Genomic DNA, 115343 nt, shown 5'->3' on the forward strand with positions numbered 1-115343 from the left:
AAGTCACTACCACCTCCAGCAAATTGATCAAGGAGATCGCCGGTTTCATGGTAGGTGAACATATTATCAGGGAAAATCTCGGGGAACGCCGGATTGAAACCAGGGCCGCCGCGCAGACCGCTCCACGCCGTGAAACCCGTCATGGTTTGCTCAGTGTGCGAGCCACCGAATTGCACCCGGATTAGTGGGATATCAAAGCTGTCGTTGTACCATTCGCTATGCAATTGCGCCTGTTTGATATCCGATTCACCCGGTGAGTAGGTGAACTGACTAAAGTTAGAATCAATTTCACTCGGGGCTAAAGTAGTGGTGCCATTTTTCCAGTTTACCAAGGCATGAGGGATGTCCCCTTCACGGTAATCATAAATTTTATTAATAAGCTGATCGGAGCCTAAGATCACTTGCCCAGCGCTGCCTAGCCCATCATCGGCACCATTGTCAGTTTCGTTATTAGAATCATGATAATCAACAGCAACCTGCCATTGATCGTTGATTTGCCAATCGACGTTAAGGCCCACAGAACGTGCGGTTACTTCGGTGGTTGAACGGTTGGCGGTAAACGACGCATCATTACCACTAATGTCAGCGAAGAGTGCGGTGCCATTTTCATCAAGCTCGTAGCCGTTAATATTGCCACCAAACTCGTTCCAAATTCCCCAGCCAATGCTGTTAGAGCCAGTAACAGCTCGGCTCGCCGTATAATCCAGCGTCACCACAATATCATTGATAGGCGCGTACTGAAGCGTTACCTGCCCATTGGTGCGCTCGCGCTCTAAGTCTTCAATACTGTAGTTCATATCTTTAGGAAAGAAATGATTACCCACCCGGTTGCCATCAGCGTCTAAAGGACGGGGATCAATCACACTGCCGTCATCAAGCGACGGTAAATCTACGTTCGCTTGCCAACCTTGAATGTTTGCTTGTTGTTTTTGAAAGTCACGTTCCTGATGCGAGAAGGTAAAGCCAACACCGAACATATCATCATCAAAGGTGTTGCTGTACACCGCAGAAAACTCTGGGGTGACATCATCCCCTTGTTCATTTGAGGTATCGTGAATAGCCTTGCCAGTTACGGTAAAGTGCTGCCCAGGGCGTTGGAAGGGTCGAGAGGTAACAATGTTAACCGTCGCGCCTAAGCCACCGCTGGGGACATCAGCACGCGCGGTTTTAAAAACTTCTAAGGTGTTCACACCCTCTGAGGCGATGTTTTCCAGGTTGTACGAACGCGTGTAACCTGTTCCTGGCATTTGTCGGCCATTAAGGGTGATAAGGTTAAACTCAGGGCCAAAACCACGTACGGTAATTTGGCTACCCTCGCCGTTAGCCCGACTTACTGACACCCCGGTTATGCGCTGCAATGACTCTGCCAAGTTAGTATCTGGGAACTTACCCATTTCCTCTGCAGAGATTGCATCGACAACGCCCGAAGATTGGCGTTTAAGATCCATGGAACGAATCAAACTGCCTCGGATCCCTTTAACTTGAATAACTTCTATTTTCTTTTCAGCATTGTCTTGTTCTGTCTGTGCCCAAGTTGGCATGGCCACACCAAGGCCTGCGGCAAGGCTCAGCGACACTGAGACAGCTAGCGATGATTTCTTAAATGTTGTAGGTTTCATGATTGCCTGCTTATACAAATTGTTGCCATAGGTTGCGGGCAGCGTACTCCCCGCACTCAGTGTGTTAAGGATTCGCTATGACCGCGTTATCGATGCGATACACAGCACCTTCACCCATGCCCCAAGAAGGGAATACCATCACCACATTGATAGCACTGACATCCAAGCCAGCATTGAGTAGCTGTTGTAATGTGAAGGTGTAGGTTTGCCATTCACCCACGACAGGCTCTGCCCCTTCCTGACTGGCGCTGAGCGGCAGTTCCACTGCGGTTGCAGCACCCAATGACTCAATCTTGAATAACCATTGAGCGTCCGGGTTACCCGCATTGCTGGTAATCTTCATTTCAAACTGCACCACACCTTCGCTGAGCAAGCCGGAGGCATCAAATGACACGTTTTCATCTGCAAGGAAACCCATCACGGTTGGCGTCGCCCCGATTGTAAACTCAGCAACTGCGCCATGAGCTTGGTCGTCAGTCACGACAGCAGGCTCAGAGCCACCACAGCAATCCCAAATACTCCACTGCTCAGCAGCCGCGTCTTTGAATAAGGTTAACCCATCATTCTCTGGGTAATAAATTTTGGCGTTATCAATGCGGTATACCGCACCTTCACCGCTGCCCCATGCAGGGAAAATCATTACTACATCAATGGCGCTTAAATCTAACCCAGCGCTCGCTAGGTCAGTCAACGGGAAGGTATAAGTTTGCCATTCACCCGCTTGTGGGGCGTGACCTTCAGCGCTTGTTGTTAAATCAACCTCAGCGGCCGTCGCTCCGCCGCTTGACTCCAACTTGAGCAACCAAGGCGCATCTGGCGTATTCGGCATTGATGTTACTTTCATATCAAACTGCATCACGCCACCTTCAACGATAGCCGTGGCATCAAAGGGGTTATCACTGCCGCCTGCATCGCTGCGCGTATTAAAGCCCATAACGGTAGGTGTAGCACCAATCGCAAATTCAGCAACCAAGCCATGGGCTTCATCATCCATGACTTCGATAGGTGTGCTGCCACCGCAGCAATCCCACATCGGCCAATCAACATTTTGGCCATCAGTGAAAAGGTCCAACTGCGGATATTCGGCGTTTATCTCAACGTTATCGACTTGATAAACGGCGCCCTCTCCAGTGCCCCAAGCAGGGAAGATCATCACCACATCAATTGCTGACACATCAAGGCCAGCATCAGCTAACACTTGGATTGGAAATGTATACGTTTGCCATTGGCCTACGACAGGAGCTTCACCTTCGGCGCTGGCGCTAAGGTTGAGTTCAACGGCGGAGCCAGCATCAAAGCTTTCAATTTTAAACATCCAAGTGGCATCTGGATTCGCCGGAGCTGAAGTGACACGCATATCGAAACGCACAAAACCAGTGTCGAGCATCCCGGAAGCATCATAAGGCGACGCCTCCCCCTCGGGATCAGTGATAAACTCGCTACGGCTGGTAAAACCATTTACCGTGGGTGCACTGCCGACCACGAACTCCACCACATTGCCTTTGCCTTCTACAGGTACTAAGCTCGGCGTTGAACCGCCACAGCAGTCCCAAGCAGGCCAGTTAGGGTTAAATTGGTCAGCAAAAATAGTCAGTGGATTGATGCCTGTTGATGGCGGTGTAGGCACAGGCGCCTTACCTTCAACTAATGCATCTGCAGGGTCATCATAACCAGGGCGAATTGTTTCGCAGCCTTTGCCTGTATCAGGGTTCGATGCACACTCATAAACGCGCACATAATCAATTTCAAACTTTTGTCCCTCGGCAAAAGCGCTAGCATCAATACCCGTTTGATTGACGTTTTCCGGCCAATCACCGCCAACAGCAAGGTTGAGGATCATATAAAAATCTTGGTCATACGGAGCATTATCCCAATGCGTGACTAGCTCACCACTGCCCTGCTCAAAATACTCAGCAAACCACCCACGGTGCTTTAAGCCCACAGCTTCATTTTTGCTGTTATAAAGCACCTCAGAACGGCGTTGAGTAGCGTAAAGGTAGTCGTCCACATACCAGCGAATTTCGCCTTCTTGCCATTCGATGGCATAAGTATGGAAGTCATCTGCGGGGTTCTCATCTTGAGGGAACTCATACGCTTTGCCACTGGAAGCATTGTCTGGCCAATCGCGTCCATAGTGCAAAGTACCATGAATATTAGACTCCACCCCCTCATCGGTGGGCACTTTCAGGTTAACAGCTTCGAGGACGTCGATTTCTCCCGACTTAGGCCACGAACCATACACTTCATCGGTGGGCATCATCCAAAACGCCGGCCAACTGCCTTGTCCTGAGGGCAACTTGGCACGAACTTCAAAGCGCCCGTAGGTAAAATCAGCCTTGTATCGGGTGTTTAATCGTGCCGACGTGTAAGGTTTCTCAGCCCCTTCTGATGCTGGTAGAGCAACAATATTGAGCACGCCATCTGCGATGTATGCGTTATCGCTGCTATCGGTATAGCATTGCTTTTCATTGTTGCCGCCACCGGCGCAATTGATTTCATAGTTCCACTTTGAGGTGTCGATGCTTTCACCACTGAAATCATCTTCCCAAACCATGACCCAGTTGGAGGCAGGTGCACTAACCTCTGTGGTGGTGACATCAGTCTCAGTGGCGGAGCCGCCACACCCAGTCAGTACAGCTAATGAGAGCGCTGCCAAAGCCCGAGTCGTGTGTGTTGCTGCTTTGTTCATTTTGTTGAACCCCAACATTAATTGGTTATTAGTATCTAACTGATTTAATTGTGTTTTTATTATCAACCAGTATTTTGTAAGCGCTTTCAAAAGTACTCAAATAAAAAGCGCAAATTATGTAAGCGCTTTCATAACATATGACATGGTCGTTAAAACGTCAATAAAATGCAGTTATTTTTTAACACAGGGTTAACTATATGGGGACAAATACACGTAACAAAGCGCCCACCTGGGCGCTTATAGTAAGATTCACATTTCCTTATCTATTAAGCAGGGCTTGGCATATAAAATACATTCAACTTATTGCCATCTAGGTCTCGAAAGTAGCCAGCATAAAAGCCAGGGATATCACCACGCTCACCGGGCTCTCCTTCTTCTTTAGCACCAAGAGCAACCGCCTTTTGGTAAACCTTATCAACCAAATCCGGGGAACTGGCCTGTAATGCCACCATAGTTCCATTACCGGCGCTTGCGGGGCTCTCATCATAGGGCGTCACTATCGCTAATCCTGCGCCTACAGGACCAGTCGACCAAGCGATTAAGCGCTCATTCTCCATAAACCGTGCTGCACCGAGTTGGCCCAATAAAACATCATAAAAAGCCGCAGCCTTTTGCAAATCATTTGTACCTAAAGTGACATAGCCAATCATGTTGTGTTCCTTTTTTTGTGATGCAAGATGCTCATCAAGCATATACGGGGATAAACCAAGCGCCAACCCATATCTATCACCCGTGCATTATCAGCTCATAAGAGTTCAAACGCGCTTGTTGATCATAAATAATATTGTGTAGCATGATTTCGTCGGCCCCCGTACGCGCCTGTAACCCACGCAGCCCAGCCTGGACTTTCTCTTTATTACCGATGATTGACTCGCGCAACATCCGAGTCACTTGTTGACGTTCAAGGTCGGTCCAGATCGCATCCATATTGTCGGTGGGAGGAGGGATCAGCCCCTCTTGCCCCCTGATCATACTGACAAACTTTTGCTGCCCTGTGGTTGCGAGAAACTCGGCTTGCTCGTTAGTAGCAGCGGCAATGGCATTCACCGCTACCATCACATAGGGAGCACTCAGTTGAGCGCTGGGCTGAAACTGTTCACGATACAATTCTATCGCGCGCATCATAAAGTCAGGGGCAAAGTGCGCAGCGAACGCAAAGGGTAAGCCTTTTTGTGCCGCGAGCAAAGCACTGTAAGTGCTTGAACCAAGTAGCCACAACGGCACGTGAGAACCGACTCCAGGGTAAGCTCGCACGCGCTGGCCAGGTTGCTCCTCGCCAAGAAAATACTGCAGCTCTTCGAGTTGTGGCAACAAATCTTCCGCAGCCTTTGCATCACGTCGCAACGCACGTGTTGTTACACCATCGCTCCCCGGCGCACGGCCAATGCCTAAGTCGACGCGCTCAGGAAACAGCGCTGCCAAGGTGCCGTATTGTTCAGCGACAATCATCGGCGCGTGATTGGGCAGCATCACGCCCCCAGAGCCAATACGTATACGCTGAGTATGAGCGCCGATGTACGCCAGTACGGTGGACGTGGCGGCGCTGGCTATGTCGGGCATATTATGATGCTCCGCCATCCAAAAACGATGGTAACCTAAACGTTCCACATGTTGAGCAAGCTCCTTAGCGCGGGCAAACGCTTCATTGGCGTTGCTGCCTTGCACCACGGGCGCGAGATCAAGCACACTGAGCTTAGCAATAGCGGTCATTATTACCTCTTCATTTAGCACGTTCTACATTATGTTGATAGAGCCACCTTAACAACATCTCTACCGATAAAGCAGCCACAATATGGCATTATCATGATGCTATTTCGGCATCAATATCGTGAGGTAACCGTGCCTGTAACCCAATTAAAACCGTGTAAAAGCTATTAACCTGGGTCTTATGCGTTAGTTTTATTCCGCCATTCAAGGCCCAGAGTAACTATTGATTGAGCACAACTGCTTTTTGTTTTTCCTCCTTAGAGAAAATCAAAGCATCATTTAATGCATCAAAAGCGAATTCAGTTGGTTGCTCTACCTGTAAGTGACCAGCCACCACGTCTTCTAGTAGACGTTCACCGTCCCTTACAAGGCGCTGCCACTGAGCGCTATCCCCATAGTCATGCAGTGCCCCTAAGGCAATTTCATGGTATGAAATAGTACGCGTAAATGGCGCATCCACGGGGTTATCAATGCGTCCTAAAATACTGATAACATGGCCATTGGCCTGCAGCAGTGGCACAAGCTCCCTTGCCGTATCCGGGCCATTAGCATCAAACAATGCAAAGTAACCGCCCGCGCTGGGCGCTTGACGAAAAACTGCATCTATACTCAGTTTATCCGCTTGCTCTTGGGTTAAACTTTGCGATAAGACATGCACTTTAAAACCACTGTGACTCAGCATTTGGGCCAACAACTTGTTCACTGCCCCCATACCCGTTATCAGTACCTTAGCACCTTTAACTGCGGGGATTTTGCTAAACGCTTGCCACGCAGTCAGCATCGGACATGGTAAAGCGGCAGCCACCGAAGGACTCAAGCTTTGTGGTATGCGCATCACCCGGTTCGCAAATAAAACGGTGTGTTCAGCAAAACTACCATCAAGGCTTAAACTGTGATGATAAGCCACTATTTGACCGACTAATTGAGCGTCAACTCCCGCACCTACGGCCAGCACTTCGCCGGCACCATCAACGCCCGGAGTGTGACCCTTGGGCCAAGAAATAGGATCGGCATCAATGAATTTCCAATCCACAGGATTGATGCCGATGGCAAGGTTGCGCACCAGAATCTGTCCAGCCTCCAATAGAGGTAAGGCTTTGTAGTCTAATTGCAGGGCATTACCTGCCCCATTAAACTGCCATGCATGGGTCCGCTCTACCATATTTAAATATCCCACTTGGGTGAAAAGTCAGGGTCGGCTTGACGGTCGTTACAATCAAGGGCATCGATTCTGGCGATGTCTTCAGCGCTTAAAGTCAGTTCCAGCGCCTTAAGATTTGTGGCTAAATTGGCTCGTTTGGTCGATGATGGAATTGTCACCAAACCATGTGCTAACTCCCAAGCCACAACCACTTCGGCGGCGCTGACGTTATGTTGTTTAGCAATAGCTAAAATAGTCTCGTCTTTCAGCACTTTACCCACAGCAAAAGGCATGTAGCCGGTCACTGTGATTCCTTGTTGCACACAAAATTCACGCACTTTTTTATTAGTCAAATAAGGATGAACTTCAATTTGGTTATTGGTCAACGAGCCCTCTGGTAAGATTTTTAGCGCTTGTTGAAGTTGGGCAATAGTGAAGTTAGATACACCTATGTATTTAGTCAAACCCAGCTCTTTGGCACGATGTAATTCACCAAGGTATTCATCCATTGGTTCACCGCCCTCAGGGCTTGGCCAGTGAATTAACAGTAGGTCCACGCTATCAAGCTGCAACTTTCGTAAACTCTCTTTAACGCTGTCAATAAAGCCTTCTTTATTGAGCTTATCGTTCCACACTTTAGTTGTTACAAAGAGCTCTTCACGGGCAATATCGCTATCTCTAATAGCACGACCTACAGCTTCTTCGTTGCCGTAGATTTGCGCAGTATCGATATGCCGATAGCCCTCTTCAAGAGCCATCATTACACTCTGATAAGCGACTTCGTCCTCTAGTCGAAACGTGCCAACGCCTAGTTTAGGTAAAATTGATTGATTCATATAGTCTCCTTAAAAATGAAAATGCGGTAATACCTGTTTACCGATGTACTCGAGTGCCCATTCAACGGGCAAGGTATTTCGCCTAAAATGCAAACCAATATGGTTTACACCTACTTGTTGCATTGCCTTTAGTTCAGTGATGAGTCCATTTACGCCAGTTTCAATCCCGAATCGGTGACGTGTTATTGGCGCATCAGGCTCATCCAGCAAATTTAAATGAATAAAGCTCACGTAAGGCTTTTCGCCAGCAACATTACGCCACTGTGCTACTCGCTTTTTATGATCTTCAGGAGTACCTGGGTATGCCAACCAGCCATCCATATTTTGTCCCACCCACATTGGTGACTGCTGGGCGAGACCCGCGACATATAAGGGCGTGTTAGTCAACTCCGGCAGAACCTTTTGCCCTGCTTGTAAGGGCCGCTTGGGCTCACCTTTGAGCACCGCCACAGCTTCTTGAAAGCGGGCTCCCCGTGAGGGAAAGTCAATATTAAATAAAGGGTATTCACTAGGGCGATCACCACTGGCAAGCCCTAAGATCAACCGTCCTTTACTGAGGCTTTGTATCGTGGCGGCGGCTTTTTTTACTAGCCAAGGCTGGCGAAGAGGCAACACCACCGCAGCTGTGCCAAGCATTATGCGTTCAGTTTTAGCCGCCAGATAACCTAGATAACTAAAAGTTTCAAATACTTGAGCAGCATCACCAAAATTAGGATCATAAATAGGCACGTCACGAACCCAAGCGGCGAAGAAGCCCATTTTGTCGGCTAACTGAATACGCGCTTCATGATGGCGCATATCTGGAATGCCAAAAGGTCCTGAGGTATTGGTTTCAAAACGAGCCCAGTCATTATCCAGCGGCAACTCCACCCCGATAGAAAAGGGTTTTTGTGCTAGTTTATCCAGGCTCATACCAGCTCCTGAGCACGCGTTTCGTCGCGCTTATCAAGGTGACCACTCCAACGCGTTGCCACCAAAGCCGCTACGGAAATCATAGCCCCTATCCAAGCAGTGTCTTGCAGGCTCATACCGTCGACAATCGCACCGCCCAATACAGAGCCTACCGCAATCCCGATATTAAACGCCGCAATGTTTAGGCCTGATGCTACATCTACGGCATTCGGGGTGTATTTTTCTGCAAGTTTTACTACGTACACTTGCAACCCAGGAACGTTGCCAAAAGCAAAAGCCCCCCATATCAGCACGGTGATCACCGCTCCCACTTTTGATCCCATAGTGAATGTGAATACCAATAAAACTAGAGATAAAGCCGCAAAAATCAGCGTAAGGGCGTTAATCGGACCTTTTTTGTCGGCTAGCTTGCCGCCATAAATATTGCCCACGGCCACAGATACACCATAAACCAGCATGATCAAACCAATGGCTGACGGAGCAAAGCCGGCTTCTTGCTGTAAAATAGGCGCCAGATAAGTAAATGCAGTGAATGTGCCGCCATAGCCCAAAATAGTCATCACATACACCAATACTAATCGCGGTTGAACAAGCACTTGCAACTGCTCTTTGATGCGCGCCGGGCGACCTTGTTTTAAATTCCCCGGGACCAGCACAGCACTGCCAATGAGAGCGATTAGCCCTAAGGCAGAAACCACTAAAAAGGTTGCTCGCCAACCGAAGTTTTGACCAATCCAAGTACCCAGCGGCACGCCTGTGACTAGGGCTACTGTCAAACCGGTGAACATGACTGCGATGGCACTAGCTTCTTTTTCTTTACTCACAAGGCCTGTGGCAATGGTTGAACCAATGGAGAAAAACACGCCATGGGCCAACCCAGTCAGGATGCGCGCCGCAATTAAGCTTTCGTAGCTCGGCGCTTGCCAAGCCAAAATATTTCCTCCAACGAACAACGCCATGAGGCTAAGAAGCACGCTTTTACGCTTCCACCGTCCGGTGAGCGCGGTCAGCACTGGTGCGCCAACAGCCACGCCAATGGCATAAAGGCTAACCAATAACCCAGCACTTGGCAGGGTCACATTTAAATCTTGTGCAATAGTCGGCACTAATCCTACTATTACAAATTCGGTAGTACCTATAGCAAAGGCACTCAAAGTTAAAGCGAGCAATGCAATGGGCATTTATTTTCCTCTTCACTGCGAGTTTAAAAACAATGCCGTCATTGTGGGAGTAAATTTATTTGCAAAAAATAGCAGTAGTGACAAAATACTTTTGTGATAAATGAAAAGGTAAGCCGATGCCCGTCAATGCTAAAACTGAAGACTTAGAAGCCTTTGTGACCGTAGTTGATACTGGAGGCTTTTCTGCTGCGGCACAATTACTCGACCAACAAGTTGCCAAAGTGTCCCGAGCGGTAACCCGCCTGGAGCGTACTTTAAATGCCACCCTACTAAATAGAACCACACGGCGAGTAGAGCTCACAGAAGAAGGAGAGTTGTTTTTGAGCCACGCTCGCGATGGCTTGAATATGCTGGCAAAAGGCGAAGAAGCACTGCGTTTGCTGGGCCGCTCTCCTTCAGGAAAATTACGCGTTGATGCCGCCAGCCCATTTGTTTTTCATCAATTGAACCCTTTGATCAACGATTTTTGCAGAACCTACCCAGATATTACTCTAGAGCTAACCAGCCACGACAGTATTATTGATTTGCTTGAGCATAAAGCCGATATAGCCATACGTATTGGTGACCTTAGTGACTCAAATTTACATGCTCGACGACTAGGTAAAAGTCGCCTACACATAGTGGCAAGTCCTGAGTATTTAGCTCATCATTCCCTTTCAGAGAATATTCAAACTCTGCATGAGCAGCGTTTAATCGGTTTTAGCGATGCCCCACACCTTAACACTTGGCCACTCAAAAGCCCGCAACAATTGCGCTTTGCTATCAGTGCTTCCAGCGGCGAGACTGTGCGTCAGCTATGTATAGCGGGTCAAGGACTCGCATTGTTGTCGCATTTTATGGTTAAAGACGACTTAGCCGCCGGGCGCTTAGTGAGCGTACTAAACAACCATATTTTAAGTCCTAATCGACGAGAATCTGTACAAGCTGTTTACTACCGCAACAGTGCAGTGTCTTCACGAATATCTGCCTTTTTAGATTTCATTGAATCAAGGTTGTGCCTGTAGTTACATATTTCACAAAAGTGTTTTTCATTTATTGCGGTTAATGATGACAATCATCTGCGATACGCTGTGCTCAGCACAACTTTAGGAGGTCTTATGAATTCACTTTTCCGCCCCATTACCTTAGCCGGTAAAACATTAAAAAACCGCATTGTTATGCCACCGATGACACGTTCGCGTTCAACCCAACCGGGTGACATCGCCAATGACTTAATGGCGACCTACTACGCGCAGCGTGCCAGTGCCGGACTGATTATCAGTGAAGGGACGCAAATCAGCGAACTAGGTAAAGGCTATGCATGGACCCCGGGGATCTACACCCCAGAGCAGGTTGCCGGTTGGCGCAAGGTCACCGACGCCGTCCACCAAGCCGGCGGTGTGATGTTTGCCCAGCTGTGGCATGTCGGCCGCGTATCCCATGAAAGTAATACTGGCGGCAAGCAGCCCATCTCATCATCTGCTATTCAAGCCAAGGGGGTGAAGGTGTTTATCGATGACAATAACAACCCGGGTTTTGTCGAGGCGCAAATGCCGCGCGCCATGAGCGTTGCAGAAATCCACGAGGTCATCGCGCAGTATCGCCACAGCGCCCAATGCGCCAAAGAAGCAGGCTTTGACGGCATTGAGCTGCATGCTGCCAATGGGTATCTAATCAACCAGTTTTTAGACTCACAAGCCAATAACCGCAGCGATGAGTATGGCGGTAGCCTTGATAATCGCCTGCGCTTTTTGCGTGAAGTCGTCAGCGCGGTCAGTGAGGTGTTTGGTGCAAACGCCGTAGGGGTCAGATTAGCACCGTTAACAACCTTAAATGGCGCGGTGGATGACAACCCTCAAAGCACCTATGTGGCTGCAGTGCGGGCTCTTAATGAGCTTAACGTTGGCTATGTCCATATTGCGGAGGCCGACTGGGACGATGCGCCTTTAATGAGCGCGCAGTTTAAGCACGCTATCCGTGATGCCTTTGATGGGCTTACTATTTACGCAGGTAAATACACCAAGGCGCGCGCCGAACAAGCACTAGAGGATGGCTGGGCCGATATGATTGGCTTTGGTCGCCCCTTTGTTGCCAACCCGGATTTACCGCAGCGCCTTAAAGCAGGTGTGCCTTTAGCAGCGCATGATCCGCAAACATTATTTGGCGATGGCCCTGAGGGTTATACTGATTACCCCAATGCGACCACTTAATGTTGGTTCTCTTTAACGCTCACATCGGGGCGAAAATTAAAATAAGACTCTTCTATCAACGTGCGGTACACACCGGCAATATTTTGCGCTCGCCACTGCTGGTACATGGGCAGGTGGCTGAATTCAGGAAAGTGTAGCTGTTGCTGCATTTGCGTCAAAGTATGGCCCGCCAACAGCGCGTCACGCACGCTATTATAAAGGGTCTTCAGGTAGGCAAGGTAGCGACGCACGTCGTCCTTGTCACCCATTTGTGCATGCCCCCCTACCAAAATATCAAAGTCGTGGCTTGCGAGTAATTGCTCTGTAGAGCGGATCATGCCGTGGATATCATAACCTTGCAGATCTTTATAAGGCATGCGACCTAACACCACCCAATCGACCACAAATATAACGTTTGCAGGCATGAAATGCATACTCACGTTGCCGCGCCCATTATTGGGGCCGAAATAACTAAGCTGTACAGAGCTTTGTCCAAGCTCAGCGGTGAAAGAATCAGTGAAGGTAACGTCAGCAAAGCGCACGGGAGCTTTAGTCCAGCGCATGTCCTCATCTGCATAACGATGAGCAACAACGGTAGTCTGTTCATCGACCAGAAATTCGCCACCGAGCGTGTGGTCAATATGGTTGTGACTGTAGGCCATGAACTTAATGGCAACACCAAAACGAGAGTGAATCGCCTTTTTCAGCCATTTCGCCGCATCAGCATTAATAGGATCGGTAACAAATGCCCCCTTATCGGTGATCATAAAAACACTGTGGTAGTGGCCTGCACTAAACCGATACACATTGTCTTTAACTTGCTCAATCACATAAGACTGAGCGCTGCTAAGAAAACTCACCATCCATAAAAAACACATCAATACCTTATACATAAAACTCTTATCGTTCATTCACATTGCTGATAGTTTAGTCTACTGTGCAATTAGCTGTAGCGATCAAGTGATGCTTGTGTCGCTGTAATAAAAATAAAACATCGCGTCCTTATGATGGTTAAAAACCTAAAAAAGGAACTAACTCTATGCGCTTTTCTCTCATTAGTTGCTCGTTGGCGGCGCTTTTATTAAGCGGATGTAACAGCAGCTCAGATTCTGATCCTGTGGTGGTTGAACAGCCACAAACAGCCACACCTGCTTCAGTGCAACTGGGCCCTCGCCCATTTGCGCTGGTTGATGCCATGGCTGCGGGGCCACTTAAAGAAGCACTGCAAGCATGTGCCGACGACAACTTCGTGGCCAGCGACTTTTCCATTGGCCACCGTGGCGCGCCCATGCAGTTTCCTGAGCATACCCGTGAAAGTTACATTGCGGCAGCACGCATGGGTGCAGGGATCTTAGAATGTGATGTCACCTTTACCGCCGACAATGAGCTGGTCTGTCGCCATTCGCAGTGTGATCTGCATACCACCACCAATATTCTAGAAACCGAACTTGCTAGCAAATGCTCAGAGCCTTTCACTCCCGCCGCAGACGGCGTACCCGCAAGCGCGCAGTGTTGCACCAGCGATATCACCTTAGCCGAGTTTAAAACGCTCAAGGGAAAAATGGATGGAGCGAACCCAGCAGCAACCACTGTCAGTGAATATATGAAAGGTACGGCACCGTGGCGAACCGACTTATATGCCGCTCGCGGTACCTTGATGACCCACCAAGAAAGCATTGAATTGTTTAAATCACTGGGCGTAAAAATGACCCCAGAGTTAAAATCACCTAGCGTCAGTATGCCCTTTAATGGCATGTCGCAAACCGATTACGCATCAAAAATGCTGAACGAGTATGAACTTGCGGGAGTTGCTGCCGACCAGGTGTGGCCGCAATCATTTAACCGCGATGATGTGTTGCATTGGGTTAACACTCATCCGGAATTTGCCGCACAGGCCGTTTACCTTGACGGTCGCGACGCCGAGCCGGGCTTTGATCCCAGTAATGCGCAAACCTGGTCACCCAGCATGGCTGAGCTGGTCAATCAGGGCATCGAAGTTATTGCGCCACCGATTTGGATGTTACTTGATTTAGATAATAATAATCAGATTGTTCCCTCGGCGTATGCCCAAGCAGCCAACGAGGCAGGATTGAAAATTATTGCTTGGTCATTAGAGCGCTCAGGGCCACTTGAGAGCGGTGGTGGCTGGTACTACCAATCAATCACCGATGCCGTTGATTCAGATGGTGTGATGATGCAAGTGCTGGATGTATTAGCGCAAGATGTTGGCGTCATCGGTGTGTTCAGTGACTGGCCTGCGACCACCACCTATTATGCCAATTGTAAGTTAGCCAACAACGACGCCTAGCAGCGCTTATATCACAGTAGCGAGGCACCTAGCCTCGCTACTGTGCTTTCAACACTCCACTTCAGTCGCCCCAACAGTCGACCAACAGCCTGACTAATTCCCTAGTATTTCGACACCACTGTGCACCACAGTGATCAGCCAATACCGTCTGAGAGTATAATTTTGCACTGCGCGCTACAAATCCGTACCATCAACAAAAAATGCACAGAAAACGTATGCTTAGACCAACATTCTTATCTCTACTCGCGTTTACACAAGTGGCACTCGCTCAGGATGACTTGGCCGAGATTGAACGCATCACAACCACTGCCTCGCGATTGGCGGTAACAGATGAGGCAATGGCATTGAATATTGCCACCATCAATGCTGAACAATTGGCCATCCTTGGCAGCACGCACATTGAAAAAGCCATGAAACAAATCGCCGGTGCCAATTTACAACACGGTAACGGCCAAGAATATTTACCATCATTGCGCTCTCCGGTATTTACCGGCGGGGGCGCATGTGCCGAAGTGTTGGCGCTAGAAGATGGTATTGCCCTGCGTGCAACCGGTTTCTGCAACGTTAATGAGCTGTTTGAAGCGCACAGTGAAATGGCTGAGCGTATTGAAGTGCTTAAAGGGCCAGGCTCTGCGCTGTACGGCTCAAATGCTGTGCACGGGGTAATTAATGTGATTACCCCCGATACCACTTATGGGGGCGGCTTCGCTGGCCTCGATGTGGGCTCGTATGGCTATAAACGCGCAAAACTGCGCGCCGGTAAAGATTTAGGCGAGCAAGGTTTTGGCATTAATAGCAGTGTTACCCGTGATAGCGGCTACCGCGATGATGAGAGTGTCGAACAAGAGAAAATCAACCTGCGATATCGCTATAGCGGCGATACCTTGAGGGTGCAAACCGGGCTCACCTACACCCATCTAGACCAACAAACAGCAGGCTATATTGAGGGTTTTGAAGCCTATAAAAATGAGCAAGTGGCACAGCAAAACCCCAACCCAGAAGCCTTTCGCAAAAATCGCGCGACGCGGCTATGGTCGCAATTTACTTGGCAAGCAAACGGGCAATCCACCTGGATGATCACCCCTTATGTGCGTGACCAACAAATGACCTTTTTAAAGCATTTCTTACCGGGTAAACCGCTGGAGGAAAATAGCCAGCAAGGGGTTGGCGTACAAACGCTTTGGCAAACCCAACTCAACAATTCTTGGCAACTAAACCTAGGCATAGATGGTGAGTACACCCAAGGCGACGTGCTGCAATATCAACACCAGCCAACCACCGGCTCAGCCTTTTTACAGGCCACCGTACCACAAGGAAAGCATTACGATTACAGCGTTGATGCAACATGGTATGCCCCTTTTGCGCAGCTCTCTTATCGTCACTCTGCCTGGTTAGTGACTTTAGGGGCACGTTACGAGCACATCGACTACAACTACAGCAATCATATGCTCGCTGGGCGTACCCGTGACAATGGCAGCGAATGTGGCTTTGGCGGTTGTCGTTATTCACGCCCCGCGAGCGGCGACAACAGCTTTGCCGATCTCTCCCCGAAGCTATCGCTGAGCTATCAGCTGAGCCCTGAACTTATTGCTTACACTAATCTCGCCAAAGGCTACCGCGCGCCGCAAACCTCAGAGTTATATCAACTGCAGCGTCAGCAGCAAGTGGCCGATTTAAAAAGCGAAACCATCAATAGCGTGGAGCTGGGTGTAAAGGGGGCTTACAATTCAGTGCGCTTCAACCTGGCTGGCTACGTGATGCACAAAGATAACTTTATTTTCCGCGATAGTGACTTCTTTAATGTCAGTGACGGTGAAAGTAAACACCGAGGTATTGAGTTAGAACTACGCTATCAGGCTAGCAGCCGGGTAATGCTGCAACTTGCACTGAGTCGGGCGCTGCACACCTATGAGCACCAGCAAGTCATCGCTGACACTCAACTCAAGGGGAACATTATGGACACCGCGCCCAAATGGGTGGCAAATACTCAACTGCATTGGCAAGTCAGTGACGATGTCGATGTTGCCCTTGAGTGGCATCACGTCAGTGATTATTACACCGACCCACAAAATTTACACCGCTACAGTGGCCATGATCTCATTAATGTACGCGGTGCATGGCAAGTGAATAAGGACTGGCGAGTGATCGCTCGGGTCGAGAATGTTGCTGACACAGCCTATGCTGAACGTGCCGATTTCACGACTTTCAGCGGCGATCGTTACTTTCCTGGGCGCCCGCGCAGCGTGCTATTAAGTATCGAAAGGCAGTGGTAACTTATTAGCTTAGTGCGCTTAAGAGTATACCGGGGTCAGAGATCCCGGCCTCTTTAAGTGCTTCAGTGACCGCTTGGGTCATTTGCATAAGCTGTACTTCCATATTGGCAACAAGATTGCGCTGTGATTCGAGCATTGCTTTGTGCGCTTCCTCATCATTGGGGTCTTGCTCGTTTTGCAGAGTTCTCAACCTTTCACGTGCTTGGTCTATTTGCTCTTTTACGCGCTCGATTTGTTCTAGCATTTTCTGAATATGCGCGGGCAGTTGCTCGCGCAAGCTCTGCTTAATGTCCGCCTCAGCCTGAGCTTTGGCTTGATTATGCTGGGGTTGCAGGCGTAAAGTGCCCTCAGATTGAGGCGTTGTCGGTATAGATTGTGAGTAGGAAGAATCAATGCGCATTGCGCGTCCTTGGCATCATGGCTCGCTTTTAAATACTATCGGCACCGATTAGGTACACTTGAGCCAAAATTTATCGGACAACACATAATGAAGTTTATATTGCAGCTTTGCAAAGGTGTTTGCAGCTTACTCTTTGTCTGCGCTGTCGCACTGCTTTGTTGGCAAGTGCAAACTCTTTGGCCCAGCGTCTTCTATTTATGCATGAGCACAATAACCTTTGTGTGGTTTTGGCATGATAAACGCGCGGCGCAGTGCCAACGCCCACGTACACCCGAGCGTGACTTATTAATATGGTCGCTATTCGGCGGCTGGCTAGGAGCCCTTGCGGCGCAAACGTGGTTGCGTCATAAATCGCAAAAGCGCGCCTTTATCATAAAGCTATGGGTGACTATTTTGGTCCATTGCTGGATGTTTATTATTGTTGCAGTACAACTGATTTTGAGTAGCGCTGGTTTATGGTAGTCATACTTTTGGCTAAGTATAAAAGTGCTGACTTTTTATACATTTTTGCTAAACTTGGGAACAAATAAAACGTCACGCTCGTTAAATGGATTTGCAGCAATGAACTTAATTATTTTCTTACTCCTTTTTGGCGCCTACCTATGGGTGCGCTTTACCCTTCGTAAACAGCTACGTAGCTATGTTGAACAGTACTATCCCGACTTGCGCGCAGTGCTCAATCATAACCCGCTAAAACTCAGTAAAGCCAAAGCACTGGAAACCAACTTAGATGCCTGGCTCAACAACGAAAGTGGATACAGCCTGAGTGACGATTACATCAGCCGTAAGCGCAAGCAAATCTCATTGACCAACCAATGTGGCATGATCATCGCGCTAATCGCTATGCTGCTGCCCTTATTTTTTGCAACTCCATGACCAGGCGGTCATTTTTTATCGAATAAAGTTGCACCTACAGAGTATGGGTTTTATAACAGGGAGACTGACATAGCTGCCAAGGACAGATTATGAAATTCACTCCCCTCTCTTGGGCCATGGGTTTAGCTATCGCAACCAGCGGTATCGCCAATGCAGCCCAAAGCACTAGCCATGATGTACTCGCGCTTGAAGACGTTTTCAATCTTGAATATGCCAACCAAATCGATATCAGTGATGACGGCGATATCGTGTATTTTGTGCGCAATCGCATGGACATTAAGTCAGACCGCAAATTTAGTAATATTTGGCAGGTCAGCACCGACAATAAACAGCTGCAACCAGTAACCAGTGGCGTACATCAAGACTTTGCCCCCGTGTTATCCCCCGATGGCAGTCGCTTAGCGTTTATTTCTACACGAGATGGCAGCGCACAGCTGTATGTTAAGTGGTTAAACACAGGTGCGGTAAGTAAAATCAGCAACCTTACACAGAGCCCCTCCAAGCCGACCTGGACACCGGACGGCAAAAGCTTAGTATTCAGTATGTTTGTGCCCGCTAAGCCCAATAGCCCGGTGAGCTTACCCGGTAAGCCCGAAGGCGCAAAATGGGCCGACCCAGCGCTGTTTATCGATGAGGTTTACTACCGCGCTGATGGCGCTGGCTATACCAAAGCAGGCCATAATCACCTGTTTCGTATTGCTGCCAACGGCGGCAACGCAGTGCAGCTCACATCCGGTGACTTTGACCATGGCGGCAGTATCAGCTTTAGTGACGATGGCAGCACCTTATACTTTTCAGCAAACCGTCACAGCGACCATGAGTTAAAGCCGATAAACTCTGAAATTTACGCGCTGGAGCTTGATACTCTCAGCATTCGCGCCATCACCGACCGCGATGGCCCAGACAGCCAGCCGCAGGTGTCTCCCAATGGTCGTTACTTAGCCTACACAGGCTATGACGATAAGCGCACTAACTATGAAAACACGCAGCTCTATATCCGCGATTTAGAATCTGGCGAGACGCGCAGCTTAACACCGGACTTTGACCGCGCAGTGGCGCAAATACACTGGGCGGATGATAGTCGCGGCCTTTACTTTAGCTACGATAGCGAAGGCAAAACCACCATTGGCTACCAACCTTTGCGCGGTGAAGCCAAGGTGATCACCGACAAAGTGGGGAGCGTGTCTTTTGGTCGCCCCTACTCAGGCGGCGATTTTGACGTTAGCGCCGAGGGTGATATTGCGTTCACGCTCGCCGACACTCAGCGCCCTGCTGATGTGGCCTTGACTAAGCGTGGCGAAGCGCTGCGGTTAACGCATTTAAATGAAGATGCCTTGGCCAACAAAACGCTTGGGAAAGTGGAAGAATTGTGGGTTAAATCCAGCCACGATGAGCTCGACATTCAGGGTTGGATTGTTTACCCACCGCACTTTGATGCAACTAAAAAGTACCCTTTGATTCTCGAGATCCACGGTGGACCGGTGGCCAACTACGGGCCTCACTTCAGCGCTGAAGCACAATTATTCGCCGCTCAAGGCAACGTGGTGCTGTACATGAACCCACGCGGCAGTGACTCTTACGGCAAAGACTTTGCACAAACGATTCACCATAACTACCCAAGCAACGACTACCATGACTTGATGACGGGTGTGGATGCCTTAGTTGCCAAAGGCTTTATTGATGACACTAAACTCTATGTAACCGGCGGCTCTGGCGGCGGTGTACTTACCTCTTGGATAGTCGGCCATACCGATCGCTTTGCTGCGGCGGTGGTTGCTAAGCCTGTAATTAATTGGTTTAGCTTTGTACTAACGGCGGATTTTTACCCCTTCTTTGCGGATTACTGGTTCCCAGGCAAACCATGGGAGCATATGCAACATTATATGGAGCGCTCACCTATTAGCTATGTGGGCAATGTAACCACCCCCACCATGCTATTAACCGGTGAGGCCGATTATCGTACGCCTATTTCCGAAACGGAGCAGTTCTACCAAGCATTGCAATTGCAGGGTGTGGACACCGCCATGGTGCGTATTCCTGATGCCTCGCATGGCATCACCAAACGGCCTTCGAACCTGATGGCAAAAGTCGCCTACATTCTGTGGTGGTTTGAAAAGCACGGCGAAAAGCAGGCCGATAAATAACCATATAAAGGCGGCGACACGCTGTCGCCGCCCTTGTCGCGAAGAAACTGTGCCTTTAGGCCAGCACCAGTTCCACATCAATGTTGCCACGTGTGGCATTGGAATAGGGGCAAACCTGATGCGCGGTATCCACTAATTGACGCGCCTGCGCTTTGTCCATATCCCCCAAATCCACGGTGAGCTTAGCGTCGATAGAAAAGCCCTGCCCTTTTGGACCAATTGCAACCTCACCGGTGACGGCAATATCCTGAGGTAACTTAATTTTTTGATCGCCAGCCACTTTTTTCAACGCGCCAATAAAACACGCTGAATAACCGGCGGCAAAAAGCTGCTCAGGGTTGGTGCCCTGACCATCATCGCCCCCCAGCCCTTTTGGAACGGATAGGTCAACATCTAAACGGCCGTCGTCCGACTTGGCAGAGCCGTCTCGTCCACCAGTTGCCGTGGCTTTTGCACTATAAAGAATCTGTTCTAACGCCATTATTGGCCTCCTTCTAGTTAACAATTCAGAAATTTACTTTGTATGCAAAATAAATAATAGCGATGGCCAACTTGAAGATCAAGTTATTTGCATGCAAAATAAAATAAAGGAGAGATCATGACCGACAATGCTTTAAAACTTGACTACCAGCTGTGTCACCGCTTTTACACCGTGGCTAACGCCTTCACCCGGGCCTATCGCCCGTTATTGCGTGAGCTCGATATTACTTACCCACAGTACGTGGTGTTAATGGCATTATGGGAAAAAGACCAAATCACCATTCATCAATTACTTGAGAAAACCCATATTGATGGTGGTGCCATGAGTTTAATTTTAAAAAAGCTCACGCAGAAATCTTTTGTGCAGGTGATCCATGATCAGCATGACAAGCGGGTAAAGCGGGTGGTGCTCAGCGACTATGGAAAAAAAGCCAAACACACCGCGCAAAAAATTCCCCAGCAAATGCGCTGTAACCTCAAAAATATCAGTGATGAAGAAGGGATGGAATTGATACGACTAATAGACAAGGTGAGTGATGACTTACATACCACACTTTGTGAGGTCGATACCCAGTAAACACTGAATGATTGGATAAGTTTTAACGTTATCTGTCAGGTTTGGTCAAATTGTGCTAAATCCGATAGCCGCATATACGCCAAAAGCGAACCTTCACACCTAACTCGTTTCTGCCCCAAAAAGAGTTAACGTAAATGCTCTAAGGGAGGCTTAGAGCAAAACGGACTGTCACTCTCTAGCTAACCTAGGAAGGGCTTTTCTAATTCCTGCCAAGATGTTGCTCCAACCAATACGCTTTTTCCAAAGCTTTCCGTCGACTAAAACTTTATAACAATCGATCCGATCAGTTTTATACAGTTCAAGTTTATGAGTAATGGGTTCACCACTATCGTAATCGGTGATTTCGATTATTCTTCTTAGTTCAGGAATGTTTTGTGGCTCTACAAAGCTTTCTTGTTCTATAGCAAATTTTCGATTAGTGTATGATTTACGATAATTTTTTGAAGCCTTATTAGTTTGTCTATACATAGGTAATCTCCTACCTTGCAAGGTCTCACTAATAAGCTGTTAGGCCTAAGGAGTAGTCACATGGACAGTTTTTTATTCTTCGTCAAAGAGAATCCAATGGAATGCTTAACAGCGATTTTAGTTTTCTTAACTGCAATTTACGCACTTTTAACCCATCGCATGGTTAAATTGAGTGAAGAATCAATCAGAGAAAGTAAGCTTCAAACGGAGGCATTAACTCGACCTTATATAACTATTCAACCCTTACTTAAAAAACATACTCCTGTTGTATATTTAAGCATAAAAAACACAGGGTTGGTTGGCGCTAAAAATTTGAGGTTGGAGTTGGATCGTGACTTTTTCCAATTTAATGAGTCGGCTAAACCAAATAAAAATTTGCGTACTTTAAAAGCGTTTACTTTACCCATTCAGCAATTTTCGCCAAATAGTGAGTTAGTTTTTCCATTAGCTCAAAGTTTCTTGATTCTAGGAGAAGAGGCTTCGGCTAGTTGTCCTGCGGAATTTAGTGTTACCGCAACTTATGAATACGCAAATAAGACTGTAACTGAAGTAAGTTACATTGATATAGAAGCTTTTTCCGGTGGGGAAGTCGATAGAGACCCACTAGTAAATGAAGTCGAAAAAATCCGAAAGATTTATGAGAAAAAGGCCTAACAAACGCTTCAACAAAGGACTTAAAAAGCTTGGCTTGCGTCACTTCGTTCCTAATTTTAGTCAAGCATTTTACGCCTGTTAAGCGGGCGTTAGATGTTCTACTAGGATGTCTGAAAATAAGGAAGATGGATGCGCCAAAAAATTTTTTGTTTATTGTTTTTTATAGTATCAAGTAACCTCTGCGCCGCAGACCTTGTTGTTGAAGTTCCTGCCAACCCAGAAAAAGGTTTTTTCTATCCTTTCTTTTTGAAAGTGCCCGAAGCGACCGAAACGAATTATTTGATTGTTGAGACGAACAATACTGGAAAAGTTTCGGACGACTTAAACATCCACCGCAACAGTGCCCGTAAAGCAGTGTAGTGGAAATCAATTTTCGGGAAATGTACTTAATAAATCCGTATAAAAAGCAATCCCTGTAAGCTTGTTATTTTTCACTGCATTAAAAAATAGCTCATTGCAATACACAAGGTTTCCACCTTCAAGCTTTGATTTGTAAAGGTTTTTATTTCTTATGTCATTTTCATCAAATACAAGAGATTTTAAACCATCTTCAAAGCCATCCAAGTAAGCTCTTTCTGTCAGGCTTAAATCTTCCTTAGCGAAAGTGAGTAGATTGAATAGCATCATTTCACCGCGATCGGTATTAACTTTTATAAACTCGCCGAAATCAGCCATGAAGCTTTTTAAAACAGAGTAGGCGGACATTTTAAGTAATAGATACGTGCCTACAATATTTATATCAAAGTCATCGTTTGATTCAGAGTTGAATGTGAAACTCAATTGCTCGCCATCCCATAAGGAAGAAAGAGGTTGATTTTCATAAGGTAATCTTTGCAATTTAATTAATAATTCATTGACACTAAGCTTAGATTGTTGAGTCATTTGTTTGGCCAGTATGTATGAATCAAAAATCAACGCTGTCGTACTTTCTTTAGGTAATTCTAATCGATACGATTTCATAGTCCCTTCCATAATTCCTTAGTTGAAAAAATAGAGCTAGGCATCGTTCCTGTCTTAATATGCTGTTTAATGGTGCGAAGCTTTGCTATAAATTTTGCTTGGCTATACCCCTGCGCTGCGCCAAGGTTATTACTGATCCACGCTTCATAATTTTTCCGATGCAATTTCCTATGAGCAGGGGCATTTTGAGTAGCCCAGTCGATCTCTTTATTGCGTTCAAAATTAATTAACCACGTTCCGTTAAAAGGATCGTTAATACCTAAACCGGCTAAGTGCATATTTAATCTGGCTGCTAACATACTTGGTTGAAGATAGCGTCCTTTACCAGCGATGATATGGTGAGCTTCATGGGCAACAGTTGGTTGTGGCTCTCCTGTTGCAAAAAGAAATTTAGCAAGTTTAGCTGTGGGATGATGAGGCTCTTGTAATAACTGCTCTACATCTAATTTTTCATTATCACTTCTGTACTGCTGTAAATAACTTTGAGCAACCGCTACAGACTCTATACGTCTTTTTTCACGTTGTAGATGATTATAATCTTGATTTAGCCTTTTCTTTAACTGTTCTGAGTCATCAGATTTTTGCTGTGCGTCATAATAAGATTTTGCTTTTAATTCAAAATTATAAATAGCGAGTTCAAGAGGTGATGGTTCAGAAGGTCGGCTAGGTTGAGGGTAACTCTCATGTTGTCTCATAATATCGTCCATAATATCTTCGAGTGTGTAAATTAGACTTTTGGCAAGCGAAAGTCAAAAGCACTGTAGCAGCTAAGCACTGACTATCGTAACACCATCAGCTTATAGCGCGGAGGGTTTTGCCCAACTACGCATTAAAGCGGCCGTCTCCTTCTAGCTCATAGCTGCCTGTCTGGTGACAGTCTAAACCTATTCGTTTCTGCTGTAAGATACGCTTTGAGCCATGACACAGCTGCACCGTGAATATCGCTACACTGCCACTCAATAGCCAAACTTGTTGTTATTGCTCATGATTCTTGCTAGGTTAAAAAGCATACAATAAAAATAATAATGAATGGTTGCTGTGTTTATGGATAAACATCATAACGTTTTAGTCTACCTCGCCCTCCCTGTGTGCTGGCTACTTTATCTTTTCTCGCTGCCGTTACTCTTTTGGTACGCATACAACCCTATGGATTGGGTACTCGACCATTTTTCCTCGGTGATACGCGACCATGCCATGGTATTTTATGGGGTATTAGCGCTGCATGATTTTGCTCTCAACCTGTTACTGGCACTGCCTTTTGCCTATGGGCTTATCAAGCTAGCCGGTAACAACATTATCAAACCCGTGCTCTTCGCGGCTATCGTTGTGGCATTTTTGGTCCATCGCAGCGACGTGAGCGCGCTCGCTACACTTGATACACCCAACCAGTTGCATATGATTTTGGGGATGATTGGCTCGTTATTCATATTGCCACTTGCCTTCGTGCTTATGCGCCGCGTACGAAGCTCAACAGCGTAAAGCGAGCAGCCCTAATAGGTGCGGTTGTTTAGCGCAACCAGCTCGCGATTAAGGCTCCCCTACAAACAACTCAGGGTTTGTGGAAACCTGCTCAAACCAAGCACGCAGACTATCAATCGCGGCGCGCGTTTTAGCCGCAACAGTGTCACGATGCGGGGTCACCGCATAGACACTGTAATGAGGCAGCTGCCATTGCGGGCATATGCGCTGTAATCGACCACAAGCGAGCAGGTGTCGCACCTCTGGCTCCGGTAATAAACCGTAACCAATGCCATCTAAAGTGAGCTGAATGGCGGCCTGCATATTGTTCACTAATAACCGAGGTTGACCTAGTGTAAAGGTGTCACCACTGTGCTGATGGGTCAGCTTTTGACCTATGCGCTGTGCCCCGGTGTGGCCAATAAAGGTTTGCGCCGCGAGCGCATCCGGGTCTTGAGGGTTAAGCTCAGCCAATGGATGAGTACGGCTAACGCAAGGGATCAACTGCCAATCGGCCAAGTGCCTGGCTATTAACCCCGAGTCCGTTAATGGGCCAATACAAATGGCTAAATCAACCCCGCCAGCAATAATATCAAAGGGCTCATCGGTCAAGGTAAGCTGAATTTCAATTTTCGGAAACTGCTCGGTCAACTGCTTTATAGGCTGACTTAACAAGCCACCACCAAAGCCAATTGGGGCAACAATTTTCAACTGCCCAGAAGGTGTATGCTGAAGCTGTTCGAGTTGTCGCTGAGCCTGCTCTGCCGTGGCGAGTAGCTTTACCGACGAGGCGTAGTAAATCTCACCGGCTTCAGTGAGAGTGAGCTTGCGCGTATTACGGTTAAATAAACTCAGGCCAATGTCTTGTTCAAGTTTAGTGATTTGTTGACTGACCGCTGAAGCGGTCATATGTAATTGCTGAGCCGCCTGACTCATACTGCCGGTTTCCACCGTTTTCGCAAACACCTTGAGGGCGCGCGTTAGCTTGGTGTTCATACTTTTAAGAATTCCTTAAACAACCTTTAAGAAAAAGCGCGTTGCTCGCAGAGGTGCAACAGCATACCATCAAATAAGAATTAATATCATTTACCTTAATTATACCACGGAGGTTCCCCAATGTTCACGGTGCAACGTCGTATCGCCCCGTTATCCCTCGCTATCACCGCTGCGCTCGCTACTTTAAGCACCAGTACTCATGCTAACCAAGCACCTGATAACGACATGGAAAAAATCGTGGTAACCGCCTCGGGTTACGAGCAGCTTATTAAAAATGCCCCCGCCTCTATTAGCGTAATCGATCGCGAGGAGCTCTCGCAACGCTTTTACCGCGACTTAACCGATGCGATGACCGACGTCCCTGGGGTGGTTGTTACCGGTGGCGGCGACCGTGAAGACATCAGCCTACGGGGTATGGGCAGCCAATACACCCTGATTCTTGTTGATGGCAAACGCCAAAGCTCACGGGAAACTCGCCCGAATAGCGATGGCCCGGGGGTTGAGGGCGCTTGGACACCGCCACTGGCCGCCATAGAGCGTATCGAAGTGGTGCGCGGGCCCATGTCATCTCTGTATGGTTCCGATGCCATCGGTGGGGTGATCAACATTATTACTCGCAAAACCCCCAAGCAGTGGTACGGTGAACTGCGCTTGGATACCACCATGCAACAAAGCAGTGAATCGGGTGATATTCACCAAGCCAACTTCTTTGCCGCCGGCGCACTGATCCCTGAAAAGCTGGGGCTGCAAGTGTATGGCCAATTCAGCAACCGCGATGAAGACGATATTTACAGCGGCTTTCGCGGTAAAGAAGCGGAGAATTATCAAGCTAAGTTATCGTTCACACCCAGTGATGCCCACAGTTTTTTACTCGACATTGCCAGTGCATCGCAAACTCTGGATGCCACCTTGGGCAAAACCGTAGAGCCACTGGCTCCTGGGGAAAGTTGCGGCCGTCGTGGCTGCCCAGAATCAACCGTGACCGAGTACGATAATCAAACCATTTCACTCTCACACACCGGTTATTGGGATTTTGGCCAGTCATTTAGCTATGCGCAATACGATAAGTACGACAACAAGTCACGGGATATGATTGTTGAAAACATTGATGTGCAAAGTTTGTGGACCTTGCCTATTAATGAGCGCAACAAAATGAGTGCCGGCGTGGCCTACCAACGTGAAGATTTAGAAGATAACACCAGCAACCGTATTAGTGAGCTCACGCAAATTGATAACGATATGTACTCGGTATTTGCAGAAGATGAGTTCCAAGCCACCGAGAAGCTGGCCTTGACTGCGGGGCTGCGCTACGACAAAGACCAACAATTCGGCGGCCATACCAGCCCAAGGTTGTATGCGGTGTATAACGCCAATGACACCCTGACCGTTAAAGGCGGTATTTCCAGTGGTTTCAGAGCACCGAACCTACGACAAACAACCGCTGCTTGGGGCCAAGTTAGCCGGGGCGGCAACATCTATGGTAACCCCGATTTAAGCCCTGAAACCTCGCTCAACTATGAAATGGGGATTTACCTCGATACCGAGCAAGGCTTAAGTGCATCGACCACGGTTTTTTATAACGAGTTTGACGATAAAATCTCTCGCGTAGCTTGCCCGTTAACAAAGTGCACCGACGGGCCCAATGAGTTTGGCTCACTGCCAACAACCTATACCAATGTTGATGAGGCGACCACTCAAGGGGTAGAAGTCTCACTAGACTACCAGCTCGCCAGCACGGTCAAGATGGCGCTTAACTACACCTACACCGACTCGGAACAAAAAACCGGTGAATACGCCGGCAGTCCGTTGAATCAATTACCGGAGCACCTGGCACAAGCGTCACTCAACTGGCAAGCCAGTGATGCCTTAGGCACTTGGCTGCGCGTGCATTATCGCGGTGAGGAAAGCCAACCGACAACCGGCCCTTCACAGTCGAGCCTCATTGCGCCGTCTTACACCACCGCTGATTTAGGCGCGAACTACCAAGTCATGGATTCTGTACGCTTAGGTTTTGGGGTGTACAACCTCTTTGATAAGGAAATTCGTGAAGATGAATATGGCTACATCGAAGACGGACGTCGCTACTGGGCGTCGCTAGCCTGGAGTTTCTAAATGGCCAAACGTAGTAAGCTTTGGGATCTCAAAGCTTGGCATTGGATCAGTTCAGCAGTGTGCCTTATTGGCATGCTGCTTTTTGCTGTCACGGGGATCACCCTAAACCATGCCGCGAGCATTGAGTCCCGCGCGCAAGTGCAGCAGATTGAAGCGCAAGTGCCCGATGCCATCCTCAATCAATTGAAAGCCGCCGCCAACAACGAGCAGCTACCAAAGAGTTTTCAGCGTTGGTATCAAGGTCAAACCGAACAGTCTATTGCCAGTTATAAACAGCTTGAGTGGAGTGACTTTGAGCTTTATGTGGCCATGCCCAAAGCCGGGGGTGACCGCTGGTTTACTGTGACCTTAGATACCGGCGAATTTTATCAAGAAGCTACCGACCGTGGTTGGATAGCCTATCTAAATGACTTACATAAGGGCCGGAATACCGGTATGTGGTGGAGTATGTTTATTGATCTTTTCTCTGTGGCCTGCATCGTTTTTTCGATCACCGGGCTGTTATTACTAAAACGTTATGCCAAAGGCCGTAAATCAACGTGGCCACTGGTACTGGCGGGATTAGGTATACCCGCTTTGGTATTGGTGCTACCTGCCCACGCGGCGTCAGCGAACCAGTTGCAAGTCGAAATTCCCCGCTTAAGCGTGGCCGAATATCACCCACCTTATGTGGCCGTGTGGTTAGCCAATAGCAAGCGCAAAGCGGTGCTTGATTTAGCCATCTGGTATGACACCAAGCTCGCTGACCGTGAGGGTGAGAAGTGGTTAAAAGATTTGCGTTTATGGTGGCGTCGCAGTGGTCGTAGCTTGTCGCTCCCTGTCGATGGCGTCACCGGCGCGACGCGTCGCCCTGGCGTGGCCACCCTTGATTTAAGCCCTTTCGCAGCGCAATTGGCCGCTCTCCCTGATGGTGAGTACACCCTCAATGTAGAAGCGGCGAGGGAATTAGGCGGGCGCGAGTTGATCCGCATTCCTCTGACATTACCGATAACCCAATCACAACACCATACCGAGCAAGGCCAGCATGAGCTCGGCACAATTACACTAACTATGGAGCCTAACACGTGAAGCTAGCAACAATTATCAGCGCGGCGCTATGCACCGCCCTTGCAACCACAGCCGTTATTAGCCAATCAGCACACGCCCACCGAGTGTGGCTTAAACCAAGTACCACAGTGGTTTCAGGTGATGATGAATGGATCACCTTTGACGCCGCAATCGCCAACGGCATTTTTAATCCCGACCACTATGCCTATCCGCTTGAGCGACTGACTGCAATTGGCCCCGATGGCCAATCTGTGGCGTTAGAAAATAGCGCCAAGCTTCGCTATCGCAGTGTGTTTGATCTGCACCTACAGCAGCAAGGAACCTACCGCGTATTTAACGCCAGCCGCTCCATTGTCGCCCGCTGGGTAGATGCAGAGGGCGAGCGCCATTATTGGCCAGGCCGTGGAAAGACCGGCACTTTAGCGCAGTTCAAACAGCAAGTACCCAGCGATGCCAAAGAGTTGCAAGTGAGCGATGTTGCTCGTCGCATGGAGACCTTCGTCACCCTTGGGGCTCCTAATGACACGGCAATTACCCCTAGCGGCCAAGGGCTCGAGCTTAATGCCCTAACCCACCCGAACGATTTATACGTTGATGAAAGTGCGCCTATGCAGCTACTGATCGACGGCCAGCCTGCAGTTGGGGCAAAGGTAACCTTGGTTCGTCAAGGCGAGCGGTATCGTGATAGCAACATCGCCACACAGTTAACCGCCGATGATAATGGTCAAATTGAGCTGCAATTTACGCAGCCAGGAATGTACTGGTTTGAAGCCGAGTATGAAGACCAGCAAGCCAAAGCTCCGGCGCAAACTCGCCGTGGCAGTTATGTGGCCGTGTTCGAGGTATTGCCGCTGTAACTGGCACATCAATAAAGTGTCAAAGGGGTTTACAGTAAAGCTGTGGCCCCTTTTTTAAATTGAAATATAAGCCCAACAGGGGGCACTCGGAGCGCTTTGATAATCTCCTCTTACTCACACTATCGCGACATTGGTGATAGCAGCGCAACCTCCATCAAACTCCCATAAATGCACGCTGCTTAACAGTCAACAAATTGCCTTTTTATTGCTAACTACATCATCCTTCTAAGGGCTCACACCCAGTTTGAGTCCGCCGACATAGCCTTGGCGAATAACCACGAATATTTACTTAGCGTGCTAACTATTGTAATATACTTAGCCTGCTAACTAAATGAGAGCGCTGCACCATGGCTGATATTCCTTTTCATGAAACCCTCGACTTAAGCTTATGTGGCAAGCTTGGCCGCGTTCACCGTATCTGCCGTCAAGCGGTGTCAGTCGCCGTTGAGCCACTAGGGTTCACACAACCGGGTTGGACGGCAATGATGCATATGTACCATCTTGGCGAAGGCTGTACACAGCACCAACTGGCCACAAGCTTAGATATAGAAATGCCAAGCCTCACCCGCACCCTGAAACAACTGGAGCACGCACAGGTGATTGAGCGCCGTGTCGATGAGCACGATAAGCGCTGTCGGCGCCTATATTTCACAGCGCAAGGTGAGCAGCAATTATCGGCGCTCAAAGCGCGGATCAGCGAGGTCAAGACTCACTTATATCGAGGGTTGAGCGATGAGCAGCTTAATATGATGGCACTTGGCCTGGTGGCCTTAGAAGACAATGCCAATCAATTTATGGAGGACCAAGAGTGAGCCAGCAACCGACTCCCGATCAGCAGTTCGCACGCTACGTTAAAATCGCCATCATGCTGTTTATCCTGTGCTTTGGCTATTTTATTGTTGCTGATTTATACATGCCAATGACACCACAGGCGCGCGTTTACCACCCAGTGACGCAAATCACCCCGCAGGTCAATGGCAAAATTGTTGCTGTGGCGGTTCGCAATAATCAACATGTGCGCCAAGGCGAGGTACTCATGCGTATCGACCCTCGCCCATACCAACTTGCCGTAAAACGAGCTGAACTGGCCTTGGCACAAGTGCAACAGCAAAACCAACAACTCGATGCTGACATCAAGGCTTTGCGCGCCGACTTATCGGCGGCTCAAGCCAAGTTACATGAGCAGCAAAGCCTACATCAACGCAGCCGTACCCTACTTGGTAAACAGGCTATTTCGCAGCAGCGCAGTGATGAGATCAGTGCTGCTCTGGCCAGTGCCCAGGCACAGGTCAGTGCCGTAAAAGCCAAGCTGCAAGCACTGATAATAAAGCGCGGCGCGCACGGTGAGGACAATATCGCTTGGCAACAGGCCCGTAATCAGCTGCAGCAGGCACAGCTGAATCTCAGTTATACCGAAGTGGTGGCGCCTCATGATGGCATTATTAGCAATCTACAAGTGACCACAGGTACCTATGCCAAAGCAGGAATGGCGATGACGGGGCTGGTGACCGAGCAACTAGACTTGGCCGCTGATTTTCGTGAAAAATCGCTGTATCACGTGCGTGTCGGCAACCGCGCCTTAGTCAGCTTCGATGCTCTACCCGGGCAAGTGTTTGCAGCCCATGTCAGCGAGCTTGCCGCAGGCTCAAGCGCCGGGCAGCTCAGCGCCAATGGGATCCTGGCTGAGGTCGAAACCTCTAACCGCTGGGTCCGTGATGCCCAACGTCAACGCGTGCATTTGCAACTCGATGATGAGCTTACCTCATCGCATCTTGCCAGTGGCGCGAGAGCCACAGTGCAAATCGTGCCCGATGACCCAGTGGAGCAACTGCTAGCCAACGCACAAATTCAGGCCGTGAGCCTAATGCACTATATCTATTAACCAAGGAGCTGCGCCATGAGCCTAACCGCCAACGACATTCGCCAAATGCTCCGCATCGCCACCGGCGCAACGCTCGGGTTTAGCTTGAGTAAGCTGTTTAATTGGCCCAATGGTATTTTCTTTACGGTCTACCCTATGCTGTTGCTGGGTTTAGTACCAATCATAAATGCGCATATTGTCCGCCAGTTTATCGCCAGTGCATTATTTTGTGGCTTTGCGGTATTGGTGCTGCAAGGTTTATTTGGTTTTCATCCGATCTTGATGTCGATACTGGCTTTTGCCATGTTTGCATTGTTATTTTATCAAATGAGTCGCGGTGCCCACTTCCTATTCGGCGCCATGAGTGTGGTTGGGCTATCCATTCAACTACATTTCGCCAGTTACAGCGCCACCGGCTTGGGCTTATACCCATTGATCTTTAGTAACTTTTTGGCAGTAACTGTGAGCCTAGTCAGCGCCTATATTATGCATTGGTTATTTCCTGATGTGAGCGCGCGCACGCCCATCTCGCGCGCCGCTAAAGATGCAGCCAGTGTCCGCCATGAGGTGCTGTTATGTGCCACCGTCGCCACCCTCTCTTTTATGGTCTTTCAGATACTGGATTTACAAGATTCGGTATCGGCCCAAGCCGCCTCTATTTTGATTCTGTTTCCACTGTGTTGGAAAGCGGCATCAATGGCGGGTTGGCAACGCGCTATCGGCACGTTAATCGGTTGCAACTTGGCGTTGGCAGCGCAATTACTCTTGTTTACCTACAGCCAGATTCTGGTGTTTCCAATATTGGTGTTGTGGATCCTCACCTTTGTCTTTAGTCGCTACCATGTATTAGGAGGCGGTATGCCGGGGGTTGGATTTGGCGTTATCACCACCTTTGGCATTTTATTCGGACAATCACTCGCGCCAAACCAAGACTTAGTATATAGCGCATTGTACCGCTTCAGCTCTGTGTGTGTGGCGATCACCGCCAGTTTATGTCTGGTGTATGTTATCCACCATATTTTGAATCGCTTTGCGGCCACGCGCCATCATACCTTTACCTAACAATTCTGAGGCTTTACCCGAATTGGGGTTGAAAACCAAGTTGTTATAACATAACATTGATGTTGTTCCCTTGAACAGTGAACTTCCCCCTGTGCTGCACAAACAGGCGAAGCTGACCCGGGCCATGTATCTTTCTGGGATATCTATCAGTGGGTCTTGGTTTGCGGTTGCTGCCGCTCTCGCAAATTAAGTGATACATCGGCTTATTCTTCGTAGCAGCACAGGGCTTTTCCTTACTCGCCAATCCCGTTACCATGAATATCTCTAATAAGCAGAAGGATGGGCCATGCATAGCGCATTTAGCAAATTAGGAAAAACAGGATGGTGGATGTGGGTGCTCGCCTTGTTAGCCATCACCCTATTGGTCGCTGGCTTTGTTCGCGATGATTACCGCCTATGGGGAGCTGCGGGTTTAATTAATGTTCCCCTGCTGTGGCATCGCTATCGTTATGGTATGGGCGAACAGCTCGTTAATCCTTTCGAGCACATCAAGGTCGAAGAAGAGCTACTCAGTGTTGGCGAAGCCTTGTTTCCGGTGCATGAGATCCGTAAAGTCGTTATCGACACGTGTGATGACAAAGGCCTATTCCAATTGCCTTACAACGGCGGGGGCCAAGTCAGCCTTGTATTTGATAGCCACTACGTGGACGACTTAAAAACCTACATCAAGCGCACCATCCCTGATGCGCAGATTATTACCTAATGATAATTAGCCGCTCATTGACGCGGCTATTTGAGTTGTGCGGCTAAATCCCGAGTCAGTTCGGTTGCGCTTATGGCGTGGCAGCCACTGCGATCGGTGCCGCTCCATAGCGGCGTAAAATCATCTTTACCCAAGGTTTGCGCCTTAGCACGTAACGGTGCAAGCTTAGCACTGGCGTAGGGGAAAGCAGGGACTTGGTCGCTTATAAAGCCTTGCTCTTGCATAAAAGAGGTGGTGATCCCTCGCGCAGGGCGGCCAGAGTATAAATTGGTTATTGCCGTTTGCCGGTGCTCTGCGCGCAGCGCTTGACGATGCACAGCACTGGTAGTGGCCTCATCACACAACAGGTAACTGGTGCCTACCTGTACAGCAATGACTCCCAAACGCATATAATGTGCCACGTGCTCAGCCTGTGTAATGCCGCCCGCAGCTATCACTGGCACGTTAATGTCTTTGGCAGCCAGGATTTGCTGACACAATTGCGCCGTTGTCCCCTGCTCAGCAAGCGTTGATGAGAACATCGCACGATGGCCTCCTGCTTCAATACCTTGAGCAATAATCACATCACACCCATGCTGGGCGAGCCAGCGCGCCTCGGCTAACGTGTTCGCTGAGGATAACACCACAGCACCGGTTGCTTTTACACGTTGTAACTGCTCTGCCTCAGGCAAGCCAAAATGAAAGCTTACGACTTCCGGGCGAAGCTGCTCCAGCAAAGTAACATGCTGCGCAGAAAACGGTTGCCTGAGCACCCCTAGGTCATCGTTTGGGTGACATTCAAGTGCCTGATAATAAGGTGCTAACAATTGCTGCCATCGGCTTTGCTCAGCCTGATTTAAACTCGGCATAGAATGGCAGAAAAAGTTAAGATTCACAGGAGCACGCTGAGTGTGTTGGCGAAATTCACTGACTTGCGCCATGATTTGCTCTGCACTGAGCATGGCACAAGGAATGGAGCCTAAACCACCGCCATGAGCAACGGCTATGGCGAGCTTTTCGTCTTGTACTCCCGCCATAGGCGCCTGAATAATTGGGTATGCTAGGTTGAGTGTGCTGAGCAAATCCATTGTGCCTCCGTGGCTCATTGTAAGGTGGCTGCAATTACTTTCACCACATTACTTGGTGCGATGCCAATTAGCTACCCTAATTAAGGCATTTTCTCGCCTTTAAAGTTTGGGTATTTTGCGCAATTGCTTAGTACGCCCACGCTGCACTTTTTTGTCGACACGTTTACGCTGAGCGCTGCGTGTAGGTTTGGTTGGGCGGCGCTTTTTCTCAACCTTAGTGGCAGCCAAAATAAGCTCTTTTAAACGTTTCAGTGCTTCTTCCCGATTGAGCTCTTGAGTGCGATGACTTTGTGCCTTGATCACCACTACCCCATCTTTAGTGATACGGCTATCGCGATAGGCCAGTAGCCGCTGTTTATAAAAGTCGGGTAATTTCGAGCGGTTAATATCAAAGCGCAAATGGATCGCCGTTGCCACCTTGTTGACGTTCTGACCACCGGCTCCTTGCGAGCGGATGGCAGACAGCTCCACTTCCCATTCGTCTATGGTCACCGTATTAGATATCTGCAACATCTATTCATCTTGCCTTAACGACTTTGAACTATCATTGATGACATTGAGTTTATCACTGAGCGCGCCAAGGCCCAACTCAGTGAATTTAGACAATAACGACACCACCTACACAATACCTGCATGGAGAGAACAATGAAGAATTTATTGATGGCGCTTACATTGGCCGCTACCACAGCCTTTACCAGCGCTCAGGCTCTGGCGCTAGAGCTCACGGAAAAAGACGTCGAAAACTTTATTAAGGCAGCACCCGCTGTGACCAATTGGGCAGATAAGCAAGGGCAGCAGTTTGATGGTGCCGCCCTACTCGGCGCCCAAGGTAGCGAGCAAAACAACAAGTCAATGAGTGATAGCGCCATTGCGATGTTGAAAAATACCGACAGCTACCAACAGTTTGCCGATGTGATCAGCCGCTATGGCTTTACCCCTGAGCAACTGATCAGTGTCGGCAGCGAAGTGACTGCAGCGTATTTAGCCAATGTTAAAGGCGATTTATCTGCCGAAGATAAGGCCCGTGTTGATGAGGTTATGGGCGGCCTACAAAGCCTCTCTGGTAGTAGCAACAAGACCAACTCTTTGCTCGGTGCCATGGGCAGTGCAAATCAAGCGAGTGAGGATGTCAGCGACACTAATATTGCTTTGGTAGAAGAATACATGCCGCAGCTGAAAAAACTATTTTCGGTCCTAGGGCAATAATAGGCCACTATTAAGGCATAAAAAGCCCACCCTGCGGTGGGCTTTGCTTTAGCGTTGCTTATGTCTCAGCAGACTTACCAACAGCGCTGGCAACACGGTTAAGCTGACCAATGTTGATACCGCAATCCCGCACAGCACGATCATCCCCACACCACGATACAACTCCGACCCCTCGCCGGGAATAAACACCAGCGGAGCTAAGCCACACAAAGTCGTCATGGTCGACATAACAATAGGTTTTAAGCGCGTTTGCAGCGCCTTAGTAACCGCTTCAAGCACGGACTGGGCGCCAGACTCTATGTTGCGTCGGCTTTGGTCAACAATGAGAATAGGGTTATTCACCACCGTGCCAAGGAGAATTAAAAAGCCCAGCATAGTGATCATATCGAAAGGCTGATGAAAGCCCGCCAATAGCCCTCCGAGACCGTTGATCATCACCAAGCCCAACAGCCCACCGGCCATACCTAAAGGGACGGTGGCCATAATAAACAGTGGATAACCCCAGTGTTTAAAAATAGCGACCAACAACAAGTAACACAGCGCCAGCGCGACGATAAAGTTACTGCTTAGTGCAGCTCGGGTCTTGTCGAGCTGATCGGCTGCGCCACCGATACTCACATTCACTCCCGGTAATAAGTCGCCTTGCTGCTTTAACTGCACTAACAGTTGTTCGCGCACTCGTTGCTGTGCTGTTTCCAAAGCCACATCGCGAGGCGGTATAATATACACGGTGACCGTGCGCCGACCATCAACACGGCGTAAACTGTCACTGTCCGCTTTTTCCTCTAAATCCGCCAAGGCATTCAATGGCAGTATCCCTTGTGGTGTCACTACCGGTGATTGGGCTAATTGCGCCAAACTTTGGCGATTGCCAGCCTCGGAGAAAAGAAACACATCGACCTTATCGTCATCAAGGATCAATTCATCAACATAGGCACCGTCACTCAGTGCGGCCACGGTATAACCGAGTTCCTCAGCGCTTACACCCACCTCAGCGAGGCGCTGCCAGCGTGGTTTGATTTCAATAAGCGGTTGGTCCAAGGTCAACGATGACGGCTCGGAGTCAACTTGGGGGTTGTCAAACACCTCACTGGCAAGGCGATACACGGCATCGGCTGCGCGATACAACGCCGTTTGCTCGGGGCCGCTAATATCAATGGCCACAGCGCGGGTGCCACCATCATTGCTGGATATGATTGAGCCCCGGGAGGAAAAAGCGCGCATTCCTGGGTAGCTTTTGAATTTATCGGTGATGGCCGCCATCATGGCCTCAATATGTTGCGGGTCTTTAGGTTCACTTAAAAACCAAATACTGCCTACCCCCACCGACATGGAGTAATACTTTAGCGGCGGCATAGCCGTTTCCCCGGCGTTGTAAGCAGTACCATCGTCATTAAGATGGCGGTTAAAGTAGGGCAGCAGCTCATCGCTAATTTTCTGCATATGACTGAGGTTGTAACCCGGCGGTGCAATCATCATGGAAAAAGCCTTGGGCTCTTCTCCTTCGGGTAAATACTCCGCTTTGGGCATTAGCAGCCAAGCTCCGCCAAGCAGCGCGAATACGCCTATGACGATACACAGTCGGCGCTGAGTAGGACGCGCGAGCATAGTCACTATGGCCCGTGGCAGTGTCATGGGTTTGGCCAGGTTCTCACCGCGTTGCGCATTGTGCTGCGTAAACCTTGCACATGCAGCGGGAACAACCATCAGCGCCACAAGCATTGACGCTATAATCGCTGCAGAAATTGCGATGGCCACGTCAGAATACAACTGTCCTGCTTCTTGGCGGATAAATAGAATCGGCGCAAACACTAACACCGTAGTCAAGGTTGAAGCCACCACCGCCGGCCACACTTCTTGCACTCCGGCTATTGCCGCGTTGATCTTATCGAGGCCACGCCGACGAGCTTGTTCAATATTCTCCAGCACAACAATGGTATTATCCACGGTCATACCTATGGCAAATGCCACCCCGGCAAGAGAAATAACGTTGATGGTGCGCTCAAATAACAGCAATCCTAAGAATGCGGCGATGGTACATATCGGGATGCCTAGCACACCAATTAACGTCGAGCGTGGGCTTTTCAAGAACCAAAACATCACCAATGTTGCCAGCAATGCTCCGAGCGCCAAGTTCGTCCATACATTTTCTACTGAGCCTTTAACATAGCGCACATCATCACTGAGCAAGGTTAATTGCAAACCATTGTTGGCCAACATATCTTGGTTGATGCGCTCAACGACCTGCATCATTTGCTCTTTAATGGCCATGACATTGGAGCCACTTTCACGACGTACCGAAAGCATCAGGGCGCGCTCGCCATCGTTGTAATCAATATCACGTAGCTCATAATGGTCGAGCTTAATAGTGGCCACATCTTTAAGACGAATCGTGGTGTTATCACGTTGAGCTATCACCAGCTCCGCTAACGCCTGGGCCGATTCAAAGCGTCCAACCATGCGTAGCAAATAACGTCGCTTACCACCGTCGATATCGCCCGCCGAGGCGTCGCGATTGCGGCTGCGAATAGCATCACGCACCGCCACCAGGCTGATGTTACGACTCGCAAGCTGCTGTTGGTCGATGAGTATTTGTACTTGATACAAGGCCCCACCACGCACATTTACCTGGGAAACACCACTGACTCGCTCCATTTCTGGGCGCACAAAGTCTTCGGCATAATCACGCAACATATCAACATCTATATTGAGCGGGTTGCCAGGCTGTGGTTTGAGGGTAAAAAACATAAACGCATTAGCTGAAAACGAACTACTGTACAGCACCGGTTGGTCAACGTTCTCTGGATAATTAGGCACCTGAGATAGCGCGTTACTGACGTTGATCAGCGCCTCGTTGACGTCCACACCAAAGGGGAATTCTAGTTCAATTTCTGCCTCACCGGTATTGGCATAGCTGGACATTCTTTTTAAGTTTGCCAATGATCGTAAATAGCGTTCTTGCTCAATAAGAATTTCTTTTTCTACATCTTGTGGCGTTGCTCCAGGCCAGTTGGTAACCACAGTAATGGTGCGCACTTCAAGATCAGGGATCATCTGCACGGGTATTTTAAAAGCCGCGACCACGCCCAAAATCACGCAGATGAGCACGGCAACGGCGACCAAAGTCGCATGCTTTACTGACGCCGCTAACATTATTGCTCCCTCGCTTGAACAACCGTAACCGCTTGCCCTTGGCGTAATAATTCATTGCCTTGGGTAACTACTTTCATGCCTGGTTCAAGGCCACTAAGCACTTCAATATGGCCGTTAATCCGCTCGCCAATGCGCACAAAACGCCGCTGTGCTTTATCGGCGCTGATAACAAACACACTGTAGCCGCCATCTGGATGGCGCAGTAAGGCATCAGTAGGCACGACAACACTTTGCTCATCGGTTTTGTTTAGCACAATCTCTGCGCTTGCCGATAACCCCACTTGCAGCCCTGCTTGGGGTGGTACGGCTAAGCGCAATAAAAAGCTGCGACTGGCGCTGTCTATCACTGGTACTTTGGCAATAACCTTAGCTGTAAACCCCCTTGACGCTTTCCCTGGCACTTCAAAGCGAACTTGCTTAGCAAGATCGATAGCGCCAAAATGCTCCTGAGGCATATGCAAATCCAGCCATAGTTGTTCGCTACTAACGAGCTCAAACACCGCTTGACCACGGGTCACCCACTCCCCAACATCAACAAAACGCTCAGCTACCACACCGGAAAAGGGGGCGTGCAGTTGCTGACGCGCCAGCAATTCTTTGTGGTAGCGTTCGTTGGCCTGTGCTTCTGTCAACGAAGCCTTGGCGCTTTGCAATGCGGCTTGCCTATCGGCCAGCTCCGTAGCCGCCATCAAAGCTTGTTGCGATAACGATTGGGCCTCGTTAAAGCGGCGCTGGGCGTCATCAACAGCAATACGAGCGCGTTGCTTGGCGCCCGTTAATGCCTGTAACTGCGCCTGCACCAATGCCGCATCCAAAGATAACAGACGTGCGCCTTTTGCAATCTCATCACCAGCCTGGGCATGGATTTGCGTAACCACCCCGTCACTTAGGCTCGACAGTTGCGCATGACGCGCCGCACGCAAGGTCCCTGTCAACGCCAGGGTACGCTCGATAGATTGCGTATTGACCTCTTTAACAACCACGTTCACTGCCGTTTGCGCAGATAGGCAGCCGCTTATTAGTAGCAAACAGATGCACCATGCTCTGATCATCTTCATTCCTTTTACTCACACTTTTACTGGCTTTACGTAACGCTCAGCTAAAAGCTTTGCTAATAATGACGAAAAGGCAAATATAGCGACCTTTTCTTGAGCGCTAGAGGTTATCACAAATAAAAATCATTTCTATTTATTGCGGTAGGCGCTTACACGCACAACTCAATAGCGGCGAAGGTATTGATAGTTGGCTCATACCTATGCAGGCGTCATAATGGGGGAATTCGTTTCTAAGTTGTATTGATGTGTATGAGTTATTTGCTCGCAACCACCCTACTTTGGGCATTTTCATTTAGCCTCATTGGCGTCTATTTAGCCGGGCAAGTAGACCCCTGGTTCTCGGTGTTAACCCGTATCGCGCTGGCGACCCTAGTGCTACTACCGTTTTTGAAGATTAGCCAGTTAAGCCTGTCGTTAACCTGGCGCCTGATGGCCATTGGTGGCGTTCAACTGGGGCTGATGTATGGCTTTTACTATCACTCTTTTTTATACCTCAGCGTCCCCGAGGTGCTGCTATTTACGGTGATGACTCCCCTGTATGTTACCCTGCTCAATGACGCACTAAATCGCCACTTTAATCTTGGCTTTTTCTGCGCTGCGTTATTGGCCATTATTGGCGCGGTAGCCATTCGTTACGACGGTATCAACCAAGGCTTTATGATTGGCTTTGCTATCGTCCAAGCTGCAAACCTATGCTTTGCCAGCGGCCAAGTGTTATATAAACGACTGATGCTCAAGCATCAGCACCTTTCTCAACATCATGTATTCGCTTGCTTTTTTATGGGTGCATTGGTGGTCGCGTTAAGCTGTTTCGCTCTTTTTGCCAATACCGCTAATCTCCCAAGTACACCCACACAATGGGGCGTATTGATTTATTTAGGGCTTATTGCTTCCGGGCTGGGCTATTTCGCGTGGAATAAAGGCGCAACCCAGGTCAATGTTGGCACCTTGGCGGTGATGAATAACCTCCTTATTCCTGCGGGGATCCTCGTTAACGTGCTCATTTGGAACCGCGATGCCGATGTGCTGCGTTTAAGTATTGGCGGCGCTATCATCATGGCCGCACTGGTGGTTAACGAGAAGTACCTGAGCCGAGGTAAATAACAATAACAGCAAGAGGGGTTACGCCCTCTTCATCGCCCGGCGATAACTGTACATTTTGACCGCCCAGCCCTGTAATTGCGCTAATAGTACGATGATCACAACGCCAATGAGCACTGGCGAAATTAAGTATTCCCACCCCTGTGGCGTGAGCATAATTAACACCGGGTTGGCCCCCGCCGGCGGGTGAGTGGTCTTTGTGAAAAGCATCGCACTCACCGCAAACCCCGTCGCTAAGGCTAAAGTGATAGGTGACACACCCACATACTGGCTAAACGCTATACCTATCGCCGCAGTGATCAGGTGCCCAAAAATAACATTTTTCGGTTGTGCCAGCGCACTTGCAGGGACACCAAAAACCAGCACTGTGGTGGCTCCAAAAGGGGCCATCAACCACATCCACTCACCTCCCATACTATCTAAATAGGCGAGCAAGCCAATGGCCAGCGCAGCACCAATGCCAGCAAGAACCTGGGCTATCGGATTATTCATCATTACTTCCTTCTTGTTAAAGTAGACCAATCTGTCTCCTTTAACAAAATAGACAAGTCGGTCTACTTATGTCAAGCTGTTTCTGAGGTGACTTATGCAAGATAAAAAACAACATTTAATCGACACCGCACTGAGGCTGTTTTACCACCACGGTATTCATGCCGTGGGGATCAATCACATACTCAGCGAGTCCGGGGTGGCAAAGAAAACCTTGTACCATCACTTTGCCAGTAAAGAGGCGCTCATTTTAGCGACCTTAGCGCAGCGTCATCGCAGCTTTATGGCTTGGTTACGTCATCAGGTGCAAGACAAACAAGGGCAGCAGGGAGTGAGTGCGCTATTTACCGCTTTGGGGTGTTGGTTTTTGGGGCAAGAACAGGCCCTAGGCCCGTTTCGTGGGTGTTTTTTCATCAACACCCACGGCGAGTTTGACGCCAGCCATAGCGATATTCTCAGTGCTTGCCGAGCACACAAAAAGGAAGTTGAAACGGCGATTGCTGCGATGTTGAGCGCAGCCGAACAACCTCTCGCACCAGCCATTGCTATGCTGATGGAGGGGGCGATTGTAAAAGCGACGCTCGGACAGCCACAAGCAGCCGCTGAGCACGCACTGCAGAGTGCCCTGATCCTGCTCGATAGAGGCCAATAGCTTAATTAACACTATCACTTTTAATATCAAGTGATATACTTTGTAGTAATCATTTGGTGGAGAAAATCATGAGTGCAATTGCATCCTTTAAGCCACAAAAGCACCCGGATGGATTTTGGCAGCAGCTTGGCATGCCAGCGCGTGGCGAGCGTTTATATCAAGCGTTAGAACAAGGATTGTCATTTGATATCTATGACCGCTTAGCCAAACTATCGGGGGTGGATAAAAGCACCATTGCCCAATCAGCCGTTATTGCCCCCGCAACCCTAAGGCGCAGAGCCAAGTCGGGGCTTTTTAATAAGCAAGAAAGCGACCGCTTGTATCGCTTTGCCGAAGTGTATAAAGCGGCGCTCGATCTGTTCGAAGGCGATGGTGATGCCACCCGCACGTGGTTAACTACAGCGAATCGTGGCCTAGGGCAAAAACGGCCGTTGGATATGCTGGCAACCATGGCCGAGTCAGAAGCGGTGATTAACCTTATTGGGCGCATGGAACACGGTGTATTTGCGTGATAAGTGGCTACCGTATTGTTAAGAAAAAGTGGGCGGACAAGGCCTTTGATGGCGAAGGGGCGCGGTTATTTGGCGGGCGCTGGAATAGTCCCGGACAACGCTGTGTTTACCTCGCCGCCAGCGAGTCACTGGCGATTCTAGAGATTCTGGTACACCTTAATCACAGTGCCATTCTCAGCGACTACAGACTATTTAAAATTAACTTTGCACGCCGTGATGTGCTCACCCTTGACGAGCAAGATTGGCCTGAAAACTGGCAAGAAAGTCCGGCCCCGGAAGAAACGGCTTTGATTGGCGATCAGTGGTTGCAAACGCAAGCCAGCTTGGCATTGAGCGTGCCCTCGACCATAGTCCCTCGAGAGTATAATTATTTACTTAACCCAAGCCACCCTGCTTTTGTTAAAGCAGAGCCCAATATTGAGGCCCTGCCCTTTCGCTTTGACCCGAGACTGCTCGCTCGGGGCTAGTAATACTCACTTCCACATACTACGCAGCACGTCATCTCGGCGGTAGTAATGGTGGTATAGCGCCGCTGCGATATGCATTATCACCAGTCCTATAAACCCCCCTGCGGCCCAGCCATGCAACTCTCGAAACAAGGAAAACAGTTCAATATCCACCGTTAACGCCGCCGGCAAGCGCACTACATCGAATACACTCACAGGACGCGCTGCAAAATATTGCATCAATAGCCCTGATAGTGGCATTAACACCATTAGCGTATACAACAGCCAATGAGACGCCTTAGCCGCGCGGCGTTGCCAATAAGGTAAATCACTGGGTAAAGCCGGTACTATGCTGCGCCAGCGGACTAACAAGCGCACCAACACCAGTAGCGCAGCCGCTATACCAAAACTTTTATGCAGCCACAGCAGCTCATACTGCCATGGCTCAAGCGAGCCCACCATGACTAAACCCGCTGCTAACATGGCAACGATTAATAACGCCATCGCCCAATGCAATAAACGCATAGAAAGAGTAAATCGTGCCCGGTTAGTCATTGCTTAGCTCCTTTGCTTGACCGCGCAATTGCTCCACAGCCCGGCGGCGGTACGACTCCGCATAAGCGGCCGAGCGCGCCCGAAGAATGGCATCTGCGGTGGGCGAGATACCCGATGGCAACACCAAAGGGTCAAAGTTGATGCTGTGACACGCCCCGTCCTGCTGCGCTTGCCACTGAGTGATCACTATTTTCCCAGCGTTAATACGCGGACGCTCTGCTGGCCACTGAACTGCCGGATTACGCTCGTCGTCTTGGGCGCTAGCCAAGGTAAATAACCAGTCAAATACCACCGGTTGTTTTGCCAACCGCGCCTTAAGCTCTTTATGTAACGCGTTAGGCCCACTCAGCCCATCATCGGTGGCTGACACCGTCGGCTGCATATGCCAACGCACAGGCTGGCGCTGCTCGTTGTCATCGACTAAATAAAACGCATTGATGCTGTGATAGGTCTCGGCTGCGAAGCTACCACTGGGTTGGTAGCTATCTTTCCACGCCAAGAAATCAGCACTTTCAGGGTGCTCGGCGAAAAAGGCTTGAATAGCCTTGGGGCCCGATTTAATAGCCACAAGCTGCTGATAAAAATCCTGGGGATTGCTCACCGCCATCACCGGCGGAGTATTCATGGCAATGCGCCACTGCTCGCTAGCGCTGGTCGCGAAGCTCAGTGCCAAACTTCGCACTGGCGCCTTTAAATCCGGTGCGGTCGGGTTATTGCCAGCAAGCGAAAAGCGACCCACAAATGGTGTCACCGAAGTGGCAAATATCTGGGCCGAAGAATATTGCGCAAGCGCGCCATTATTACGGAATTCACCTTGCACACAGATCCCTTTAGCATGGGCTCGGCGAAAGCCCGGATGAACTGAATCCCCTTGTTGCAAATCCACAAACTGCTGTGCCGATACTTTATCACCGGCATGCAGCAATGGCGCGAACAGCAACGCCGCCCATAAATAACCTGACCTCATAATTTGCTTTCCCCTTGTTACAGATATATCTTGAATTAAAGATAATATGTATGAAATGCCGTTTTGGTTCACTAAAGATGCAAAATTTAGATAATATACAAGCGCTGTGGGCTCGGGAGATGCCAAAATTAGATACTTCTACCATGGCATTAATTGGTCGTTTGCAAATCGCCCACAAGCATATGACCTTAGCAATGAGCAAAACATTTCGCCGCTACGGGCTTTCCGAAGCAGGCTTTGATGTGCTTGCGACGTTAAGACGCTCAGGCCCGCCTTATCGGCTCACGCCCAATCAACTGTTAGCACAAATGCTAGTGACCTCAGGCAGTATGACCAGCCGCCTAAACCAGCTGAAAAAACAGCAGCTGATCACTAGATCGCAAGATCAACAGGATAAGCGAATATGTTGGGTTCAGCTTACAGAGCAAGGTTTAGCACTTAGTAAAGAAGTGATCCAGGCTCATGTAGAAACCCAGCAAACACTGTTATCTGGGCTCAGCCGTGAGCAGCATCAGCAGCTGCTATCGGGTTTACAAGCCTATTTACAGCAAGCGGGCTTAGAGTAAATCGGCCACTCGCTGTTGCAGATGCGGCAGTATTTCTTGTTCGAACCACGGGTTACGCTTGAACCAGCGGTTATTACGAGGGCTTGGGTGAGGTAATACTAAGGTGTGTGGCCAGTAACTGTGCCAGTCTTGCACCGCAGCGGTGAGCGTTTTATAACGTTTGGGTAGATGATAAGCCATTGCATACTGACCAAGGACAAGAGTCAACTGCCGCTTAGGTAAGGCAGCTAACACCTGCTCTCGCCATGTTACAGCGCACTCCTCTCGCGGGGCTAAATCTCCGTGCTGAGCGGTGCCAGGATAGCAAAACCCCATCGGCGCGATAGCGAATAAGCGCGGGTTATAAAATTGCTGCTCATCGACTCCTAACCATTGCCTGAGGCGATCGCCACTGGCGTCGGCAAACGGTTTGCCAGCCTGGTGAGCTCGCACTCCGGGTGCTTGACCAGCAATTAGAATAGGTGCCTCACTATCAAGTTGAATAATAGGCTTAGGCGCCAAAGGCAAATGCTCGGCACATAAAGTGCAAGCACGAATCTTATCTGCTAGTTGCATCTTCACTTAGGTATATTGTTTTTGCTTAGCCTAAGGGCTAGCCACATATTGTGGCAACCCCCTTTACACTTTACCGAGTCATTCACTAGCAAAGTAGTTAGGTAGCATGTAGCGCAGTGAAAAAAACCAGCTTGGTCGGCACTCATCGCTTAGCCTGTGCTCCACAGATTCATTGAATATTTCTGCAATAACGTGAATATGACTCCCGTTTTGGCAAACATATTTTTGCACTCCCTGACGCTGATCGCTTGATAGAACTTGAGTACCCACCCCATCTTGCCACAGTATTTCCAGGTCGGTGTGCTGCGCTAACCGCTCAAGTAAATAAGCGTATTGTCGCGGTGAACTATGCCCCGCATAGAAGCTTGAGATATACACTGGCTTAGCAGGAGCAAGAGTAGCTAATTGATCATTCAAGGCGCTGAGGTAATCGATTAACAATTGCTGTTTTGCATGGCTTTGCCAGTTAAGGTCATCGATTTCATCACTGATATACCAACCAGCAAATGCTGGCAGTTTAGTAAATGCTTGCCAGCGTCGGGCAACGTCGAGATGACGGTTATACAAGCCGCGCAGATAAAAGTGTAGTGCTCGAGGTTGCTGTTGAATGCGTTGGTAGTAGCTATTTTCATGATACAGCCCAACGACTATTTTTAATCCTTGAGCATTGGCTTGATGAAAAAGTTGCTGTAGTCGAGAGCGGCCCTCTTCATCAATGAACTGGCTATGCTCATGCTGGCTCCATTGCAGGGCAATGGTATCAATTTGACGCTCTCGTAACTGCAGCATTATTTCTTGCCATTGGCCCTTTGTTAGCTCGCTGTCGCTATTTAATGGCTGATAAATAACCACATTCGCTTGCACAGCTATGCTGCATAGCAGCAACGCTATCATTGCTGTATATCGCCCTACCATGACCACTCCAGATTCAAACTTGCCACATTGTCGCCCTCTCGTTCACCGTTGAGAACATGCTGTACTAATAGTTTTAGCGAGGCCTGGCGGCGATATGCGGTTATATCATCACCACCTGACCACCAATGCACCCCAACACCTGCACCTACGCGGGTATCTTGACGCTCACTCGAACGCGTCCATTGACCGTTCACATAAGGTTGCCAAGTCAGCGCTTGCTGATTTTGAGTATGCAATTTAAAGTGATAACCACCTTGGTATTGTGCGAACTGCGCATCACGTCCAGACTTAAGCCAATGTGCGGCTTCCAAATACAAACTTTGTTGCAGCCACCCTTGTACATCAGTTTGCCAATCCCGCGTATTGCCACCTAGACTGAATAAGTCCGTAGCGGCCTTAAGCAAGATATCGACATCGTTGTTGCGCAGCTGCCACTGCGGTTCGATAGCAAACTGGAGGTCGAGCGAAGCCAATGGCTGCCAGCTGTATCCTAAAGCGAGTGTGCTGTCATGTTGTTGGCTATCTTTTTGTACAAAAGCCCGTGCGTACCACTGATGAGTATCCTGCGCACGCCAGTGGTGCTGTAAATATTTGCTGTAACGCAGCTCTATAAACCCACCGTATCTCAAGCTTTGTGAGGTAGCGCCTATATCGATGGGCCTCAACTGCTCACCAAATTGTGCTTGCAGCAACCAACGTGATTGCGCCAATAAATCTCGCCGTAAGCGCTTGAGTTGTTGTTTAGGTTCCTGTGCAAGCTCCATGGTGTCCATGTTAGTCGCCGCGATAGTGGCATGATGCAGGGCATTATCTAACTCATTAGTCACAACATAACTATAGGCAAGCTGCTGGTGCATAGGATAAAGGTCGGGTTGATTGGCCAGGTAATGCTGCATTAGCGGAGCCGCTTTTGCAGCGCGACCTACGTCAATATACAAGTACGCAAGCTCTGCTTGCGTGTGTAGCGCCAACGTCTCGGTAGGTTGGCGTTCGATATCGCTGAGCAGTGTGAACGTTTGCTGCGTTTTACCTTGGCGCCAGTAAAGGCGAGCCAGAGCTATTTGCTCGGAAACATCGGGGTGGTTTTCAAGCAGCCACACTAAGCTCTTCTCTTGTGTATGTAGATCGTTAGCATACCGGGCAAGCAGCAGTTGTAATTGATAAAAACTGATTGTTTTAGGCTCATGCAAACGCACTAAGCGATGCAACCATGTCATCGCTTGCGTGTATTCGTTGACTTTCAACGCACTAGCAATAGCATTAAAAAAGTGCGGCTGCTCTGTCAGCTGCGAGTCAAGCTCTAGCCAGTACTCATACGCCCGCAAATGCAAGCCAAGCACTTCACTCAAGTGAGCAAGTTGAACCCGGCTTTCAGTGCTGCTTGGGTTTGTTGCTAAGGCCGCTTGGAACAACGCATACGCTCGCTCTTTATCGCGCTCAATAAAGCAATATCCTAATTGCTGTAAAGCTTGCTCTTTCGCAGGCTCAACCAACCATTGTGCAGCTAACTGACACTCACCAATAGCTGAGGCGAAGCTCATTAACGTCTGTCGCTGAGCTGGTGATGCTTGTCTTGATTGCACTAAAGCAAGCGCATCACTGAGCGTATCCGACTGAGTTTTCTTAAGGCTTTGTAAGTAACGATAGGTCAGCTCAGCATCTTGATCTTGTTGTTGTGAAAAAGGCCAAAAGGGCGCCAATATATGTGTAACTAGCTCATACTGCTGACGCTGTATCGCCATATGCGATGCCTGCTTCGCATAGCTCAAGCGCTGAGGATAAAGGCGCGCTAATAACAGCCACTGCTGATAGGCTTTATCTTCATTACCGACCTTTTCATAACCTATGGCAAGTTGCCGCTGCTGCGCCTCACTCAGACTCTGCTGCGCCTCAAATATTGCCAGCCACTGACTGTGATCTTCCATTGCTTGCGCCACTTGTACCGCTCTTGAGCGCCAAAACTCATCATTTTCGGCGTGTTGCAATGAGTAATCATACAGGCGTTGACGCCATTGCTGAGAGTAAGTCGAGGCATAAGCCATGAGCACAAGTAACTGCTGCTCTTGTTCTATATTTAACTCGGCTTCACTTAATACCGCCATGGTTCGCGATAAAACCTCAGGTTGCTGAGCTTGCATGGCAATATCAGCTCTTTGCAATAGGCGCGAGATAGCCCTTGGTAGCGCGGCATTAAGCGTCAAAGCAAGTGACCAATCTTTGTTGTATATCGCCGCTTGCAACCATTGGCGACGCTCCTGCTCACTCAATGCAACGTGTTGCTGATAGAGGCTAAACTGCTCACTAGCCACCTTGAAATGTTGCGCTCCTAAAAGTGCTTGTATCAAGTGTTTACGCACACTGGTTTGCTGCTCTGGGTGAGTTATATCATTAATACAACTGGCAACTGCGTCATACTTTTGTTCGTTTAGCAGTGCAAAACAATAGGCTGGGCGAACTTCTTCGAGCCCGTAACGAGTGATCACTCGATGGATGAACTGCGCGCGAGCTCGTTCGCTTATCATTTGTGCACTTAACGCAGCTAGTTCGGTGCGCTGGATGATACTAAAGCGCTCATCTGCCAAAAGCTTATCAGTGTACACAATAAACAACTCAGCTTGATGCTTAAGCCCAAGTTGTTGAAAGTGTAACAATACTTCGCGCCATTTCCGCTGCCGCATAAGCACTTGTTGGTACTGGTCTATAAGACTAGATAACTGTGGCCAATGTTGCTGCTGGGCCGCAACAAATAGCAATCGCTCCACTACATAGGGGTTATTCGGCGTTACAGCTAATGCCTTATTCAACTCTTCATTAGCGAGCTCATAACGACCCTCATCAATATAGCGATACGCCATATCGACATAAGGATAAAGTAAGAACTGAGTATGCTCAGGGTATCCTTTACCGGCCTCAAAACTAGGTGCTGATAACGCTGTCATTGAGGTCAATAGAAAAAGCCACAGAAGTTTCATAACGACACCTCTGATGAACTCGCTGGCTTATCACTTACCAAAGGTCTGCGCATAATGCGCTGCGCAAGTTCAAGGGTTTGCTCATCAATGACACCTTTGGCAATAAGATAATCACCTACCCCTGAGTCGCTATTCTCTTGGCCGATCATCACTTGGTTAGCAACGGAAGGGCTGAGCATAGCCACTTCGCTAATTGCTTCAAACTCACTGTAATGGGCATTTACAAAATGCGGCCAATCCACACGACGAGCACGACGCTGAAGATTCGCATAGCTGTAGGCCGAGTCATCACTAAAATGCATTTTGAGCGCCACAGTGACCTGTCCCGGCTGGGCAATATAATACCTAACTTTATAACCGACTTTCCGGCTTATAGCCCCTAAGGCCACCGGCGACAAGTGCTGTTCACTCGCGATATGTAGTACACCTTTGTCCAAGAACAATCCAATAATGGCGTAGCGCACAGCGACCGCTTTATGAATACCGAGCTCACTTTGCTCTGGCGTAGACAGGGGTGGGCAAGAGCGATATTCAACGCCCGCCTGCTCGGCTATCGCTTGCGCTAATTGCTCACCGCTGAGCACGCCTTGCTGCATTAAATAACGCCCAAGTTTTACTCTGCCCTGCCCTTGCGTGAGCGCATTGTGCAGTTGCTCTTTGTTAATCGCCCCTGCTGAGAGCAGTATTTCACCCAGAGGTCGATAGCTTGCCCGTGTTTCCCCTAATGATGGAAAGTCATGACTGGTTTTGTCCCAAGCTACGCGTTTAACATCACCCATTTCGAGAATTTGTCTGACAGCACGAATATTGGCAAAGAAGTTAATAATATTGCCCCACACCATACGTGGGATCGAAAGGACCCCTTGAATACACCCGTAATAGCGCGTAACAAATACAAAGCGTTGTAGCATGCGATTAGCTAGCAGCACGGCATTAGCCCACAACACCGCACTTAGCCAGGGCTCATCACCATAAATTGAGAGAAAGTTATAAGCACTGCCGGAGAGTTGTTGGTAGCCCCAAATACAGGCGAGCTGAAATAACACCAGCAGCGCGACAAAGCCAATGAAGTTAGTGAGACCGCCGCGACGGTCCCGCCAAAGAAAGTAATTTAATTTCCAATCTCGCGTCCATGCATGGGATTTCATACCCTGAAATACGATACCAATGATCCATCGCGATTTTTGCCGCACGGCTGTGGTGAACGTATTCGGGAAGTACTCCCGTACACAAACTACGCTGCTATAACTTGCAGATTTCAGGCTCCCCTTATTGATCTGCTGCTTGTGCGTGTCGGTCAGCACAGGAAAATGAATGAAGACTTCTGACATACCGTGTTGCTTGAGGCGAAAGCCAATGTCGTAATCTTCAGTTAAACTTTGCACATCGAAGGCGATACCATCGCCTTGCTCGATAAGCAATTGAATTGCCCGGCGACTAAAACAAGTGCCAACGCCGGCACTTGGGACTTGCCCAACCAAGGCTTCTCGCACGGGCACGTCTTTGCCATGAATTTCTGCAAATTCATCTAGGTAGCTGCCACTGGTAAACTCATACCACTGTCGCTCGAATGGAAATACTGGCAGTTGAATGAGATCTTTACGCTCAACGAGGTAGTTGAATAAACGCATTTCCATGGCACTGAGTACATCTTCTGCGTCATGAAGAATAAACCCTTGGAAGGCAAATTTTGCTTGCGATTCGAAGGTAAATATAGAGGCGATGATATTATTGAGGCAATCCGCCTTACTCGTTGGCCCAGGGCGCGCGCACACCACTTTGTGGACATTAGGAAATCGCGCGCATACGGCGTCAACATCAGCTTGAGTCTTGTCGTCGTTAGGGTAAGTACCGACAAATATATGATAGTTCTCGTAATCTAATGTCGATGCCGCCAGTTCCGCCATCGGTCCTACAACTCCGTGTTCTTGCCATGCAGGTACCATAATTGCGAGCGGTTGCTCAGCTTTCTCTTTCAACTTTGAATAGTGCAGCTTGGGGTGTTTGCGATAGATGACCAATCGCCGGTAGCATTTCCGACCCCAGTACACGAGATCAATAAACAGATCGTCTAAACCAAAAATAAGCAGTAAAACGCTTAACGCATATACCACATATTTGAGTACAAAGAGGTAACTCGCGAACCAATACAACACATCCACAACAACAGCACTTCCTAGAACAACACAAAACTAGTAAAAAAGAGTGAGCGATCTTATAGCAAAAAAGCATAAATAGGAACGCAAAAAAGGCCATTGAAATGACGTGTAATATTATGAATTATAAGGGTTTTAATAAAAAACATCGTGTTAACCGTGAGCCAACAATTAACTAACGGTTCATTTTCAATTCATTTAAGCAAATACGAATCACTATCTTTTAGTTTTATAATCTATATAATGGCTCGTTTTTGGTACAACAGCCTGCAGACTATGGATTTTCAGTTATCACCCTGGCTTATCAAGTTACGTATCGCCAGCTCTCATTATCGCGCCCTTGTGGTTTATCGCTTTATTGCCGCCATTGTTGGAGGCTACTTATTAACTGCCTTAAGCACAGCTGTTTTAGGGGTCGCCCTGCCATTACAACCTAGTGACGCGGTATTACTGGCTGTAAGCTTATCGATATTGATATATGCCTGTATCTTCATCTATGCCTTTAGTGTGCGCTCTGTCGCTAAGGTATGGATCACTATTTTACTAACTAGTGCAGCGCTCACCGCTCTGCTGGCATTCATGGAGGAATGGCTATGAAGGACACCTTCTTTCGTTCAATGACATGGCTACACACCTGGGTGGGTTTATTGGTCTGTTGGTTACTCTTTCTCATATTTATTGCTGGCACGCTTGCGTTTTTCCGTTGGGAACTCAACTTTTGGGCTAAACCTGAGATACATCATTTTGAACAGCCCCAGCAGCGTGTTGCCGCGCAGCAAGCTCAGATAACCCAAGGATTTGCATACTTACAGCAACAGGCACCTAAGTCCGAGCGCTGGAATATTTCCTTGGCTGATGAGCGTAAAGACTGGCTTACCTACTCTTACCAAGAGCCACGTGAGCCCGGTAAACGTGCGCCTTGGCAAGACTATTATGTCAATCCTAAAACGCTAGAGGGGGTCGATACAGTCAGAGAATCCAAAGGTGGGCATTTCTTTTATCGCCTGCACTTTGATTTGCATTACCTCGACGTCAGAACAGCACGTTGGCTGGTCTGTTTTGCCAGCTTGTTTATGCTTATTGCGCTAATAACTGGGGTGGTCATTCATAAACGGATCTTTAAGGATTTATTTAGCTTGCGCACCAATAAAGGCGTACGCAGCTGGCTTGATAGCCATAACTTATCGTCTGTGCTAGCGCTGCCTTTTCATATCATGATCACCTATACAGGGCTTATTACCCTTATTTTTATGCTCTTCCCCTACCCGACGATGACCGCCTACGACGATGGTTTACGCGGCTTCTATGCCGATGTATTTAACTTTCAGCGCACCGAGCCTGCCAACGAGCCCACAGCCATGGTGGGTGTTAATACACTGCTGGATCAACTTTATACTAAGTGGCCGGATGCAGATATAAGGCAAGTACGTATTGACCACCCTAACGACCGCAGTGCATCGGTACGCTTTATTATTGATAGCGGCAAGGCCATTGTCGACAGGCCGCCAAGCATCACGTTTAACGCCACGACGGGCGAGGTGATAGACATTAATGAAGTAGATAGAAGCGTTAGTGAAGCCCTCTACGATGGCATGATAGCCTTGCATGCGGCGCGCATGGCACAGCCCGTGTTGCGCTGGCTTTACGTATTATGCGGTTTAGCAGGGTGTATCATGATAGCGAGCGGCGCAATCATGTGGGCAAAACGCTTACACCAACGCAATAAAAAGCAGCGCCCCGCGATAGGTCTACGTACAGTTGATAGCCTTAACCAGGGTACGTTTATGGGCTTGCCTTTAGCAACCTTGGCATTTTTTTATGCCAATCGGTTATTGCCAATGAATGTGAGTGAGCGCGCCGACAAAGAAATACTCGCTTTCTTTCTAACCTGGGCAGCGGTGCAAGCATGGGCGGTATTCAAGCCTTATAGTTGGCGATTATTAAATGCCATCATTGCTGGCGCCTGTATCGGTCTTGTTGCCATTAACAGCATGACCACGCAGGGCAGTTTGCTGCACTTTATTGGTAGCCAGCAATGGACTTTGTTGGGCTTCGATTTAGTTTGTTTATTTGCAGCAACCTGCTTCGCCTACGCGGCCTATCGTGGTAACCGCAAGCAGCGCACTTGGTTGGGCTCGTTAGAGGAGTTAAGCGTATGATAGAACTGCTTTGCTTTATACTGTGTATCATCGCTTTTAGTTGCTTTGCGCATGCCAAAGCAACCCATTACCGAGATATATATGGTGTGCGCCCCAATGCTCGGTTAGTTAGTAAAATTTTGATCTGTGCTTGGATCAGTATTTTACTAAGCATGACCATAGCGATTGCCGCGCTGGGTAGTTATGGGGTACTACTGTTCTGCGGGTTTATGGCGGTCAGTGTATTGGCCATCACACTGTGTCTTAGCTTCAGCCCGAAATGGCTCAAAGCACTGACCTTTTGCTGCACGGCTTCACTACTAGCAGTGCTTACAACTATTCTGATTGCCAGTCAATAAACCGAATTTTTACTAAGTTTCTAGATCAGTATTTTACTAATAAGTAGGTAAAATACTGATCTGTAAACCCCCTTTACATTTTATACCTGAATTATCAGTTAGCAGCGAACTTATCGCAGGTATATTACTGCTGCACCTCAATCAACTTCTCTACCGCAAACCCAGCTGATCTAAGTTGCTCTTTAAAGTCTTCTAAACGCTGCTCATCAACTTCTTTTTCACGCGCGAGTAACCATGCATAGTCGGTGTTATAACCACTCACATAAGCATATTGATAGTTTTTTTGGTCTAATCCAAACACAACATATGAGGAATAAAAGGGGCCGAAGAAAGAGACTTTAAGATGACCAGTATTCGTATCGCCAACAAACTTGGCTTTACCTTCAGCTTGAGACCATTGTTGCTCTTCTGCGTTAAAGCCGCGATTAATGACCTTGACGCTGCCATCATCATTCTGGCTGTACGTCGCAGTGACGCGACTTAAGCCTTCTTCAAAGGGGTGGGGCATTCGGGCTATTTCATACCATGTGCCCATGTAACGCTCTAGATTAAAAGGGCTAACTGGGGACACTTTGTCAGGTACAGAAGTACAAGCAGTTAATACAACCGTTAGTAAAATTATGATCTGTGCGCGCATAGCATGAGCTCCAAGTAAATATAGTCTTTAATCGGGTATAACCGAACAATACAGTAATGACCTCTGTACGAGATAAAGCTTATAACCGCTTAAAAATCATAGCAATAATTTACTATCTTGCTTAAGATCAGTTTTTTACTAAGTGCTTCAAGCGATAGGTAGTATTAGGTGACAATAAAAGCGATAGGCCTAGGGCAAAGCGATGCGGCAATCAGAGTGTATGTAAAAAACCGCCCAAACCTGATTCAGTTTCAAACTTTAAGCGATACCTTGCCATTGCAAGCAGGGCAGATAGCACAAATAAACGCAGAGGCAGGGAACGGTTGGCGAAAAGTATTTAATGTCTATGCAAAGTGGCTATATCAACTGGCTCCTAGTTGTTTGGCCTTAAAAAGTGTAGACACATGGCAACAATTTAGAGATCAAACACTACTGCAAAACCACTCACAAACGGCGTTGCTCTTTAGCGAGCCTGACGTAACCGACCCTGACGCAGCGCTACATGTTATTGCCGGAAAAACTCATGCTAAAGAGCTCGCAGCAAATGAACAACTTGGTATAAATCTGATCTGGCTTAACGATGAGTTCGCTATATCGCCCGCACAACGTATTATCGTGTGCCCCTATTTTGATTACCGACAACTCAATAACGCCAAAATCGATATTCTTTGTGAGCTCATCCACACCCATATCAACTTATAGGATGGTCCTTAGGCGACACCACGAAAGTATAAAAATTGACTACACTGTAAGAAGTTACCATGTAGGCGAGATACCAAGTGAAGATATTAGTCGTTGATGATATGCCGTTAATGCGCCATGTACTTATTAATATGCTGCGTAAACTGGACTACGACGATATCGTAGAGGCCACCGATGGTGAGCAGGCACTGTCGTTATTGGAAAAAACCCGGTTTGATTTAGTACTGACCGACCTCAACATGCCAAAGGTCAATGGCAAAGACTTATTTCTTACTATTCGCAAACACGATGACTGGGGTTATATTCCAGTCATCGTAGTGACCTGCGAAGATAAGAAAGAGGTAGTGACTGATATGATTAGCGCTAAGGTTGATGGTTTCATCATTAAGCCGTTTTGTTTAAACACGCTGAAAAAACAGCTTGAGCGCCTTAAAAAGTTACACCACACTACGACTGACAACGTATTGCATAACCAGTAAAGCCTAGCGCTTTGAAGTAGCAGCGGGCGATACCATAACCACACTGTTCAAGTAGTTCAGCCAAACGCATACGATCCAGTGGGTAGAACTCATGCTCTAGATTGTGGCGCATACGTTCGACACCCGCATCACTTAACCCTAATTGTTGGCAAACAATGAACTGCGCATCACGTTCAAACTGAGTTTCAGGCTTCATTAAATCAGCGAGCCACAACCATGCTTGGGGGGCTAATTGCTGGCGTATCGACTTTAATAACGCTGCTTTATCACCATTGTCTGCCAAGAAATGTAAAACCAATAGGCATAATGCACCGTCAAATTGTTGCTGTAATTGGCCAACATCACCACAATGGCATGTTACCCGCGCGCTTATTCCCGCTTCATCAAAGCGCTGCTCAGCTATTGCCAGCATATCAGCGGAAATATCCTGAGCCACAAAGTGCATATTGGGGTTTGCTTTGGCAAGCGCCACCACTTCTTTGCCTGTGCCCGCACCCACGACTAAAATGGACGCCGACGAGCTTAACTGAGCTTGGCATTGTGCTTGTGTGAGCTGATGCAACAACTCATAACCTGGCACTAGACGGCTAATACGCTCGTCGTAATTAGTCGCTTCTTCACCTTGAAAACTAGGCATAATACCTCCTTGATTTAATATCGACTACAGCGATGACTGTGTTCATTAGCATAGCGCAAGCACATGAACTAAGAATGATTATTCACACTCCACCACAGAGTAACCGCCGGGATGTTTGCGTACCTTTACCTGCGTTGCAACACGTTCAGTAAGTTGCGGTATGTGCGATATCACCCCGACTTTGCGGCCCTGCGCTTGCAGGTTATCAAGTGCATCCATAGCAATGCTCAATGTTTCACTGTCCAATGTGCCAAACCCCTCATCAATAAACAAGGACTCAATTTTGACCTTATTGGACGATAGCGACGCCAACCCTAGGGCGAGAGCTAATGACACTAAAAAAGATTCACCACCGGAGAGGGTATTCACGCTGCGTTGCTCATCAGCCATATCGTGATCGATGATAGCTATATCGAGCGTGCCCGTAATACGAGTGAGACGGTAGCGCTTCGATAAGGCGTGTAAATGTTGGTTGGCGTAGCCAAGCAATATAGCCAAAGTTTGGCTTTGCACTAAGTTTCGCAATCGCTTCCCTTGGGCATCACCTAGTGCGCTGTTTAAGGTAGTCCAAGTAGCAAGTTGCTGTTGTAGATCTTTCAACTGCTCTCCTTGCTCGGCTAAGCGTTCGACGTTTTGCCGATGATTTTCTAGTCGTGCACCGAGTAAGGTTAAGGCTTGCTGACTGTCATCGAACTGCTCATCCAATTGCCGCTTTTGCGCTTCAAGCTCTGTTAAATTTTTGTCCGGACGGCTTTTTACTAACTGTTGTAAGCGACTCTCACTGTGTTCTAGCTGAGCCTGAAAACGCACTTTCGTTTGCTCTAATGTCGCGTGCTCAGTGAGTACCGCTTGTACTTGTTGTTTGTCTTGAGTTAGTAAATTTTTGATCTGCTCAATTGTTAGGGCCTCATCAAAGGCTCTGTAGTCCTGGTACCAGACATCAAAGGCTTTTTTTAACTCTTCAATGTCTTGTTGTAACTGGGAACAATTTTTTACTAAGTGCTGGTATTCACTTTGCTCTTGCTCATACCGGCGCTGCTGCTGCTGACACGCTGCTTGTTGCGTGTCTAGTGTCTGCTGAGCCTTTTCGATAGACTCTTCCAGCTCCTCTAGTTGCGCTTTGGGATCTTGCCCATGAGCTATAAGAGTACTGCGCTCAGTTAGTAAATGAGTGATCTCTTGCTCTTGCATTTGCAGTTGCTCGCCCAGCTTTTGCTGCTGAGATTGCAGTGACTCTAGCTTAGTAAAAATCTGATCTCGCTGCTGATTAAGCTGCGTAGTCTGTTGTTGGGCCCGGGCGTACTCATTTTGCAGCTGCTCAAATTGCTGTTTTTGCTCAACCAATTGCTGCCAAAGTCGCGCAAGCTGATGCAGACTATCTTGCCACCAAGGCGCTTCACTGAAGTGCTCTCGCAGCTCTGCGATGCTCTGTTGGCATTGCTGCTGCTCAGTTTCAAGTTCGTAAGCAAGACGCTGCGTTTGTAGCTGCAGTTGCTGACGTCGCTGTTCATTGCGTTGTAATTGCCCCTGCAATTCGCCGCTATTTTGTTGCAGAACCTTTAACTCAGATCGTAATTTTACTAACTGTTGCTCTACCTGTTCCAACTGCTGATATTGCTGTTGGATATCCGCAATGGGCTTAGTAAAATCCTGATCGCTAAGCTCATCAAGGGGTTTACCTTGAATAAAGGGCTCTAGCTGCTGCGCTAATTGTTGTAGCTGCGACTTCAGCTGTTGCTCAGTAGCGCTGACATTATCAATTTGTTGCTGTGCTAACTGGACCTCGGTTTGCAAAGCATGCCGCTTAGTATAATGCTGATCCAGATTCTTTTGAGCCGTTGCGTAAGCCTGTTCAAAGTCCGCTAATAACGCAGCAAAAACATGATTATTGTCATCATTTTCAGCAAAAGGATGATGTTCAGAACCACACACCATACAAGGCTCACCACTTTTAAGCTGAGTACGTAAATGCGTGATCTGCTCGCTTGCACGCAGTTTAACCTGCTCATAGGCCTGGCGTGCATGCGACAATTGCTGCTCTAAAACTGAGTGATGTTGCGAAGCCTCATGCAGCTGTTGTTGCTTTTGTTTAAGCTCTGCATGAAGAGATTGCTGTTGATGACGCACAGTTACAAGCTGATGGTTACTACTATGCCATTGTTGAAAACGCTCCAAGGCCTGTTGCCATGTGCCTAGCTGACGCTGAAGCTCAGTTGCAGACAAGGCTTCAGGCTGCGGCTGTAAACTTACTATTTGCTGCTCGAGTGCTTGTATCGACTGCTGGAATGTGGTGTTTTCTTCATTGAGTGTGGCAAGGCTTTGGTCAAGCTTCGAAAGCTCGTTATTAGATGCCTGTAACTGCTCGTTTTTTTCTTTATATGTAGCATCATAACTATTAATACGCTGCCAAAGATGATGGTAATGAGACCAATTTTTTACTAACTCAGCGAGCCAAGGTTGTGATTCTAATTGCGTCGTGTATTTATCAAGGCGTCTATTACTTTCATCCACTTGTGCAGCGAGGTTTTGGCTTTGCTGCGTCAATTGCAGCTGCTGTGCGCTCGTCTGTTCGAACTCAGAGCGTTTTGCCGCGAGCACCTCCTTCTTTTGTGCAATTTTTACATCCAGTGCCACGGCGGCATTGAGTTTCTCTTTGCGCTGCGCATATTGCTGTTGCGCATGACGCAGCTGTTGTTGTGCTAATTGCTGCTGCTGTTCGCCGTGTTGCCATACACTTTTAGCATCACTGCATGTTAGCTCTTCTTGGCGTGTTTGCTGTTGCGCCAAACGCTGTTGCAATCGTGCTGTGGAAGTAAGGTTATCTTCAATTTGCCAACATTGCTTAACTCGCTGAGCCTCTCTCACCCTGGGTTCTAATCGCTCTAGGCTGTTACTCGTAGTTTGTATACGCTGTTGAAGGTCAGCGATTTCATGTTGTAATTGTTGCTCGGCTGCGAACCATTGGAGGTGTTTAGCAACCTGTTCTCGTCGTTTTTGGCATTGTTGCTGCTGCTCGATATACTGATGTTGCTGCTCGTTAAGCTCCTGTAATTGTTGCTCATCGAGAATATCAACCGCATCCATAGAAGCCTTAAATGCCTCGACGTCATTAAGCTTGGCTTTGTAACCAGAATACACGCGTTGACCTACAACAGAGTACTTTTGTGTACCACTTAAACGCTCAAGCAATACTGCACGCTCATCGCCTTGCGCACGTAAAAAAGCAGAAAACTCGTTTTGTGCTAGCATCACCGCACGCGTGAACTGCTCGAAATTAAGCCCAACTAACCGCTCAATGGTTTTTTTTGTCTCAAGTTTACCATCACTCACCAGCTGCTCTTGCGGCATAAGGTACAGTGCATGAGTGGGTGCTTGTAATTTACCGTTTGGTTTTTTACGTGCTCGGGTCACTTGCCAGAGGGCGCGATAATGAGCGCCATCGATAGCCACAAAATCAACTTTGACCCATCCTATACCGGTACCACGACGCAATAGGTGGCGCGGATCATTGAGGCGCACATTGTCGCCATTAAAGTCTACTTTTTGTGTGCTTTCATTGCTCAACCGGGCGGTTTTATCATATAAGCCTAAACACAGCGCATCCAATATAGTGCTTTTTCCAGCCCCTGTGTCACCAGTTATGGCAAACAAGCCAGCGTCACGCAGGGGAGGGCGGCTAAAATCGATGTCTGCGTCTAATAATGATGCTAAATTATGAATTTGCAGGCGATTAATCTTCATTATTCCCCTCCTGCTCAACATCCTCAACTAACTGCGCAAACAAGTCTTTAACCTCGTTGGTAATATCGTGATCTTCAAGCTCATCATGCTCGTTGACGGCTTCACTCAATAAGTGCGCAGCGTCTAGGCGCTCTACTTGCGATAAGTCTTGTAGTTCAAGTTCATCGTTTTTACTCTCCCGTTGCGAGCGCACCCGTTCCACGCCACAAAAAAGTAACTCTTTGCCTTGAAGTGCATGCTCGATTTGCTCGCGAAAGTCGGTGGCAAGCTCTTTACTCGAGAGGCGAACGCGAATGTACCCTTGCTCATCATCAGGGCCGGGTAACTGCCGAATCTGCTCACATACTTGAGCTAGCGGCAGTAGGGTAGCCTCGGGAACAAGGTGTAATTGCCGATGCCGAGGAATGTAAAGGGGGTTGACACTTTGCAAGGCATTATTCTGTACCTCTAACAGCAAAACTTGGTGATGATATTGACGTTCAGAAAACGACATCGCGAAGGGCGTGCCACTGTAACGAATGTATTCTTTAGCGTTAACACTTTGCGCTTTATGCAAGTGGCCGAGGGCAACATAACAGGCTTGGGGCGGAAAAACATCAGCGCCGATGGCATCTTCACCGCCAATGACTAAAGCGCGCTCTGAGTCTTCGCTGACAGTGGCACCCCGAGCATGTAGATGGCCCATGGCGATAACATTGGAGTCGTCCTCAAGCTGACATTGCTCAAGCATAAGTTGGTAGGCCTCTTTGACCGCCTGAGCATAACTCATTTGTGCATCAGGGATATCACTGGCACGCAGATAGGGAAGGGCAAGAATCGCACAGTGCTGATCACCACGAGTAATGTTAATGACACTCAACTCGGGGCGCTGAAAATCAAAGCGACCGACTACATGAGTGTCAAACTGTGCCAGTAATGGCTGTGCTGTGGTAATGCGTTTCGCACTATCATGATTACCGGCAATAATCACTATATGTAGGGTAGGGCAGGCCGCCTTAGCCGCTTTAACAAATTCATAAAGCTGATTCTCCGCTTGTGTTGGCGGAGTAGCGGTGTGATAGATATCGCCGCTAACCAACAATACGTCAACAGCTTGGCGATTTAATTCACCAATAAGCCAGGTTAGAAAGGCGTGATGTTCTTGCACTCGAGTGTGCTCATAAAAAAGCTGACCCAAGTGCCAATCAGAGGTGTGGAGTAAGCGCATCAGTACATTAAATTATTTGCTATTGCGCCCACTATAGCATGGAACAGCACGCGTTTAAGCGTGCTGGTGTCAGTGTGTTACTTGCCACCAAGTGACAATAATAACCGGTATTACTATCGCTAATGCGGTTAAAGGCAAACGCATATTTCGCTGGTATTTCGCTTTTAAACGACGAATTGCGGTGTTTTCATCACATGCTGCCACTTTATCAATGTAAAAATACCCATTGTCTAAGTATTGTTTACAATGCTGCTCATTTGCAGGAATGGCTATTAACTCGTCTTTCTTTTTGAGGACATAAAAATCCATAGCACCACCAATTTTATACCTTGCTATGTGAGCGAATTGAGTGAACTTCCTATCGCTTACTTTATGTTTCAGCCCAGTCAAAGCACGACTTGTTAGGCTGATAATCCTTGTTTTTATTGTTCACGAATTAAAAAAGTGGGGGATTCTAAAATTAATTAAAATGCAATTGCAACCTTTAATGGGAAAATCCCACGAAAAAAACTGGAAACCCCCTTTACAGGTAATAACTACAGCATTTTTTATACCACTTTTAGCATTAGATTGGTCGCGCTTGTATGCACTTCATCGCGTCTCAGTTGCAGCATTTGGCTACTTTTGCAACAGTGTCACAAATAGCAAAAAACACTGTGTTTATGATGAATAAAAATAATAAAACCTTAGTTCTGCTTGGGGCGCTCACTTTGATTAGCCAAGGGGTGATGGCCAATGTAATGCAAACCAAGGGGAATTTCGAAGATAAGTTTCGCCAACTAGACGAGTCCCTGCCTACTGCAAATACCTACCGAAGTGCCGCTGGCGCCCCGGGGGAAAATTATTGGCAGCAGCAAGTGGATTACGATATAGACGTCACTCTAGATGAAAAAGCACGACGTTTGAGTGCCAGTCAGCGTATCGAGTACACCAATAACTCTCCGCACACCCTGCGTTACTTGTGGCTCCAGCTAGATCAAAATATATATAAGGCAGACTCAATTGCTGAGCGCAGTAAAACCTTTAAGTCTGGGCTTGAGGCTCAGCCTGTAGGTAAACCCAGTAAGCTGAGCTTATCGGCCCTGCGACGCATGCAATTTCTCGCCGACAATGAGCCGGGGTTCGTGCTCAGCAATATCAAAGATGAGGACGGGGATGATCTCAAAGCCACTGTTGTCGACACCCTTATGCGCGTCGATTTAAACCAGCCTCTGAGACCTGGACAAAGTACCGAATTGAGCATGGACTTTGCGTTTAATATTGTTGAAGAAGACGCCGTGGGCGCTCGCAATGGCTATGAACACTTTGAAAAAGACGGCAATGACATCTTTTTGTTAGCGCAGTGGTTTCCGCGTTTGGCGGCTTACACCGATTATGAAGCATGGACCAATAAAGCATTTTTAGGGCGTGGCGAATTCACCTTAGAATTTGGCGATTATGATGTTGAAATCACCGTGCCGGCAGATCATATCGTCTCCGCGACTGGTACCCTGGATAACCCAGGCTCGGTACTTAACCGCACCCAGCGCCAACGCTTAGAACAGGCAAAAAATGCTGAGCGTCCGGTCTTTATCGTGACCGAAGAAGAGGCCTTAGAGAACGAAAAATCAGCCACACAAGAGACCAAGACTTGGCGTTTTAAGGCCGATAATGTACGCGACTTTGCGTGGGCATCATCACGAAAATTTATGTGGGATGCGAAAGGCTATCATCAAGGTGGCGACGAACAACCGCTGGTGATGGCGATGTCGTTTTATCCAAAAGAGGGCGGCGACCTGTGGAAAAAATACTCCACCGAAGCGGTGATCCATACCATGGAGGTATACTCTCGCTATTCATTTGATTATCCATATCCGGTCGCCCAATCAGTAAATGGTCCTGTGGGCGGCATGGAGTACCCGATGATCACATTCAACGGGCCACGCACGGAGTTGCGCGATGACGGCTCTCGCACTTACTCCCAAGCAGAGAAACGTTTTCTCATTGGTGTTGTTATACACGAAGTTGGGCACATCTATTTCCCCATGATCGTTAACTCAGATGAGCGTCAATGGACTTGGATGGATGAGGGATTAAACAGTTTCCTTGATGGAGTTGCTGGACGCGAGTGGGATCCAGATATTCCTTGGGGAGTGGAGCCTCGCGATATTGTCGAGTACATGAAATCTGAACATCAAGTGCCAATTATGACACAATCAGACAGTGTGCTGCGCCTTGGGCCCAATGCCTACACTAAGCCAGCAGCGGCGCTAAATATTCTCCGCGAGGTAATTTTGGGGCGCGAGTTATTTGACTTTGCCTTTAAAGAATATGCCAACCGCTGGAAATACAAACGACCCACTCCCGCTGACTTTTTCCGCACCATGGAAGAAGCCTCAGGTGTCGACCTAGACTGGTTTTGGCGGGGCTGGTTCTATAGCACCGATCACGTCGATATCGCTTTAGATAAGGTATACAAGCTGCGTTTGGATACCATGAATCCAGATATCGACTTTAACCGCCTGCGTGAGATTGAGAAAAATAAGCCGACATCATTGTTTGTTGAGCGCAACAAGCGTGAGGGCCGTGACTTGTGGATAGATAAGAACCCGGATGTACGCGACTTTTATGACAGCAACGATCGCTTCACCGTGACCAATAAAGAGCGTAATGCCTACCAAAAGATGCTCAGCAAGCTAGAGCCATGGGAACGTCGCACCTTAGACAGAGCAGTAGCCGAGGACAACAACTATTACGTGATGCAATTTAGCAACGTGGGCGGCCTGGTTATGCCCATTTTACTCGAGCTTAGCTACACCGATGGCACCACAGAGCAACGTTACATTCCAGCCGAAATCTGGCGCCGTAATGCCAAACAGGTGGAAAAGCTGATAGTGACCGACAAGGGTAAAGAAATTGCCAGTATAGCCGTCGACCCGGGCTGGGAAACCGCAGATGTAGATGTGTCTAATAACTATTACCCACGACGTATCATGGAATCGCGTATCGAGACCTACAAGCGTAAGAAGAGCAAGGCCAAGGTCAGTCGCGACATCATGCACGATATTAAAACCGAGCTCAAAGAGGCTAACGAAGAGGAACAACAGCCATAATGCGTATTATCGTGCTTTTATCGGTGCTGCTATTTAGCAGCGCCAGCTTGGCTCACCAATTAAAAAACTCGGTGACCACCGTGCTATTCAATCAACGCACTGAACATATTGAGCTGATGCATCGCTTTTATCTTCATGACACAGAGCATGCCGTCGAAGACCTATTTGGCAATCAAGCTGATATGTTAAAGCATGCAGATGACCAACAAAAATTTGCCGACTATGTAGCCGAACAAGTGGCGATAACCGACCCCAACGATCAGCCTTTGCAGTTGAGCAATGTTGGCTTTGAAGTGGATGGTAAGTTTTTTTGGGTGTACCAAGAGGCAGCGATGCCAAAGCAGCCGCTAAAGGGCCTGAAAATGACACACGGGGCACTCCATGAACTGTGGCCTGCGCAAATTAATATGGTCAATATAGAGGGCAAAGGCAAAGTGCGAACTTTGTACTTTGAACGCCAGAACCAGTGGCATAGCGTTACCTTCTAAGCGCTTCCCCCAACCAGCGTGCACATCAGGGAAGATGTCGATGTGCGCGTTTTTTCCTGCTATGGTTGCGCTTATAGCGGTGCAAGGTCGTATCATTGCAACCATATAGTTTACAGGAAATACAATGCCAAGCAGCAAGCCTCACTCTCTTAATGGCGTCATTTTTGACATGGATGGCACACTATTCAGTTCTATACTGAATTTTGCTCGCATCCGTGAACAGCTCAACTGCCACGCTGATATCGATATTTTAGACTTTGTTAGTACCTTGGATAGCGAAGGGCGGCAACGAGCAGAGCAAGTGATACTCGACCACGAACTTGCCGATGCACAGCAATCTCAATTATTACCAGAGGTTAAGGCAGCAGTGCAAAGGCTACACCAGGCCAACATTCCGATGGCCATCGTCACCCGTAACTGTCAGCAAGCAACGGCCATCAAAGTAAAACGCAACCCTTTGCCAATTGAGCTGATTTTGACCCGTGATGATGCTCTCGCAAAACCGGACCCCAGTGCACTACTTCACATAGCCGAACGATGGCAAATGGCACCAACCGAGCTCGTGTACGTAGGTGATTATAAATACGATATTGAAGCGGCGCGCAACGCCAATATGCGCGCTTGCTTATACGCGCCCCAAGCGCTTCCTGATTATGCACATCAGGCTGATCATATCATTCGCTGTTTCAGTGAGTTGCCTTCCCTCTTCCCAAGTTATGTTAAATAACCTTATTTAAAAAGTTTGCCCAACAAAGCAGCACTTTTATGTAAACATGGCACTAGCCCAATGTGCTGCGAGTTGTTAAAATCCAGTGAGGAAATAAATTCAAACTTGAGAGATTGAAAATGGGCAGAGCGTTTGAAGTTCGTAAAAACGCCATGGCGAAAACAGCCGCGGCAAAAACAAAAGTAAACTCAAAATACGGTAAAGAGATCTACGTCGTTGCAAAAAATGGCGGTGCTGACCCAGATGCAAACCTTTCTCTACGCCGTTTGATTGATAAAGCTAAAAAAGATCAAGTACCCGCTCACGTAATTGATAAGGCGATAGAAAAAGCAGCCGGTGGTGCGGGTGAAGATTACTCTGCGGCACGTTATGAAGGGTACGGTCCAGGTAACTGCATGGTTATTGTAGACTGCCTTACTGATAACCCTAATCGAACCATTAAAGACGTACGCTTACCGTTTACCAAAACCGACTCCAAGATCGGCAACCCAGGTTGCGTTGCGCACATGTTTGATCACCTCGCCATTTTGGGTTTCGAAGGTGATGATGACGAAGAAGTGTTGGAAGCGCTAATGATGGCTGATGTTGACGTCACAGATGTCGAAGTAGAAGACGGCAAAGTATCTGTATTTGCCCCGCATACCGAGTACTTCAAAGCGAAAACAGCACTTACAGAAGCATTTGCAGACATTAACTTTGATGTTGACGAAATTACCTTTGTGCCACAAACACACATTGAAATCACCGACGAAGATGATATCGCCAACTTTGAGAAGTTTATGAACATGTTGGAAGATTGTGATGACGTACAAAATGTCTATCACAACGCCATTGTTAATAACTAATAGCGTTAATAAAAAAGCCGGCTAATATGCCGGCTTTTTTATTGCTGTAAAGGCCCTTTACATCGACGCTTGGCGTTCTTTGAACAGTCGGCGGTAATGATGCAAAAGCGGCTCGGTATAGCCATTGGGCTGTGATCTACCTTTGAAAACCAAATCTGTCGCAGCTTGAAACGCTAAGCTATCAAGCAAACTTTGTTCACTATCAGCCATATTTTTATACTGGCTATCGCCCGCATTTTGCTCATCAACCACCTTAGCCATACGCTTCATGGTTTTCAGGACTTGCTCTTCGGTGCAAATTCCATGGTGTAGCCAATTGGCAATATGTTGACTAGAAATCCGTAATGTCGCGCGATCTTCCATTAAGCCGACATTATTGATATCGGGCACTTTTGAACAACCAACGCCTTGTTCTACCCAACGCACAACATACCCCAAAATGCCTTGCACATTATTATCGAGTTCGAGCTGAATATCTTCGCTGCTGAGTTGTTGCTGATTATCAATCGGCGGTGTGAGTAAGTCTCTAAAGGACTGCTGGCTTTGTGCTGATAATGTTTTTTGCTGCGCGAATACATCAACATCATGATAATGAAGGGCATGTAAGGTTGCGGCAGTCGGGGAGGGCACCCAGGCGGTGTTGGCACCCGATTTCACATGGCCGATTTTCTGCTCCATCATTAACGCCAGTTTATCTGGCATTGGCCACATGCCTTTACCTATTTGTGCTTTACCACTTAAGCCACATTCTAGGCCAATACTAACATTGCGTTTCTCGTAAGCATCTATCCAAGGCTGAGCTTTAATTGCCGATTTTGGCAATGCCGCACCGGCCTCCATAGCGGTATGAATCTCATCGCCGGTTCTGTCCAAAAAGCCGGTATTAATAAAGACCACTCGCTGTTTCGCTTGCGCAATACAGGCTTTCAAATTCACCGAAGTACGCCGCTCTTCATCCATAATCCCCATTTTCAAGGTATTGCTAGGAAGGGCTAATAAAGCCTCCACTTCACTAAATAGCTGCGCGGTGAAGGCCACTTCCTCGGGGCCGTGCATTTTAGGCTTAACGATATAAATACTCTGAGTGCGCGAGTTAGCTAACTCGGAGCGGCTGTGATATTCGGGAAGCGCGCACAAACTAGTAAAGACCGCATCCAATATGCCTTCAAATACCTCGTTACCATCGCTGTCTAGTATGGCGGGTGTTGTCATCAGGTGACCGACATTGCGAACAAACATTAAGCTTCGGCCATGAAGGGTCAGCGACGAGCCATCTAACTTAGTAAAATGTTGATCCTTATTAAGGCGCCGTGTCTGAGTTTGCCCATCTTTGGAAAATTCGCAGCTCAAGTTTCCCATCATCAGCCCAAACCAGTTACGATAAACTTGTGTTTTATCCTCGCCATCAACGGCAGCGACAGAGTCTTCACAGTCCATGATGGTGGTTAGAGCAGACTCGAGTACGATGTCTTTAATGCCAGCTTTGTCGTCGCGGCCGATGCGGTTGTGTGGGTCGATGGCGATAATAAAGTGCAGGCCATGATGACAAAATAGCAACGCAGTCGGGCGCTCAGGTTGACCCTGATAGCCAATCAACTGCGAGGGCTCAGCGAGGGTTACTTGCTGAGAGTCACCCAAAATAACCACAAGCTCGCCATTGTTTATCGCATATTCGGTACTTTCAATGTGTGAGCCGCTTTTAAGCGGTAACGCTTTATCTAGGAATTGTCGCGCATAGGCCATGACCTTAAAACCGCGCACAGGGTTGTATTGGCTACCTTGCTCTGCGCCTTCTTCCTCACTGATCACATCGCTGCCATACAGTGCATCATACAAGGAGCCCCAGCGGGCGTTGGCGGCGTTTAGGGCAAAGCGTGCATTACTCACTGGCACCACAAGCTGCGGTCCAGCCATGCGCGCGATTTCATCGTCTACACCCTCGGTTTCTACGCTAACCTGTTGTGGTTGCTCGAGCAAATAACCGATATCTTTTAGAAACTGGGTATATTCATCATGGTTATCTTTAGTATTTTTCTGATAATAACCGTCAATGTGCCTCTGCAAACTATCCCGCTTCGCCAGTAATGCCTTATTGATGGGAGTAAGGCGCTGAATGATATCGGCCAAACCCGCGAATAGGCGTTCAGTATCGAGTTCAGTGTGCGGCAGGACTTGCTCAGTTATGAATTGATAAAGCTGAGCATCAATAGCCAAGCCGCTGTGAGAGATGCGCTGGGTCATGTGCGTTTCCTTTAAACGAAGAAGTTAGTCATTTCACTGTAACTGAAAAAGCGCTGATGTGAACCCAAACCCCATTCATTAAAAATATAGCCACAATAATAACTATAAATTTAATAAATCAACCCAATTCGTCCTAGGGTAAAAATACAACGCACCGAGCACTCTCACATTGGCTTTGGGGCAATTAAACAGTTACCCGTTCAAAGGATACCTATAATGACAAACTACAACGCACACATCGACACGTTAAGCAGCCTTCGTCAAAGCAACCTACCGCAGTGGCAAGGGATTAATTCGGAATATGCAGCGCGTATGCAGCTTCAAAACCGTTTCAAAACCGGTCTCGATATCGCCAAATACACCGCTAAGGTGATGCGCGAGGACATGGCCGCTTACGACGGTGATTCAAGCCAGTACACGCAATCCTTAGGTTGTTGGCATGGGTTTACCGCGCAACAGATGATGATGGCCATTAAACGTCATCAAAAAACCACTAAGCGCAGCTATGTCTATCTTAGTGGCTGGATGGTGGCAGCATTGCGCTCTGAGTTTGGTCCATTACCGGATCAAAGTATGCACGAAAAAACGGCGGTGCCTATGCTTATTGAAGAGATCTATACCTTCTTAAAACAGGCCGACGCCCGTGAACTTGATCATCTATACAAGGCATTGGACGAGGCCAAGGCCCAAGGTGGCGATGTTGCAGCTATCACCGCACAAATCGACAACTTTGAGACCCATGTGGTGCCCATTATTGCCGATATTGATGCCGGCTTTGGTAACGAGGAAGCCACCTATCTATTGGCGAAGAAAATGATAGAGGCCGGTGCCTGTGCAATTCAAATTGAAAATCAGGTATCCGATGCTAAACAGTGCGGTCACCAGGCCGGTAAGGTAACGGTGCCCCACGAGGACTTCTTGGCCAAAATCAATGCGGTTCGATATGCCTTTCTAGAGCTGGGTGTTGATGATGGCATCATCGTTGCGCGCACCGACTCATTAGGTGCGAGCTTGACCCAGAAAATTCCAGTAAGCAAGGAAGCCGGAGATCTTGCTAGCCAATACTTGAGCTTCTTAGATACCCAACCTATTTCTGGGGGGGATGATCTGCTAGAAGGTGAAACAGCCATTAAGCTCAACGGTCAGCTATGTAAACCGGTGCGCTTAGATAATGGCTTATATCAGTTCCGCGCCGGTACGGAAAAAGACCGCGTAGTACTAGACTGTGTCACAAGCTTACAACATGGTGCCGATTTGCTATGGATTGAAACCGAGAAGCCGAATGTAGAGCAAATTGCGGAGCTGGTAAACCGCGTTCGCGAGCAGGTTCCTAACGCTAAATTGGTGTATAACAATTCGCCTTCATTTAACTGGACGTTGAAGTTCCGTGAGCAGGTGTATAGCCAATGGCAACAAGATGGCCGCGATCTAAGTGCTTATCCAGACCCAAGCCAAGATCCTAAAGTGCTTATGGATGCGAGCCTCGATGGCTCAGAACTAGCCAAAGAAGCGGATCATCATGTGCAAAACTTCCAGCGTGACGGGGCACGTGAGGCGGGTATTTTCCATCATTTGATCACTTTACCCACCTACCACACAGCAGCGCTCAGCACCGATATTCTTGCTGAAGGGTATTTTGGCGACTTAGGTATGCTTGCCTACGTGCGCGATGTGCAACGTCAGGAGATCCGTCGAGAGCAAGCCTCAGTGAAGCACCAAGACCTAGCGGGTTCAAATATTGGTGATACCCACAAGGAATACTTCTGCGGCGAAAACGCACTCAAAGCAGGCGGCGAAGCCAATACCATGAACCAGTTCTAAACCAAAAGGTGTGTTGCCAGTGAAAGGGCCGTTATCGGCCCTTTTTTTGGATCAGCATTTTACTTAGTGCAAACAAGGCGGTGCTCATCTCCCCAAGGAGAGCTTTATTAAAGAGGTTACTGGGCCTTTACAGCGGTATAAACCACTTTTTTACCAACTGTATTGAGCTTTATTTTTATCACAGACCACATTTTTACTAACTAAACGACAGGGACAAATCACTTTTTTACTAACTCAAGGTATAAAAAAACCGCCTAAAAGGCGGTGCAAAACTGAGTTAACTTGCCTGTTCTTATGCTTGTTGGCGACGCAGTGGCACGACTTGAGCCCCTTCATCTACGACTTCATCCTTTGGGTCTTTTTGCTCCTCAACCAATGAGTTCAAACGATCACGCACGCGCTGAGCATCACTCTGTTGCTGTGACGCAGCTTGATTTAATCGCTCACGGACAGCGTTAATACGCTCTTGTTGAGGGTCTTTAGGCACCATAGCTTCTACCGACACACCTTCTTGTGCCATCATCGCAGCTAAATCTGCAGAGGGCAGATTTAAAGCTTTAGCAGCAATCGTAAATGTCTCTTTGCAAGCAACCTGCTCAGCCAAGCTAAGCTTGGCTAAGGTGGCTTTGAGTTTGTGATAGTCTAAAAAGAGTTGTCCGAGGTGACTCTGAATCACGGATTCACTCGCATCGGTATGCGGTTTTTTAACACCCGCTATCGCGTCTTTGAGTAACCCTTCTTCGCGCATACGGTTAAGAAGCGCATCGGAAGGTAGCTTTAAGTCGGTAAAAACCTGATCTAAATTGCGTTGTACACGCATGGCTTCAACCATACTTAAGCGGGCAAAGGCGCCGGTAAGATTATAGTGATCCGTTAATATGGCAAACATATCCCCTCCTGAATCAGCAACTAAAGTAGCAGCTATCGATGACAGAATAATTACAACACCCACACCTCAACGCGACGATTACGTTCACGACCTTCTTTGCTTTGGTTGTTGGCAACAGGCAAAACCTCACCAAACCCTTGGGTGTCAAAGACCGCCACACCGCGAGCGGTGAGCTCCTGCTCTACAGAACGAGCACGCTGCAAAGATAATGTTTTATTGCGCCCTGCATCCCCGGAGTTATCAGAGAACCCCATTAGTATTACGCGCTTTTGGGCATGACTTTCAAGGTAATCGAGCAAACGTTGGAGGTCGCGCTTACCTTTGTTATCCAACTGACCGCTTCCATGCTCAAAACGAAACGTCAGTGATAATCGCTGACCTTGTTTAGCATACTGCTTATATACCGTGGGCGCTTCAGTCATTGGCTGCACTTGCTCAACATGAATATTCTGCGAAATAAGACCCGTATCGGAGACTATCTCTTGCCCAGCATAAGAAATGGCATACTGAGCAAAGTTCTTGATAAACATCGATGCCGTGGTCGGTGTATACACGTAAAGTCGACGTGCTAGCGCGTAATCTTCAGTACCGATAGTAAAGCGAGTAGGGTAGATGGGCGCTGTTTGAGCTCCCTCAGAGACCGCAATTGCCTTATTGTGAAGAATGTAGTTCAGCCCTATAAAACCGATGCCGTACTCATCTTGTGAAACCTTTTGAGATAACACTGAGCTTGACTCAAAACGCTGGGCAAGCGGACTTAACTGCGCCTGATGCTTTTTAAGTACTAAGTTTTTAAAGGTATCCCAGGTGCCGGACTTGGCGTCTCGAGCATATAGATTAATGGTCTCAGAAGGTCCTCCAAGCTCACGCCAGTTGCTTATTTTACCGGAGAAAACCGCAGCTAATTGCTGCGTTGATAGGTGGCTGACAGGGTTATTTTGGTTAACGATAACGGCTAATCCATCAAGGCCAATAATGTGCTCATTGCCTATTTGGCTGAAATCACCAAAACGCGCTTTAAGCTTATCGACTTCTTTGCTTTTAACTTTGCGTGAAGCCATTGCTAAATCTGCTTTGCCGGCTTCAATGTCTGCGAAACCAGTGCTTGAGCCATGCGCATGCAACTCGATGTAATATGACTTGCTATCGAGCTGATAGTGCAGTTCTCTTTCGATGCTTACCTCGCCTTGACGCCAATTAAACTGCTTTGCCCCGAGCTCCTTTAGGTAGCCCTCGAGTAAGGCTGGAGCAAGCTTTTCACCAATGGTGTTGGAACCGTGAATACGAAATGCTAGTTGCGCTGGCTGTTGCTCTTTCTCTTGAACCCTGCCATTGTTGGTAGGCTGTTGAGCTGTGTTGACTTGTGTTGGTGCCGCTGGCTTCGAGGCCATGGCGATGTCAGGCTGCTGGTTGACGTAAAAGGTATACCCTGTGGCGACGAGCGCAAGAACGACAGCTACCCCAGCAAAAATAAGTGACAGCGGCGTGGTGGTTTTATCTTTGCTGACTTGTTCGCTTGCGCCAGTGCTGGGTGATGCCCCTTGCTGCTGTTGCATATCTTGCATAGCGGCTATGACGGCACTTAACTCACTATCTCCCAATAGGCTTAATTCATTGAGTACCAGCTTCCGATAACTCTCATCAGCGATAAATTTTTCCGAAGCTATTTCGATCCCATACTTATTTTGCGCTAAGCTTTGTAATTGCTGCAGGCGTTCGATAAAGCCCTGAGAATGATGCGATGTCATAAAAAACCTAAGTCATTATTTTTTGCGCATAGCTTAGGGTTCTAAGATGACAGTTTCATGAATTGTAAAGGGGGTTTACGAACGCTGTGTATCACCGTTATCACTTACTTCAGCCATATAGGGACGTGTTATGATGAAGATATCTGGATACTTATTTATCGCCAGCGCAATCGCTTTTGCTGGCGCCGCATTCATTGGCAATATTCTCTCTTTGTTTGCAGTATCTGCAGCCTTTATCGCTTTAGGAATTACACAAATCAGAAAAGCGCCACATTGACTCCTGTCTTTATTGAGCTTGTTGTAGCTCAAGCTCAGCCTTTTCACGTAGCTCAGCAGGTAGCTCTTTTTGAACAGCAACGCCTAACTCTTTGAATTCATTGGCTTGTTTTATAAGATTCCCCTTGCCGCTATAAAGTTGAGAAAAGGCTTTATCGTAAGTTTCTTTGGCTTTGTCGAGCTGTTTACCTACACCGTCCATTGATACCAAAAAGCTGTTGAGTTTCGCGTAAAACCGCTCTGCACGTTTGGCCAGTTCTTGCGTATGCTTCGATTGATCTTCAAAACGCCAAAGCTGTTTAACAATATTCAAGCTGGTAAGTAAGGTTGTCGGTGTCGCAACCAAGATGTTGCGTTCAATGGCGCGTTGATACAAATCAGGCTGATACTTCAGAGCTTCAACATAGGCACTTTCGATGGGCACAAACATAATCACCACTTCCGGGGAGTTCAGTTGCTCCAAACGATGATAATCTTTACTTGCAAGCTCGTTGATACGCTCGTTCATCGCTTGCACATGCTCAGCCAAGGCTTGGTGAGCTTCGATATCGTTATGGGCGTTAACGTATCGGGTGTAAGCATTTAGAGATGTTTTGGCATCGACGATAATATGGCGTTGTTGTGGCAAATAGACCACCACGTCGGGACGGAAGCGACCTTCTGGAGTATCAAAGCTCGCTTCGCGTCGATAATCCTCATTGAGGCGCAGTCCAGCGCTGTCTAAGACGTTTTCTAGCATTAACTCACCCCAGTTACCCTGGGTTTTCTTTTGCCCTTGTAAGGCCGTAGAGAGACGCTCAGCTTGTTCGGTAATAGATTGATTGAGTTTTTGTAGATGTACTAACTCGGCTTTAAGTGCAGCTCGTTGTTGCAGCTCTTGCGAGTGGATATGCTCCATTTTATCTCTGAAACCTTTTAACTCGCCTTGTACTGGTTTTAATATCTGCTCCATGCTCTGCTGATTAAGGCTTTTAAACTGCTGTGATTTATCCTCAAAGACTTGTTGCGCGAGCGCGCTAAATTCTTGCTTTAGTTGGTCTTTAGAATCCTTGACTAACTGCAGTTGCTGCTCAAAGTGCGCTTCTTTCTGCTCTAGGGTCGCTTTCAATGACTCATAACGGCCATGAACAAGGGTTAACTTTTGCTGCAGTTGCTGCGCCTCCTGGCGCTCTCGCTCTAAACGATTATCTCGTTCGCCAAGCTGCTGCTGATGATATTGCTGTTGCGCTAAAAGCTGTTGCTGTGTGTGCTCATTGCGCTTTTTATAGTGTGATACCCTGACCCCTAGGAACAAACAAAGAGGAATAACAAAGGCGAGGGAACCTAGGCTCAATAATGCTGTAGTGGAAAGTGACGCGAACATACCTTTCTCGCAAAAATAATGCTGTTGGCTTGATAATAGCAAATCCCAGACAAAAAAAAGCCAGCTAAATCAAAGCTGGCCAATTCATAATAATCAGGGAAATCAACATAGGGTGCTTGTCTAACAAGCATAATAATAGAGTCTGGCGACAGCCAAAAGTTCAAAAGAAATTATGCTTTTTCTTCATTTTGTAAGTTAAGCATCTCAAGCAGTTGATTATCATCAATTTTTTTATCTACCAACAAACTCGTATTTAAGAACTCATCAACCAAGTGACGCTTTTTATCTGCCAAAGACATCACTTGTTGTTCCACGGAATCGGCGATAATTAACTTATACACAAAGACGGAGCGATCTTGGCCCATGCGATAAGCGCGGTCCGTTGCTTGATGCTCTACAGCGGGGTTCCACCAAGGGTCGAAATGGATCACTGTATCGGCGCGGGTTAAATTTAAGCCACTGCCGCCTGCTTTAAGGCTGACTAAAAACACGCGTTTATGTCCTTGTTGAAACTCGTCCACCTGGTGCTGGCGGTCACGAGTTTGACCGGTGAGCATCGCGTAATCAACCTCTAAGTCGGTCAACTGCTTGGCAATTAAACGCAGCATTGAGGTAAATTGACTAAAGATAATGACATGATGATCCTGAGCGAGCATATGCGGTAAATGCGTGGCTAACCACTGTAGCTTCGCACTGCTGGCTTCGTGCGCGTCATCAACTAACTGCGGATGGCAACAAATTTGACGAAGTTTCAACAGTGCATCAAGGAACTGTAACTTACTTTTCCCCACCCCCTGGTGCGCCACTAAATGGGCGAGTTTATCGTGTAAAGCGCGGTGATAATTGTGATAAACCTGAGCTTGTGCGGGTAACATATCGAGCTGTTTTACCAGCTCAGTTTTGCTAGGTAGTTCGCAGAGTACATCTGCTTTCGCTCGGCGCAGCAAATAAGGTCTTATAGCCTCTTGCAGCGCTACTAGCCCATCAGTGGCTTCGAGAAAGTTACTTTTGAACTGAGCGTCGCTGCCTAACAGTCCGGGCAAAGCGAAGTCAAATACCGATTTGAGCTCTTGCAAATTGTTTTCAAAGGGTGTGCCGCTGAGTGCGATTCGTGTTTGGGCCTGTAACTGCTTGGCCTTGATGCTTAACTGTGACTGCGCGTTTTTTATCGCCTGCGCTTCGTCTAACACCACGGTGTTAAATTGCACACCGTGATAAAACGCAAAGTCACGTTTAAATAGCGTATAGGTTGTGACAATAACATTCTTACAATTTAGCTGCTGTAATTGTGCGGTACGGTTGTGTCCGATAACCACATCGACATCCATATGCGGACAGAAGCGTTGAATTTCGTTGTACCAATTCGCGACTAAGCTCGTTGGGCACAAGACTAAGTGGGGCTTTTGGGTATTTTCTAAGGTGCTCAGGAAGGCGATAACCTGCAATGTTTTACCTAGCCCCATATCATCGGCTAATACCCCACCTAAACCTTGTGCAGCGAGCAATTGCAGCCAATTAACGCCTGAGTGTTGGTACTCTCGCAAAGTAACACTGTGATGTAACTGCGGCTTTTTCAGCGACTTCAAGGTGGCCGGAGCGAGCAACTTTTGCAACTGAGTATCCACTCGTAGCTCAAATGATTGTTCTTGTTGTAGTTGCTGATAAAGACTGCGAGGAAGCGTACAGAGCGGCTGATGTTTGCCACGAGCAAAGCGGGCAAGATACTGCCTTATACATTCAGCAGTGGCAGCAGTAATAGTAAAGTAACGTTCCTCTACTGCAATAAAGTAATGCTGTGCGGTATAGGCTGGCACCGACTGCATTTGCGCTAAGGTCAATGGATAGTCCTTAGCGCGATGGTTAATAACAAACTGCACTTCTAAGCGATGGCCGTGCAACGCATTTACCTGGGCGACAATGCGCGCTGAGTTAGTGTTCTTCACATCAGCTTTGGGAAGGCCTGTCACTGTACCGCCCAGCGCCTGCACTTGGCTATTCAATTCAAACAGCCACTGCTGTTGATGTAAGCGTGAACGAGGAATAAATATATACTCATCTTGTAAAGGGGCTTTACATGGTTGCAATCCTAAATTTTGCAGTGCGATTGCCGCTGGCGTTTTCTCCTTTGCCACTAGACGGACTTTATAGGGCACCTGGGCAGTTAAAAATTGCAGATTAAAGTAAGGAGTTAACTTTTTTTTTTGATTCACCAAAGTTCTCAGGTGAAGCGTTTTCATTAGCCGTTTAGCTAACTCGTCCACTTCACTGGCTTCGGCCTGCGGAAAGCGTGCTAACGCCTGTATTTGCTCTGCACTAAGATGAGTTTGCAAAGCATGTACCTGGTGTTCCGCAGTATTAACGTAATAGGGTGGGGAGGTCGGTAATACACGCTCGGCGTTGAAATTAGGATAATTTGCGCGCAGCTGAGCAATATCATTCTTAACCTGCCATTGATAACTAAGCGCTATAGGCTTACCCAGTTGTAACGGCTGACGCTCCTTTTCAAAAAACAGCTGAGCGTTACTAAGTAGCTGCAAAAGTGCTCTTTCACCCCACTGGGAGTGAAGGGTTAACTTGCCAGGCTGGTTTTGTGAGCGGATCCAAGAAAACAGCCGAAAGTCTTGCTCACATACCCCTTTAGGTGTCACTTGAGCGTGGCTTTGTTGTTCGGTTAACGCTCGCCCTTGAGTGTATTCATTATCTTCATTTAGTGCCGCGATTTTAGCCGTCAAAGTTAATTGCTGATGATGAGGATGTAGTTCAAAGGCAATTCCGTGATTTTGCACATCAGACGCAGAGCCATCACTTTTTATCTCATTAAACCAATCTTCGATACGGTATTGATGAGCATAATCACCTTGGCTTTGTAACTTCAACTGCAGTAACGCCGAGGCCACGTGCTTACAACGGACTTTAGCATCACAACTGCAGTGCGCTTCAACATCAACAACTTGGGCTGTGACATTGAGACGAATCTGCTGATCGTAGGTGGTTCCATCGTCGTCCATCACTTGGGCATCGATTTGCGTGTAGTCATCATTTGCCTTTACCCACAATACTTGCTCATCTCGCAACATTTGCTGAGCACGACTGTACACACCTTTGGTGAATAATCGTTTTAATGCCAATTCGGAAAGTGGAAATGAAAACTGCTGTTGCTCATTCACTTCAGCAAAAACAGCCAATAAATCCTCTTTGGTTAACGACGACGCCATGGACCTACTCGGGAACTCAAATATGCCAGTATATCGCCTTTAAAGGGAAGGAAAAAGTATGAACTAGTGAGGAACCCACAAAATAGGTACAAAGGTTTAAAAAAGTAAGCCCCGATTGGAGCTTACTTATACAGAATGATGGCTAATTAAAGCTCTCTAGCATTTTCGCCAACTGTGCAAAGCGTTTATCTGTTAGCACTTTATTATCGATTTTTATGGTTACATCACCACTTTTAGTATGCTTTTGTACACGCACAAAATCATTCCCTAAATCAATATCTTGCGTACGTTTTCCAGCCTGCTCAACATCGCACAAATACTTAGTAACGGCTAATGCCGCCTTATCGTCACTGTCAAAATGCTGGTCGCTAAAATGGCCACTGCATTGTTTAACACGCTCATTAAAGCTTTCTGCGTCTTTATCTTTGGCTTGAATCAGTTTCTTAGCGACTTCGCGCCCGACGTAGTTGGCAGTAGGGTAGAGCGCCAAAACATCGTGAGGAAGACACTCATACGCTTTTATGGCATCAGCGATAGCGGTGTGTGACACTCCCTCGAGGGCCGCGATTTCGCGATAAGAACCTTTTTTACCTTGCTGCTGTAACTCATCACGGGTGTATACATATGCTTGCCCCAACTCCCACAAACTTGGCGCAATATACTGATCTGAAGAAACCGCGAGTATTTTGGCGTCCTCATCGTTGAAATCTGCAGAGCTTAATACCAAATAGTCAGCTTTTGCGAGAATACAGGCTTTACGGCGGCGAGAACCCGCCAGCACAAATAAACCGTCATCATGCTCCCAAGCCAAAGCCGGGTGCTGGTTGCGTCCATCTTCTGCAATTGCGGGTAAAATGTCAGCCACAGATTTCTCGGTCAGCAGGGCCTGAACTCGGCGGTTTTTACCATAAACTTTGGTACGCTGCTCTATTTCAGCGTGGGGGATCACCTCACACGTTAAGCGAATTGTACGCTGCGGATCGCTCGGTGCTGGCATGCAAATAACATCACCAGCTTGCGCTTGTTCTAAAAGTTGATCAAGGCTGCTATTTTCTACCGCTGTTGCGAACGGATCTATTCGAGTATCATTTTTACGTTTTTTTGCCATGACAGTGCCTTACTTAGTCGCCTCTAACTGAGACTGAGTGGACGGCCAATTAGAGCGTATTAACATCTCTAATTCATCGACCACATCTTTAATGTTTTCCTGCGCTTTTACTAGCGATTCTCTACTTGCCAAGCTATCTGATGTTTTCTGATCAAATATGGTATTGAACGATGATGAACTAGCAGTAATGGCGCTGCTGTGGTTAATGGGGTAGCTCATCACCTGACGACCAAAGGCCGAGCGGACATCCTTAACAATATCTCGCTGCGAATGGTTCCCCTTGACGTAATTGGTCACCAAAAACTGCATGAAGTCCCAGCCATCGTGACCGAGCGCCGCGACAGTGTGATAAATCTCACCTAAGCGCTTGAGATACTTATTATTTGCGTCAAAGTCTACAGCCTCAGGATGGACCGGGATAAGCATGGAGGTTGAGGCCATTAACGCGTTGTAAAACATAAAGTTAAGTGATGGAGCGGTATCAATTAGGATGATATCAAACTGATCTTTTACCGGCTCAATAACCTTTTCAAGCAATTTATGGTAATGCCGCGTTTGGTCGTAGTTGGCACTTTCGCGCAAAATAGTGGCTATTTCATGCTCAAAATAGAAATCATCCATACCTGATGGCAGGACACGAATATTAGGGATGTGCGTTGGTAGAAACGCATCGCTGACGATTTGCTCCCAGGTTTCATTTTCTTCTAAATCGATACAATCACGCATAAGATCGCCAACGGTAATGGGATCTGGCTCACTAGGAGGAAAGAAGCTAGAAGAGGAGCCCTGAGGGTCAAGATCGATGATACCTATTCGATATCGTTTAATGTTGGTGGTGGCCAATGCAGCAGCTATATTCACCATGCTTGTGGTTTTGCCACATCCTCCTTTTAAGGAGTTGATAACAATGACTTGCAGTTTATCGTCTTTATCACGGTGGTCGGCATCAATGCCCATGACTTCGGCCATGGCGTAGATGTTTGACAACGTATAAGCATAGTGACCATTCGCACCTCGGCGTATTTCAATATGATCAAAATCGCCCTGATCATGACGACGCTTTAAGGTTCGATTATTACAGCCTAACAAATCGGCGGCCGCTTTTTGGGTGTATGTCCGCAGCTCTTTTTCTTCTGACTTCAGGTGAGCGCGATAATGTTGTATTCGCCCTTCTAATGACTTTTCAGCTACATCGGCGGTGGCTTTCAATAACTGATATGTTTTTAGCGCACTTTGTTTGATTGTCATACTAGCTTCCCTAAATTTGAGGCTTTAGTATAATGTCCACTACTTTACCTGTAAACATATATTTTAGACGACATTCTATTTTTTGATTGAAATTAAATCAAAGAAATTTTTTATGAATAAATCCCTTAAGGTAATAAGTAGGGTAAATAGGTTTAAATATATAGGTAGTAATAGGTTAAGGTTGCAAAATAGATAGGTAACTTACTGTTATCTAATAATAAATTTAAAATTGTTAGATCGTAATTTTACCTGGTAAAGATCTGATTCTTACTAGCTGCGAGATCATGTTTTTACTGACTTAAATTTAACCTGCCTAGTTATGCACATAATATTAAGTAGGTTATCCACAAAAAGCGCCCGTGAGATCATTATTTTACTATCTCTAATACGGAGCTTATGCACAATGAACAGTGGTTCTAAGCCTTGTCAGTCCTAAAAGATCGGATCTTTACTTGCTACAGATCAGATCCATACTAAGCGAAAACTTAGTTATACACAGTGCGTTGATGAAGAAGCGATTTTTGCTGTTTTTTTGTACCATAAACGGCGGTCCAAGAGCGAAAACCTAAATTTAGTTAGTAAAAATTCGATCTAACAGCGCTGAGCTAGTAAAATTGTGATCTGAAACAGAGAAAGTATGCCTACAGAAAGAGGCTGTTAGTAAAAAACTGATCTCAGGTAACTAACTTCAAGTTGGATCAGTTTTTTACTAACATAGACGATTAACTTTTGCAGCATTATGTGTTGATATTGCTGATAGCACCGAATAAACGGAAAATAACAATGAGCCGGAAGGTCAATATCTCGGTTGAAAACTTGCCTGATTCATTAAGAGGCCAAATTAATGGCGTCGAGAGCGCAACCGATAATGAAAATTTAGCCCTTTTTACGGACAACAAAGATGTTCGCATTTCTATTGAAAGTTCTGCGGCTCACGGATTAAGAGCATATTCTAATACATTTAACCATTACGACTTGTGGGGACGCTTTGTTCGTTCAGGCCATAAGAAGCTTCCTTTAGAAGAAGCTCCCAAGAAAACCATTATTACTCGGAGAATATCTGAAAAACTAGACGGTATCCTTTATGAAGGGGAAATAAAAATTACCCCTGCTGTTGTTAGTACCCGACAAGATGGTGAAGAAGTAGAATGTTTAGTATGGCCTTCTGACAGAGAAGAAAAAGTTGAACGCGCATTAATAAGATTGGCGTCGAAAGGTAAAATAGTAAAGATTAACTTCAAGTCTGGCATTCAATATGCGGTGATCTTTTCCATGAATGAATTGGCTCAAGAGTTAAAAGCTGTTGGTCAGTCAATGCCATATCCACAAATCAAAGAATCACTTGAAGCGTTACAAGGCTCGAAGTTATCTTTTAAGTATTCGGCAACCGATACACGCAACTCTCATATTGATGATTCATTTTACGAGTCCAATATGAATTTTCTTTCTTCGCTGCATTTCAGCGGTAAGAAAGGGCAGGGCGGTAATGTTAAGTGCGTGGCATGTTTGAATGCATTCGTGCATAACATGATTGATAACTTGGAGTATAAGGGTTACTACTTTAACCGAGCTCAAGAATTAAAGCGCGGTCTGTCTCGATGGATGATGTTGCGTTTGTATCATTTGTGGCGTTACGCTGCGCCAGGAAAAACTTATCACTTTCGCTTAATTTCAATCATGGAGAAGTACGGCTCGATTTATGCCGACGATGAAATTACCGACAATAAACTCAAAGCCCTGCGCAGAGATATGACGACAACTATGAAAGATCTCATCGATAAGGGGGCAATATCAGATTACAGCATTTCCAATGTTAAAGATGACAACACCGGCAAGATAATTGACTACGTGTATGAAATGCATCCTTCAGATGAGTTCTGTGAAGAAATACTGACTCTGAATAAACAACATAAGCGCATTGAAATCCAAGGTGGAAAACGAATTGTTGAAAATGCCGAAGTTATTGACGAAGAACGCTTAGAGGAAATTGTCGAAAAGTAAATTCAGGCGCCAACCACCATCCCCCTCAAAAATAAGGGTGAGTGAGTGTTTACTCACCCTTTGCCAAGTAAAGACGCTCAACTAGGTACTCATACTCTCTTTTTCTAGGATCCTCTTTTAGTGTGTATGAAGTTAATTCGCCTAGTTTCAAATCCGGGTTGTCATCAAAGACAATAAACGGTAGTGCACCGCTGACATGATATCGACGTGCGTCACTGAATCTTACATTTACCTCAGGTGTCACTCGAATAGGCCGACGAATACGTAACTTTTCGTTATGACTGAGGCTGGCCACTTTTGCTTTCTCCTGTTCCACCAAACGTTGCCACTGAGTTTGGTCTATCATCCTCGGGTTTGAGTAAGCACTGCTACGCTCTAACATAGTAAGTGCTAACTTACGTGATAGGGATTTGGTGGAATGCTTTTTCATCCAAGTAAAACGCACGGAAGAAGGGGAATTGCCTTCGTAATGTATACGTCGATAAAACGACAACGTTTGTAGCCCTGGCACTGCGCTATGAACTGCATCAAAGCGGGCGTCATTGTTATCGTAAGTAAGCACTAACTTTTTAAATTCCATTTTTAGCTCATTTATCTTGTCTATATATGGAATCAGCTCAGACTCACTCTGTTTAGCTAAAACAATTAACCCTGGATGGCGGCGCGCCATTTTGCTACTTAAACCTTGTTGTTTATAAAAGTCAGTGTAGGAATTGCAGATGCGTAACAATGCTTGTTGGCCATCATGAGCGGTTACTGGAATAGAGCTCAACGCTTGACGTTCGTCATCCGTAGTCGGTGCGGGTAATTCAAAATATCGACTATGGTGTATGGGCTGCTTTTTAACTGTTTCGGTAAGCGCTTGTAAATAATCACCTGTTAAATCGAATATTGCTCTAAGCTGTGTTTTTACTGAACTCATAAGTCAAAACTATAACGAACACATCATACTATGGAGGATACCTGATAGATCACTTAAAGCAAATGTCCTTTGATAGATTTGATACAACAGTAGACACCGATGTAAAGATATAAATAATAAAACATAAAGTATGATGTGTTCATTGATTGAATTACATTAACCACTGTGGCTAAATAAAATGAATGAATCACATCCAAAGGAGTAACTAATGAAAATCATGTTTGTATGCTTAGGGAATATATGTCGCTCGCCAACCGCCCACGGTATTGCTATTAAATTAATTCGAGATTCACAGCTAAATCAGGTAACCGTAACCAGCTCGGGGACCGCAAGCTACCATGTGGGTTCACCCCCTGATAAAAGGGCAACTGAATATGCCTTATCCAAGGGCGTAGACCTAAGCGTTCTTAGGGCACAACAGCTGCAAAAGGCAGACTTTTATGAGCAAGACCTATTATTGGTGATGGACCAAAGTAATTATGAAAATGCGCTTGCTCTAAGACCAGCTAATGCAACAGCTAAGGTTGAAAAGTTGCTGTGGTACTACCCGAACTGTCCTTTTGAGGATGTTCCAGATCCATATTATGGTGAAGATGAGGGATTTGCTCAGGTTTTCCATCTATGTGAAGTCGCAATTACCCATTTGTTAGAAGACATTTCAAAAGCCCGTTGATGATAAGGTAAACTAATAAGCACACTATGTATGATGTGTTCATTATGACGTTTTTATAATTCTTGTAATTTATTTAACGAACAGCGCCTTTACCCCTTGCGTCAGCGCCCGCCATTCGGTACTTTCGAGGGGAGGTAACAATAGGAATGAGGAAAGATAAAAAGTGAAACCTTGGAGTCCCAATAGTTGGAGAGATTTACCAATCGTCCAACAACCCACATACCCAGATGAAGCCCAACTGGGAAAAGTTGAGAGCGAATTAAATAATGCTCCGCCATTAGTGTTTGCTGAAGAAACGAGAAGTTTGTTCAAGCAGCTAGAAGATGTATGCGAAGGCCGAGCGTTTTTGTTACAAGGCGGAGACTGCGCCGAATCATTTAACGATTTTAACGCAGCCAATATACGCGATACATTTAAAACCTTGCTGCAAATGGCAGTGGTGCTAACCTATGGTGGCAAGTGTCCGGTCGTCAAAATTGCTCGTATGGCGGGGCAGTTCGCTAAACCGCGCTCAGCAGACATCGAAACTAAAGACGGTACATCGCTGCCTTCATACCGTGGCGACATTATTAATAGTTACGAGTTCACCGAGCAAGCTCGAGTACCAGATCCACAGCGGCTAATGAAGGCATACCACCACAGCGCCGCGACCTTGAACTTATTACGTGCTTTCGCTCAAGGTGGTCTAGCTGATTTACACCAGGTAAACCGCTGGAACATGAGCTTTGTCGCTGCTAACCCGTTGAAGGATAAATACCAACAGCTGGCTGACAGAATCCAGGATGCGTTAGAGTTTATGGAAGTCTGTGGTATCAACTCCACCAATGCTCCATCACTCACAGAAACAGCTTTGTACACGTCTCATGAAGCACTGCTATTAGGCTATGAGCAAGCGCTGACCCGCCGTGACCACCTCAGTGGTGACTGGTATGATTGCTCGGCGCATTTCGTATGGATTGGCGAGCGGACACGCCAGTTAGATCATGCCCACATTGAATTTTTCCGTGGCATTAAAAACCCGATTGGCGTGAAGGTCGGCCCAGGCATGGACCCAGACGAGCTCATTCGCTTGATTGACGCCGTAAACCCGGAAAATATTCCTGGTAGGTTAACGCTTATCACACGCATGGGCGCTGATGTGCTTCCAGAAAAACTGCCCGCTTTGGTGCGTAAAGTTCAGCAAGAAGGGCGCAAGGTTATCTGGAGTTCAGACCCGATGCACGGCAATACGGAAAAGGCCAGCTCCGGTTATAAAACTCGAAGCTTTGACAATATTCTGCGCGAGATCAGTCAGTTTTTTGCTGTTCACAAAGCAGAAGGGTCTTATGCCGGCGGTGTTCATTTGGAAATGACCGGCCAGCACGTGACCGAGTGCACAGGTGGTGCATATGGGTTGTCTGATGCAGATCTAGCGCAGCGTTATCGCACCCAATGCGACCCTCGCCTTAATGCTGACCAGGTCCTCGAGCTTGGCTTCTTAGTGGCAGACTTATTAAAGGATGCCCGTAAGTAAAATGAAAAGCGCCAACGTGGCGCTTTTTTAATATTTACGACGTTGTAGGCCAGATTCTGCCATTATCTTTGCAGAGATTTCCTCTACTGAATGATGAGTAGAATTGAAGTGAGGAATTTTAAAACGCTTATAGAGCATTTCTACTTCGCGGATTTCAATCCGACATTGTCGCAATGATGCGTAACGAGAGTTCGCCATACGCTCATTACGTATAGCCGCTAGGCGTTGCGGCTCAATGGTTAATCCAAACAGCTTATCCTTATACGGCTGCAAACATCGCGGCAGCTCCCCAGATTCTAAGTCATCTGGAGTGAAAGGGTAATTCGCTGCCTTAATGCCGTACTGCAACGCTAAATAGAGGCTTGTTGGTGTCTTACCACTGCGGCTTACGCCCACAAGCACCACATCAGCCTGGTCATAATCTTTTATGTTCGCACCGTCATCATTTGCCAATGCATAATTAACTGCGGCAATACGATAGTCATAAGATTGCTCGTGAATACTGTGCGTGCGATGCACTTTGGGCACGGGCTCAACATTGAGCTCCCTCTGAATTTGCGCACTGAACGTGGAAATAAAGTCATAGCAAATGGCATTACTCGATTGAATAATTTCACTGAGTTCTGGGTTAACAAACGTCAAAAACACTATAGGTTTTTCATGGCTGAAACTGGCGGCTTGCTCGAGCTGAGATTTTACTTCCCGCGCTTTTTCGACGGTTTCAACAAACGGAATGGTGATGTGTTTAAATTCTACAGGAAATAGCGATAACGTGGCATGGCCGAACGTTTCAGCGGTTATAGCGGTGCCATCGGATATATAAAACGCGCTACGCATGAGAGTCCTTTTTTATTAGTATCTTGGTATAAACCGCCGGTACACGGTTTACGCATCAGTGGTTGCCAGTGTAGAATGTTAGCGCCTCATTTAAAAGGTCGCGTTTGCGGCCAAACTTACAATTTGTTTTTTGGAGAAAGTTCCGTGCAAGAATACGTTCTCTGGTATCAAGAGCTTGGTATGCAAGATGTGCCAAGGGTTGGAGGCAAAAACGCCTCACTTGGTGAGATGATTTCCAACCTGGCGAACGCGGGCGTGCAAGTGCCCGGCGGTTTCGCAACAACCGCATCAGCATTTAACGAGTTTCTTGAGCAATCTGGATTGAATGCTCGCATCCACGACGCACTAGACAAACTAGACGTTGAAGATGTAAATGAATTAGCCAAAGTTGGCGCCGAAATCCGTCAGTGGATTATCGACACCCCTTTCCAAGCCTCCTTGGACCAAGCTATCCGTGACGCTTATGCGCAATTACACGGTGACCCAGCTCAAGACGTATCATTCGCAGTTCGCTCGTCAGCCACTGCAGAAGACATGCCCGACGCCTCCTTCGCGGGCCAGCAAGAAACTTTCCTTAACGTGCGCGGCATCGATTCAGTAATGACCGCTATCAAACACGTATTCGCTTCTTTATTTAACGACCGTGCTATTTCATACCGCGTGCACCAAGGCTACGACCACAAAGGCGTAGCGTTATCTGCCGGTATTCAACGTATGGTGCGCTCAGATAAAGCAGCGTCCGGCGTTATGTTCAGCATTGATACCGAATCAGGCTTTGAAGATGTGGTATTCGTGACTTCAAGTTATGGCTTGGGCGAAATGGTTGTACAAGGCGCGGTAAATCCAGATGAGTTTTATGTTCATAAGCCAACCTTAGCCAATGGTAAGCCTGCGGTCGTGCGCCGTAATATCGGCTCAAAAGCTATCCAGATGGTGTACTCAAGCGATGAAAGCCATGGCAAGCAGGTAGAAATCGTTGATATCGACCCGGTATTATCGAACACCTTCTCAATCACTGATGATGAAGTGATGGAACTTGCCAAGCAGGCTGTCATCATCGAGAAGCATTACGGTCGTCCTATGGATATTGAATGGGCGAAAGACGGCAACGACGGTAAGCTATACATTGTCCAAGCTCGTCCAGAAACTGTGCGCTCAAACGAAGATGCTAATGTCATGGAGCGCTTCCAATTGAAAGGCCAAGCGCCGGTGATCGCTGAAGGACGTGCAATTGGCCATAAAATTGGGGCCGGGGTAGTACGTGTTCTCAATTCAATTGATGAAATGGACAAAGTGCAGCAAGGCGATATTCTTGTCACCGATATGACAGACCCTGATTGGGAACCTATCATGAAGCGGGCTGCGGCAATCGTTACCAACCGAGGTGGGCGTACTTGTCACGCAGCCATCATAGCGCGTGAACTTGGTATCCCGGCAGTAGTAGGCTGTGGTAATGCCACAGATCTTATTACGGCAAACCAAGAAGTAACGGTATCATGTGCTGAAGGCGATACAGGTTATATCTATCAAGGTCAACTTGAGTATGATGTACTCACATCTCGGGTAGACGAGATGCCTGAATTGCCAATGAAGATAATGATGAATGTGGGTAATCCAGACCGTGCGTTTGATTTTGCCCGTTTACCTCACGCTGGCGTCGGTCTCGCACGCTTAGAGTTTATAATTAACCGCATGATCGGTGTTCACCCTAAAGCGCTGTTGAATTTTGATGCTCAGTCTAGCGAATTGCAGGCTGAAATTAACGATATCATTGCTGGTTATGAATCTCCTCGCGAGTTTTACATCGCCAAACTAGTAGAGGGTATCGCTACCTTAGGTTGTGCTTTTGCACCACAACGCGTCATCGTTCGTATGTCTGACTTTAAGTCTAACGAATATGCAAACCTAGTTGGCGGCCAGCAATACGAGCCAGACGAAGAAAACCCAATGATTGGTTTCCGTGGTGCTTCACGTTATGTGAGTGAAGATTTCCGCGACTGCTTCGCTCTTGAGTGTGAAGCAATCAAGCGTGTTCGTAACGACATGGGGTTAACCAATGTTGAGATCATGATTCCTTTTGTTCGCACAGTGGACGAGGGCAAACGTGTTATCGAATTACTGGAGGAGCACGGCTTAAAACGCGGTGACAACGGCCTTAAAGTAATTATGATGTGTGAGTTACCTTCAAATGCTCTGCTAGCTGAAGAATTCTTAGAGCACTTTGATGGTTTTTCAATTGGTTCTAATGACCTAACCCAACTCAGCCTCGGCCTTGATAGAGATTCTGGTTTAATCGCGCACTTGTTCGATGAACGTGACCCAGCTGTTAAAAAGCTACTTTCTATGGCGATAAAAACAGCCAAAGCAAAAGGCAAATATGTGGGTATTTGTGGTCAAGGCCCTTCAGATCATGAAGACTTTGCCGCATGGCTAGTGCAAGAGGGTATCGACTCTGTATCGTTAAACCCGGATACGGTGCTAGAAACCTGGCTATACCTAGCAGAAAAGCTTAAAGGCTAATCTGACAAGATAAAGGGCGAGTTTCTCGCCCTTTATTGTTATCGCTTCGCTAGTTTTCTATCTAATAGCTGACACCCTTTGCTCAGGGTACTTTGGCAATAACGTAAATATTTTCGAGCCCCTGGGTAATGTACTGCAAGTAGCGTTAAGCCTATTAAGAAGAAAATGACTGACGGCCCTGGTACCACAGCAAACACTATCCCCAGTACAAAACAGAGCGCGGCAGCTAAGTTCATTATCACCTTTTTCATCTGTTTTTCCTAAATATAAAGTATTGATCTTACCTTAGCAGGAAAGCGTATGAACAGGCATTCCAATTTGTAACAATCTGTACATTCTTCAATTTAGAACTGGTCGCATCATGGTATAATGTGCGCGTCCGTCACCAAGAACAATTCCAGCATGATAGCAAAGTTAACTGTAGAGCAAGTCAGTTCCGAGCTGGTACTGCATTATCTAAAAACTATAAAAAAAGAAGGCTTCAGTGGTGAAGTCGATGCCACTTATGGCACGCGATTGCTTGCTGCAACCGACAACAGCGTGTATCAGCAAATACCGCAAGGCGTGATCTTTCCCAAAACAAACAAAGACATTCAACTAGCCCTCAATATTGCCTCGCATGATCCGTTTCTTGAACTTACTTTTGGCCCGCGCGGCGGTGGCACTGGCACGAATGGTCAGTCGTTAACACCAGGCATCGTTATCGATTTATCTCGTCATATGCAGCAGATAATCGAAATCAATGAACAAGAAGGGTGGGTACGGGTGCAAGCCGGCGTCATTAAAGACCAACTTAATGACTTTTTGCGTCCTTATGGATACTTTTTTGCGCCAGATTTATCGACCAGTAATCGCGCCACTATAGGTGGAATGATCAATACTGATGCGTCAGGGCAGGGCAGCTTAGTCTACGGTAAAACCTCTGACCATACTTTAGCAATAAAGGCTTTTTTGGCCGATGGCAGCGAGCTGGAAACACAGCGTATTAGTCGCGAAAAGGCCGAGTTGATTGCCGAGCAAGACACCTCTGTTGGCAAGCTATATAAAACGGCCCTTGATGTGAGCGTAGGCAACCGCGAGCAAATCCTTAAAAAATTCCCACGACTCAACCGCTTTTTAACCGGATACGATCTTGAACATGTGCTTAGCGATGACATGTCTGAGTTCGACCTCGGTCGGTTGATCACCGGCTCAGAAGGTTCATTGGCAATTGTCAGTGAAGCAAAACTCACTATTACTCCCATCGCTAAGTTCAAAACGCTGATTAATATTAAATACGATAGTTTTGACTCAGCACTGCGCAACTCCCCATTTTTGGTAGATGCCGAAGCGACGTCCGTAGAGACGGTCGACAGCAAAGTGCTTAACTTAGCGCGTGAAGACATTATTTGGCATTCAGTATCGGACTTAATTACAGATGTACCCGGCCAAGACATGCAAGGGCTGAACATGGTCGAGTTTAATGCCGAACGCAAAGAAGATATGCGCGATAAAATAGACGCCTTATGCGCTAAGCTCGATAAATTAATTGCCAACAAAGACGCTGGCGTTATCGGCTATCAGCTCACAGATGATGTCTCGGAGATTCAGAAAATTTACGCGATGCGTAAAAAATCGGTCGGCTTGTTAGGCAACACCAAAGGCAAGCAAAAGCCATTAGCCTTTGCTGAAGATACCGCCGTACCGCCAGAAAACTTAGCTGATTTTATCGCTGAATTTAGAGCATTACTTGATAGCCACAATTTACACTACGGCATGTTTGGTCATGTCGATGCCGGTGTTTTACATGTTCGACCCGCGTTAGATATGTGTGACCCTGAACAAGAAAAAACATTGCGCACGATTTCAGACCAAGTCGTTGCATTAACCGCTAAGTATGGTGGATTGATGTGGGGAGAACACGGTAAAGGCTATCGCAGTGAATATGGCCCCGAGTTTTTTGGTGAACAGCTATTTAATGAATTACGACGTATCAAAGCGGCATTCGACCCTCACAATAAAATGAACCCAGGGAAAATTTGTACGCCCCTTGAGTCAAATGACCAATTAGTGAGTGTGGATGACAAAAAGCGCGGTTGGTTTGATAGACAAATTGATATCGCGGTGCGTGACAGTTTTGATACCAGCATGAACTGTAACGGTAACGGTTTATGCTTTAATTATGATGCAAGCTCACCGATGTGCCCATCTTATAAGGCCACGGGTGATCGACGCTTTTCGCCAAAAGGTCGCGCAGGATTAATGCGTGAATGGTTAAGGTTACAAAGCGAGCAGGACGTTGACTTATTGCAAGAAGAAAAAGCCATATCTAAAAAAGAAGGGCCCACATGGTGGGAACGCTTTTTAAATTCAAAAGCAAAGCGCAGTGGCGAGTATGACTTTTCTCATGAAGTGAAGCAGTCAATGGATGAGTGTTTAGCATGTAAAGCGTGTACAACTGCATGCCCGATCAAAGTCGATGTGCCTACATTCCGCGCGCGCTTTTTAAATTATTACTACAGCCTGTATAACCGGCCAGCAAAAGATTATTTAGTAGCAAGTATTGAGCAAACTGCGCCACTATTGGCTAAATTCTCGAGCGTAACAGCCCCTGTTATGCAATCGAACCTTGTTCAAAAAGCGATTAAAGCGACTTTAGGTTATGTAAATACGCCTACACCAAGTCACCCAAATTTAGCTAAACGTACGCAACAGTTGCGCAAGTTTGATTTACAATACCTTAATTCCTTAGATGCGCAGCAAAAACGCGACTATGTGTTGATAGTGCAAGACCCATTCACAAGCTTTTATGAAGCAGAACTTGTTGAAAGTTTTGTTAAAGTGGCACAAGCTTTAGGCAAACAGCCGATTTTGTTGCCGTTCAAGCCTAATGGTAAACCGCAACACGTAAAAGGTTTTTTAGCCAAATTCGCGAAAACCGCTAAAACCTCAGCCGACTTTTTAAATCAGGTCAGTGAACTCGGTATCCCAATGGTCGGGCTCGATGCCTCCCTTGTGTTATGTTACCGCGATGAATATGCCACTATCTTGGGTGACAACCGAGGTGATTTTGAAGTCCTCGTAGCCCATGAATGGCTGGAAGATCAACCGTTTAAACAGGCAGTATTCGAACCAACACCTGCTTATACTTTGCTCAGTCATTGCAGTGAAACAACTTCTCTTCCACACAGCGCCAATGTTTGGCAGGGGATATTTTCTCGTGTTGGCTTACTACTTAAACCTCAGGCAACAGGGTGTTGTGGCATGGCAGGGACCTACGGCCATGAAGTACAAAACCAAGAGAACAGCCGTACTTTATATGAATTGAGTTGGCAACAACCCGTTCAGCACACTGATCCTTCGCGGTTATTAGCAACGGGATTCTCATGCCGTAGCCAAGTAAAACGGTACGCGCAATTTAAGCCCAAGCACCCAATAGAGGTGCTAGCGAATGTGCTTAGTTAATTTCTATTTTTATAGGAATTAGCAATCGGGCGAGTGGTGATCCCATGAATGAAGACACTCATCAAAATGGTGAGTGTCGCTAACTCGGCTAAGCCATTTTCAGTAGACTCTAACACCATTAGCGTAAATACAATGGATGCCAACCCCCTTGGACCAAACCAAGCAAGCGTAAATTTTTCTTTTAATGACAGTTTGTTAAAAGGAATTAAGCTCAACATCACCGGGGCCACACGTACTAAGGTTGCAGCTAAGAATGCAAATAATACTTTATAAATATTTAGATCTATTGTTTGAAGTTGTATGAACGCATATGCACCGAATAAACACCAGATAAGATAGGCAAAGAAGTCTGCGATATGCTCACTGTCTTCTATTAGTTTTTCATCATCGTCGGCACGATAAAATTTATCAAAAACCAAACCACCTACAAATGCCGCAACAAAGCCACTGCCGCCAAGGAGTTGGGCGAGGGTGAACACACTAACAGCGACCGACAAAACTAAAAATGGACTCGATGATTTCTCAAAGTAATGGCGAGTAGCGCTTAGCTGAGTAAGCTTTAATGCCCCATAGGTAACACTGACACCAACAATGAGTGCGATACCTATTTCTTCAATGAGAAATGTAAGCATCGTCGCCGCACCTTGAAACTCACCATGCTGCCAAGAAAGAAACAAGAATAAAAATATAGGAACGCACATCCCATCGTTAAGACCGCTTTCCACATTGATCGATTCACGTATTTTTTCTGGAACACTTTGCGATTCGAGCAAGCCTTTACTAAGCGCAGCGTCTGTAGGTGTTAAGATGATGGCCAATAGTGCTAAGGCAATAATGTGCATGTGCGGAAAAAGTAAATACCCCAAAGCAAACGTAGCAAAAAACGTTATCGGTAAAGCGACGAACAAAAGCACTAAAGGATACTTGAATTGCGACTTTAGTACATTAATACGCGTCTTGGCTGCATCAGTAAACAGAAATACCGCAAGTGTCAATTCAACTAGTGGTAACAGCGCGCTCAATGGCTGATCCACTTTCATTGCATCGCTAAATGCCCAGGCGAGCGCGGCACCGACAATAACAAAATACATCGGGCCAGTTAATTCAGCCCGAGCCAATCTACGAAAGGAAACTGAGTAAATAAAAAATGCTAAGCCCAGGGCAGCTGCCAATTGATATTCCATAAATGCAGTTCCTAAAGTTTACGTTTAACACCCGATTTAGCGCGCTCTTTTATATTCGTTTGAATATAAATTTGATCCGTGGTCGCAATTTTTGCATGACCTAAATCTTCGGACAGGTGCTTGAGCGGCCTTGAAGCAGCATCGTGAGTTGCCCCCGTATGACGCAGCCAATGAGCAGTTGCTGCTTGTAGCTTTTCCGCTTCTTCAGTGAAGCCATCGGCTACCAGCGCTGAGCTGGCCAATTCAAAACTTTGCGCAACAAGGCGGCGAATTTGTCTAACCGTCATTCCGCCTTTCCCCCGTATTTTGTGAATAAGTGGGTAGGGCTCATCAACACGGGGCAGGGCACTTAACCCCCTATACAAACGGTAGCGTTTTAAATACGCAATAAAATCTTGGCTTAACGTAACATCACGGAGTTTGTTACCTTTGCCCATAACACGCAAAAACCAAAAGCCATCAGCGTCTTGCCAAAAATGCGACATGACAGGAGACCAATTAGTACGCTCAGACAACTCAGATATCCTTAAATACAGGCCTTTCAAACAGGCTAAAGTAAAAAGGTTACGTTCTAGATCAGGGTCTTCCTGACATTGCTCTTCGGTTACACGCAGTACATATTCCCACTGCAAATCACTGAGAGTATCCGGTTGATTGATTTGCGACTGAACAACTAAATAGGGGCAGTTCTTTTTAACTACCGGGACAAAGTTCGCGAATGCTTGCTCTTCTAAAATAGCGAACTTATAAAATACATTAAGTGCTGTAAAAGTCGCATTTAAACTTTGTTGCGATGGCTTTGTCTCGCGTGCTATAAACGGTCGCCATTTTTCGTTGGCTTTACGTAAACCTTGATGCTGTTTAAAGCGCCATTGCACCGAGTCGGAACACCAGGCTTTATCTGGTTCAACAACAAAATCAATGTAGTGCTCAATATCTTCTCGTTTCAAAGAAAACAAAGAACATGTTTTATTAAACCAAGTCCACAAAGCAAAACGTTCTATCTCATTACGAAACCGTGTAAAAGTGGCATCTGACTTTCGACCGTATACGTATAAAAATCGGTAGATAAATAGCAAGTCTTGTTTAACTTCAGCGACGTTTAAGCTTTGTTGAGCTATAAATGCAGCAAGTTCAGGGTATTCGCTGTGCAACGTATCATCTTCAAGATGCGCTATTTGATAGCGAAGTTGTTTAAAGGTATCGACTAGTGGCGTAGGCATACTGACAACTGGACTACAATAATATAAGGCATAGCTTACCATAAAGTCCGATACTGTCTAGTATTGGACATAAAGAAGGGGTTCTAAATGAAACTATCGAAATCGGTGCTAACGTATTCTTTTATTTTCACTTTGTTCGCGGTGCTGACTGGATGTGCAAGCACTGGCACGCCAGCGCAGAAACGACAAGTAGTTCAAGATATGCGCAGTGATACTCTTAATCGCCTTTATGACCAGAAGCCGGATGTTCGTAATCAACTAACCTCTGCAGCAGGTTACGCCGTATTTGATAATGCCAATGTGAACGTAATCTTTGCAAGTTTTGGCGGTGGCTATGGTGTTGCAAAAAATAATCGCACCGGCGAATGGACCTATATGAAAATGGGTGAAGCTGGGCTAGGGTTAGGCTTAGGAGTTAAAGATTTTAATGTGGTGATGGTGTTTCATACCGAAGATGCACTCAATTATTTCATTAAGAATGGTTGGGCATTTGGTGGTAACGCCGATGCTGCTGCAAAGCATAAAACTGAAGGTGGAGCCGTTGCCGCTGAAGCCCAAGTTGGCGATGTGACTATTTATTCCATGACTGAAACAGGGTTAGCTCTGCAAGCAGTTCTAAAAGGAACCAAGTTTTGGAAAGATGACGAGTTAAATTAAAATCAAGTCCTTTCGGCTCACGGAACAGTGAGCCATTCGCCTTCGAATTATGAAAACGCCCCTCAAATAACAGCTCTTCCTCTTTAAATAAACAGGTCTATCTTAAGGAACTTCACTAAAACAGGGTATTTAACATAACATAAACTATAGGATATGATTTCTCTATAAACCTATTAACACGAATATAAGAAGCTCACTACCTCGCGCAAAGTTTGATCGCAAGTCTGTCAACAGCTTTCGTGTTGCGCTAGCGGAATCTTTACCATACAGTATGTGCTTATGTAAATGTTTTGGTTCTTGCTATCTTCAGACAACAAACTGCACAATGACGACTACCCGATTATGTAATCTTTGATATCAACGTCATCAATTTGCGAGTCGTTAAGATGTTGCCTTGCGTAATCCATGTAAGCACCGCTTGTTAAGAACAAAGCAAATAGATCTTTATCTATATGCCTATCTTGCGCCATAAATTTCATAATTTTCAGTGATTGGGATAACGTTTTTGCTTCCTTATATGGTCGGTCATTTGCAGTCAGCGCTTCGAAAATATCTGCAATGGCCATGATCCGTGCAGGCACTGACATTTGCTCAGCAATTAAACCTCGCGGATATCCTCCGCCATCCAACTTTTCATGATGCCCACCAGCGTATTCGGGTACACGCTGTAAATCCTCTGGTAACGGCAGAGTTTCTAACATGCGAATGGTCGTAATAATATGCTCATTAATAATATACCTATCTTCATTCGTTAAAGTACCCCGACCTATTTTCAAGTTATATAACTCGCCAAGGTTTTGTTTATTTTCTGTTGGCTCCATATTAAAACCAAAGCCTGAATTGCGACTAAATTCCCTTTCATTACGTGCAAATATATGGCGTTTTTTATCCGCAAGTAAATACTCTTCACCTTCAGTGGTATGCTCAAAATCTTTCATCCGACGCTGTTCGGCCGGGGATAACCCAAGGCAATCATCGAAATTTCGGTACCATGTTTGCTCAGCTATCGACTCCAATCTACTGCGCTCTTGTTCAGACATCATTTCCCCACCGACATTGCATTTAGCAACAAAAGCAAAATCTTCCTTTAGTTCCTTTTGCCGCTGTTGAAGCGTTGCATAAAACCCTAATTGCTCTTCAGGCTCTCTATTTACGGCTTCAAGATAATCGATACGAGCATCTCGGTATAATACTTCAAAGCGCATACGTATTTCGTGAATCCGATTATATATACACTCTAACTTAGAGCCTTTATCAACAATATGCTCCGGCGTCGTAATTTTTCCGCAATCGTGTAACCACGCAGCGACTTCAAATTCACGCCATTGCTCTTTGGAATTAAAACCAAAGTGCGCAAATGGCCCCTTTTGTTGATTGTTCGCTTCTTGCGCCAACATCATCGCCAGTTCTGGTACGCGAGCACAATGCCCCCCAGTGTATGGCGATTTTTCATCGATTGCTTGAGCAATAAGCTGAATAAATGCATCGAGCAATTCCTTTTGTCCGGCCTCAAAGTCACATATTGATTCAGACATATTAACCATGGCCGATGAAAGTTGGTGAATTTCCTCTATGTGAGAGTCGACATAATGAACATGGTCATAGTCTCGTTGGCCAATCTTCTGATTTTCTTCAATTAAGCGTTGAATGGGGTTGGCTAGATTACGCGCCATTTGGGAGATAATGATCAGTACTATAAATAACACAAATAAGGTTACTAACATGGCCTTTTTTACTTGCCATTGCAGTTGCGACAAGGCCTCATCCTCGCTGACTATGAGCGCGATGTATTCCTGATTCCCAGAACCAATGAGCCCCTCAACACGCGATATATAGGCATAATGTGTTTTGTTACCAATTTCTATTTCGTGCATGCGATCGCGAAGAGGTGCTTGTTGGGCAATATCCAGTAACTGCTTAGAGGGCAACTGTGAAAGCTCTGCACGCCGTCTGGAGCTGTCAAAGTCTAACCACTTTTGTTTTAGATCTACTTTCAAACTTGGTTTTAGTTCATTAATAGCCCGATTTATAAACGTCATCAGCGGCGCTAAATCCTTTCTTACCGTGTGATGAAAGTTGAAGTCACTTTGTGATTTTAGTTCACTAATTTGGGTTACTTTTTCAAGCCCTTCAATATAGAAGTAAGCTTGAATATAGTTAATAACCACCTCATCATCGAACACAACATCAACTTCCCCTCTGTTTAGACCCTTCAGCGCATCGAGGGTATCGTTGTATTCAATAAAGTGGGCGTTGCCCATACGCGCTTTTAAAAACTTTGTCACTGCGTAGCCTTTTTGCGCGGCAATACGTAACTCTTTAAAGTCACTTAAACGTTGTTGCCCTTGTGCCTCCCCCTGGCGCATGGTGGCAATTATCCTTGTTTCATAGTGGCCATTTGCAAATACACAAAATTGCTCACGCTCTTCGTTTTTCATAAGTCCAAGTAACATATCTATTTTGCCGGACTTTAACTGCTCCACTAGTTCCGGAAACCGATAGCCATTGATAAATTGCAGCTCGACCCCCAGTTTCCTCGCCAATAAACGAATATGCTCAACACTGTAACCCCGAGGTTGCCCCGACACTGAGTACTCAAATGGAGGGTAATCATCCATAACCCCTACTCGCAAAGTATCGACTTTATCTAAATAAGCACGCTGACGATCGTCTAAGGTGATAGGTGTCACGTTGAGTTCTGATGGCGCATCAACACGTTGCTCTATACTGACTTCCCCATTGTCATCAAATAAATAGCCATTGCCGGTTAGGGTATAATCAGGTATGTCCATGTATCGAGACAAAGAAGATAGCAGCACGGTGGTCCCCGCTACCACGTTATTTTTGCCGGTAATCGCGTAACTCGTGCCAGGGCGACCTATAAAGCTAAACATATAGGGGGGCATTTTATTTACACTTTGATGTGATGCGTTCTTAAACCACGGCCTTTGCCGAGCATCGTAGTCTGTTGGCTCCTCAGTTTGTATGCGAACGTTAAGCTTGGAGTCGAGAAATTGGGTATACCTTTTCCTATCGCCGCCCTGATTATATATTTGTACAACAACCCAGCGGTCGTTAGGTGCTGCACCCCACACGCGCCTAATCCCGGGAGTGGACTCTAAATTAGATATTTCAAAGTAATCGCCGTTACTAAAGCCGTAAAATAATGAAAACACCTCTTCTTGAGCACTTAATAAAGCACTAAAGCGAGCTAGTTGCTCGCCGCTAATGGATCTCGCACTGCGAATATTTTGCAGCTTAATTACATTGGCGAGGCTTACCGCAGCCTGCTCTTGACGTCGCGCTTGGCTGGCAACCTGAGTGGCGATTAATTCAAACTGCGTTGCCGCTGCGTTTTTTGCAAGACTACTACTAAAGTAATAGTGTAGTGATATAGCCGCAATAGCCGTGAAGGCACAAGCAAATATGAAGGTTGTTATTAGCGTAACGCGTATTGTAAAACGCTTTTTCTTGTTGTTAACTTCCATGCCAGCATAAATATTTTTAAAGCGGAAGTTAAAAGTATAGGTAGGTATTTCAACACTATGAAATATTTAGCTTAATTATTTTCTTGTTGACGCTGTTGTTGAAACCGCTGATAGTTCTGTTTTTGTTGCTCTAAGCACGCAAAATAGTCATCATCATTTTTATATGCACACTCGTCTAAGCGTTGAGATTGGGTTTCATGATAACGCTGGGTGCCCTTACAAGCACTCAGGGAGAGCATACACACCACGGGTAAAATATAGCTGAATTTAGTCATTAGGCAATAGTTAGAAAACAATGAATGATAAATCAAAACAAGGTCTCTTCGCACGCTTACATCAAAAAAAGCAGTCAAAATTGGACCAGAGCAAGCGCCAAAAAAAAGTTATCTCTTGCTATGCGCAGGATCATCATAAGGCAATTGCTGAACTTATTAAACAGTGGCTTAAATAAACCTATTACTGGGTATAGTTATTAACTATTTTTTCCAACTCGCCATTACGCCTTAACTTATCTAATAAGCGGTTAGTATAAAGCATATTGATACGCCCGTTATCAGTTTTTGGAAACTGAAACTGGTAAAGAGCTGTGTCTATGGGGCGGTTACTTTTAACTAATTCACCCACCAGCTCAGGTCTTGACCTCAACAGATAATCATAAACATGCTCTGCAATTACAACAGCACTGAGTTGCCCATGCTCTTTGTCTGCCAGGGCTTTTAGCATATTTATTTCAGAGTAAAAGTTATCCCGGACCATGTTGCCGTTATTAAGCAGCGGCATTAAAGTTGGATAGTGGTAGTCGAAGCGGGTTCCAATTCGCAACGGCTTTTGGCGGTCGTTTGCTAACCTTTGCAGTTGTTTTATATCATTGATTGCTGGGCCGCTTGCCGGATAAACCAACACATCATTCACTTCAACTATCGCGTCACTCCAATAATAGTGACTGGCGTTTGCAACCCAGCGCTCGGAATCAAAGCGGTAATGAATTTGCCCTTCGTGTAACAACTTTAATGAGCGCCGTGAGGTATTTGGCTGCGCTTTATAGGCATGATCACTAAACGAGTTCAGCGCCACTAATAGGTCAGGAATAATGCCTTTAGTGGTATCACCCACGATACTATAAGGAGGGTAATGATCTGGTAAGCTGCCCTTCAACTCGTGAGCAGACACACTGAGCGCACTAACAAGGACAAATAAGCCAACAATAAAACGCACAGGCAAGACTCCTACCAACACATTGCAGGTATACTAGGAAATGCGCTGGTAAAAGTCTAGCTAGGAATAATAAAAAGGCACAAAAGTGCCCTATTTACAGCAGCTTAGTACCCGTTACAGATAATTTTCAGCATTCTTCTAAGCGGTTCTGCCGCTCCCCATAGTAGCTGATCGCCCACCGTAAATGCACTAATATAACGAGGCCCCATACTGAGCTTGCGAATGCGGCCAACAGGAATTCGTAAAGTCCCTGTGACATTGACAGGGCTCAACTCTTCGCTCGATGCACCACGCTCGTTGGCAATGACATCGACCCATTCGTTGTGACTCGCAAGAATTTGCTCTATTTTGCTAACGCTAACATCCTCACGCAATTTGATGGTCAGTGCCTGAGCGTGGCAGCGCATCATGCCTACACGCACGCATAAGCCATCAACCGGGATAGGTTGCTTCGAGGAACCCAAAATTTTATTGGCTTCTACTTCAGCCTTCCACTCTTCTTTGCTTTGCCCTGACGGCATTGGCACATCAATCCACGGGATCAAGCTACCTGCTAGTGGCACACCGAACTGATCATAATCCAGTGAACCATCTTTCATTTTATTCGCAACTAGCTTGTCTATTTCTAAAATAGCGCTCGCAGGGTCGGCAAGTTGCGAGGCAACGACACCATGAATATCACCCATTTGCTTAAGTAATTCTTTCATATTGCGCGCACCGGCGCCGGAGGCCGCTTGATAGGTCATGGGGCTAACCCACTCAACTAAATCTTGTTCAAACAAGCCCCCCAATGCCAATAGCATCAACGATACCGTGCAATTACCACCGACGAAGGTTTTTACACCTTGTTCGAGACCTTGCTCGATAACATCATGATTCACCGGATCGAGTACAATAATGCTCTCGTCGCTCATACGCAGCGCCGAGGCGGCATCAATCCAATACCCGCGCCAACCACTGTCGCGCAATTTACCATAGACTTCATTGGTGTAATCGCCACCTTGACAGGTCACAACAACATCCATGCCCTTGAGCGCGTCAACATCGTAGGCGCTCAACAAAGGTTTAGCATCGCCGCCAATTGCCGGGCCCAACTGTCCTGTCTGTGAAGTGGTAAAATAGGTCACATCAATATGAGTAAAATCATTTTCTTGTTGCATCCGCTCTAGCAGTACGGAGCCAACCATCCCCCGCCAGCCTACTAAGCCTACTTTTTTCATTACAGATTCCTCTTACTTACAAGTTTATTCATATTGCGTGAGACCCAGCGAGCACTGAGAATCTCTGACAATAGCACTGCAACGCCCCAGGCACTAGTGGCTTAGATACAACTTAAAATTATTTCATATAGCTAATATCACCCGATTCGTTAGTCACAATTTATTAACTATTCTGTCGCTATTTTGAAAACACTTGATGGTGTAGTAAGTAGGTACACAGGCAGTCGGAGGTGTGCATTAACAATTAAACAAGGAAATAGTCATGAATTTATTCGTAACCTCTATCGCGGCACTGACTGTCGCAGCACTATCATCAACAGCCTCAGCTCAAAGCTCAGCGGTCAATTTGGCAGCACCAGACCAAGAGCAAGTAAGCTTTACGCGCGCTGAAGTGAATATGCTCAACAAACAAGGTTCATTAGCCGCTTCAACAGTGACCTATTATGGCCCGAAAGTGTGGGTTAATGGGCGTTTAGAGTCCTTCTTTGTGGGCTCAACCAATGGCAACACCTTTTGTGAAGCACGCGGTCACAATCAGGAAGTTTCTGGAAGTACCGTTACCTGTGGCGAAGATGAATCGTCTTATGCTGATTATGACTGGTATGGCAGTGCGTGGATTAAAAAAAGTACGGGCAGCAAAAACCAGTGTTATCCTCTTTATGCGACTATTAAATGCCGTTAATACCATATAAAAAAGCCCAGCACTGGCTGGGCTTTTCTTTGTTGTTACCTGAAACTAGAACTCATATGCATAACTTACGCTGAATTCTACGCCTTCTTCACGTGAACGCACTACGATGTCTGACTGCGTCACTTCTTTTTGCTCGTCTAACAGGTTTTGGACTTTGAATTTCACTTTAGAGTTGAAATCTGGGTACCACGTGTACACTAAGTCTAACGAGTGAAATGGTTGCTCATAGGCATCATCACGCCCCGCTACGCCAGCGGCGAGAATACGCTCACCAAACACGTTATAGACCAATGACGCACTATGAACGCCATCAGCAGAGTCGTAATTTAGCTGCATATTGACGACGTATTCAGAGTGACCCGTCATACGCTTAGTTGGGTTAGTTAGGTTTCCGGCTAAAGCAGGATCTATCTTCGCTTCGGAATCACTTAAAGTAATATTACCGCTGGTAAATAGTCCATCGCTCAAGAACGTCAGATCTTGAAGCCATTCTGCTTCTATACCATACACCTCAGCAGTTTCACCATTGACGAAGGTCGCGGAGTAGTCTTCATCACCAATACGCAAAACGGTCTCAATGGGTGCTTCTATATCCTTATAAAAGGCAGCGACACTGTAGGAGTTCCCTGCTTCACCGTAGAATTCGTAGCGAAGGTCGTAATTCTTAATCGGACTGCTCTTAAGACCGACGCGACCAAAAGTACGAATATCGGTTAGCGGGTCAAAATAGGTGACAGGGACCACTTCACGAAAGTCAGGGCGCACTACGGTTTCACCGTAACCGGCTCGAACTTGATATTGCTCTGCGCCAATATAAGTTAATGACAATGCGGGGAACCAATCATCTTCTAAGATAGTGCCATCTTCAATGTTCTCGGCAGACCAAATCGTTTGCAAATCTTCGCCATCAAAAATAAGGCTAGACGTACCAACTGAGGTTTGTTTGAATTCCTCATATCGTATACCGCCGCTAATGCGCAACCATTGGTCATACATTACATCGAATGAGCCATAGCCAGCATCAATCTTTTGACCAGCAATATAGTCATCAGCATCTGGTGGCGTTGGTTCGTTAAAATCGACCAAAATGGCGTTGCCATCGATAAATTGGTCGCTTAAATAGCCGCTGTTAGTCAGCGGATCGCGACTGCCATCGTTGACATTGATCGCAGCACCAGCACTGTTGTTCACAGTGAAGCTAGAAGTGTTGTAGATTCTTGCTCGATCCGAAAAGTCATAACCTACCTTAAACTCGACATCGACACCATCAAACATCAAAGGCAAGTTAAAGTTACCACCATAGGAAGTTACACGTTCTTCCATATCGGTGTATGACATGATCACGCGGTTGTCGTCTCCGGTGATCTCAGACCCCGCGTAACGACCGTTTTCGCCGTATTGATCGCGAAACTCAAAATCAACGTTGGTGGGAATATCTGTGGTTGCTTTCGAACGCGTATACTGCCAATCAAAGCCGACTCCCCATAAATCCAAGAAAGTATGCTGTCCAAGGAACTGGGATACATTGAGCTTACGCTCTTCAAGATTGAATTCGTGATTGCGATTTGCTAAACCGTCACCGGCAATGGTAAACGTTGAACTGCCCGCCGGGCTTTGTGAAATCGCTACTTCCGTTTCGTCTTCATTATCGACAATATAGAGTTGTTGAGCAGAAATACTATGTGTATCGAAGGTGTAACCAAGGCTTGCCGTGGCGTTATAACGCTCGTTCTCGGTCGTTACTGTCGAATTTTTCACGGTGTTATAGCACGAGTTTGCAACCTGCTCGGCAGAATCTAGGCTAGTCGCACAACTGCTATCGACATCTTGTGCAATCACAGATGAAAAGCGAGTTTGTGCATCCCATTCGTTAACATACGCACCTGATAGTAAAAAGCCAATACGACCGCCGAAGTAATCCTCTTCAAAGCTATTGCCAATGTGCGCTTTGACGCCCATTTCAGGGTCAAGTGACTCTTCTTTCAGACCATAGTTTCGTGGCAATGACTTTAACAATTGGTTATTGATAGCGGTCGCTTGCTGAGCACGCGTTCCTTGCTCATTGTCCTGCAAATAGTCTCTGTTAACTATATTGTTGATGCTAAAGTTTCCTTGATAGCGAACAATCGCATCTTTCATTGCTTGTGGAACGCCGGCATCATTACCATCATAGGTATAGCCTTCATCCGCTGTTGTGTTATAGCCAACGCCCAACTCCACTCCGGCAACAAAATCGCTGGGGATGGATTTGGTTCTGATGTCTATGTTACCGCCACCGAACGCCGCAGGCATATCGGGAGAGTAGGCTTTTTGCACCGCCATACTTTCTATGATGCTTGCTGGGAAGATATCCAGCGGCACGACGTTGCGAGTGAGGTCGGGGCTAGGGATATAGGCACCATTCAATCTAGCACTGGAATAACGCTCGCCCAGACCACGAACATAAATAAACTTACCATCAACTAATGTCAGGCCTGTCACACGACGAAGCGCTGAGGCAGCGTCACTGTCGCCAGTACGTGATAGTTGCTCGGCTCCGAGAATATCAGCAACGAATGCCTGATTTTTTCGTTCTTCAACCACAGCTGCAGCGCTTCCTTGAAGCCGAGTTCCTACAGCCACAACCTCTTCTATTTCATCGTTCGCTGCGAGCTCTGCTTCAGCTGCGATTAGGCCATTAGTGTGGACAAACAATCCCAGGCCAACCGCGAGGGTGAGTTTGCTCAGCCTATGTTGTTTAAACATGATATACATCCTAATCAGTTTGACAAAAAATAGGCGCCTACTGCTTTGCTCAAGCACCAAGGCGCCTCAATTTAACACTCTAAATAACTAGGCTTTTAGTCTTGAGCCGCTGCATTAACAGCAGTCTCAACCCACTTATACCAGCTAGAGCTTGTGTCCTGATCAGATACCGCGCCGATGTAATCTACGCTCTCAAAGAAGCTTGAGTCTAGGCCACTTAAATCGTTAGCATTAATTGAAACATCTGCTGAGGCAGTGTTTGTTGCAAAGCCATTTTCAGCCAATACCGATACATCATCAGTCAAAATTTCGCTACTGCCGCTATTTTCGAACCAAGACGCCTTGGTTTGCCCTGCTAATGGGCCCGCTGCGAATGTATCTGTATCGGTGAAGTTTGAAGAGCACGCCATCACTGAGTTATTAAACATGATGTTATCGGCTTGCTTTTCGCCATCTGAAGTCACTTGAATACAGCTGCTGTTTACCGCATTTTTCTTAACCAATAAGGCGTTGTAAATGCTGGCATTGAACTCATCGTCGAACTTGTAAGCTTGCGAAGGATCATCATCTCGCACAGAATTGCCATCTGTGGTCACGATGGTGATGTTAGCAAGGGTCGGGTTAGTTGGGCCCACTTGCGGTGAAGACTCGCCCTTAACACCATCAGATTCGAAACCGTTGTTGCCCATGTTCACCACAGTGCCGTCGTTCAAGGTCACAGTACCATGTTGTACATATAAGAATTGACCTGCACCCTGCCAACCCGCATCAAAGTCGAATGAATCATCCTGCGTGTCGGTAACAACAATGTGCTTAATCGTCGCTGCACCGCCAAAGAATTCAATACCATCATCGAAACCTTGGTGAATATGCAGGTATTCAAACTCTGAACCTGAACCCACTGCATTTAATGTAAGTGAATTAAGGTCATCGCCTTCACCCCCTACTTTAGGACCTGAACCTGCATACCAAATTTTGGCCCACTTGATACTACCGCTAGAATCAGTATTGTCGTCACCACCGAAGTAGCTAGTGATCCCCTCAGAGGCAACGTTACACGTGCTTGCATCACGCTCTGCATCAGTACATTGGTCAGTGATACCATTACCATTAATAATGATACCGCCCCAATCTGCATAGCGAGCACCTTCACCTGCGCTATCAAAACGGTCGAAGGCATTAGCTGAAGTGAACGTAATAGGTTTCTCTTCGGTGCCATTAGCTTGGATTTTTGCGCCACGAGCGATACGAATAATGGCTTCGCCAGATTGGAAGGCCAAGGTAGCACCAGGCTCAACTGTTAGCGTTGGGCCATTTGCTGGAATTTCAAAACCTTCTGTGGTGTTGCCATCTTCACCGATTAACAGTGCTTGCTCAAATAAGTGCACACCATTATCTGGGATTTCAGAGAACGTAATGTTGCTGGTGATTTCAATAGTTTTACTGGCAAAGGAGTCATTGTAAATACAGTCACGACCATCAAATACACCTTGGACCGTACCAGAGTCAGACTCGTAGCTGGCACATTCAAAATCATCGGAGTTGTCACCACCAGATGTATTGTTTGAATTATTAACACTGTTATCTGTATTTGTGCTGTTGTCATTTACAGTTGGGGTGATTTCGATGTCGCCGCCACATGCTGCCAGTGTGACTGCTGAAGCCACTAGGCTGACCTTGAATAAGTCAGATAGTTTCATTGTTATACTCCGTTGAATGTCAATTATTGTTAACGCATTTAAAAGTTACGACATACAATACGGTGGCTTTATGACAATGAAGTGACACTTATTTAAACATATGATGACATGATTAAGTTATTAATATTGTTACTTAAAAAGATAAAAGCCACCCGAGGGCGGCTTTGGTGTTGCGATTATGGTTGTTAAAGACCAGGCACAGTTATTTAATATTTATATTAACTAACTCTATTATACCTAATCATAAAACACTTTATAAAAGCGCCTGCTTTAATGTCTCAGCATGCAGCTTTTCATTTTTTACATATTTTATCCATTGTTGCGCCAAGCGCTCAGAGCGCTTGTGTTTCTCCGCCTGTTCGAAGGCCAAAATAGAGGCGTCAAAGTTCTGTAAGTTAAACTGCGCCATCCCTAACGCCACATACGCATTAGACTCATGCTGTAGACCCCCTTTCTCCAGAGCTGCCCTGGCCGCATCCGCCGCCTCTGCATATTGCTCGAGATTCAAGTGCACCTCAGCAAGGCGTTGGTCATAAATACCTTCTTGGCTTTGCTTAGCCGCTTTTTCAAAGTAAGCAAGGGACTTGCGCTCTTCTTTGGCTTGTACAAAAGCTTCTGCTATGAAGGCATTGTTTTTAACATTATCTGCGACGACACCTTTGGCTTGCGCGGTTTTCATAACTTTTGCAGCCTTATAAGGTAAGCCGTTGAACATATAAACCTGGGCTAAGTTTCGTAAATCCGATTTGCTGGTTACAAAGCCTTGCTGATAAGCAGCCTCAATAGTAGCCAGTTGCTCTTTCTCTCGTCCAACCTCGCCATACATACCGCTTAATTGCAGCCAGTATTCGGGCTTGTTGTAAAGCGCAATCATTTTCTCAATCACCGCCACAACCTGCTCTGGTTGTTGTAATGAGTAATACAAAGCACGTTGCAATACCAGCCAGTTTTCCTTCGGTGTTTTCCCGTCTTTTTCCGCAAGTGCAATAGCTGTGTTTATCGCTGCCAATGCATCCTGATATTGGCTCATTTGGTAATAGGCTTGAGATTTCAGCACGTAATAACTGTCAGGCTGCGCTTTGGTATTGACCTTATCCCAACGGGTCAGGTAATCAATCACCCCTTGATAATCATCGTTGGCCATCGACAGCTGCGCCAATGAAAACAGCGTGCTGAGCGTTAAACTTTCAGGAATATCCGTCTGAGCAACAACATTTTCAAAAGCATCAATGGCTTCACCCAAGCGGTTTTCATTGTAGTAAATGAAGCCATAAAAATTGTACATCATGGCCTTTTCGTAGCTATTCATGCTTGAAGCACGCTCTTTAACAGAGTCAAGTGCCGCTAGCCCGCCTTTTACATCCCCGTCATCAGCGAGCTTTTGTGCCCGCGCTAATTGGCTATAAACCTTATCGCGCAGTGCCGGCACGCGTTTGGTTTTTTGCTCTGCATGGGCGCTGGCGAGCGCCACCGATGGGATCATACTGGCCATGCTCGGCAACACTAACGTCGCCGATGTTAACCCTGCAAATAGCAGCAATGAGTTCAGTTTTGTCATGGTAAACCTCTTAATCGCAACAGGTGCCCACTGCGGGGCACACTCATTAACCGTTGATTTGGAAGGTGATGCGGTTTTGCACCCCTGCCACTTCGACCGCCTCGCCATTAACGATACGCGGCTTGTATTTGAATTTTTTAGCCGCATCCATTGCAGCTCTATCGAAAATACTCTCAGGCTCGGCTTTAAGTACCTTCGGGTCGCGTACGGTGCCTTGTTTAGTCACTGTAAATTCGACAATGACATAACCTTCAATACCGCGTGATAAAGCTCGGCGTGGATACACAGGCGAGACTTTAACAATGGGCAAATACTCACCGTCGCTGCTTTCTAGCGCCAAGCCTTTACCAATGTCGACATCAGCACTGACATCGGCAGCAAAGTCGAAATTACCGCTGCTGGCGTTAGGATCGCTGCTTTGTGTTTGCGGCGAGTCCATCGGTGGTGGCGGCTCTTTTGGCTTCGGTGGTTTCTGCGGTTTACGCTCTTTTTTCTCGACGGTTTCTTCTTGCTTAAGGCGCACAAAATCAAGTACGTTGCCTTTAGCTGGCTCAGTCATGGCTCCCTCGCCACCGGAGATTAATGCCTGCATGCCTAAAAACAGCATAAAGGTCACCACCGCAGCGACTATCAGGGCGATAAAATAACGCATGATGGCAGCTCCTTAGGCCTCTTGCGCCGCAATCGACACATCAAATACGCCCGCAGCTCTGGCGGCATCCATCACCTTGATCAGGGTATCAGTAGTGGCTTTCTTATCCGCTTGAATCACCACGCTGCCTTGCGGGTTTTCGGCTTTTAAACGCTCGATATTCGCTTGCACCGCGCGCACGTCTACTTCCCGTTTATTGATCCACACCTCGCCCTTATCAGAGATAGCGACAAGAATATTGGCGCGCTCTTTTTTCACCGCCGTTGCCGCTTCTGGGCGGTTTACATCAATACCTGACTCTTTGACAAAAGACGCGGTAACGATAAAGAAAATAAGCATGATGAAGACCACATCCAGCATCGGCGTCATGTTAATTTCTTCTGCTTCTTCTTCTTGAAATATTTTACCTAAAGGGGCTCTCATTTTTTTCTCCTTGCCTGTGCCCAAGCACAGGCATCATCGCAACTAGTGGTCCAAGACCATTTTATCTTCTAACAATTCGACTTCTCGTTTGGCGCGGCGCTGTAAAAATGTTGAGGCAAACACCCCAGACAACGCGCCGACCATCCCGGCCATGGTAGGGATAGTCGCTTTCGACACCCCAGAGGCCATGGAACGGGCACTGCCGGTGCCAGTAATAGCCATAACGTCAAATACCTCAATCATGCCAGTTACTGTACCTAGCAGACCGAGCAGCGGACATAGTGCAACCATGACATTGATCAGAGCAAGATTAGCGTTAAGCTTCATTCCCGCCCGTGAGATCATCGCTTGGCGAATTTGCTCGGCATTCCAGCTGTTACGCTCGCTGCGGTTTTGCCACTGCGTGCGCACCGATTTTTTGTACTTGCCATAGCCATGGAAGAAGTACATAAAGCGCTCCAAAATCAGCAACCACATGGCAAAGATGAGGATGCCGATGACCAGGAGCACTTGGCCACCCGTATCGAGAAAATCACGAATTGCATTGATCCAATCAATCAATAGCACCATGATTTACGCTCCCTTTTCGCTGCGCTCAGCAATAAGACCGGCACTTTGCTCTTGCAAAATGAGCAACAAGTTCTTTGAGCGTGTATTAAGCAGGGTATAAAGGAATACCGTCGGTATAGCGACGACCAAACCTAGTACCGTTGTCACCAAGGCTTGAGATATGCCCCCAGCCATTAACTTAGGGTCGCCGGTGCCGAATAAGGTAATCGCTTGGAAGGTATTAATCATACCGGTGACCGTACCGAGTAAGCCCAGCAGCGGCGCCACCACAGAGATGATTTTAATAAGCGTGAGGTTACGCGTGATTTTTGGCATCTCGCGTAAAATTGCTTCGGACAGTTTCAGCTCAAGGGTATCGTGCGCCACGTGAGGGTATTGGTCTTTCACCTTCATTACACGCCCAAGCGGATTATCGTCGCGGGCAACATCGTCTTTAAGCTGGCGACGAATTTTGCTGCCAATAATAAGCAAAGAAATGAATCGCTCAATGGCAATTAATAGCGCCAATGCGCCAACCGCTAGAATCACATAACCCACAGTGCCGCCTTGATGCACCCGCTCTTCAGTACCTGGAGCCTGAACTAGTAAGCCTAAAATAGAGCCGCCTGTTGGGTCCAACGCGAACTGCACAAAGCCGTCAGTGGCTTGTTGTAAGTCTTGTGCACTGGCGGTGTAACGGTCTACGGGCTGGCGAGTCAATTCAGATAAGGTATCGGTGACATTGTTGTACTCAAGGTACTTGCCATCGGCAATAAGGTTAAATGCGCCGACACGCAGCACTTCTTTGTTTTCTTTAGCGCCGCCGGCAACGATCACTTCGGTATTAAAGCGTGTGACTTTGCCCTGCTCGGTCATCTCTCGCTGCAGCTCAAACCACACCTTCTCGATGTCTTCGATAGAAGCAAGTTTCGAACTTGAACCCATTTTTTGGGCCATCTCTTCCATAAACTCATCACGCCCTGGAAGCTGTGCTGAGATAACCGAAGTAGCAAACTTATTGGCACTCTCGCCTGCTTCTTGCTGAAGCACACCAAACAATTCTTTGAGTGTGCCCATGCGGTTTTGCAAGGTATCGGATAGCTGTGCAAGTTTTACTTCGTTTTCTTCGAAACGCGTTTCTAGTTGTTCAGACTCTTGAAGCTTGGCGTTGCGAGTTTGCTCAGCCTGACGCAGCATCTGTAATTGTTCGTTTTCGCGGGCCATAAATGCCTGCTCACGCTCTTTATTTTCCGCAGACTGGGCAACTTTACCCTGCTCGAGTGTTTTTAATAGCGCATCTAAATCCATAGCATCTGCGGCTAAAGCAGAGTGCGATAACGCCAAAGTGGCAACTAAGGCTGCGCTTCGGGTAAACTGTTTCATTAATTTCATTGTCGGTACCTCTTATTCCGCAGCTTGGATAGGCAGGGTTAACATGTCTGGGGCTAGCTGTTTACGCGCAATACGCAGACCTTTGTTAATTTGGCTAATGGCCGAATCATCCAGTTTTACAAATGCTTTTTGTTCTTTATCCCAGGCGCCGGCTTGCTGGCCGTCACGGGTCAAATAAATAAGCTCTAAGCGACCAATGCGCAGGAAATCAACCTCGCGTTCTTTGCCATCTACATCCTGTAAAGCGGTATAGGCCTCGATGGTGCGACCATAGTCGACCTCAACCTGATAGGCTTCGAGCACACGGCGGAACTTTTCACTTGATGCCACGTCGGCGCGCTCCATCAAAGCATGCAACTTAGCAATACGCTCGCTGCGCTCTTGCTGTAAAAAAGGCACATCTAGGGCAACAAACTGTTCAAGGCCATTGATCATTCGCAACATCAGTGGCGTGATTTGTCGCTCGATCACCGATACTTGGTCCATCGACGCGTTAAGGTTGTCCATTTCTTCAACTTGATTGGCAATTTGCTTTTGCAACTGCGCGTTGTAGACGCTGAGGCCGTCTATTTCTTTGTTGAGAGCCTTAAACTTTTGCAAGCGGTTTTGCATTGAATCAGCGATGTTATCGATTTTATTTTGAGATTTTTTCGCTAACTCATTAATTTCACTGCTTTTGTTTTTAACAGTGTCCAGTTCATTAGCCATCAGCACGGGGCTGGTGGCCGCCACAACTGTGGCTAATATCAGGGGTTTAACGCCTTTCATCGCATACACCTTATGTTTAGCTCGAATGCTTAGCCGGAAATCCGACACGAATGTAAGATGTGCGAGAGTGTAGAGAAGGAAAGTGACAGTGGTGTTGCGCTATTAATACAGTTTAATTACAGCTGTAACAATTGTGCCATATAAGTGACGTTAACTGGCCGCAGAGGCGTACGTGTGCGAGCTCATCTGTGTATACCCGTATTACAAAGGAGAACGTTTGGTAGCAAGCTTGTTGGGAGCCAAAAATAGGTGAAAGATAAAATGGAACGTTCCAGCGGATATTGGTAAATAGGAGTAATGAATACGTATTCACCGACCTTAAAACAAAACCGCCCTGACAAGCATCAGGGCGGTGTTTCAAAGCTTAAATATATCGTACTGCTATTTTTCGATTTTCTCTTGCCACTTTCCTTGTAACTTGGGTGTACTCATCGCATACCAAGCGATATATACGTAACACACAAGCGGCACGTAGAAGCTTAACTGCAAACTCACAGTGTCGGCTACATAACCTTGGACGAGAGGAATTAACGCACCACCAACAATGGCCAAGCATAACCATCCCGAGCCGCGACTGGTGAGTGAGCTAAGAGCCGCAATAGCAAGTGTGAAAATGGTGGGGAACATAATTGAATTAAACAAGCCGATAGCCAGTACAGACCACATGGCCACCATCCCTTGGCTATTAATAGTGACAAGCAGCAATACAATGGTGGCCACAGCATTAAAGAGCAGTGCTTTGTGCGGCGCAATTTTTTGTAATGCTGCCGAGCCAATAAAGCGCCCGACCATGGCACCGCCCCAATAATAAGAAATGAGGTGGGCCGCCTCGTGCTCAGCTAGACCAGCAATGTGCGCTTCGCCAAAGTAATTAACTAGAAAACTACCAATGGCTACTTCGCCGCCAACATAACAAAAGATAGCGCCAACACCGAAAACCAAGTGAGGGGCTTCTAATAAAGAGTGGTTTTTGGCTTTGCAGTCGAATTCCTCAGTGTGCTCTTTGATCACGGGTAGCTTCAACACTGCAAAGACAACGGCAATCGTTAATAGCGCAGCGGCGAGCATTAAATAAGGAATTTTTACCGTGTCCGCTGTTGCAGCCTCGGTAACCAGTGCAGCACTGCCGCCAAACAATAAAATTTTGCCGATAATAGGCCCCACTGTGGTGCCTAACGAATTAAGAGCCTGCGCCAAGTTTAATCGACTGGAGGCGGTTTGCGCCGGGCCTAAAGCGGCCACATAGGGATTAGCAGAGACTTGTAGAATGGTCACCCCAGAAGCTAACACAAATAGTGCGCCTAAAAACAACCAATACTCGTGTACGACCACGGCTGGGTAAAACAGTAAGCAGCCGATAGAGGCAACGATTAAGCCACTGACAACACCGTTCTTATAGCCAAATCGCTTAACTAAGTAACCCGCTGGCAACGACATAATGAAATACGCGCCAAAGAAGCAGAACTGGATCAGCATGGCTTCGGTATAGGTTAAGTCAAAAACTGCTTTCAATCTGGGGATCAGTAAATCGTTTAAAACGGTGATAAAGCCCCACAGAAAAAACAAGGTGGTCATCGCTACAAGCGGCAAAGTATAGTTGCTTTGTTTATCTGCCGATGCAACGTAAGCCTGATTATTATTCATCTCACTCACGTGTTGTTCTCCTTCTACTTGTTGTCTCGGATTCTACACATCCACATAACAAGATCACAGAATATTTACTGGAACGTTCCAAATCATATACAACTAACATTCGGCTTTTTTTATCGCTGACGAATGAATCTGCGACAGGAAAATACGGCTAAGCGAACATATCGGCCAATGAAATTAGCAACTCGACCTTGAGTAGACTGGGCCCGAACAGGCGTTATCACCACTGAGGGTGAGCGCTTGCGCTCAGCTTTCATCACCGCTTTGAGTCTAAAGGATTAATCGCAGTCGTTTTGTGGCCATTGAGCGATATGGTCTTCGAAGTACTCGAGATCAACATCACAGTCTTTCACTGTTTTGTTGCGTACGCTGATCCCGGCGCTGTGCATTTTCGACTTTTTGCCCTTATTAAGTAGCGGGTGCCAACTGGCCAAGCCACGACCCTCTTGCAGTCGTCGATAACTGCAACTGTTAGGCATAAAGAAGATATCGTCGATGTTGTCTTTGGTGAGCTTCACACATGAAGGAACTAAGCGCTGGCGGTTTGCATACTCGGTGCAATTGCAGGTTTTGTTATCCAAATACTGACACACAATGTTGGTATAGATAAGCTGCTCGCCGGGGCGCAGCTCGGTAGTGGCAGCGAAGTCTTCTTGTTGTTCTTCGTCGCTGTCAATAAAGGTATTTAAACAGCATTTACCACAGCCATCACAAATCGCTTCCCACTCTTGGTCACTCATCTGTGCCAACGACTTGGTCTGCCAAAACTTATCTTCTAACATAAAAACGCCCCTTTGAACCGGGGCGTAGTGTAGCAAATTAGCGTGTTGCCACGCCAGTGTGAAGTTACTCCACCGGCGGGTAACCGATGCGGTCGGATAAATAGCCGACACTGGTGGCGAAATAATATGAACGGTTCCAGTTCATTAGTGCTTTATAATTATCGTAGGCTAAATACATACGCCCATCGACATTATCTGGCATCACCATCGCCGCTGTGATATCACGTTGCGGTAAGTCGCTGCCATCCATGCGTCGCACACCGAGTGCTTGCCACTGCGCTAAACTGCGCTCGGACTCACGCCAGTACTGCAACCATTGCTTATGGCTGCGGGTACCGCGCTGCAATATAGCGTTGCTGTCAAAATCCTCGGGTAATTTTACCTGTCGTCCCCAGGTCAGCGAGTCATTCCAGCCCACGCTTTTTAAGTAATTAGCAATGGAGGCGAACGCGTCTTCCTCGGTGGTCCAGATATCCTTGCGGCCATCGCCGTTGTAGTCTAAGGCATAGGCATTAAAGGAGCTTGGCATAAACTGTGTTTGCCCCATAGCCCCGGCCCAAGAACCCTTGAAATGTTCAAGGTCGATATGGCCGTCTTTAAGAATATCTAACGCCGCCCAAAGTTGGCGTTTATATAGCGCCTCGCGGCGGCCATCGTAAGCCAGTGTCACTAAACTTGAGATCACTGGGTGGCCACCTTGAATGCGACCAAAGTTACTT

The 115343-nt window shown here is 47.0% G+C and carries 100 protein-coding genes (2 of these 100 running past the window's edge); 42 read left to right on the forward strand and 58 right to left on the reverse strand.

The features are described 5' to 3' along the window. The 8 genes from MHM95_RS04265 to MHM95_RS04300 all read right to left on the reverse strand — a co-directional run. Positions 1-1619, reverse strand: partial view of a TonB-dependent receptor gene (locus MHM95_RS04265; protein ID WP_239384402.1) — the 5' portion only. 1336 nt of this gene lie to the left of the window's left edge; 1619 of the gene's 2955 nt are visible here — the first part of the coding sequence; the start codon lies at positions 1617-1619; its stop codon lies beyond the left edge, outside the window. Between the two features lie 64 nt (positions 1620-1683). Then, positions 1684-4308: a glycoside hydrolase family 16 protein gene (locus tag MHM95_RS04270; RefSeq protein WP_239384404.1), complete on the reverse strand. Its 2625-nt coding sequence runs from the start codon at positions 4306-4308 to the stop codon at positions 1684-1686. 266 nt (positions 4309-4574) lie between these two features. Continuing rightward, positions 4575-4958 (reverse strand): VOC family protein, encoded by a 384-nt coding sequence (locus MHM95_RS04275; RefSeq protein WP_053909492.1) that lies wholly within the window; start codon positions 4956-4958, stop codon positions 4575-4577. A 76-nt stretch (positions 4959-5034) separates the two neighbouring features. Then, complete coding sequence (locus MHM95_RS04280) at positions 5035-6018, reverse strand: LLM class flavin-dependent oxidoreductase (RefSeq protein WP_152441784.1); 984 nt, start codon at positions 6016-6018, stop codon at positions 5035-5037. A 217-nt stretch (positions 6019-6235) separates the two neighbouring features. After that, positions 6236-7177, reverse strand: coding sequence for an alcohol dehydrogenase catalytic domain-containing protein (locus MHM95_RS04285; RefSeq protein ID WP_239384406.1), 942 nt, complete (start codon positions 7175-7177; stop codon positions 6236-6238). A gap of 2 nt (positions 7178-7179) precedes the next feature. Then, on the reverse strand, positions 7180-7992 hold the full coding sequence (dkgB, locus tag MHM95_RS04290) for a 2,5-didehydrogluconate reductase DkgB (RefSeq protein ID WP_239384408.1): 813 nt from the start codon (positions 7990-7992) through the stop codon (positions 7180-7182). A 9-nt stretch (positions 7993-8001) separates the two neighbouring features. After that, positions 8002-8904, reverse strand: coding sequence for a TIGR03571 family LLM class oxidoreductase (locus tag MHM95_RS04295; protein WP_152441783.1), 903 nt, complete (start codon positions 8902-8904; stop codon positions 8002-8004). After that, positions 8901-10085: an MFS transporter gene (locus MHM95_RS04300; RefSeq protein WP_152441782.1), complete on the reverse strand. Its 1185-nt coding sequence runs from the start codon at positions 10083-10085 to the stop codon at positions 8901-8903. Before MHM95_RS04300 ends, MHM95_RS04295 begins: the two co-directional genes overlap by 4 nt. Positions 10086-10201: 116 nt before the next feature. Here MHM95_RS04300 and MHM95_RS04305 point away from each other — a divergent pair, with 116 nt between their 5' ends. Both MHM95_RS04305 and MHM95_RS04310 read left to right on the forward strand, forming a co-directional pair. Then, positions 10202-11089 carry a LysR family transcriptional regulator gene (locus MHM95_RS04305; RefSeq protein WP_239384410.1) on the forward strand — a complete coding sequence of 296 codons (888 nt, stop codon included), beginning with the start codon at positions 10202-10204 and terminating at the stop codon, positions 11087-11089. Between the two features lie 93 nt (positions 11090-11182). Continuing rightward, entirely contained in the window at positions 11183-12274 is a 1092-nt protein-coding gene (locus MHM95_RS04310) for an alkene reductase (protein ID WP_239384411.1), read from the forward strand. Here MHM95_RS04310 and MHM95_RS04315 read toward each other — a convergent pair. Beyond that, complete coding sequence (locus MHM95_RS04315; protein WP_239384413.1) at positions 12271-13164, reverse strand: MBL fold metallo-hydrolase; 894 nt, start codon at positions 13162-13164, stop codon at positions 12271-12273. The genes MHM95_RS04310 and MHM95_RS04315 overlap by 4 nt on opposite strands. Before the next feature lie 128 nt (positions 13165-13292). On the opposite strand from MHM95_RS04315, the gene MHM95_RS04320 reads away from it, so the two are divergent. Both MHM95_RS04320 and MHM95_RS04325 read left to right on the forward strand, forming a co-directional pair. Further along, the gene (locus tag MHM95_RS04320) at positions 13293-14561 is read left to right on the forward strand and encodes a glycerophosphodiester phosphodiesterase family protein (protein ID WP_022945237.1); all 1269 of its coding nucleotides are present in this window, start codon (positions 13293-13295) and stop codon (positions 14559-14561) included. Positions 14562-14776: 215 nt separating this feature from the next. Next, a complete protein-coding gene (locus MHM95_RS04325) occupies positions 14777-16834 on the forward strand; it encodes a TonB-dependent receptor (protein ID WP_239384415.1) in 2058 nt (685 codons plus the stop codon). Between the two features lie 4 nt (positions 16835-16838). Here the strand turns inward: MHM95_RS04325 and MHM95_RS04330 are convergent, their stop codons facing one another. Beyond that, entirely contained in the window at positions 16839-17234 is a 396-nt protein-coding gene (locus MHM95_RS04330; protein WP_151173802.1) for a hypothetical protein, read from the reverse strand. Positions 17235-17435: 201 nt separating this feature from the next. On the opposite strand from MHM95_RS04330, the gene MHM95_RS04335 reads away from it, so the two are divergent. From MHM95_RS04335 to MHM95_RS04345, 3 genes are all read left to right on the forward strand, one after another. Beyond that, entirely contained in the window at positions 17436-17696 is a 261-nt protein-coding gene (locus tag MHM95_RS04335; protein ID WP_239384417.1) for a DUF1294 domain-containing protein, read from the forward strand. A 99-nt stretch (positions 17697-17795) separates the two neighbouring features. Further along, positions 17796-18110, forward strand: a complete 315-nt coding sequence (locus MHM95_RS04340) for a hypothetical protein (protein ID WP_022945241.1) — start codon at positions 17796-17798, stop codon at positions 18108-18110. Between the two features lie 89 nt (positions 18111-18199). Then, on the forward strand, positions 18200-20254 hold the full coding sequence (locus tag MHM95_RS04345; protein WP_239384418.1) for a S9 family peptidase: 2055 nt from the start codon (positions 18200-18202) through the stop codon (positions 20252-20254). 55 nt (positions 20255-20309) lie between these two features. Here the strand turns inward: MHM95_RS04345 and MHM95_RS04350 are convergent, their stop codons facing one another. After that, the gene (locus MHM95_RS04350; protein ID WP_130146258.1) at positions 20310-20738 is read right to left on the reverse strand and encodes an organic hydroperoxide resistance protein; all 429 of its coding nucleotides are present in this window, start codon (positions 20736-20738) and stop codon (positions 20310-20312) included. A 114-nt stretch (positions 20739-20852) separates the two neighbouring features. Between MHM95_RS04350 and MHM95_RS04355 the strand changes: the two genes are divergently transcribed. Then, positions 20853-21311 carry a MarR family transcriptional regulator gene (locus tag MHM95_RS04355; protein WP_239384420.1) on the forward strand — a complete coding sequence of 153 codons (459 nt, stop codon included), beginning with the start codon at positions 20853-20855 and terminating at the stop codon, positions 21309-21311. 168 nt (positions 21312-21479) lie between these two features. On the opposite strand, the gene MHM95_RS04360 is transcribed toward MHM95_RS04355, so the two are convergent. Further along, positions 21480-21779 (reverse strand): hypothetical protein, encoded by a 300-nt coding sequence (locus MHM95_RS04360; protein WP_045980054.1) that lies wholly within the window; start codon positions 21777-21779, stop codon positions 21480-21482. 60 nt (positions 21780-21839) lie between these two features. On the opposite strand from MHM95_RS04360, the gene MHM95_RS04365 reads away from it, so the two are divergent. Together MHM95_RS04365 and MHM95_RS04370 are read left to right on the forward strand one after the other, a co-directional pair. Next, the gene (locus MHM95_RS04365; protein ID WP_239384422.1) at positions 21840-22433 is read left to right on the forward strand and encodes a hypothetical protein; all 594 of its coding nucleotides are present in this window, start codon (positions 21840-21842) and stop codon (positions 22431-22433) included. A gap of 129 nt (positions 22434-22562) precedes the next feature. Then, entirely contained in the window at positions 22563-22793 is a 231-nt protein-coding gene (locus MHM95_RS04370; protein WP_239384424.1) for a hypothetical protein, read from the forward strand. 6 nt (positions 22794-22799) lie between these two features. On the opposite strand, the gene MHM95_RS04375 is transcribed toward MHM95_RS04370, so the two are convergent. Further along, positions 22800-23393: a hypothetical protein gene (locus MHM95_RS04375; protein WP_239384426.1), complete on the reverse strand. Its 594-nt coding sequence runs from the start codon at positions 23391-23393 to the stop codon at positions 22800-22802. Then, a complete protein-coding gene (locus MHM95_RS04380; RefSeq protein WP_239384428.1) occupies positions 23390-24088 on the reverse strand; it encodes an AHH domain-containing protein in 699 nt (232 codons plus the stop codon). Before MHM95_RS04380 ends, MHM95_RS04375 begins: the two co-directional genes overlap by 4 nt. A 349-nt stretch (positions 24089-24437) precedes the next feature. Here MHM95_RS04380 and MHM95_RS04385 point away from each other — a divergent pair, with 349 nt between their 5' ends. Next, complete coding sequence (locus MHM95_RS04385; RefSeq protein WP_239384430.1) at positions 24438-24872, forward strand: hypothetical protein; 435 nt, start codon at positions 24438-24440, stop codon at positions 24870-24872. A gap of 48 nt (positions 24873-24920) precedes the next feature. Here MHM95_RS04385 and MHM95_RS04390 read toward each other — a convergent pair whose 3' ends face one another. Next, entirely contained in the window at positions 24921-25847 is a 927-nt protein-coding gene (locus tag MHM95_RS04390; protein ID WP_022945249.1) for a LysR family transcriptional regulator, read from the reverse strand. A 120-nt stretch (positions 25848-25967) separates the two neighbouring features. Here MHM95_RS04390 and MHM95_RS04395 point away from each other — a divergent pair, with 120 nt between their 5' ends. The 7 genes from MHM95_RS04395 to MHM95_RS04425 all read left to right on the forward strand — a co-directional run bounded on the left by MHM95_RS04395 (position 25968) and on the right by MHM95_RS04425 (position 33489). Next, positions 25968-27959 carry a ligand-gated channel protein gene (locus MHM95_RS04395; RefSeq protein WP_239384432.1) on the forward strand — a complete coding sequence of 664 codons (1992 nt, stop codon included), beginning with the start codon at positions 25968-25970 and terminating at the stop codon, positions 27957-27959. Beyond that, positions 27960-29027: a PepSY-associated TM helix domain-containing protein gene (locus MHM95_RS04400; RefSeq protein WP_138548193.1), complete on the forward strand. Its 1068-nt coding sequence runs from the start codon at positions 27960-27962 to the stop codon at positions 29025-29027. It abuts the gene before it with no gap. Further along, positions 29024-29863 carry a DUF4198 domain-containing protein gene (locus tag MHM95_RS04405; RefSeq protein ID WP_239384434.1) on the forward strand — a complete coding sequence of 280 codons (840 nt, stop codon included), beginning with the start codon at positions 29024-29026 and terminating at the stop codon, positions 29861-29863. The genes MHM95_RS04400 and MHM95_RS04405 overlap by 4 nt, the downstream gene beginning before the upstream one ends. Positions 29864-30210: 347 nt before the next feature. Next, entirely contained in the window at positions 30211-30675 is a 465-nt protein-coding gene (locus MHM95_RS04410) for a MarR family transcriptional regulator (RefSeq protein ID WP_138508176.1), read from the forward strand. Positions 30676-30728: 53 nt separating this feature from the next. After that, positions 30729-31745 (forward strand): HlyD family secretion protein, encoded by a 1017-nt coding sequence (locus MHM95_RS04415; protein WP_239384920.1) that lies wholly within the window; start codon positions 30729-30731, stop codon positions 31743-31745. Between the two features lie 15 nt (positions 31746-31760). Beyond that, positions 31761-32786, forward strand: a complete 1026-nt coding sequence (locus tag MHM95_RS04420) for a DUF2955 domain-containing protein (RefSeq protein ID WP_022943497.1) — start codon at positions 31761-31763, stop codon at positions 32784-32786. 286 nt (positions 32787-33072) lie between these two features. Next, complete coding sequence (locus MHM95_RS04425; protein WP_138508177.1) at positions 33073-33489, forward strand: hypothetical protein; 417 nt, start codon at positions 33073-33075, stop codon at positions 33487-33489. A gap of 26 nt (positions 33490-33515) precedes the next feature. On the opposite strand, the gene MHM95_RS04430 is transcribed toward MHM95_RS04425, so the two are convergent. After that, on the reverse strand, positions 33516-34556 hold the full coding sequence (locus MHM95_RS04430; RefSeq protein ID WP_239384436.1) for a nitronate monooxygenase: 1041 nt from the start codon (positions 34554-34556) through the stop codon (positions 33516-33518). A gap of 99 nt (positions 34557-34655) precedes the next feature. Beyond that, on the reverse strand, positions 34656-35069 hold the full coding sequence (gene arfB / locus MHM95_RS04435) for an alternative ribosome rescue aminoacyl-tRNA hydrolase ArfB (RefSeq protein WP_022943501.1): 414 nt from the start codon (positions 35067-35069) through the stop codon (positions 34656-34658). Positions 35070-35201: 132 nt separating this feature from the next. Here arfB and MHM95_RS04440 point away from each other — a divergent pair, with 132 nt between their 5' ends. Next, positions 35202-35762 carry a short-chain dehydrogenase gene (locus MHM95_RS04440; RefSeq protein ID WP_152441761.1) on the forward strand — a complete coding sequence of 187 codons (561 nt, stop codon included), beginning with the start codon at positions 35202-35204 and terminating at the stop codon, positions 35760-35762. 48 nt (positions 35763-35810) lie between these two features. On the opposite strand, the gene MHM95_RS04445 is transcribed toward MHM95_RS04440, so the two are convergent. Beyond that, positions 35811-38915 carry an efflux RND transporter permease subunit gene (locus tag MHM95_RS04445; protein WP_239384438.1) on the reverse strand — a complete coding sequence of 1035 codons (3105 nt, stop codon included), beginning with the start codon at positions 38913-38915 and terminating at the stop codon, positions 35811-35813. Beyond that, positions 38915-39967 carry an efflux RND transporter periplasmic adaptor subunit gene (locus MHM95_RS04450; protein WP_239384440.1) on the reverse strand — a complete coding sequence of 351 codons (1053 nt, stop codon included), beginning with the start codon at positions 39965-39967 and terminating at the stop codon, positions 38915-38917. Before MHM95_RS04450 ends, MHM95_RS04445 begins: the two co-directional genes overlap by 1 nt. Before the next feature lie 252 nt (positions 39968-40219). On the opposite strand from MHM95_RS04450, the gene MHM95_RS04455 reads away from it, so the two are divergent. Further along, positions 40220-41074, forward strand: a complete 855-nt coding sequence (locus tag MHM95_RS04455; protein WP_053909469.1) for a carboxylate/amino acid/amine transporter — start codon at positions 40220-40222, stop codon at positions 41072-41074. 18 nt (positions 41075-41092) lie between these two features. On the opposite strand, the gene MHM95_RS04460 is transcribed toward MHM95_RS04455, so the two are convergent. Next, positions 41093-41563: an HPP family protein gene (locus tag MHM95_RS04460; protein ID WP_151174257.1), complete on the reverse strand. Its 471-nt coding sequence runs from the start codon at positions 41561-41563 to the stop codon at positions 41093-41095. Positions 41564-41657: 94 nt separating this feature from the next. On the opposite strand from MHM95_RS04460, the gene MHM95_RS04465 reads away from it, so the two are divergent. From MHM95_RS04465 to MHM95_RS04475, 3 genes are all read left to right on the forward strand, one after another. Then, entirely contained in the window at positions 41658-42212 is a 555-nt protein-coding gene (locus tag MHM95_RS04465; RefSeq protein WP_239384442.1) for a TetR/AcrR family transcriptional regulator, read from the forward strand. Between the two features lie 68 nt (positions 42213-42280). Then, positions 42281-42724 (forward strand): antitoxin Xre/MbcA/ParS toxin-binding domain-containing protein, encoded by a 444-nt coding sequence (locus MHM95_RS04470; RefSeq protein ID WP_138548203.1) that lies wholly within the window; start codon positions 42281-42283, stop codon positions 42722-42724. Continuing rightward, positions 42721-43191 (forward strand): RES family NAD+ phosphorylase, encoded by a 471-nt coding sequence (locus MHM95_RS04475; protein WP_045980036.1) that lies wholly within the window; start codon positions 42721-42723, stop codon positions 43189-43191. The genes MHM95_RS04470 and MHM95_RS04475 overlap by 4 nt, the downstream gene beginning before the upstream one ends. Before the next feature lie 6 nt (positions 43192-43197). Here MHM95_RS04475 and MHM95_RS04480 read toward each other — a convergent pair whose 3' ends face one another. Both MHM95_RS04480 and MHM95_RS04485 read right to left on the reverse strand, forming a co-directional pair. Beyond that, complete coding sequence (locus MHM95_RS04480) at positions 43198-43725, reverse strand: cytochrome b (RefSeq protein ID WP_239384444.1); 528 nt, start codon at positions 43723-43725, stop codon at positions 43198-43200. Next, positions 43718-44692: a catalase family peroxidase gene (locus tag MHM95_RS04485; protein ID WP_239384446.1), complete on the reverse strand. Its 975-nt coding sequence runs from the start codon at positions 44690-44692 to the stop codon at positions 43718-43720. Before MHM95_RS04485 ends, MHM95_RS04480 begins: the two co-directional genes overlap by 8 nt. A gap of 77 nt (positions 44693-44769) precedes the next feature. Between MHM95_RS04485 and MHM95_RS04490 the strand changes: the two genes are divergently transcribed. Beyond that, a complete protein-coding gene (locus MHM95_RS04490; RefSeq protein ID WP_239384448.1) occupies positions 44770-45258 on the forward strand; it encodes a MarR family transcriptional regulator in 489 nt (162 codons plus the stop codon). On the opposite strand, the gene MHM95_RS04495 is transcribed toward MHM95_RS04490, so the two are convergent. From MHM95_RS04495 to MHM95_RS04510, 4 genes are all read right to left on the reverse strand, one after another. After that, complete coding sequence (locus MHM95_RS04495) at positions 45250-45813, reverse strand: uracil-DNA glycosylase family protein (protein WP_239384450.1); 564 nt, start codon at positions 45811-45813, stop codon at positions 45250-45252. The genes MHM95_RS04490 and MHM95_RS04495 overlap by 9 nt on opposite strands. A gap of 78 nt (positions 45814-45891) precedes the next feature. Continuing rightward, positions 45892-46728: a DUF4434 domain-containing protein gene (locus tag MHM95_RS04500; protein WP_239384452.1), complete on the reverse strand. Its 837-nt coding sequence runs from the start codon at positions 46726-46728 to the stop codon at positions 45892-45894. After that, the gene (locus tag MHM95_RS04505; protein WP_239384454.1) at positions 46722-49700 is read right to left on the reverse strand and encodes a hypothetical protein; all 2979 of its coding nucleotides are present in this window, start codon (positions 49698-49700) and stop codon (positions 46722-46724) included. The genes MHM95_RS04500 and MHM95_RS04505 overlap by 7 nt, the downstream gene beginning before the upstream one ends. Further along, positions 49697-51862, reverse strand: coding sequence for a glycosyl transferase family protein (locus tag MHM95_RS04510; RefSeq protein ID WP_239384456.1), 2166 nt, complete (start codon positions 51860-51862; stop codon positions 49697-49699). The genes MHM95_RS04505 and MHM95_RS04510 overlap by 4 nt, the downstream gene beginning before the upstream one ends. Positions 51863-52132: 270 nt before the next feature. On the opposite strand from MHM95_RS04510, the gene MHM95_RS04515 reads away from it, so the two are divergent. From MHM95_RS04515 to MHM95_RS04525, 3 genes are read left to right on the forward strand one after another with little or no spacing between them, the layout of a single operon-like run. Next, a complete protein-coding gene (locus MHM95_RS04515; RefSeq protein ID WP_022943517.1) occupies positions 52133-52453 on the forward strand; it encodes a hypothetical protein in 321 nt (106 codons plus the stop codon). Beyond that, a complete protein-coding gene (locus MHM95_RS04520) occupies positions 52450-54015 on the forward strand; it encodes a PepSY-associated TM helix domain-containing protein (protein ID WP_239384458.1) in 1566 nt (521 codons plus the stop codon). The genes MHM95_RS04515 and MHM95_RS04520 overlap by 4 nt, the downstream gene beginning before the upstream one ends. Continuing rightward, a complete protein-coding gene (locus MHM95_RS04525; protein WP_022943519.1) occupies positions 54012-54353 on the forward strand; it encodes a DUF3325 family protein in 342 nt (113 codons plus the stop codon). The genes MHM95_RS04520 and MHM95_RS04525 overlap by 4 nt, the downstream gene beginning before the upstream one ends. 124 nt (positions 54354-54477) lie before the next feature. Here the strand turns inward: MHM95_RS04525 and MHM95_RS04530 are convergent, their stop codons facing one another. Beyond that, positions 54478-54990 carry a lipocalin family protein gene (locus MHM95_RS04530; protein WP_138508192.1) on the reverse strand — a complete coding sequence of 171 codons (513 nt, stop codon included), beginning with the start codon at positions 54988-54990 and terminating at the stop codon, positions 54478-54480. A gap of 168 nt (positions 54991-55158) precedes the next feature. On the opposite strand from MHM95_RS04530, the gene MHM95_RS04535 reads away from it, so the two are divergent. After that, positions 55159-55692: a hypothetical protein gene (locus tag MHM95_RS04535; RefSeq protein ID WP_239384467.1), complete on the forward strand. Its 534-nt coding sequence runs from the start codon at positions 55159-55161 to the stop codon at positions 55690-55692. 77 nt (positions 55693-55769) lie between these two features. Beyond that, entirely contained in the window at positions 55770-56171 is a 402-nt protein-coding gene (locus MHM95_RS04540) for a response regulator (RefSeq protein ID WP_138548215.1), read from the forward strand. Here MHM95_RS04540 and MHM95_RS04545 read toward each other — a convergent pair. From MHM95_RS04545 to MHM95_RS04560, 4 genes are all read right to left on the reverse strand, one after another. Continuing rightward, positions 56140-56808, reverse strand: coding sequence for a class I SAM-dependent methyltransferase (locus MHM95_RS04545; RefSeq protein ID WP_045980024.1), 669 nt, complete (start codon positions 56806-56808; stop codon positions 56140-56142). The genes MHM95_RS04540 and MHM95_RS04545 overlap by 32 nt on opposite strands. A 78-nt stretch (positions 56809-56886) precedes the next feature. Further along, a complete protein-coding gene (locus MHM95_RS04550) occupies positions 56887-60549 on the reverse strand; it encodes an AAA family ATPase (protein WP_239384469.1) in 3663 nt (1220 codons plus the stop codon). Further along, a complete protein-coding gene (locus MHM95_RS04555; RefSeq protein ID WP_239384471.1) occupies positions 60539-61756 on the reverse strand; it encodes an exonuclease SbcCD subunit D C-terminal domain-containing protein in 1218 nt (405 codons plus the stop codon). Before MHM95_RS04555 ends, MHM95_RS04550 begins: the two co-directional genes overlap by 11 nt. Before the next feature lie 69 nt (positions 61757-61825). Beyond that, the gene (locus MHM95_RS04560) at positions 61826-62065 is read right to left on the reverse strand and encodes a hypothetical protein (RefSeq protein ID WP_022943526.1); all 240 of its coding nucleotides are present in this window, start codon (positions 62063-62065) and stop codon (positions 61826-61828) included. 356 nt (positions 62066-62421) lie between these two features. Here MHM95_RS04560 and MHM95_RS04565 point away from each other — a divergent pair, with 356 nt between their 5' ends. From MHM95_RS04565 to MHM95_RS04580, 4 genes are all read left to right on the forward strand, one after another. Continuing rightward, the gene (locus tag MHM95_RS04565; RefSeq protein ID WP_239384921.1) at positions 62422-64848 is read left to right on the forward strand and encodes a M1 family metallopeptidase; all 2427 of its coding nucleotides are present in this window, start codon (positions 62422-62424) and stop codon (positions 64846-64848) included. Beyond that, a complete protein-coding gene (locus MHM95_RS04570) occupies positions 64848-65336 on the forward strand; it encodes a DUF6702 family protein (protein WP_022943528.1) in 489 nt (162 codons plus the stop codon). The genes MHM95_RS04565 and MHM95_RS04570 overlap by 1 nt, the downstream gene beginning before the upstream one ends. 124 nt (positions 65337-65460) lie before the next feature. Then, entirely contained in the window at positions 65461-66063 is a 603-nt protein-coding gene (locus MHM95_RS04575; protein ID WP_239384473.1) for an HAD-IA family hydrolase, read from the forward strand. 119 nt (positions 66064-66182) lie between these two features. Then, a complete protein-coding gene (locus MHM95_RS04580; RefSeq protein ID WP_045980020.1) occupies positions 66183-66908 on the forward strand; it encodes a YebC/PmpR family DNA-binding transcriptional regulator in 726 nt (241 codons plus the stop codon). A gap of 57 nt (positions 66909-66965) precedes the next feature. Here the strand turns inward: MHM95_RS04580 and MHM95_RS04585 are convergent, their stop codons facing one another. After that, positions 66966-69149: a malate synthase G gene (locus MHM95_RS04585; protein WP_239384475.1), complete on the reverse strand. Its 2184-nt coding sequence runs from the start codon at positions 69147-69149 to the stop codon at positions 66966-66968. 216 nt (positions 69150-69365) lie between these two features. Between MHM95_RS04585 and MHM95_RS04590 the strand changes: the two genes are divergently transcribed. Beyond that, on the forward strand, positions 69366-70970 hold the full coding sequence (locus MHM95_RS04590; RefSeq protein WP_022943532.1) for an isocitrate lyase: 1605 nt from the start codon (positions 69366-69368) through the stop codon (positions 70968-70970). Between the two features lie 292 nt (positions 70971-71262). On the opposite strand, the gene MHM95_RS04595 is transcribed toward MHM95_RS04590, so the two are convergent. After that, a complete protein-coding gene (locus MHM95_RS04595; RefSeq protein ID WP_138589014.1) occupies positions 71263-71859 on the reverse strand; it encodes a hypothetical protein in 597 nt (198 codons plus the stop codon). A gap of 50 nt (positions 71860-71909) precedes the next feature. Continuing rightward, entirely contained in the window at positions 71910-73607 is a 1698-nt protein-coding gene (locus tag MHM95_RS04600) for a phosphate ABC transporter substrate-binding/OmpA family protein (RefSeq protein ID WP_239384477.1), read from the reverse strand. Between the two features lie 130 nt (positions 73608-73737). Between MHM95_RS04600 and MHM95_RS04605 the strand changes: the two genes are divergently transcribed. Next, a complete protein-coding gene (locus tag MHM95_RS04605; RefSeq protein WP_022943535.1) occupies positions 73738-73884 on the forward strand; it encodes a hypothetical protein in 147 nt (48 codons plus the stop codon). Between the two features lie 9 nt (positions 73885-73893). Here the strand turns inward: MHM95_RS04605 and rmuC are convergent, their stop codons facing one another. From rmuC to MHM95_RS04625, 4 genes are all read right to left on the reverse strand, one after another. Next, positions 73894-75246: a DNA recombination protein RmuC gene (gene rmuC / locus MHM95_RS04610; protein WP_239384479.1), complete on the reverse strand. Its 1353-nt coding sequence runs from the start codon at positions 75244-75246 to the stop codon at positions 73894-73896. 170 nt (positions 75247-75416) lie between these two features. Then, the gene (locus tag MHM95_RS04615; RefSeq protein ID WP_239384481.1) at positions 75417-78461 is read right to left on the reverse strand and encodes a DEAD/DEAH box helicase; all 3045 of its coding nucleotides are present in this window, start codon (positions 78459-78461) and stop codon (positions 75417-75419) included. A gap of 142 nt (positions 78462-78603) precedes the next feature. Next, positions 78604-79569, reverse strand: coding sequence for a transcriptional regulator (locus MHM95_RS04620; protein WP_239384483.1), 966 nt, complete (start codon positions 79567-79569; stop codon positions 78604-78606). Between the two features lie 9 nt (positions 79570-79578). Further along, positions 79579-80817: an AAA family ATPase gene (locus MHM95_RS04625; RefSeq protein WP_022946896.1), complete on the reverse strand. Its 1239-nt coding sequence runs from the start codon at positions 80815-80817 to the stop codon at positions 79579-79581. A gap of 783 nt (positions 80818-81600) precedes the next feature. On the opposite strand from MHM95_RS04625, the gene MHM95_RS04630 reads away from it, so the two are divergent. Beyond that, positions 81601-82818 (forward strand): replication protein A, encoded by a 1218-nt coding sequence (locus MHM95_RS04630; protein ID WP_022946895.1) that lies wholly within the window; start codon positions 81601-81603, stop codon positions 82816-82818. A gap of 49 nt (positions 82819-82867) precedes the next feature. Here the strand turns inward: MHM95_RS04630 and MHM95_RS04635 are convergent, their stop codons facing one another. After that, positions 82868-83740 (reverse strand): DNA replication terminus site-binding protein, encoded by an 873-nt coding sequence (locus MHM95_RS04635; RefSeq protein ID WP_045980015.1) that lies wholly within the window; start codon positions 83738-83740, stop codon positions 82868-82870. A 208-nt stretch (positions 83741-83948) separates the two neighbouring features. On the opposite strand from MHM95_RS04635, the gene MHM95_RS04640 reads away from it, so the two are divergent. Both MHM95_RS04640 and MHM95_RS04645 read left to right on the forward strand, forming a co-directional pair. Beyond that, entirely contained in the window at positions 83949-84413 is a 465-nt protein-coding gene (locus MHM95_RS04640; protein ID WP_239384485.1) for a low molecular weight protein-tyrosine-phosphatase, read from the forward strand. A 163-nt stretch (positions 84414-84576) separates the two neighbouring features. Next, entirely contained in the window at positions 84577-85926 is a 1350-nt protein-coding gene (locus MHM95_RS04645) for a 3-deoxy-7-phosphoheptulonate synthase class II (RefSeq protein ID WP_053909445.1), read from the forward strand. A 27-nt stretch (positions 85927-85953) separates the two neighbouring features. Here the strand turns inward: MHM95_RS04645 and MHM95_RS04650 are convergent, their stop codons facing one another. Next, on the reverse strand, positions 85954-86763 hold the full coding sequence (locus MHM95_RS04650) for a pyruvate, water dikinase regulatory protein (RefSeq protein ID WP_022946891.1): 810 nt from the start codon (positions 86761-86763) through the stop codon (positions 85954-85956). A 144-nt stretch (positions 86764-86907) separates the two neighbouring features. Between MHM95_RS04650 and ppsA the strand changes: the two genes are divergently transcribed. Continuing rightward, positions 86908-89283: a phosphoenolpyruvate synthase gene (gene ppsA, locus MHM95_RS04655; protein ID WP_239384487.1), complete on the forward strand. Its 2376-nt coding sequence runs from the start codon at positions 86908-86910 to the stop codon at positions 89281-89283. Positions 89284-89321: 38 nt separating this feature from the next. Here the strand turns inward: ppsA and MHM95_RS04660 are convergent, their stop codons facing one another. Next, on the reverse strand, positions 89322-89534 hold the full coding sequence (locus MHM95_RS04660) for a PGPGW domain-containing protein (RefSeq protein WP_022946889.1): 213 nt from the start codon (positions 89532-89534) through the stop codon (positions 89322-89324). A 151-nt stretch (positions 89535-89685) separates the two neighbouring features. On the opposite strand from MHM95_RS04660, the gene MHM95_RS04665 reads away from it, so the two are divergent. Next, positions 89686-92727, forward strand: a complete 3042-nt coding sequence (locus MHM95_RS04665) for an FAD-binding and (Fe-S)-binding domain-containing protein (protein WP_239384489.1) — start codon at positions 89686-89688, stop codon at positions 92725-92727. On the opposite strand, the gene MHM95_RS04670 is transcribed toward MHM95_RS04665, so the two are convergent. Both MHM95_RS04670 and MHM95_RS04675 read right to left on the reverse strand, forming a co-directional pair. Beyond that, the gene (locus MHM95_RS04670; protein WP_235418342.1) at positions 92724-93911 is read right to left on the reverse strand and encodes a cation:proton antiporter; all 1188 of its coding nucleotides are present in this window, start codon (positions 93909-93911) and stop codon (positions 92724-92726) included. The genes MHM95_RS04665 and MHM95_RS04670 overlap by 4 nt on opposite strands. A gap of 11 nt (positions 93912-93922) precedes the next feature. Next, positions 93923-95134 carry a tyrosine-type recombinase/integrase gene (locus MHM95_RS04675; RefSeq protein ID WP_235418341.1) on the reverse strand — a complete coding sequence of 404 codons (1212 nt, stop codon included), beginning with the start codon at positions 95132-95134 and terminating at the stop codon, positions 93923-93925. Between the two features lie 87 nt (positions 95135-95221). On the opposite strand from MHM95_RS04675, the gene MHM95_RS04680 reads away from it, so the two are divergent. Next, positions 95222-95791 carry a YSC84-related protein gene (locus tag MHM95_RS04680; protein ID WP_022946885.1) on the forward strand — a complete coding sequence of 190 codons (570 nt, stop codon included), beginning with the start codon at positions 95222-95224 and terminating at the stop codon, positions 95789-95791. 332 nt (positions 95792-96123) lie between these two features. Here MHM95_RS04680 and MHM95_RS04685 read toward each other — a convergent pair whose 3' ends face one another. The 4 genes from MHM95_RS04685 to asd form a co-directional block, all read right to left on the reverse strand. Beyond that, entirely contained in the window at positions 96124-99279 is a 3156-nt protein-coding gene (locus MHM95_RS04685; protein WP_239384491.1) for an HD domain-containing phosphohydrolase, read from the reverse strand. 71 nt (positions 99280-99350) lie between these two features. Then, positions 99351-99554, reverse strand: coding sequence for a hypothetical protein (locus tag MHM95_RS04690; RefSeq protein WP_045979997.1), 204 nt, complete (start codon positions 99552-99554; stop codon positions 99351-99353). Between the two features lie 181 nt (positions 99555-99735). After that, on the reverse strand, positions 99736-100494 hold the full coding sequence (locus MHM95_RS04695) for a transporter substrate-binding domain-containing protein (RefSeq protein WP_053909431.1): 759 nt from the start codon (positions 100492-100494) through the stop codon (positions 99736-99738). 104 nt (positions 100495-100598) lie between these two features. After that, positions 100599-101714, reverse strand: a complete 1116-nt coding sequence (asd, locus tag MHM95_RS04700) for an aspartate-semialdehyde dehydrogenase (protein WP_239384493.1) — start codon at positions 101712-101714, stop codon at positions 100599-100601. A gap of 262 nt (positions 101715-101976) precedes the next feature. Here asd and MHM95_RS04705 point away from each other — a divergent pair, with 262 nt between their 5' ends. After that, positions 101977-102396: a hypothetical protein gene (locus MHM95_RS04705; RefSeq protein ID WP_052698258.1), complete on the forward strand. Its 420-nt coding sequence runs from the start codon at positions 101977-101979 to the stop codon at positions 102394-102396. 54 nt (positions 102397-102450) lie between these two features. Here the strand turns inward: MHM95_RS04705 and MHM95_RS04710 are convergent, their stop codons facing one another. The 11 genes from MHM95_RS04710 to MHM95_RS04760 form a co-directional block, all read right to left on the reverse strand. After that, positions 102451-105150, reverse strand: coding sequence for a TonB-dependent receptor (locus MHM95_RS04710; RefSeq protein WP_045980212.1), 2700 nt, complete (start codon positions 105148-105150; stop codon positions 102451-102453). Positions 105151-105245: 95 nt separating this feature from the next. After that, positions 105246-106850, reverse strand: coding sequence for a hypothetical protein (locus MHM95_RS04715; RefSeq protein WP_053909429.1), 1605 nt, complete (start codon positions 106848-106850; stop codon positions 105246-105248). Between the two features lie 253 nt (positions 106851-107103). Further along, positions 107104-108408: a tetratricopeptide repeat protein gene (locus MHM95_RS04720; protein ID WP_045979993.1), complete on the reverse strand. Its 1305-nt coding sequence runs from the start codon at positions 108406-108408 to the stop codon at positions 107104-107106. 46 nt (positions 108409-108454) lie between these two features. Further along, positions 108455-109060, reverse strand: a complete 606-nt coding sequence (locus MHM95_RS04725) for an energy transducer TonB (RefSeq protein WP_022946859.1) — start codon at positions 109058-109060, stop codon at positions 108455-108457. 12 nt (positions 109061-109072) lie between these two features. Then, positions 109073-109483, reverse strand: a complete 411-nt coding sequence (locus MHM95_RS04730; RefSeq protein WP_022946858.1) for a biopolymer transporter ExbD — start codon at positions 109481-109483, stop codon at positions 109073-109075. Positions 109484-109525: 42 nt separating this feature from the next. Next, on the reverse strand, positions 109526-110053 hold the full coding sequence (locus MHM95_RS04735) for a MotA/TolQ/ExbB proton channel family protein (RefSeq protein WP_022946857.1): 528 nt from the start codon (positions 110051-110053) through the stop codon (positions 109526-109528). Positions 110054-110056: 3 nt separating this feature from the next. Further along, complete coding sequence (locus MHM95_RS04740) at positions 110057-111424, reverse strand: MotA/TolQ/ExbB proton channel family protein (RefSeq protein ID WP_130146395.1); 1368 nt, start codon at positions 111422-111424, stop codon at positions 110057-110059. A gap of 12 nt (positions 111425-111436) precedes the next feature. Next, the gene (locus MHM95_RS04745; RefSeq protein WP_239384495.1) at positions 111437-112192 is read right to left on the reverse strand and encodes a DUF3450 domain-containing protein; all 756 of its coding nucleotides are present in this window, start codon (positions 112190-112192) and stop codon (positions 111437-111439) included. A gap of 381 nt (positions 112193-112573) precedes the next feature. Continuing rightward, positions 112574-113845: a sugar MFS transporter gene (locus tag MHM95_RS04750; protein ID WP_239384497.1), complete on the reverse strand. Its 1272-nt coding sequence runs from the start codon at positions 113843-113845 to the stop codon at positions 112574-112576. Between the two features lie 275 nt (positions 113846-114120). Then, on the reverse strand, positions 114121-114624 hold the full coding sequence (locus MHM95_RS04755; protein WP_022946853.1) for a YcgN family cysteine cluster protein: 504 nt from the start codon (positions 114622-114624) through the stop codon (positions 114121-114123). 64 nt (positions 114625-114688) lie between these two features. Next, on the reverse strand, positions 114689-115343 hold the 3' portion of the coding sequence (locus MHM95_RS04760) for a lytic murein transglycosylase (RefSeq protein ID WP_239384922.1). 350 nt of this gene lie beyond the right edge of the window; only the last 655 of its 1005 coding nucleotides appear in the window; its start codon lies beyond the right edge, outside the window; it ends in the stop codon at positions 114689-114691.

It is taken from the genome of Pseudoalteromonas sp. CnMc7-15, assembly GCF_022347925.1.
Classification (GTDB): Bacteria; Pseudomonadota; Gammaproteobacteria; order Enterobacterales; family Alteromonadaceae; genus Pseudoalteromonas; species Pseudoalteromonas ruthenica.

Coding starts and splice junctions, on each gene's coding strand:
- MHM95_RS04270 (WP_239384404.1), bottom strand. CDS start 4,308: ATGAACAAAGCAGCAACACACACGACTCGGGCTTTGGCAGCGCTCTCA.
- MHM95_RS04275 (WP_053909492.1), bottom strand. CDS start 4,958: ATGATTGGCTATGTCACTTTAGGTACAAATGATTTGCAAAAGGCTGCG.
- MHM95_RS04280 (WP_152441784.1), bottom strand. CDS start 6,018: ATGACCGCTATTGCTAAGCTCAGTGTGCTTGATCTCGCGCCCGTGGTG.
- MHM95_RS04285 (WP_239384406.1), bottom strand. CDS start 7,177: ATGGTAGAGCGGACCCATGCATGGCAGTTTAATGGGGCAGGTAATGCC.
- dkgB (WP_239384408.1), bottom strand. CDS start 7,992: ATGAATCAATCAATTTTACCTAAACTAGGCGTTGGCACGTTTCGACTA.
- MHM95_RS04295 (WP_152441783.1), bottom strand. CDS start 8,904: ATGAGCCTGGATAAACTAGCACAAAAACCCTTTTCTATCGGGGTGGAG.
- MHM95_RS04300 (WP_152441782.1), bottom strand. CDS start 10,085: ATGCCCATTGCATTGCTCGCTTTAACTTTGAGTGCCTTTGCTATAGGT.
- MHM95_RS04305 (WP_239384410.1), top strand. CDS start 10,202: ATGCCCGTCAATGCTAAAACTGAAGACTTAGAAGCCTTTGTGACCGTA.
- MHM95_RS04310 (WP_239384411.1), top strand. CDS start 11,183: ATGAATTCACTTTTCCGCCCCATTACCTTAGCCGGTAAAACATTAAAA.
- MHM95_RS04315 (WP_239384413.1), bottom strand. CDS start 13,164: ATGAACGATAAGAGTTTTATGTATAAGGTATTGATGTGTTTTTTATGG.
- MHM95_RS04320 (WP_022945237.1), top strand. CDS start 13,293: ATGCGCTTTTCTCTCATTAGTTGCTCGTTGGCGGCGCTTTTATTAAGC.
- MHM95_RS04325 (WP_239384415.1), top strand. CDS start 14,777: ATGCTTAGACCAACATTCTTATCTCTACTCGCGTTTACACAAGTGGCA.
- MHM95_RS04330 (WP_151173802.1), bottom strand. CDS start 17,234: ATGCGCATTGATTCTTCCTACTCACAATCTATACCGACAACGCCTCAA.
- MHM95_RS04335 (WP_239384417.1), top strand. CDS start 17,436: ATGAGCACAATAACCTTTGTGTGGTTTTGGCATGATAAACGCGCGGCG.
- MHM95_RS04340 (WP_022945241.1), top strand. CDS start 17,796: ATGAACTTAATTATTTTCTTACTCCTTTTTGGCGCCTACCTATGGGTG.
- MHM95_RS04345 (WP_239384418.1), top strand. CDS start 18,200: ATGAAATTCACTCCCCTCTCTTGGGCCATGGGTTTAGCTATCGCAACC.
- MHM95_RS04355 (WP_239384420.1), top strand. CDS start 20,853: ATGACCGACAATGCTTTAAAACTTGACTACCAGCTGTGTCACCGCTTT.
- MHM95_RS04360 (WP_045980054.1), bottom strand. CDS start 21,779: ATGTATAGACAAACTAATAAGGCTTCAAAAAATTATCGTAAATCATAC.
- MHM95_RS04365 (WP_239384422.1), top strand. CDS start 21,840: ATGGACAGTTTTTTATTCTTCGTCAAAGAGAATCCAATGGAATGCTTA.
- MHM95_RS04370 (WP_239384424.1), top strand. CDS start 22,563: ATGCGCCAAAAAATTTTTTGTTTATTGTTTTTTATAGTATCAAGTAAC.
- MHM95_RS04375 (WP_239384426.1), bottom strand. CDS start 23,393: ATGAAATCGTATCGATTAGAATTACCTAAAGAAAGTACGACAGCGTTG.
- MHM95_RS04380 (WP_239384428.1), bottom strand. CDS start 24,088: ATGAGACAACATGAGAGTTACCCTCAACCTAGCCGACCTTCTGAACCA.
- MHM95_RS04385 (WP_239384430.1), top strand. CDS start 24,438: ATGGATAAACATCATAACGTTTTAGTCTACCTCGCCCTCCCTGTGTGC.
- MHM95_RS04390 (WP_022945249.1), bottom strand. CDS start 25,847: ATGAACACCAAGCTAACGCGCGCCCTCAAGGTGTTTGCGAAAACGGTG.
- MHM95_RS04395 (WP_239384432.1), top strand. CDS start 25,968: ATGTTCACGGTGCAACGTCGTATCGCCCCGTTATCCCTCGCTATCACC.
- MHM95_RS04400 (WP_138548193.1), top strand. CDS start 27,960: ATGGCCAAACGTAGTAAGCTTTGGGATCTCAAAGCTTGGCATTGGATC.
- MHM95_RS04410 (WP_138508176.1), top strand. CDS start 30,211: ATGGCTGATATTCCTTTTCATGAAACCCTCGACTTAAGCTTATGTGGC.
- MHM95_RS04415 (WP_239384920.1), top strand. CDS start 30,729: ATGCTGTTTATCCTGTGCTTTGGCTATTTTATTGTTGCTGATTTATAC.
- MHM95_RS04420 (WP_022943497.1), top strand. CDS start 31,761: ATGAGCCTAACCGCCAACGACATTCGCCAAATGCTCCGCATCGCCACC.
- MHM95_RS04425 (WP_138508177.1), top strand. CDS start 33,073: ATGCATAGCGCATTTAGCAAATTAGGAAAAACAGGATGGTGGATGTGG.
- MHM95_RS04430 (WP_239384436.1), bottom strand. CDS start 34,556: ATGGATTTGCTCAGCACACTCAACCTAGCATACCCAATTATTCAGGCG.
- arfB (WP_022943501.1), bottom strand. CDS start 35,069: ATGTTGCAGATATCTAATACGGTGACCATAGACGAATGGGAAGTGGAG.
- MHM95_RS04440 (WP_152441761.1), top strand. CDS start 35,202: ATGAAGAATTTATTGATGGCGCTTACATTGGCCGCTACCACAGCCTTT.
- MHM95_RS04445 (WP_239384438.1), bottom strand. CDS start 38,915: ATGTTAGCGGCGTCAGTAAAGCATGCGACTTTGGTCGCCGTTGCCGTG.
- MHM95_RS04450 (WP_239384440.1), bottom strand. CDS start 39,967: ATGATCAGAGCATGGTGCATCTGTTTGCTACTAATAAGCGGCTGCCTA.
- MHM95_RS04455 (WP_053909469.1), top strand. CDS start 40,220: ATGAGTTATTTGCTCGCAACCACCCTACTTTGGGCATTTTCATTTAGC.
- MHM95_RS04460 (WP_151174257.1), bottom strand. CDS start 41,563: ATGAATAATCCGATAGCCCAGGTTCTTGCTGGCATTGGTGCTGCGCTG.
- MHM95_RS04465 (WP_239384442.1), top strand. CDS start 41,658: ATGCAAGATAAAAAACAACATTTAATCGACACCGCACTGAGGCTGTTT.
- MHM95_RS04470 (WP_138548203.1), top strand. CDS start 42,281: ATGAGTGCAATTGCATCCTTTAAGCCACAAAAGCACCCGGATGGATTT.
- MHM95_RS04480 (WP_239384444.1), bottom strand. CDS start 43,725: ATGACTAACCGGGCACGATTTACTCTTTCTATGCGTTTATTGCATTGG.
- MHM95_RS04485 (WP_239384446.1), bottom strand. CDS start 44,692: ATGAGGTCAGGTTATTTATGGGCGGCGTTGCTGTTCGCGCCATTGCTG.
- MHM95_RS04490 (WP_239384448.1), top strand. CDS start 44,770: ATGCAAAATTTAGATAATATACAAGCGCTGTGGGCTCGGGAGATGCCA.
- MHM95_RS04495 (WP_239384450.1), bottom strand. CDS start 45,813: ATGCAACTAGCAGATAAGATTCGTGCTTGCACTTTATGTGCCGAGCAT.
- MHM95_RS04500 (WP_239384452.1), bottom strand. CDS start 46,728: ATGGTAGGGCGATATACAGCAATGATAGCGTTGCTGCTATGCAGCATA.
- MHM95_RS04505 (WP_239384454.1), bottom strand. CDS start 49,700: ATGAAACTTCTGTGGCTTTTTCTATTGACCTCAATGACAGCGTTATCA.
- MHM95_RS04515 (WP_022943517.1), top strand. CDS start 52,133: ATGGATTTTCAGTTATCACCCTGGCTTATCAAGTTACGTATCGCCAGC.
- MHM95_RS04520 (WP_239384458.1), top strand. CDS start 52,450: ATGAAGGACACCTTCTTTCGTTCAATGACATGGCTACACACCTGGGTG.
- MHM95_RS04525 (WP_022943519.1), top strand. CDS start 54,012: ATGATAGAACTGCTTTGCTTTATACTGTGTATCATCGCTTTTAGTTGC.
- MHM95_RS04530 (WP_138508192.1), bottom strand. CDS start 54,990: ATGCGCGCACAGATCATAATTTTACTAACGGTTGTATTAACTGCTTGT.
- MHM95_RS04545 (WP_045980024.1), bottom strand. CDS start 56,808: ATGCCTAGTTTTCAAGGTGAAGAAGCGACTAATTACGACGAGCGTATT.
- MHM95_RS04550 (WP_239384469.1), bottom strand. CDS start 60,549: ATGAAGATTAATCGCCTGCAAATTCATAATTTAGCATCATTATTAGAC.
- MHM95_RS04555 (WP_239384471.1), bottom strand. CDS start 61,756: ATGCGCTTACTCCACACCTCTGATTGGCACTTGGGTCAGCTTTTTTAT.
- MHM95_RS04560 (WP_022943526.1), bottom strand. CDS start 62,065: ATGGATTTTTATGTCCTCAAAAAGAAAGACGAGTTAATAGCCATTCCT.
- MHM95_RS04565 (WP_239384921.1), top strand. CDS start 62,422: ATGAATAAAAATAATAAAACCTTAGTTCTGCTTGGGGCGCTCACTTTG.
- MHM95_RS04570 (WP_022943528.1), top strand. CDS start 64,848: ATGCGTATTATCGTGCTTTTATCGGTGCTGCTATTTAGCAGCGCCAGC.
- MHM95_RS04575 (WP_239384473.1), top strand. CDS start 65,461: ATGCCAAGCAGCAAGCCTCACTCTCTTAATGGCGTCATTTTTGACATG.
- MHM95_RS04580 (WP_045980020.1), top strand. CDS start 66,183: ATGGGCAGAGCGTTTGAAGTTCGTAAAAACGCCATGGCGAAAACAGCC.
- MHM95_RS04585 (WP_239384475.1), bottom strand. CDS start 69,149: ATGACCCAGCGCATCTCTCACAGCGGCTTGGCTATTGATGCTCAGCTT.
- MHM95_RS04590 (WP_022943532.1), top strand. CDS start 69,366: ATGACAAACTACAACGCACACATCGACACGTTAAGCAGCCTTCGTCAA.
- MHM95_RS04595 (WP_138589014.1), bottom strand. CDS start 71,859: ATGTTTGCCATATTAACGGATCACTATAATCTTACCGGCGCCTTTGCC.
- MHM95_RS04600 (WP_239384477.1), bottom strand. CDS start 73,607: ATGACATCGCATCATTCTCAGGGCTTTATCGAACGCCTGCAGCAATTA.
- MHM95_RS04605 (WP_022943535.1), top strand. CDS start 73,738: ATGATGAAGATATCTGGATACTTATTTATCGCCAGCGCAATCGCTTTT.
- rmuC (WP_239384479.1), bottom strand. CDS start 75,246: ATGTTCGCGTCACTTTCCACTACAGCATTATTGAGCCTAGGTTCCCTC.
- MHM95_RS04615 (WP_239384481.1), bottom strand. CDS start 78,461: ATGGCGTCGTCGTTAACCAAAGAGGATTTATTGGCTGTTTTTGCTGAA.
- MHM95_RS04620 (WP_239384483.1), bottom strand. CDS start 79,569: ATGGCAAAAAAACGTAAAAATGATACTCGAATAGATCCGTTCGCAACA.
- MHM95_RS04625 (WP_022946896.1), bottom strand. CDS start 80,817: ATGACAATCAAACAAAGTGCGCTAAAAACATATCAGTTATTGAAAGCC.
- MHM95_RS04630 (WP_022946895.1), top strand. CDS start 81,601: ATGAGCCGGAAGGTCAATATCTCGGTTGAAAACTTGCCTGATTCATTA.
- MHM95_RS04635 (WP_045980015.1), bottom strand. CDS start 83,740: ATGAGTTCAGTAAAAACACAGCTTAGAGCAATATTCGATTTAACAGGT.
- MHM95_RS04640 (WP_239384485.1), top strand. CDS start 83,949: ATGAAAATCATGTTTGTATGCTTAGGGAATATATGTCGCTCGCCAACC.
- MHM95_RS04650 (WP_022946891.1), bottom strand. CDS start 86,763: ATGCGTAGCGCGTTTTATATATCCGATGGCACCGCTATAACCGCTGAA.
- MHM95_RS04660 (WP_022946889.1), bottom strand. CDS start 89,534: ATGAAAAAGGTGATAATGAACTTAGCTGCCGCGCTCTGTTTTGTACTG.
- MHM95_RS04665 (WP_239384489.1), top strand. CDS start 89,686: ATGATAGCAAAGTTAACTGTAGAGCAAGTCAGTTCCGAGCTGGTACTG.
- MHM95_RS04670 (WP_235418342.1), bottom strand. CDS start 93,911: ATGGAATATCAATTGGCAGCTGCCCTGGGCTTAGCATTTTTTATTTAC.
- MHM95_RS04675 (WP_235418341.1), bottom strand. CDS start 95,134: ATGCCTACGCCACTAGTCGATACCTTTAAACAACTTCGCTATCAAATA.
- MHM95_RS04680 (WP_022946885.1), top strand. CDS start 95,222: ATGAAACTATCGAAATCGGTGCTAACGTATTCTTTTATTTTCACTTTG.
- MHM95_RS04685 (WP_239384491.1), bottom strand. CDS start 99,279: ATGGAAGTTAACAACAAGAAAAAGCGTTTTACAATACGCGTTACGCTA.
- MHM95_RS04690 (WP_045979997.1), bottom strand. CDS start 99,554: ATGACTAAATTCAGCTATATTTTACCCGTGGTGTGTATGCTCTCCCTG.
- asd (WP_239384493.1), bottom strand. CDS start 101,714: ATGAAAAAAGTAGGCTTAGTAGGCTGGCGGGGGATGGTTGGCTCCGTA.
- MHM95_RS04705 (WP_052698258.1), top strand. CDS start 101,977: ATGAATTTATTCGTAACCTCTATCGCGGCACTGACTGTCGCAGCACTA.
- MHM95_RS04710 (WP_045980212.1), bottom strand. CDS start 105,150: ATGTTTAAACAACATAGGCTGAGCAAACTCACCCTCGCGGTTGGCCTG.
- MHM95_RS04715 (WP_053909429.1), bottom strand. CDS start 106,850: ATGAAACTATCTGACTTATTCAAGGTCAGCCTAGTGGCTTCAGCAGTC.
- MHM95_RS04720 (WP_045979993.1), bottom strand. CDS start 108,408: ATGACAAAACTGAACTCATTGCTGCTATTTGCAGGGTTAACATCGGCG.
- MHM95_RS04725 (WP_022946859.1), bottom strand. CDS start 109,060: ATGCGTTATTTTATCGCCCTGATAGTCGCTGCGGTGGTGACCTTTATG.
- MHM95_RS04730 (WP_022946858.1), bottom strand. CDS start 109,483: ATGAGAGCCCCTTTAGGTAAAATATTTCAAGAAGAAGAAGCAGAAGAA.
- MHM95_RS04735 (WP_022946857.1), bottom strand. CDS start 110,053: ATGGTGCTATTGATTGATTGGATCAATGCAATTCGTGATTTTCTCGAT.
- MHM95_RS04740 (WP_130146395.1), bottom strand. CDS start 111,424: ATGAAATTAATGAAACAGTTTACCCGAAGCGCAGCCTTAGTTGCCACT.
- MHM95_RS04745 (WP_239384495.1), bottom strand. CDS start 112,192: ATGAAAGGCGTTAAACCCCTGATATTAGCCACAGTTGTGGCGGCCACC.
- MHM95_RS04755 (WP_022946853.1), bottom strand. CDS start 114,624: ATGTTAGAAGATAAGTTTTGGCAGACCAAGTCGTTGGCACAGATGAGT.